The sequence below is a fragment of the Bifidobacterium aemilianum genome, from assembly GCF_003315635.1.
GTDB classification, from domain to species: domain Bacteria; phylum Actinomycetota; class Actinomycetes; order Actinomycetales; family Bifidobacteriaceae; genus Bifidobacterium; species Bifidobacterium aemilianum.
In genome coordinates, this window is record NZ_PDCG01000004.1 from 57672 (window position 1) to 147810 (window position 90139).

73 protein-coding genes, 1 tRNA gene, 1 other RNA gene and 1 pseudogene (1 of these 76 running past the window's edge) are annotated in these 90139 nt (G+C 62.3%); 26 read left to right on the forward strand and 50 right to left on the reverse strand.

The window, feature by feature from the left end:
* Nucleotides 1–901: the 3' portion of an FKBP-type peptidyl-prolyl cis-trans isomerase gene (locus CRD60_RS05340; RefSeq protein WP_113860269.1), read on the forward strand. It extends 122 nt beyond the left edge of the window; the window shows 901 of its 1023 coding nt (coding positions 123–1023); its start codon lies beyond the left edge, outside the window; its stop codon occupies nt 899–901.
* Between the two features lie 167 nt (nt 902–1068).
* Here the strand turns inward: CRD60_RS05340 and nucS are convergent, their stop codons facing one another.
* From nucS to CRD60_RS05395, 10 genes are all read right to left on the reverse strand, one after another.
* Entirely contained in the window at nt 1069–1773 is a 705-nt protein-coding gene (gene nucS / locus CRD60_RS05345) for an endonuclease NucS (protein WP_201737220.1), read from the reverse strand.
* Between the two features lie 400 nt (nt 1774–2173).
* Nucleotides 2174–2458 carry a F0F1 ATP synthase subunit epsilon gene (locus tag CRD60_RS05350; protein WP_113860271.1) on the reverse strand — a complete coding sequence of 95 codons (285 nt, stop codon included), beginning with the start codon at nt 2456–2458 and terminating at the stop codon, nt 2174–2176.
* Nucleotides 2458–3942, reverse strand: coding sequence for a F0F1 ATP synthase subunit beta (atpD, locus tag CRD60_RS05355; protein WP_113860272.1), 1485 nt, complete (start codon nt 3940–3942; stop codon nt 2458–2460). The genes CRD60_RS05350 and atpD overlap by 1 nt, the downstream gene beginning before the upstream one ends.
* Nucleotides 3943–3950: 8 nt before the next feature.
* Nucleotides 3951–4952, reverse strand: a complete 1002-nt coding sequence (locus tag CRD60_RS05360) for a F0F1 ATP synthase subunit gamma (RefSeq protein WP_113860273.1) — start codon at nt 4950–4952, stop codon at nt 3951–3953.
* 3 nt (nt 4953–4955) lie between these two features.
* Nucleotides 4956–6587, reverse strand: coding sequence for a F0F1 ATP synthase subunit alpha (gene atpA, locus CRD60_RS05365; protein WP_113860274.1), 1632 nt, complete (start codon nt 6585–6587; stop codon nt 4956–4958).
* Between the two features lie 54 nt (nt 6588–6641).
* Complete coding sequence (locus CRD60_RS05370; RefSeq protein ID WP_113860275.1) at nt 6642–7466, reverse strand: F0F1 ATP synthase subunit delta; 825 nt, start codon at nt 7464–7466, stop codon at nt 6642–6644.
* 47 nt (nt 7467–7513) lie between these two features.
* Nucleotides 7514–8047, reverse strand: a complete 534-nt coding sequence (locus CRD60_RS05375; protein WP_113860276.1) for a F0F1 ATP synthase subunit B — start codon at nt 8045–8047, stop codon at nt 7514–7516.
* A 90-nt stretch (nt 8048–8137) separates the two neighbouring features.
* Nucleotides 8138–8365, reverse strand: coding sequence for an ATP synthase F0 subunit C (gene atpE, locus CRD60_RS05380; RefSeq protein WP_113860277.1), 228 nt, complete (start codon nt 8363–8365; stop codon nt 8138–8140).
* 94 nt (nt 8366–8459) lie between these two features.
* Nucleotides 8460–9269, reverse strand: coding sequence for a F0F1 ATP synthase subunit A (gene atpB, locus CRD60_RS05385; protein WP_113860339.1), 810 nt, complete (start codon nt 9267–9269; stop codon nt 8460–8462).
* A 470-nt stretch (nt 9270–9739) separates the two neighbouring features.
* A complete protein-coding gene (locus CRD60_RS05395) occupies nt 9740–10840 on the reverse strand; it encodes a homoserine O-succinyltransferase (RefSeq protein ID WP_113860279.1) in 1101 nt (366 codons plus the stop codon).
* A 199-nt stretch (nt 10841–11039) separates the two neighbouring features.
* On the opposite strand from CRD60_RS05395, the gene CRD60_RS05400 reads away from it, so the two are divergent.
* The 4 genes from CRD60_RS05400 to CRD60_RS05415 all read left to right on the forward strand — a co-directional run bounded on the left by CRD60_RS05400 (nt 11040) and on the right by CRD60_RS05415 (nt 12837).
* Nucleotides 11040–11113, forward strand: a tRNA-Met gene (locus tag CRD60_RS05400).
* A gap of 361 nt (nt 11114–11474) precedes the next feature.
* Nucleotides 11475–11657 (forward strand): hypothetical protein, encoded by a 183-nt coding sequence (locus CRD60_RS05405; RefSeq protein ID WP_113860280.1) that lies wholly within the window; start codon nt 11475–11477, stop codon nt 11655–11657.
* 128 nt (nt 11658–11785) lie between these two features.
* Nucleotides 11786–12049: a hypothetical protein gene (locus tag CRD60_RS05410; RefSeq protein WP_113860281.1), complete on the forward strand. Its 264-nt coding sequence runs from the start codon at nt 11786–11788 to the stop codon at nt 12047–12049.
* A complete protein-coding gene (locus CRD60_RS05415) occupies nt 12046–12837 on the forward strand; it encodes a DUF1287 domain-containing protein (protein WP_236630856.1) in 792 nt (263 codons plus the stop codon). Before CRD60_RS05410 ends, CRD60_RS05415 begins: the two co-directional genes overlap by 4 nt.
* A 140-nt stretch (nt 12838–12977) precedes the next feature.
* Here the strand turns inward: CRD60_RS05415 and CRD60_RS05420 are convergent, their stop codons facing one another.
* Nucleotides 12978–13859: a LysR family transcriptional regulator gene (locus CRD60_RS05420; RefSeq protein ID WP_113860282.1), complete on the reverse strand. Its 882-nt coding sequence runs from the start codon at nt 13857–13859 to the stop codon at nt 12978–12980.
* Nucleotides 13860–14082: 223 nt separating this feature from the next.
* On the opposite strand from CRD60_RS05420, the gene CRD60_RS05425 reads away from it, so the two are divergent.
* Nucleotides 14083–15147: a zinc-dependent alcohol dehydrogenase family protein gene (locus CRD60_RS05425; protein WP_113860341.1), complete on the forward strand. Its 1065-nt coding sequence runs from the start codon at nt 14083–14085 to the stop codon at nt 15145–15147.
* A 114-nt stretch (nt 15148–15261) separates the two neighbouring features.
* On the opposite strand, the gene CRD60_RS05430 is transcribed toward CRD60_RS05425, so the two are convergent.
* Both CRD60_RS05430 and CRD60_RS05435 read right to left on the reverse strand, forming a co-directional pair.
* Entirely contained in the window at nt 15262–15576 is a 315-nt protein-coding gene (locus CRD60_RS05430) for a DMT family transporter (protein ID WP_113860283.1), read from the reverse strand.
* Nucleotides 15577–15777: 201 nt separating this feature from the next.
* Nucleotides 15778–17247 (reverse strand): amino acid permease, encoded by a 1470-nt coding sequence (locus CRD60_RS05435; protein WP_201737222.1) that lies wholly within the window; start codon nt 17245–17247, stop codon nt 15778–15780.
* A 114-nt stretch (nt 17248–17361) separates the two neighbouring features.
* On the opposite strand from CRD60_RS05435, the gene CRD60_RS05440 reads away from it, so the two are divergent.
* Nucleotides 17362–18381 carry a LacI family DNA-binding transcriptional regulator gene (locus tag CRD60_RS05440; RefSeq protein WP_113860284.1) on the forward strand — a complete coding sequence of 340 codons (1020 nt, stop codon included), beginning with the start codon at nt 17362–17364 and terminating at the stop codon, nt 18379–18381.
* A gap of 253 nt (nt 18382–18634) precedes the next feature.
* Here CRD60_RS05440 and CRD60_RS05445 read toward each other — a convergent pair whose 3' ends face one another.
* The gene (locus tag CRD60_RS05445; RefSeq protein ID WP_113860285.1) at nt 18635–19618 is read right to left on the reverse strand and encodes a diaminopimelate dehydrogenase; all 984 of its coding nucleotides are present in this window, start codon (nt 19616–19618) and stop codon (nt 18635–18637) included.
* A 558-nt stretch (nt 19619–20176) separates the two neighbouring features.
* Between CRD60_RS05445 and CRD60_RS05450 the strand changes: the two genes are divergently transcribed.
* From CRD60_RS05450 to CRD60_RS05460, 3 genes are all read left to right on the forward strand, one after another.
* Nucleotides 20177–22318, forward strand: coding sequence for a maltotransferase domain-containing protein (locus CRD60_RS05450; RefSeq protein ID WP_407923177.1), 2142 nt, complete (start codon nt 20177–20179; stop codon nt 22316–22318).
* Nucleotides 22319–22371: 53 nt separating this feature from the next.
* Nucleotides 22372–22866, forward strand: a complete 495-nt coding sequence (locus tag CRD60_RS05455) for an inorganic diphosphatase (protein ID WP_113860287.1) — start codon at nt 22372–22374, stop codon at nt 22864–22866.
* Nucleotides 22867–23164: 298 nt separating this feature from the next.
* Complete coding sequence (locus CRD60_RS05460) at nt 23165–23734, forward strand: manganese efflux pump MntP (RefSeq protein WP_113860288.1); 570 nt, start codon at nt 23165–23167, stop codon at nt 23732–23734.
* Here CRD60_RS05460 and CRD60_RS05465 read toward each other — a convergent pair whose 3' ends face one another.
* Nucleotides 23735–24598, reverse strand: coding sequence for a hypothetical protein (locus CRD60_RS05465; protein WP_113860289.1), 864 nt, complete (start codon nt 24596–24598; stop codon nt 23735–23737).
* 239 nt (nt 24599–24837) lie between these two features.
* Between CRD60_RS05465 and CRD60_RS05470 the strand changes: the two are divergent.
* The 4 genes and pseudogenes from CRD60_RS05470 to valS form a co-directional block, all read left to right on the forward strand.
* A pseudogene (locus CRD60_RS05470) lies at nt 24838–25539 on the forward strand (winged helix-turn-helix transcriptional regulator); the annotation flags it as partial.
* A gap of 306 nt (nt 25540–25845) precedes the next feature.
* A complete protein-coding gene (nth, locus tag CRD60_RS05475) occupies nt 25846–26514 on the forward strand; it encodes an endonuclease III (protein ID WP_113860291.1) in 669 nt (222 codons plus the stop codon).
* Between the two features lie 77 nt (nt 26515–26591).
* Nucleotides 26592–28130 carry an ABC transporter substrate-binding protein gene (locus CRD60_RS05480; RefSeq protein ID WP_113860292.1) on the forward strand — a complete coding sequence of 513 codons (1539 nt, stop codon included), beginning with the start codon at nt 26592–26594 and terminating at the stop codon, nt 28128–28130.
* An 80-nt stretch (nt 28131–28210) separates the two neighbouring features.
* Complete coding sequence (valS, locus tag CRD60_RS05485; protein ID WP_113860293.1) at nt 28211–30961, forward strand: valine--tRNA ligase; 2751 nt, start codon at nt 28211–28213, stop codon at nt 30959–30961.
* 112 nt (nt 30962–31073) lie between these two features.
* On the opposite strand, the gene CRD60_RS05490 is transcribed toward valS, so the two are convergent.
* From CRD60_RS05490 to rmuC, 14 genes are all read right to left on the reverse strand, one after another.
* Complete coding sequence (locus tag CRD60_RS05490) at nt 31074–32996, reverse strand: hypothetical protein (protein ID WP_113860294.1); 1923 nt, start codon at nt 32994–32996, stop codon at nt 31074–31076.
* A 234-nt stretch (nt 32997–33230) separates the two neighbouring features.
* Nucleotides 33231–33587: a chorismate mutase gene (locus CRD60_RS05495; protein ID WP_113860295.1), complete on the reverse strand. Its 357-nt coding sequence runs from the start codon at nt 33585–33587 to the stop codon at nt 33231–33233.
* A 268-nt stretch (nt 33588–33855) separates the two neighbouring features.
* A complete protein-coding gene (gene rho / locus CRD60_RS05500) occupies nt 33856–35916 on the reverse strand; it encodes a transcription termination factor Rho (protein WP_113860296.1) in 2061 nt (686 codons plus the stop codon).
* Between the two features lie 322 nt (nt 35917–36238).
* The gene (locus CRD60_RS05505; protein WP_113860297.1) at nt 36239–37864 is read right to left on the reverse strand and encodes an NAD(P)/FAD-dependent oxidoreductase; all 1626 of its coding nucleotides are present in this window, start codon (nt 37862–37864) and stop codon (nt 36239–36241) included.
* Between the two features lie 207 nt (nt 37865–38071).
* Nucleotides 38072–38386: a DUF2469 domain-containing protein gene (locus CRD60_RS05510; protein ID WP_113860298.1), complete on the reverse strand. Its 315-nt coding sequence runs from the start codon at nt 38384–38386 to the stop codon at nt 38072–38074.
* The gene (locus CRD60_RS05515; RefSeq protein WP_113860299.1) at nt 38386–39528 is read right to left on the reverse strand and encodes a GNAT family N-acetyltransferase; all 1143 of its coding nucleotides are present in this window, start codon (nt 39526–39528) and stop codon (nt 38386–38388) included. Before CRD60_RS05515 ends, CRD60_RS05510 begins: the two co-directional genes overlap by 1 nt.
* Before the next feature lie 236 nt (nt 39529–39764).
* A complete protein-coding gene (gatB, locus tag CRD60_RS05520; protein ID WP_113860300.1) occupies nt 39765–41264 on the reverse strand; it encodes an Asp-tRNA(Asn)/Glu-tRNA(Gln) amidotransferase subunit GatB in 1500 nt (499 codons plus the stop codon).
* A 21-nt stretch (nt 41265–41285) separates the two neighbouring features.
* A complete protein-coding gene (gene gatA / locus CRD60_RS05525) occupies nt 41286–42827 on the reverse strand; it encodes an Asp-tRNA(Asn)/Glu-tRNA(Gln) amidotransferase subunit GatA (protein WP_113860301.1) in 1542 nt (513 codons plus the stop codon).
* A 2-nt stretch (nt 42828–42829) separates the two neighbouring features.
* Nucleotides 42830–43126 (reverse strand): Asp-tRNA(Asn)/Glu-tRNA(Gln) amidotransferase subunit GatC, encoded by a 297-nt coding sequence (gatC, locus tag CRD60_RS05530; RefSeq protein WP_113860302.1) that lies wholly within the window; start codon nt 43124–43126, stop codon nt 42830–42832.
* 88 nt (nt 43127–43214) lie between these two features.
* A complete protein-coding gene (locus CRD60_RS05535) occupies nt 43215–44090 on the reverse strand; it encodes a hypothetical protein (RefSeq protein WP_127975650.1) in 876 nt (291 codons plus the stop codon).
* 362 nt (nt 44091–44452) lie between these two features.
* Nucleotides 44453–45571, reverse strand: a complete 1119-nt coding sequence (locus tag CRD60_RS05540; RefSeq protein ID WP_113860304.1) for an ATP-binding cassette domain-containing protein — start codon at nt 45569–45571, stop codon at nt 44453–44455.
* A gap of 71 nt (nt 45572–45642) precedes the next feature.
* Nucleotides 45643–46374, reverse strand: a complete 732-nt coding sequence (locus CRD60_RS05545) for a TrmH family RNA methyltransferase (RefSeq protein ID WP_113860305.1) — start codon at nt 46372–46374, stop codon at nt 45643–45645.
* Complete coding sequence (locus CRD60_RS05550; RefSeq protein ID WP_201737225.1) at nt 46367–46939, reverse strand: type I phosphoribosyltransferase; 573 nt, start codon at nt 46937–46939, stop codon at nt 46367–46369. Before CRD60_RS05550 ends, CRD60_RS05545 begins: the two co-directional genes overlap by 8 nt.
* Before the next feature lie 281 nt (nt 46940–47220).
* Nucleotides 47221–48579 carry a DNA recombination protein RmuC gene (gene rmuC / locus CRD60_RS05555; protein ID WP_113860306.1) on the reverse strand — a complete coding sequence of 453 codons (1359 nt, stop codon included), beginning with the start codon at nt 48577–48579 and terminating at the stop codon, nt 47221–47223.
* Between the two features lie 236 nt (nt 48580–48815).
* Here rmuC and CRD60_RS05560 point away from each other — a divergent pair, with 236 nt between their 5' ends.
* The 3 genes from CRD60_RS05560 (at nt 48816) to CRD60_RS05570 (ending at nt 52079) form a co-directional block, all read left to right on the forward strand.
* Nucleotides 48816–49862 carry an ABC transporter substrate-binding protein gene (locus tag CRD60_RS05560; RefSeq protein ID WP_330848982.1) on the forward strand — a complete coding sequence of 349 codons (1047 nt, stop codon included), beginning with the start codon at nt 48816–48818 and terminating at the stop codon, nt 49860–49862.
* Between the two features lie 49 nt (nt 49863–49911).
* On the forward strand, nt 49912–50775 hold the full coding sequence (locus tag CRD60_RS05565) for an ABC transporter permease (RefSeq protein WP_113860307.1): 864 nt from the start codon (nt 49912–49914) through the stop codon (nt 50773–50775).
* 95 nt (nt 50776–50870) lie between these two features.
* The gene (locus CRD60_RS05570; RefSeq protein WP_161522194.1) at nt 50871–52079 is read left to right on the forward strand and encodes a DUF805 domain-containing protein; all 1209 of its coding nucleotides are present in this window, start codon (nt 50871–50873) and stop codon (nt 52077–52079) included.
* A gap of 156 nt (nt 52080–52235) precedes the next feature.
* Here the strand turns inward: CRD60_RS05570 and CRD60_RS05575 are convergent, their stop codons facing one another.
* The 3 genes from CRD60_RS05575 to CRD60_RS05585 all read right to left on the reverse strand — a co-directional run bounded on the left by CRD60_RS05575 (nt 52236) and on the right by CRD60_RS05585 (nt 54672).
* Nucleotides 52236–53162 (reverse strand): hypothetical protein, encoded by a 927-nt coding sequence (locus CRD60_RS05575; protein ID WP_113860309.1) that lies wholly within the window; start codon nt 53160–53162, stop codon nt 52236–52238.
* A gap of 191 nt (nt 53163–53353) precedes the next feature.
* Nucleotides 53354–54127, reverse strand: coding sequence for a histidine phosphatase family protein (locus CRD60_RS05580; protein WP_113860310.1), 774 nt, complete (start codon nt 54125–54127; stop codon nt 53354–53356).
* 2 nt (nt 54128–54129) lie between these two features.
* Entirely contained in the window at nt 54130–54672 is a 543-nt protein-coding gene (locus CRD60_RS05585) for a GtrA family protein (protein WP_113860311.1), read from the reverse strand.
* A gap of 390 nt (nt 54673–55062) precedes the next feature.
* Here CRD60_RS05585 and CRD60_RS05590 point away from each other — a divergent pair, with 390 nt between their 5' ends.
* Nucleotides 55063–55410: a tautomerase family protein gene (locus tag CRD60_RS05590; protein WP_113860312.1), complete on the forward strand. Its 348-nt coding sequence runs from the start codon at nt 55063–55065 to the stop codon at nt 55408–55410.
* Between the two features lie 174 nt (nt 55411–55584).
* Here CRD60_RS05590 and CRD60_RS05595 read toward each other — a convergent pair whose 3' ends face one another.
* From CRD60_RS05595 to CRD60_RS05605, 3 genes are all read right to left on the reverse strand, one after another.
* Nucleotides 55585–57102, reverse strand: coding sequence for a formate--tetrahydrofolate ligase (locus CRD60_RS05595; protein WP_113860344.1), 1518 nt, complete (start codon nt 57100–57102; stop codon nt 55585–55587).
* A 309-nt stretch (nt 57103–57411) separates the two neighbouring features.
* A complete protein-coding gene (locus CRD60_RS05600) occupies nt 57412–59019 on the reverse strand; it encodes a C69 family dipeptidase (RefSeq protein WP_113860313.1) in 1608 nt (535 codons plus the stop codon).
* Nucleotides 59020–59187: 168 nt separating this feature from the next.
* Nucleotides 59188–59739 (reverse strand): YbhB/YbcL family Raf kinase inhibitor-like protein, encoded by a 552-nt coding sequence (locus tag CRD60_RS05605; protein WP_113860314.1) that lies wholly within the window; start codon nt 59737–59739, stop codon nt 59188–59190.
* Nucleotides 59740–60024: 285 nt separating this feature from the next.
* Here CRD60_RS05605 and CRD60_RS05610 point away from each other — a divergent pair, with 285 nt between their 5' ends.
* Nucleotides 60025–60435, forward strand: a complete 411-nt coding sequence (locus CRD60_RS05610; RefSeq protein ID WP_127975651.1) for a hypothetical protein — start codon at nt 60025–60027, stop codon at nt 60433–60435.
* On the opposite strand, the gene CRD60_RS05615 is transcribed toward CRD60_RS05610, so the two are convergent.
* The 10 genes from CRD60_RS05615 to ffs all read right to left on the reverse strand — a co-directional run bounded on the left by CRD60_RS05615 (nt 60352) and on the right by ffs (nt 70773).
* A complete protein-coding gene (locus tag CRD60_RS05615) occupies nt 60352–60834 on the reverse strand; it encodes an InlB B-repeat-containing protein (RefSeq protein ID WP_127975652.1) in 483 nt (160 codons plus the stop codon). The two genes, CRD60_RS05610 and CRD60_RS05615, sit on opposite strands and share 84 nt — an antisense overlap.
* A gap of 118 nt (nt 60835–60952) precedes the next feature.
* Complete coding sequence (locus CRD60_RS05620) at nt 60953–61810, reverse strand: leucine-rich repeat domain-containing protein (RefSeq protein WP_113860317.1); 858 nt, start codon at nt 61808–61810, stop codon at nt 60953–60955.
* 205 nt (nt 61811–62015) lie between these two features.
* Nucleotides 62016–62822, reverse strand: coding sequence for a leucine-rich repeat domain-containing protein (locus tag CRD60_RS05625; protein WP_113860318.1), 807 nt, complete (start codon nt 62820–62822; stop codon nt 62016–62018).
* A 90-nt stretch (nt 62823–62912) separates the two neighbouring features.
* Nucleotides 62913–63413, reverse strand: coding sequence for a leucine-rich repeat domain-containing protein (locus CRD60_RS05630; RefSeq protein ID WP_113860319.1), 501 nt, complete (start codon nt 63411–63413; stop codon nt 62913–62915).
* A gap of 132 nt (nt 63414–63545) precedes the next feature.
* A complete protein-coding gene (locus tag CRD60_RS08660) occupies nt 63546–63740 on the reverse strand; it encodes a hypothetical protein (RefSeq protein ID WP_127975653.1) in 195 nt (64 codons plus the stop codon).
* Between the two features lie 404 nt (nt 63741–64144).
* A complete protein-coding gene (locus CRD60_RS05640; protein ID WP_113860321.1) occupies nt 64145–65296 on the reverse strand; it encodes a DNA polymerase III subunit delta' in 1152 nt (383 codons plus the stop codon).
* Nucleotides 65297–65460: 164 nt separating this feature from the next.
* Nucleotides 65461–66159, reverse strand: coding sequence for a dTMP kinase (gene tmk, locus CRD60_RS05645; RefSeq protein ID WP_236630859.1), 699 nt, complete (start codon nt 66157–66159; stop codon nt 65461–65463).
* Nucleotides 66156–69113 (reverse strand): type I DNA topoisomerase, encoded by a 2958-nt coding sequence (gene topA / locus CRD60_RS05650; protein WP_113860322.1) that lies wholly within the window; start codon nt 69111–69113, stop codon nt 66156–66158. Before topA ends, tmk begins: the two co-directional genes overlap by 4 nt.
* A gap of 144 nt (nt 69114–69257) precedes the next feature.
* A complete protein-coding gene (locus tag CRD60_RS05655; protein ID WP_113860323.1) occupies nt 69258–70523 on the reverse strand; it encodes a phosphatase PAP2 family protein in 1266 nt (421 codons plus the stop codon).
* 153 nt (nt 70524–70676) lie between these two features.
* An RNA gene (gene ffs, locus CRD60_RS05660) (signal recognition particle sRNA small type) lies at nt 70677–70773 on the reverse strand.
* A gap of 391 nt (nt 70774–71164) precedes the next feature.
* Between ffs and CRD60_RS05665 the strand changes: the two genes are divergently transcribed.
* The 3 genes from CRD60_RS05665 to glf all read left to right on the forward strand — a co-directional run bounded on the left by CRD60_RS05665 (nt 71165) and on the right by glf (nt 74709).
* The gene (locus CRD60_RS05665; RefSeq protein ID WP_113860324.1) at nt 71165–71668 is read left to right on the forward strand and encodes a hypothetical protein; all 504 of its coding nucleotides are present in this window, start codon (nt 71165–71167) and stop codon (nt 71666–71668) included.
* The gene (locus tag CRD60_RS09300) at nt 71665–73317 is read left to right on the forward strand and encodes a leucine-rich repeat domain-containing protein (protein ID WP_113860325.1); all 1653 of its coding nucleotides are present in this window, start codon (nt 71665–71667) and stop codon (nt 73315–73317) included. Before CRD60_RS05665 ends, CRD60_RS09300 begins: the two co-directional genes overlap by 4 nt.
* Before the next feature lie 231 nt (nt 73318–73548).
* Nucleotides 73549–74709, forward strand: a complete 1161-nt coding sequence (gene glf, locus CRD60_RS05675; protein WP_113860326.1) for a UDP-galactopyranose mutase — start codon at nt 73549–73551, stop codon at nt 74707–74709.
* Nucleotides 74710–75266: 557 nt separating this feature from the next.
* On the opposite strand, the gene CRD60_RS05680 is transcribed toward glf, so the two are convergent.
* Nucleotides 75267–75971: a TetR/AcrR family transcriptional regulator gene (locus CRD60_RS05680; protein ID WP_161522195.1), complete on the reverse strand. Its 705-nt coding sequence runs from the start codon at nt 75969–75971 to the stop codon at nt 75267–75269.
* 170 nt (nt 75972–76141) lie between these two features.
* On the opposite strand from CRD60_RS05680, the gene CRD60_RS05685 reads away from it, so the two are divergent.
* Together CRD60_RS05685 and CRD60_RS05690 are read left to right on the forward strand one after the other, a co-directional pair.
* Nucleotides 76142–77395, forward strand: coding sequence for an MFS transporter (locus CRD60_RS05685; RefSeq protein WP_113860328.1), 1254 nt, complete (start codon nt 76142–76144; stop codon nt 77393–77395).
* 21 nt (nt 77396–77416) lie between these two features.
* Nucleotides 77417–78937 (forward strand): alpha-N-arabinofuranosidase, encoded by a 1521-nt coding sequence (locus CRD60_RS05690; RefSeq protein ID WP_113860329.1) that lies wholly within the window; start codon nt 77417–77419, stop codon nt 78935–78937.
* A gap of 160 nt (nt 78938–79097) precedes the next feature.
* Here the strand turns inward: CRD60_RS05690 and CRD60_RS05695 are convergent, their stop codons facing one another.
* The gene (locus tag CRD60_RS05695) at nt 79098–80084 is read right to left on the reverse strand and encodes a GMP reductase (protein WP_113860346.1); all 987 of its coding nucleotides are present in this window, start codon (nt 80082–80084) and stop codon (nt 79098–79100) included.
* A 182-nt stretch (nt 80085–80266) separates the two neighbouring features.
* Entirely contained in the window at nt 80267–81409 is a 1143-nt protein-coding gene (locus tag CRD60_RS05700; protein WP_113860330.1) for an inositol-3-phosphate synthase, read from the reverse strand.
* 278 nt (nt 81410–81687) lie between these two features.
* Between CRD60_RS05700 and CRD60_RS05705 the strand changes: the two genes are divergently transcribed.
* Complete coding sequence (locus CRD60_RS05705) at nt 81688–84057, forward strand: transglycosylase domain-containing protein (RefSeq protein ID WP_113860331.1); 2370 nt, start codon at nt 81688–81690, stop codon at nt 84055–84057.
* A 245-nt stretch (nt 84058–84302) separates the two neighbouring features.
* Here the strand turns inward: CRD60_RS05705 and leuA are convergent, their stop codons facing one another.
* Both leuA and CRD60_RS05715 read right to left on the reverse strand, forming a co-directional pair.
* Nucleotides 84303–86219, reverse strand: coding sequence for a 2-isopropylmalate synthase (gene leuA, locus CRD60_RS05710; RefSeq protein WP_113860332.1), 1917 nt, complete (start codon nt 86217–86219; stop codon nt 84303–84305).
* A gap of 412 nt (nt 86220–86631) precedes the next feature.
* Nucleotides 86632–87252, reverse strand: a complete 621-nt coding sequence (locus CRD60_RS05715; protein WP_113860333.1) for a DUF5701 family protein — start codon at nt 87250–87252, stop codon at nt 86632–86634.
* A gap of 1108 nt (nt 87253–88360) precedes the next feature.
* Between CRD60_RS05715 and CRD60_RS05725 the strand changes: the two genes are divergently transcribed.
* A partial coding sequence (locus tag CRD60_RS05725) for an InlB B-repeat-containing protein (RefSeq protein ID WP_161522196.1) occupies nt 88361–90139 on the forward strand: 1779 nt, incomplete at its 3' end.

Genomic DNA, 90139 nt, shown 5'->3' on the forward strand with positions numbered 1-90139 from the left:
GGCCACCGAGGCCATGGCCAAGAAGACTGGCATGAAGGAACTCACCGGAGTCACAGCCAGTGGCGACCTAGGCAAGCAGCCCAAGATCAGCTTCAAGGCCCCGCTCAAGATCGACAAGGAATCCTTTGCCATCCTCCAGGAAGGCAATGGCAAGGAGGTCAAGGGCGGTGAACGCATCTGCATGCAGGGCATCGAGCTGAACCCCCAGGACGGCAAGGAAGTGGCCAACACCTGGACCAAGAACACCCCTGATTGCAGCACCGTGCTCTCCAAGGGTGAGGACCAGAGCAACTACGACAAGTTCTTCAAGGGTCAGAGGCTCAACACCACCATTGCCGTGGCCGGCACCGACAACTCCTCGTCTTCCTCCTCCTCATCATCAGCCGCCAAGGGTGCCAGGACCTACCTGGTGGCCTACACCCTGGTCTCCAGCGAGAAGGCCATGACCCGCGCCGAGGGCGAGAAGGTCACCGACATCCCCGCCGACCTGCCCAAGATCACCCTGGACGACAGCGGCAAGCCCTCCATCGACCCTAACGGCTACAAGCCGAATGGCAAGCTGGTCGTGCAGCCTCTGATCAAGGGGTCAGGCAAGAAGGTCTCCGAGAACGACACCATCAACGCCCAATACACCGGCTGGTGCATTGATGGGAATGGCAAGGCCAGCCAATTCGATTCCTCCTGGGACCGTGGCCAGTCAACCAGCTTCTCCCTCCAGCAGGTCGTCACCGGTTGGAAGAAGGGCCTGGCCGGACAGACGGTCGGCTCCCAGGTGCTCCTGGTCATCCCACCCGACATGGGCTACGGGGCCAACGGCCAGAAGGACCAGGCCGGCAATGTGACCATTCCGCCGAACGCCACCCTCTACTTCGTGGTCGATATTCTCCACATTGATTCCTGAGCCCTAGAAGCTGCATGAAGGCCCTGGAACCCGTTGGGTTCCAGGGCCTTTGCTATGGCCTAACGGGGCTGCCGGAGGTCGCGTGCGGTGTGGGCTGGACCTATAGGACACGGCTCGGACAGACCCTGGCCAATGACCATGTGACCGGACACCGCCTTGATCGCGACTCAGAAGAGACGGAGGCTGTTGTCCTCGGTGCCCTTCATCTCCTCATAGTCCAGGAGCAGGCAGCGCAAGCCCCGGTCCTCGGCCAAAACCCGAGCTTGTGGGGCGATGGTCTGGGCGGCGAAGATGCCGTGGACGGGGGCCAGGAGCGGGTCCCGGTTGAGCAGCTCGCAGTAGCGGGTCAGCTGCTCGACCCCGTCAATGTTACCGTGGCGCTTGATCTCGATGGCCACGTGCTCACCCTTGGCGTCGGTGGCCATGATGTCGACCGGGCCGATGGGAGTCGGGTATTCCCGGCGAACCAGCTTGGCCCCCTCACCGATCCGTTCTATCTGCTCAGCCAGGTAATGCTGCAGGTGTTCCTCCACCCCGTCCTTGACCAGGCCGGGGTCCTGGCCCAGGTCGAAGGTCTGGTCGGAGTAGATCTTCTGCAGGGTGACCTCCAGCACGTCGCTGGACTTGTCGGCATAGACCGTGAAGACCTTCTCCGGGGTGGAGGTCTCCGGGTCATCATCAGGCTCGGGAGGCTCACCCTCCTTGATGGTGCAGGGGGCGGCCATCCAGTTCAGTGGTTTGTATGAGCCCAGCTCCGAGAAGATGAGCAGGCTGTTGTCGGCCTTGATGAGCAACACACGTTTGGCCAGGGGCAGGCTTGCATTGAGGCGGCCCGAGTAGAGGGCGCTACAGTCGGCAACTATGATTCGCACGGCCCCCACTCTAGCAAGTCCCCAGGCCCCATCCACCCATGAGGTGAGAAATCCCTGCCAGCTCACCCAACTCACCCACCACTGACTCACCCCAAACGCCATTACCCCGGCATGTCAACCCAATCCAGCCACCACCGGCCACCTATCTGCCGCTGGGGTGTGTCCACTGAGGAAGGTTCCTTGGCCGCACCCAGCAAGGGCGCGTGCGGCGGGGGTGGCACCAGGCTCACCCCAAGGCCAGATAGTTGGCCATATCAGCGTGAGCCTGCACGTTGAGCCACCTATTGGCGCTTGGGGTGAGTCGGTCGAGGAGAGGCGGCCCACCAGGAATGCCGCAGCATGAGAGAAGCCGGCCACCCGCGTGTGCGGGGGCCGGCTTCCTACCGGAAAGGGCTTGGTCCTACTGCTTGGCTGAATCCTTGACCTGCCCGTGTTCCACGGCAATGGTGAGCTTGTTGGAGTCGAAGGAGATGAATCCGTCGCTCACCTCGAAGCTGTGGCTCTGGGACTGGTCATCGGTCAGGGTAACGGTCCCCTGCTCCAGAAGGGACAGGACCGGCTCATGGTTGGGCAGGATTCCCATGGAACCCTCCAGGGCCGGCACCATGACCGCCTGGGCCTTGCCGGACCACACGGGGTGGTCGGCCGCCACGATGTTCACCTGCATGATCTCACCGCTGGCCATCAGGCACCGTATTCCTTCTGCATCTTGTGCCACTTCTCTTCCAGGTCGTCAATGCCGCCGATGCCGGAGAAGGCCTGCTCGGGCACCTCGTCGTAGACGCCGTCGCAGATGCGGGTGAAGGCCTCGATGGTCTCGTCCGCCTTCACATAGGAGCCCTCGCGGCCGGTGAACTTCTCGGCCACGTAGAAGTTCTGACCCAGGAACTGCTCGATCTTGCGGGCGCGGTTGACGGTGGTCTTGTCCTCCTCGCCCAGCTCGTCGATGCCGATCAGGGCGATGATGTCCTGAAGCTCCTTGTTGCGCTGGAGGATGGCCTTGACGCGGTTTGCGCAGTCGTAGTGGGCCTGGCCAACGTAGCGCGGATCCAGGATTCGCGATGTGGAGGACAGGGGGTCCACGGCCGGGTAGATGCCCTTGGAGGCGATGTCACGGGAGAGCTCCGTGGTGGCGTCCAGGTGGGCGAAGGTCGTGGCCGGAGCCGGGTCGGTGTAATCGTCGGCGGGCACGTAGATGGCCTGCAGGGAGGTGATCGAGTGGCCACGGGTCGAGGTGATGCGCTCCTGGAGGGCACCCATCTCGTCGGCCAGGTTGGGCTGGTAGCCCACGGCCGAAGGCATGCGGCCCAGCAGGGTCGAGACCTCGGAGCCGGCCTGGGTGAAGCGGAAGATGTTGTCGATGAAGAGCAACACGTCCTGGTTCTCCACGTCGCGGAAGTACTCGGCCATGGTCAGAGCGGTCAGAGGCACACGCAGACGGGTCCCCGGGGGCTCGTCCATCTGGCCGAAGATCAGGGCGGTCTTGTCAAGCACCCCGGCCTCGCCCATCTCACCAATCAGGTCGTTGCCCTCACGGGTACGCTCGCCGACACCGGCGAAGACGGAGACGCCGCCGTGGTTCTGGGCCACACGCTGGATCATCTCCTGGATAAGGACGGTCTTACCCACGCCCGCACCACCGAAGAGGCCGATCTTGCCACCCTCCACGTAGGGGGTCAGCAGGTCGATGACCTTGATGCCGGTCTCGAACATCTGGGTGCGGGACTCCAGCTGGTCGAAGGCGGGCGGGTTGCGGTGGATGGGCCAACGTTCCTTGATGGTGATGGTCTCGCCGGGCTTCTTGTTGAGGATCTTGCCCGTCACGTCGAAGACATGGCCCTTGGTCACGTCGCCGACCGGCACCTCGATAGGGCCGCCGGTGTCAGTGACCGCGGCGCCACGCACCAGGCCGTCCGTAGGCTTCAGGGCCACGGTACGAACGGTGGAGTCGCCCAGATGCTGCTCTACCTCAAGGGTGATCACATGGGAGCTCTCGCCCTCGGTGGTGCCGACAGCCTTGATTTCAACAGTCAGTGCGTTGTAGATGTCGGGAAGGTGGCCAGTCGGAAACTCCACATCAATGACCGATCCCTGGACACGTGTGACGCGGCCCTGGAGCAGTTCCTGTGGTATCTCGTCGGTAGCCGCTGTGGTCTGATTGTCAGCCATATGCGTTCCTACTCTTCCTCTTTGTTCAGCGCGTCGGCGCTGCCGATGATTTCGGTAAGTTCTTGGGTGATGGAGGCCTGACGGGAGGCATTGAGCTTGCGAGTCAGATCATCAATCAGGTTGTGGGCGTTGTCGGTGGCCGTGTGCATGGCGTTCTGCCGGCTTGCCGTCTCCGAGGCCGCTGCGGTGAGCAGGCACTCGTGGATGCGCGACTGGATGTACTTGGGCAGAATCATATCCAGGACCTTGCCGGGTGAGGGCTCAAAGGTGTACAGGGGGGTCACCTCACCGGCCCTGGCTGGCGCTGTGCCGGTCTTGGCGGTCTCCTGCCCATCCTTTGGCTGCCCATGGTCGCTGTCGTCCACAGCCTCCTGCACCGACTCGGTCGACCCATCAGCCTCCTGGCCGCCCTGAACCAACTCGACGGGCAGCATGCGCAGCACCCGCACCTTCTGCACCACCATGTTGATGAACTCGGTGTAGACGATGTAGAGCTCGCAGACTCCCCCGTCACGTGCCGGCGCCATATAAGCATCCAGCAGGGTCTTGGAGATGGACTCGGCCACGGCCACACCTGGGTGGTCGGTCTCGCCCTCCCAGGTATCAACCACATTGCGGTTGCGGTACTTGTAATAGGAGATCCCCCGGCGGCCGTACACGTAGAGCTGCGGCTGCTTGCCCTTGGCATCCAACCCGGCCAGCAGGGCCTCGGTCTCGCGGATGATCGACGAGGTGTAGGCACCTGCCATGCCACGGTCCGAAGTCAGGGCGAGGACAGCCACACGGGGGTTGTCCTCGTCGTGCTTCATGACAATAGGATGGTCGATATTGGTATGGGCCACCAGTGCCTGCACGGCATCGAAAATCGCATCGGTGTAGGGCTTCGCATCCAGGGCCACTGCCCTGGCCTTGGCGATGTGCGAAGACGCAATCATCTCCTGGGCGTTGAAGATCTTCCCCAACGACTGGGTGGAGGCGATTCGTGATTTCAATGCGAGTTGGGAAGCCATGGGTTACTTCTTCTCCCCCGCGACGAGCTTCTCCTGCTGGACCTCGGTGGGCTTGGAAGCAACCGGCTTCTTGTCCACCAGTGGCTTGCCGGCCTCGGTCACGAAGGTGGACCGGAAGTCCTCGATCGCCTTGTCCAGGGCCTGCTCTGTCTCTGAGCTGAAGTCACCAGTCTCACGGATGGTCTTGATGATGTCCGTGTTGTGCTCGATGTAGTCCAGCATGGCCTTCTCGAAGGGCAGCACGTCATTCAGATCCAGGTCGTCCAACTTGCCATGGGTGCCGGCCCAGACCGAGACCACCTCCTGCTCTGTGGAGTAGGGGGAGAACTGGGGCTGCTTGAGCAGCTCGGTCAGGTGGGCGCCACGGGTCAGCTGGGCCTTGGAAGCCGCGTCAAGATCCGAGGCGAACATGGCGAAGGACTGCAGGGAGCGGTACTGGGCCAGGGAGATCTTCAGGGTGCCGGAGACCTTCTTCAGGGCCTTGGTCTGGGCGGCGCCACCCACACGGGAGACGGAGATGCCCACGTCCACGGCCGGGCGCTGGTTGGCGTTGAAGAGGTCGGACTGCAGGAAGATCTGACCGTCGGTGATGGAGATCACGTTGGTCGGAATGTAGGCCGAGACGTCGTTGGCCTTGGTCTCGATGATCGGCAGGCCGGTCATGGAACCGCCACCCAGGTCGTCGGAGAGCTTGGCGCAGCGTTCCAGCAGGCGGGAGTGAAGGTAGAAGACGTCTCCGGGGTATGCTTCGCGCCCCGGCGGGCGACGCAGAAGCAGGGAGATCGAACGGTAGGCTTCGGCCTGCTTGGACAGGTCGTCAAAGACGATGAGCACGTGCTTGCCGTGGTACATCCAGTGCTGGCCGATGGCCGAGCCGGTGTAGGGGGCAATGTACTTGAAACCAGCGGAATCGGAGGCAGGAGAAGCCACGATGGTGGTGTACTCCATGGCTCCGGTCTCCTCCAGGGTCTGGCGGACCGAGGCGATGGTGGAGCCCTTCTGGCCGATGGCCACGTAGATGCAGCGGACCTGCTGCTTGGGGTCACCGGACTCCCAGTTGGCCTTCTGGTTGATGATGGTGTCCAGGGCGATGGCGGTCTTGCCGGTCTGGCGGTCGCCGATGATCAGCTGCCGCTGGCCGCGACCGATGGGGGTCATGGCGTCGATGGCCTTGAGACCGGTGGACAGGGGCTCGTCGACCGGGTGGCGGTGCATGACATCGGGGGCCTGGGCCTCCAGGATGCGCCTGCCTTCGCTCTTGATCTCACCCAATCCGTCAATGGGGTTGCCCAGCGGGTCGACGGTGCGGCCCAAGTAGCCGTCGCCAACCGGCACGGACAGCACGTCGCCGGTACGGCGGACCGCCTGTCCCTCTTCGATGCCCATGAAATCGCCGAGCACGACCACACCGATCTCGCGAGCATCGAGGTTGAAGGCCAGACCGAGTGTGCCGTCCTCGAAGGTCAGCAGCTCATTGGCCATGCAACCAGGCAGTCCCGTCACATGCGCGATGCCGTCGCCAGCCGTCGCCACGTACCCAACCTCCTGGGTGGGGGTGTCGGTCGGCGTGTAGGACTCGACGAACTTATCGAGCGCCTCGCGTATCGCACCGGGATCAATGGTAAGTTCTGCCATGATCACTCCTTATTGTTTGTTTGGTTCATTGGTAAGTCTCTATGCCCGCTTCGCTCAGCCGGAGGTGACCAGCCGGTGCAGCTCCCTCAGCTGTGCCTGGACGGTGTTGTCCGTAACCTCATCACCGGCCTGAATCCTCATGCCGCCGATCACGCTGGAGTCAACCACCGAGTTGATATGGACCGGGTGCCCCATCTTCTTCGAGTAGACCTGGGTAAGCCTGTCAGTCTGCTCGCCGGAGAGAGGAGTGGCCGTGGTGACCGTGACCATTGACTGGCCCATATGCCGGGAGAACTTGCCGATCAGCCACTGGATGGTCGACAGGTACCTGCGGTTGCGGAGGTTGCACGTGGCATGCTCGGCAAGCCGCATGGTGACCCGGTTGAGCGTATTGCCCTTGAGGACACTGTCGATCAGTGCGACACGGGGTGCCGGATCGGAGCTGTCATCGGAGAGCTGGGCCCGCAGCAGCGGCAGCTTGAGCAGGGCTGAATGCAACTCGGCCAGTTCCAGGGAGACCTGGAGGGTGGAGTCGGAGTCATCGGCGTAGTACATCATCGCGTCGACGGCGAAATCCTCCACCGCATTGGCTATGTCGCTGGGCCGGCTCCACTTGCGCTCAATGAGGTCGGAGAGGATCTCAATGGTGGTGGGATCCGCCTTGCCCTCGAACATGCCCCTGAGCAAACTCAGCTTGTCGTCCAGGGACCTGGACTGGTCTGTGAAGGCATGCTCCAGCTTGGCGTTGTGGTCCAGCAGGTTGGTGACAGTGAACAGCTCCTGGCCCACTCGCCAGGCGTGCTCACCAGCGCCTTTGAGCTTGGGTGCCAGCATGTCCCGCGCTGTGCGATCGGCAATGCGCGATGCTTCTCCTCGCATCTGTCAGCTCCCTTCCCTATTGCTCCTGCATGCCATGAGTTCCAACCTCAGCCCTCATGGGTCTTCTCGGCCATATCGTCGATCAACTGGTCAAGCACCTTGGACTGCGTATCCTCGTCCTCCAGCTTGGCTCCCAGGATCTTGCCAGCCAGAGCCGCAGCCAGCGAACCCACATCCCCCTTGAGGGAGACCATGGCCTGCTGCTGCTGGGATTCAATGGACCGTTGGGCGGTGGCGGTGATCTGAGCCGCCTCACCCTCGGCACGGGTCCTGGCATCCGAGATGATGCGGGAGGCCTCGGACCGGGCGTCATCCCGAATCTTGGAAGCGTCCACCCGGGCCTGGCTCAACTGGTCCTCATACTTCTTCTTGGCCTGGTCGGCCGACTCCTGGGCTTCCTTGGCCTTCTTGATGCCCCCCTCGATCTTGGCGGAACGCTCGTCAAAGATCGACTGGAACTTCGGCAGGAAGAACTTATAGAAGAAGCATCCGAGGATGACGAGAATGATCAGTGACCAGACGATATCGTAGGTCTCGGGGATGAAGAGCTTAATGCCCCCGTTCGCCGCTAGCGGCTCCATGGGTGTCTCCTTTCCTTCTCGCACACCATCAGCGCCCCCCAGGGTGCCGAAACGGTGTTCTTACCTCTAGAAATCAATCGAATCAGCTGCTCAGACGACGAAGAGCGAGACGAAGCCGAGCAGGCCGAGCACCTCGATCAGGGCCAGACCGATGAACATGACGGTCTGCAGCTTGCTGGCCATCTCAGGCTGGCGGGCCATGCTCTCAAGGGTCTTGCCGACCACGATGCCAAGGCCGATGCCAGGACCCACGGCGGCCAGGCCGTAGCCCAGAACGCTGATGCTGCCGGTGACCTCTGCCAGAGTGATGATATCCATTGTTGTTCCTTTCCTATACCGTTTCCGGTTGTGGATTACGCTGCGATTCCAGGTGTGTGTGCCGGCTTCGCAAAATCTTGGTTAAGCCCTGGGATTAGTCTTCCTCGGGGAAGCTTTGGTTGATGTAGACGGTGCTGAGGATGGCGAAGATGTATGCCTGCAGTGCCGCGACGAACATTTCGAACGCCGTCAGGGCAAAGCCCAGGCCGAACCAGCTCACACCGGCCAGGGCCAGCCACTTGTTGCTGACCACGATGATGTAGTACTGGGCGAAGGCTAGGCTGACCGCCACCAGCAGATGGCCTGCGACCATGTTGGCGAAGAGTCGGATGGTCAAGGAGACCGGCTTGATGACCAGGAGCTCCAGGAACTGGATGGGCGTCAGGATGATGTAGAGCGGCCAGGGGACACCTGCGGGAAAGAGCTCCTGCTTGAGGTAGGGCCACAGTCCCTGCTCCCGGATGCCCGTCACCAGATACTGGGCCAGGGTCCAGAGGGCAAAGACCAGGGGCATGGTGATGGTGGCCGTCGCCGCGATGTTCATTCCAGGAATCACACCGCAAAGGTTGAAGACCAGCACCGTCAGGAAGATGGTGGTGATCATGGGCACATAGCGCCTGCCCCGCAGCTCCCCCATGACCTGGTAGACCACGGAATCCCGGACGAAGTCAAGCACCCATTCCACGGCTCCCTGCCAACGGGAGGGAATGAGCTTGGCCCGTGAGGCGGTGATGCCCAGGACCAGAAGAATGATGACCATGGCCAGGAGCCGCACGAAGATGATGCGGTTGATGGCGAAGGGGGTGCCCTGGAAGAGAATGGGGTCAGGCAGGAAGTCGCGTATTGAAGGGAGTTCCGGGCCGTTCTCAGCCGCCACTAGTACCGCGCCGCTTGGTTGAACCATCCACGCCTCCTGATCATGCTTCAGATGCCAGTCTATCCCACCCATGACCTCCATGGGCACGATGCTTCACTATCCTATCAATGTTGCGGTATCAGCTGCAGCACTGTGACTTAGGGGTCTGCCAAGACGGCCACGCCAGAGCCGGTTGGCTTTCGACTCCGAACAGCCGAGAAAGATTTTACGACTACCGAGTGCTGTGATGTAAGTCACGCTCAAAAACCGTACAGGAGAAGGATTCCACGGCGATTCTTCAGGCCTCAAATAGACACTTTACACAATTTTGTGCAGCTTTCTATACAGTATGCCGGAACTGTCTACTGAAGTTGGATGAACAAAGACGGGAAAGCGGACAAGTGGGAACTCAAGAATCTTGGTGACCATGGTGTGCACTTGGAGCTGCGAGGATAAGTACATGCAGCCGTCATGGATATTGAACTGGGTGAAAAGCTTGCTGGGGCTGGAGATGAAGGTCAACCGACGTTCGTCGGGTCCAGAGGCTGCGAGGCCAGCGAGCTCGGCCAGCCTCCGCAGTTCTCAACGGGCGGAACCAGGCCGTAGCCGTCAGCCCGCAGGGGCCTGAAGCCATCCGACCTGGGGTTGTCTGGGTCATGACGGATGGAGCGGTCGGTGCCCAAGCGCCCCTCGGCCCGCAGCCCCGGCACCTCGGCCAGGTCGTAGGGCGTGGTCTGGTAGACCCAGTTGAGCCAGTTGCGCCAGAGCAGGTTGGCGTGGGCCCGCCAGGAAAACAGGGGCTCCAGGGTCGGGTCATCATGGGGGAAGTAGTTCTTGGGGAGGGGAACATTGGCCAGTCCCCTTGCCTGGTCACGCCGGTACTCCTCGGCTATGGTGGTCTTGCCGTATTCCCAGTGCCCCAAGGCGAAGACCTCGGAGAAGTCGCGGGTGGCGATCAGTCCCGGGCCGGCTTGCGGCCCCCAGGTGAGCACCTGCAGGCGGGGGTCGGCGGCCAGGTCCTTCTCACTGACCCCTGCCATGCGCGAGTGGGGCTGGAGGCTCACCTCGTCGAAGCCGTTGGTCAAAAAGCAATACTCGTCCTGGAGGAACTGGGGGAAAACGCCGAAGACCTTCTGTGGCAGGTCCACCTTGCGCACCCCGTAGCGGTAGTTGAGGGCGGCCATGGCGCCCCAGCACAGGTACATGGTGGAGAAGACGTGGGAGGAGGCCCAGTCCAGAATGGTTTTGAGCTCCTGCCAGTAGTCGACTTGCTCGAAGGGCAAGTGCTCCACCGGGGCGCCAGTGACCACCAGACCGTCGTAGTTGTTGTCCTGGAAGGCGTCAAGGGTCTCGTAGAACTTGACCAGGTGATCGGATGCCACGTGTGTTGACTTGTGACTGGAGACCTTCATGAAGTCGATCTCGACCTGCAGGGGCGACTTGGATATGAGCCGGAGCAGCTGGGTCTCGGTCTCGATCTTCTTGGGCATGAGATTCAAGATCACCAGTTTGAGCGGGCGGATGCTCTGCCGCTCCGCTTCAGGGCGCTCAAGGGCGAAGATCCGCTCCGAATCGAGGATCGCCCGCGCCGGCAGGCCACTGGGGATATTGATAGGCATACCTCATAGTATGGCTCAGTTTGAGGGCGGATGTCGCCCCGATTCGATCACTGGGTATTAAGATTACCTATAAGGCGTTCAATCCCCCTCCGGGCCGTTGAAGACCTCCTCCGCGAATCCTCTCTGAGAAAAACTCGCCGGAAACTTGACTTTCTGTCGCTGACCTTTAAGGTAGGTAGAGCTGCTGCAAGGCAGCCGACGCGGGGTGGAGCAGCTCGGTAGCTCGCTGGGCTCATAACCCAGAGGTCACAGGTTCAAATCCTGCCCCCGCTACTGAAAAGCCCGGAATCACAACGATTCCGGGCTTCTGTTTTCCTGTAATGCTGGGTTATAGGGTTATACGCCATATTGTGTGTCCGTCAGTCTGTGGTGATGGCGTACTTTACCGGACCCGAGGCCTCGATAAAAGGCACGGTCGCGCTTGACCCTGCCGCCCTTGCCCACACGGATGTGAGCTGCCCAGGTTCACATAGGCCTTCATGGTAAAGCCCCGCCACGGCCTCACCCGTACACTCAAACGGGTACATCAAACCGGGAAACCAGCGACTTGCGCTTATGGCCTGAACCGGGGCATAGTGGAAGGTGTCACCCTCATATACACTTGCGGCAACAGCTGGCGAGAGGAGCGAGAGATATGAGCTACACATCGGAGCACGGTCTGGCCATCAGTTCGGACGAGGCGTTCAACAACTTCATTGAGGGCATCGAGCAGGGCACAGCCTACACGTTCACACCCGGATTCAAGAGTTCTCTGGTCTTGAACGACCAGCAGCTTGAGGCTCGTTTGCAAGAGATGTCACAGGACTCCAACCAGTAAAGGCAAATGCAGCGACGGCTGGTTGTCTCAACGATCGCCAGGAACACCAAGGTCAATCATGCTTACCTATCACCACGCCCTACCAGCTCCTGCATACGGACACCAAATCAACCCAATATAAGCAGGAAGTGCTGGAATCCCTGCCGCAATCCCATACGAAATCGGATTCGGTCAACACATCCTGGCAGGAGCATATTGACCGGTCAGAGGAATACCAGGAAAGTAAGACCTACCTCATCACGGCGAACAACAATGGTACTAAGCCTTGGCATATGGTGGCCTACTTCGCCATCTGCCTGAACACCTTGAACACAAGCAACCTATCTGGCAAGCAGTGCAAGAAGCTCGACATCATCAACTGCCCCTCGCTCCAAACCGAAACATGCCCATGACCACCACCAAGCCAGAACATCACGCCATGAGGCCTTCACAAGGCCGGTACCTGCGCCGACGCATCGCGGTGGCATTCGCTGTGATGGTGGTCCTGCTCCTGTCAGCCCTGCTGGCCGCCCGCCTCATCGACCGAGTTCGGGTTGACCGCCCAAGCGAAGCGGCGACCTCCAAGCAAGCGGACTCACCAAAGATGGCCGACCGCGCCCCCAAGCTCATCAGTCCCGTGGACTACAACCACAACGGCGTGGATGACTATTCGGACATCGTCGCGGGGACCCGGCAGGATGCCGAACATCACCCCCATTATGACAGCGGCTACTATCAGGGCGGCTACCCTCCGGCCGACCGCGGAGCCTGCACCGACCTGGTCTGGCCGTCCTTGCGCACAGCCGGCTACGATCTGAAGGCGATGGTCGATGCCGACATCGCCAGCCACCCTGATGCCTATTCGGCCGCAATCAGCCGGCCCGACCCAAACATAGACTTTCGCAGGGCCAGCGTGCTGGGCATATTCCTTGGCCGCTACGGGCAGACCCTGACCAATGACACGGCCGACCATGACCAGTGGGGCCAGGCAGACCTGGTGGTATTCGACAATGGCTGGCATATCGGGGTGGTGTCGGACCGCCGAGACCAGTCAGGCGTCCCCCTCCTCCTGCACAACATGGGGCAGAAGGAACGGGAAAACGACTACTTGAACAGTCCCAAACGCCGGCCGATCACCGGTCACTACCGGTTCGACGCGTCCAAGGTGCCTGCGGACGTGCTCAAAGCCTGGACGAGCTGAGTGGTCACCCTCAGCTCTTCGCCGTTGCCAGCGGCAAGCGTACGGCGCCCGGAATGCTGTTGGCGCTTACCGGCAACCCCACTGGAGCCTTATCCGTGACGGAAGCGGGCAGAACCATGGGAGCGCCTGGCGACCGGAACTCATTGCGCCAGACTTTCACGCAGTATGCTCAGGTAGGCCCGGGCCAGCGGAGAGAAGTGACGGTCGGATTTCCAGACCAGGTTCATATGCGAGACCAGACGGGGTTCCAGGGGCCGGAAGATCAGATCGGAGTCACCGGATGCGTTGATGATCCCATCCAGGCAGAGCGCGTACCCGCAGCCTTCGGAGACGAACAGCGAAGCGTTGAAGAGCAGATTGTAGCTGCCGACGATGTGCAAGTCCTCACGGGCCAGCTCGCCCCACCTGCTGAACTCCCTGTCGAAGCGAGTTTGCGCGGACACCAGCAGGGGCAGCTGCCGCAAATCCTCGGCCGACACATTGGGCTGCTTGGCCAGCTCGCAGTCCTTGGGCATCAGCAGGCCCCAACGGTCACCGGTTGGCAGGGGAATATAGGAGTAGCGGGTGGTGTCGGTCGGCTCAAAGAGGAGGCCAAAGTCAAGGAGTCCCGCCTCCAGCTGATAGGTGACCGCCTCGCCGTTGCCACTGAAGAGCTGGACATTGGCCTTGGGATAACGCTCGATCATCGCCTTGGCCGCCCGGGCCAGAAGACGCACGCCATCCGACTCGCCGGCACCTATGTACACCGTGCCGCCGATGGTCTGTTCCATACCAGAGAGTTCCGCCTCGGTTCGATCAGCCAGGAGCACAATCTCACGGGCCCGGTCACGAAGGAGGACGCCGGCCGGTGTCAGGGTGATGGACCGACTCCCCCGCTCGAAGAGCTTGTGACCAAGGCTTGTCTCCAACTCTTTGATCTGCCGGGACAGGGAGGGCTGGGCGATGTTCAGATACTGGGCCGCACCGGAAATGCTGCCTTCTTCGACTATTGCCAGGAAATACCGCAGCACCCGCAGATTCATACCCCGCTCCTTGAGTAACCGATGCGCTGAGGATACGCGCACCATTCGGGTCAACATATGCCTTTGAGACATACCTTTTCATGTTATACAGGCATTTGAGATGGATGGTTGAAGTTCATAGACTTAACTTTCCAGGCTATACAGGCTTTGCGGCAGTTGGCACACCACCAGCACAGGCCGCTGGAGGCAGCATGGCTCCAGCGAGAAAGAACGGGTGAGCATCATGAAAGCAGCAATCTTCAAACAAGCGGGTCAGGTCATCTGCGAGGAAGTGCCCAAGCCGACCCCCAGCAACCCCGACGAACTGGTCATGCGTGTGGTCCGCGCCTGTGTTTGCGGATCCGACCTGTGGTGGTACCGTGGAATCAGCCCGCGCAAATCCAACACATCCACAGGCCACGAGGCCATCGGAGTCGTGGATCAGGTAGGCCAGAGCGTCACATCCGTCAAACCCGGAGATTTCATCATCGTCCCCTTTGCATACTCCTGCGGGGTCTGCCCGGTATGCAAGGCCGGCTTCGAGGCAACCTGCCCCAGGGGAGGCTTCTTCGACAGCGGCGAGCGGGGGCTGGGAGCCCAGGCCGAATTCATGCGTGTACCCAAGGCGGACGGGACTGTTGTAGTCATACCTGGCGGAATCGAACGGGCACGGAGCTTCTCCGACGACATGCTGGCAGACCTGCTGACCCTATCCGACGTGATGGCCACCGGATACCATGCGGCCGCCACCGCCGAGGTGAAAGCCGGTGACACCGTGGCCGTGGTGGGCGACGGAGCCGTGGGCCTGTGTGGGGTCATATCCGCCAAGCTGCGTGGGGCCAGCCGCATCATAGCCCTGTCCAGGCATGAGGACCGCCAGGCCCTGGCCCGCGAGTTCGGCGCCACCGACATCGTTGCGGAACGCGACCAGGCAGCCGTAGACAGGGTCAAGGAGCTGACTGATGGCTGGGGTGTGGATGCCGTGCTGGAGTGCGTGGGGTCCAAGCAGTCCACCAGCACCGCCCTGAACATCGCCCGCAACGGGGCAGTCATCGGTCGGGTAGGCGTCCCCCATGACGAGCAGGTGGACCCAGAAGCCATGTTCTACCGGAACCTAGGCTTGCGCGGCGGTCCGGCCTCAGTGCGGACCTGGGACCGGCAGATCCTTCTTCAGGCGGTTTTGGATGGCTCGATCAACCCAGGGCGCGTCTTCACTGACACGTACGACCTGGACCACATTGCCGAGGCCTACCAGGCCATGGACCAGCGCACCAGCGTCAAGTCCCTGCTGAAGGTCTCGGAAGTCTGATAGGCCAGTCAGCAGTTCAATCCATGGCCTATGACCGGGAGCCATTTCAAACTATGAGAACTGTAGTGGGCACAACCCTTGACGCCGATTGCACCGACAGGCAGCACGGCTATATCAGGCAGTGAGTTTGATACCGACCAGCCCGACAATCAGCAGAGCCACAAAGAAACCGGTCTTCAAAGACATGGGATCTTTGAAGAGCAGGACACCCGCCAGAATGCTGCCGACAGCGCCAATGCCGGTCCAGATGGGGTAGGCCAGACTCAGTTGAATATTCTTAGTCGCCATGCCAAGGAGCACAAAACTGAACAAGGAACAGACAATAGTCGCCAGCGTATAGCCAATATGGGCAAAGCCATCGCTCAGCTTCATGGTGGTGGACCATACCACTTCAAACAACCCTGCCAGGAACAGATAAACCCAAGGCATTATCCTTACCTTCCTTCCCTTTTGCGCGAACCACAAAAAAAGGACCCACCCCCATGTCTCTGCTCAGACCTAACGAGACATGGCAATGAATCCTGGGCACCCGGTAGCGCCCTAACACAAAGCAACCATAGCGCAAACCCGCAGCGACCACAACAGCCCCATCCAGAAAGCTTGGCAGGAATGCTGTCGAACCGGCGGCTCTTACCCGACCGGTCCCATCGCGTTGGGACGTAGCTCCGCAGCCGCAGCGGCCGGGTCGGACCGGCGTAGTCTACGCATGTAGCGCAGATACCACAGCATGGCTGAACCGATGAAGACGACCACTCCCCCGACGTTGTAGACCAGGGTCAGCCACAGGGGCTGGCCGACCGGGAGGGTACCGGCCACGAAAACCACGGAGAATACCAGCAGCAGGAAGACCGACACAGCCATGCCGCAGGCGCGCGAGCCCAAGCGGAAGGGTCTCTCAAGCCCATCGAAGCGCAGACGGAACACAAAATAAGCCAGGATGATGAGCAGCGGGGGAATGAGTGCCGTGGCCGAGGTCATGTTGATCACCACCCGCAGGAGACCATCAAGGGTGTCGGACCCCAGCGCCGGAATGATGAGGATGGGCAAGACGATGACTAACTGAAGCCAGGAGGCCCGCCAGGGCACCCCCCGCTCGTTCAACTCAACCAGGCGACTGCCGAATATCCCATGGGGGACCTCGGAGAACAGCACCTTGACCGGGGCCGAGGTCCATATCATCAAGGACCCCAGGGAAGCCGCCAGCAGGATGAAGGCGACCAGACGGGCCGTCAGGGAGGCGGGCACACCCACCCATACGCCGATGGCCTCCATGATCTGGAAGATGCCGGTGGACAGGTGCAGCCGCCCGGCCGGCACGAAGACGTTGACCAGCAAGGACGTGGTGGCATCAAAAAGGCCGATGGCCAGACCGGCGATGACGATGGTCGAAACGAAGGCCCTGACCCCACCCTTGAAATCCTTAATAAAGACGCCGACCGACTCGGAACCCCCAAGACCGTGGATTATCCAGGCGAGCGCCCCCACAAAAGTCCATATGGACGCCAGGCTGCAGAGGTCTGGCGCCAGCATCGAGGCAGACATCTCAGTCGCCGGCCGAACCCCACCAGCCAAAGCCGCCACCGACGCGACAATGATCACCAACATGAGCCCCAAAGCGGCGAAGGCACCGAAGGTGGTGACCGAACCTATCCATTTGGCTCCCCCAGTGGACACCCAGGTGGTGATGGCGAAGATGGACACCTCGATAAGTATGGTCCAGACCCTCCCCAGATCGCGGCTCTCGCCGAACACCAGAAACTCCGCATTGATGATGACGGTGGGCAGGATGGACGCAAAGAAGAAGAGGTTGACGAACCAGTAGCAAAAAGCCGCCAGATAGGCCCAGGCACCGCCCATGGAGTACTTGACCCATTGGTACACCCCCGATTCGGCATCCTTATGAAGGGAGGTGAATTCAGCGATGACCAGGACGAATGGGACAAAATAGAGGATGGTCACCAGCAGGAAAGCCGGGGCCGCCACCATACCGATGGCGACATTCCCATTGATGATGTTCGGCAGATCGAATACCGCAGCCACAGTCATACCCAGCAAAGCCACACGACCTATTACCGGGCGCGAATCAGAGCCCATGCCCATGGTCCTCTCCTTAGCTTCCATCTTGCCCGCGAGGCGGATTTTTGCTAATCTGCGCCAATCAAATCTTGTTTATGCTTACAATAGCGTTTTGTTGGGAGCTAACAAAGGGGTCTTATGGTCGTTAAACAGCAACACCCCAGAGTAACCCTGCACGACGTGGCAAAGGCGGCCGGAGTTTCCCGGTCCACAGCTTCACGGGCACTGAACGGGTCTCCGCGCATCAGCAAGAGGACCACAGAACACGTCCGGCAGATCGCACAGAAACTGGGGTTCGTAGCCAACGCACAGGGACGGGCACTGGCCATGGGGCACTCGGAGACCATAGCCATACTGGTTACCGAGCCCCTGGATGAGTTCCTGTCGGACCCTACGTACGGAACCTTCCTGCGTGGGATTTCCGAGGAACTCTCCCAATCCTCCTACCTGCCGATCCTCATGCAGGCCTCCACCCAATCGGAGCGGATTCGTGTCCAGCGGCATTTGGAACGCCATATTGTCGACGCGGTCATTGACATATCGCCCTATATTGGTACGGACCTGCTTGATGTGATGGCGAAGATACACATGCCCGCCGTACTCTGCGGCCAGCTGGGATACAACCCCTACGGGGGAATCTTCTCCAACGTGTACTCCGATGATGTTGAAGGCGCGGCCCTGGCTGCCCGGGCCATGTGGGAACGCGGCAGAAGGAATGTGCTGGCGATTATGGGGCCGGCCATAAACCCAGCCGTTCCCGACCGACTCAAGGGTTACAGAAGCGTATATGGCAGGGATCTGCCCGATGAGCGCATCATCTACACCGGCTGGGACGAGTCGTCTGGCTTCAACGCCATCAATCAACTGCTTGACGAAGGACTGACCATCGATGGCGTGCTCGCCGCCTCCGACCGCATCGCTGTCGGGGTCATGGCCGCCTTGTCCGCCCGCGACATAAGCGTTCCCGACGCCGTATCCGTCATCGGCTACGACGACCATCCGCTGGCCGCTCAATCCCACCCACCCCTGACCACTGTCCACCAGCCTCTCATGGAGGAGGGCCGCCAGGCCGCCGAACTAGCCCTGGCCAGCACCACCGGAGCACCCCCAACCACCAAGATCCTCCACATGTCCTTGGTCCGCCGCGCCTCCCTGTAGGCCCCACAGACTGTGCTCTGAGCTACGTAGACACCCATGATCACTTCAGTGTCTGCCCGCTGCCCAACCGAGTGCTTAGAACCGCCCAAGGATCAGTTGGAATCAGCGAATCCGTTTGCCCGGAAACGAAACGGTGAGCAACCACCATATGGGGGCTTGCTCACCGTTTTTCCTAATGTGCGTATCAGTGTGCTTTCTAACAAAGGGAGGGCACCTCAAAGGCACCCTCCCTACAATACCGACCGCTGAATGCTCAGAGGAAGTGGCTGCGCAGGTAGGCGCCATCGTGGGCCGAGAGATAGGCGGGGGCGATGTCAAAGACGGTCTTGCAACCGGACTGGCCTTCGGCGTTGAGCCGGGCCACGGCGCGGGCATAGGCCAGCAGGACCGAGGAGGTGAAGTCGGGGTTGGATTCCAGCTTCAGGGAGTACTCGATCAGGGCCTTGGTGCCGGAGGCCAGCTCGCCGGAGCGTAGGACGAAGCCGCCGTGGGGCAGGCCGGAGTGGTCGCGGTCCATCTCCTCCTGTGAGATGAACTCGACGGTGGAATCGTACTCGTCGAAGTAGTTGGGCATGGTCACGATGGCCTGGGTGATGGCATCCCGGTCAGCGCCCTCCTCAGCCACCACGAAGACCTGGCGGGTGTGCTTCTGGCGGGTGGACAGGTCCGGATTCTCACCGTTTCGCACGGATTCGAGGGCCGACTCGACCGGAATGGTGTACTGACGGGCGTCAATCACCCCGTCGATGCGGCGGACGGCGTCGGAATGCCCTTGGCTGACACCCTTGCCCCAGAAGGTGTAGTCCTTGCCCTGGGGGATGAAGCAGTTGCCCATGAGGCGGTTCAAGGAGAAGAGGCCTGGGTCCCAACCAGCGGAGATGATGGCGACCTTGCCGGCCTGGGTGGCGGCCTGGTCCACGTTCTGGAAGTGCTCGGGGATGCGGGCGTGGGTGTCGAAGGAGTCGATCACGTTGTAGCGGGCCGCATACTTGGGGGTCATCTCTGGCAGGTCGGTGGCCGAGCCGCCGCAGATGACCAGCACGTCGATGTCCAGCGGATCGCCGGAAAGGAGATCGTCGGCGGAACGGACAGGGACGCCGGGCGTGGCGATGGTCAGCTGGGAGGGGTCACGCCTGGTGAAGACGCCCACCAGTTCCATATCATCGTTCTGCTTGACGGCGGCCTCCGCGCCGCGCCCCAAATTACCGTAGCCGAGGATGCCTATCTTGGTAGCCATATCTCTTCCCTTCTATCCAGTCCAGCGGGATTGAACATTCACCGGTCCCCGCTTGTGCTACTGAGTCTAGGAAGGCAATTATTTCCGCAAAGTCACGAATGGGTGTAGTCAAACACACATGAATGTGACTTATTTGTTAGCTGGCTACCTGGGCTCACAAGCGGGAAATGCCGCATAGACCACTGAGCCGGACATGCGGCGGAGAAGGCCGGGGGCTTGCCTGCCGCGACCTTGGCAGTGGCATGTGCACCTACAGCGGCAACGGATGGCACTGGAACACGGGAGAAACGGTCATCGGGACTCAAGGTGTACGGTTCACCCACCATTCGAGGCTTCACCGAGCGCGCACTCATCCTGGGTGAGTTACACGAGGATCGGCAGCTCCCAAGCCCCCTTGCGGCCATACTCATAGGGCAGGCTCTATACAATTGAGATATGGAAGCCTCACACAGTCCACTAGCACCTAGCAACAATGACGCACAGCTGCCGGACCAACCACCGGCGCCTGCCGGAGGCACTGGCCAATCAGGGCTCGACCTTACACAGGCTTCTCGTTCGATTGTTGAAGCCACGAAGGACAGTGACCACACCAGCGCACCAGGACCCCGGCCACAGGAGTTTGGAAGGGTGGCCATCCTTGGCTTAAGACCCAATCATGAGGGCGGTATCTTTCCGGCCCGTGTGGAGCTGGGAGAGGTCTTCAGGGTCAGTGCGCAGGTCCTCATGGAAGGCAGGCCGCAGGTGGGCGCCACGGCGGTCCTCTATGACCCGGCCGGGGGCAGGAGCCAGACCATACCCATGACCTGCACCAGCCCCGGTCTGGACTTGTGGGAGGCCAGACTGCAGGCAGGCCAGCACTCAGAGATCAGGCCTTGGGAAGTGGGCTTCGCAAGCCGGGTCATGCCACAGCTTGGCCAGTGGACCGTACAAATCGAAGGCTGGGAGGACAACTACCTGACCTGGCTCCATGACGCGCGAATCAAGGTTGAGGTCGGCGATGACCTTGAGAACGCCCTGCGGTCAGGGGCCGAGCTCTGCGAGCGCTGGGTCGCGCAAGGCCAGGCAACGCAGGCCCAAAGCACCAGCACCAACCCGCTGACCCAAGCCGAGGTCACTCTGCTCAAGTCAGCCATCTGCACCCTGTCCGACGGCAGCTTGGCCCCCCAGGCCAGACTGGAAGGTGCCGACAACCCGCTCATCCGGCAGCTCCACCAGAGCAAACCCCTGCGCGAAGGACTGAGCCTGAGCCGCCCGCTGGCCTTCAAGGTCGAACGCCCCAAGTCGTCCTTCGTCTCCTGGTATCAGTTCTTCCCCCGGTCCGAAGGGGCCCAGCGGAATCCTACCAGCGGTAGGATTGTACCCGGCACGCTCAGGAGTTCCATCTCCGGGCTGGAACGGGCGGCGGCCGAGGGATTCGACATGGTCTACCTGCCACCCATCTTCCCCATCGGCATCAGTCATCGTAAGGGCAAGGACAACAGCCTGACCGCCGGGCCCGAAGACCCTGGCTCCCCCTTCGCCATCGGTTCCCAACTTGGCGGCCACGACACCGTGGACCCGGCCCTGGGAACCATGGAGGACTTCAAGGTCCTGTGCGCCAAAGCCCATGAGCTGGGTCTGGAGATTGCCCTGGACTTCGCCCTCCAGTGCTCCCCCGACCACCCCTGGGTCAGGGAGCATCCCAACTGGTTCCACCACAAGCCGGACGGGTCCATCGCCTTCGCGGAGAACCCGCCCAAGAAGTACCAGGACATCTACCCCATCGACTTCGAGGCGGACATGCCTGGCATCGAGCGGGAGGTCGAGAGGATTCTTGAGCTGTGGATCGAGGCCGGAGTCACGGCTTTTCGGGTCGACAACCCCCACACCAAGCCGGTGCGCTTCTGGCAGGAGGTGATTGCCCACACCCAGTCCCGGCACCCGGAAGTCCTCTTCCTGGCCGAGGCCTTCACCCGTCCGGCCTTGGTGCGTGCCCTGTCTCTGGCTGGCTTCACCCAGACCCACTGCTACTTTCCCTGGCGCAACAGCAAGGCCGAGCTGGAGGAATACCTGGTCACGACCAACAGTGATGAGGCCTACTACCAGCACAACAGCTTCTGGCCCACCACGCCCGACATCCTGACCGCCTACCTGCGCGACAACGGGGTGGCAGGCCATGCGGTCCGGGCAGTCCTGGCAGCCTTGGGTTCGCCATCCTGGGGCATCTACAACGGCTACGAGCTCATCGAGAACCAGCAAAAAGCAGGGTCCGAGGAGCAGGCCGACAATGAGAAGTACGAGATCAAGGTCCGGGACTGGGGCCAGACCGGCCGGTATGGCATTGCCGACCTGTTGACCTCCCTCAACACGATCCGCCGGGAACACCCGGCCTGTGGGAGCTACCACAACCTGTCCATCCTGGAGAGCGACGATCCGAACATCCTGGCCTTCGCCCGCCACACACCGGCTGAGCTGACCCCAAGCGGCAGGGCAGACACCCTGATTGTGCTGGTCAACCTGGATGGCAGGCAGGCCCACCAGGCCACCGTCAACCTTGAGGCGGCGGGCCTTCCCGGAGAGGGGCCCTTCGCGCTAAGGGACGAACTGACCGGTCAGGTCCAGGAATGGGAAGCCCGGCAGGCGGTCTCCCTGGATCCATGGTCCAGAGTCGCATGGGTTCTGAGCGTCGTCCACGAGTCTGATGGGCCGGCGGCTCGGTAGGCCGCAGAGTAGAGTGGATACGGTAGCAATCAACCTTTCACAAGGAGACTGATATGGCAGAAACATTCAATGTCGTCGTCGAGATTCCCCGCGGATCCAAGAACAAGTACGAGGTGGACCACGAGACCGGCCGCGTCTTCCTGGACCGGACCCTCTTCACCGCCATGGGCTACCCGGATGACTACGGCTACATCGATGGCACCCTGGGCGAGGACGGCGACCCGCTGGACGCCCTGGTCATGATCCCCAATTCGGTCTTCCCCGGCTGCGTGGTCGAGTGCCGCGCTGTTGGCCTCTATCACATGGTCGACGAGGCCGGTGGGGACGACAAGGTCCTGTGCGTGCCCGCCGACGTGCGCTTCGACGACATCAAGGATGTAGATGATGTCTCCGAGTACCACAAGGCCGAAATCAAGCACTTCTTCGAGCAGTACAAGGCCTTGGAGCCCGGCAAGGAGGTCATGCCCGGCGACTACTGGACCAACGCCGAGAAGGCCGAAGCCGAAATCGTGGCCGCCCGCCAGCGCCTGGCCGACAGCGAGCAGTGACTGGGGCCGGAACCCAGCAGGCTCTGGCCTGACGAGCCAGCAAGTTACCTGCCATGCTCGCATCCAGAGTCATAAAGTCCGCCCCCGGTTTCCATGCTCAACACGGCATGAATGCTGGGGGCGGGCTTTGCTATAGTCGGTTCAGTAATTGAACGACATGCGAACGGCATTCGCTAGGAATTCAAAGCTGGTGCAGTTGGTCAGCAGTTCTATGTCGGTATCCACCAGGCGTAGGCGGTAACCCCGTCGAGGCCCATCCCGTGGGGAACCGATGGGATGAACCCTTGTGTACCACCGTATGATCATAGAAATACTGCTTATCTCCCTGTCCGTATCCATGGATGCCTTCGCCGTAGCCATCGGCAAGGGGCTCACCGTCAAGCGGGTCAGGGCCCAGGATGCCCTCAAGACCGCCATCTGGTTCGGCGGACTCCAGGCCCTCTTTCCCCTCCTGGGCTTCTTTCTGGCCAGCCGTTTCAACCAATACCTGGACCAGGTCGACCACTGGATCATCTTCATTCTGCTGGCCCTGATCGGCGGCAATATGATTCGTGAGGCCTTCGGGGAGGACCAGGAGAATCTCAAGGAAACTGCCAAGTTCGACTGGCGGCACATGCTGCCCCTGGCCGTGGCCTGCAGCATCGACGCCTTCGCCATCGGGGTCAGCCTGGCCTTCATGGACGTCAACGTCATCTTCGCCATCGCCACCATCGGTCTGGTGACAGGCGTCCTTTCAGCGGCTGGACTCTACATGGGGCGGTTTGTAGGCGCCCGTTGGCAGACACCCGCACAGATCGCCGGCGGCCTGATGCTCATATTCATCGGCCTGAAGGTGCTGCTGGAGCACCTGGGCTTCATCGCCTGGTAATCAGACCAGCAGGGTGGGCAAGAGCCCCGCGGCCGGGGGCAGCACACCGGCCAGCATGACCGGCAGCAGGCCCATGCCCAACCAGGACCAGGGTGTCTGCACCACGGAGTCCTCAGCCTGACGCCACCAACGGCAGGAGGCCAGGAGCAGTAGCAGTTCAACAAGGATTCCCACCGCCAGGGAGATGATCATAATCCGCCCGACAGGACCGTTGGTAACCATCACCACAGGCCAGGGGACGACCAGGCTTCCCAGGAGCGACCAACCGGTGGCGCAGATGCAGGCCACGGCAGCCATGAGGGTGCGGGAGAGCGAGAGCACCAGTCCTGAGCGGTCCTTACGGAGCATCTGCTGCAGGAAGGCCGCGATGATGGCCACAACAAGCAAGACCACGAAGGCCTGGGCCCAGCCGATATACCAGCCTTCAGCACCTGAGGAGCGGTTGGCCTTGGCCAGGACTATTTCAAGGAACAAGCCGGCATAGCCTACCACCGGTCCAACCACCCGTTCCGATATCTTCCCGCCCATGGGCCAATAGACGACGAACAGCAGGATCATAACCACCGAAGCGGTCTGCCCCAAGAGCTGGGAGATGTTGGCGACCCGACCCAGCAACAGTGAGGTCGCCAGGACCAGGACCACCAGGAGCAAGTAGGCGATCAGTTGGGTGAGCGCCACTGGCAGGGCCGACCTGGAGACTTGGATGCTCGGGGGAATTGGGGCGTCGCCGGCAGCGGCGCTCTCAGCCGTCAGGTCAACGCTGGGAGTGGAATCAATGTCAGGCACGGCCCCTGGGCCTGTACCGACTGCTGCCTTAGCCTCGGTATCCGACCCGGCCTCCATATCGGATCCTGCAAGCCTCATATCGTACCTCCATACGGCCTAGCCGTATCACATCTTGGACACTTCCCGATTCCCAGGCAACAGCACACTTTCTGACCCTAAGAACAGTTACTGCAAGCCATTCTAACCGCATGTGTCCACAACCATCGTCTAGAATGAACCAAACACCAATGAGGGTCATAGGCAAGAAGCCTGTACTGCGGGCCGCGGGCGCACCGTGACGGCAAAGACCCTCGCCTGGGCCCACGAAGGGCGGGTTCATGACCGATATTAGCTTGATGACTTCCTGTGACGACCCTGCCTCGGTGCTGCCCTCGCTGACCCTGCTCTCCCACCGGATTCGCGTCCTACCCATGGATGCCGCCAGCCTGGTCAAGATGCCGGAGAACACCATCCTCCTGATGGATGCCCGCGAAGACCTGGCAGCAGCCAAGACCCTATGCAGCCTCATCAAGGCCTCCGGCCTGTCGACTCCCATCCTGCTGGTTCTGACCGAAGGTGGCTTTACGGTGGTCAACCACCAGTGGGGCATCAGCGACGTGGTGGTTCAGACCGCCTCCCCCGCCGAGGTTGAGGGACGCCTGCGCCTGGCCTTGGAGGGCGGCAACAGCCTGAGCGAGGTCGGCGGCGAGGCTGAGCGCATCCAGATACAGAAGAGCAACGGGCGCATCTGCTCTGGCGACCTGGTGGTGGACACCAACAGCTACACGGCCAACCTCCACGGCTACCCCATCGACCTGGCCTATAAGGAGTTTGAGCTGCTCAAATACCTGGTCCAGCACCCTGGGCGGGTCTTCACCAGAACACAACTCCTCCAGGAGGTTTGGGGCTACGACTACTACGGCGGCACCCGGACGGTTGATGTGCACATCCGTAGGCTGAGGGCCAAGTTGGGTAGCGAGTATGAGCACCTGATCGGCACCGTGCGCAATGTCGGCTACCGCTTCGACCCGGACGAGGGTCTGATGGATGGAACCGACGGCAGCGCCGGCAATAGCGGCCGGGCCGAACAAGGCGAACAGAACCGCCCGGCCCAGGCTGCGGCAGGGAAGAAAACCGCCAAGGGCGCCAAGAACAGTAAAGACACCAAAGATTTCGCAGACAGCGCGAGCGCGCCGATAGCATCAGCCCCAAAAGCGGCAGCGGACTCAGCTAGCGACCACGAGGCTTGAGCACGCACAAGACCTCCCTACACATGCCCCCACCCCTGCGGATTCGGTTATAGACTCGTGGGATATAAGAAGGATGAGCCCGGAGAAGAGAGAAGCATGGCAGCCGAATCCAAGAAGGCGCGTATAGCCCGTATGCACGAGGAGTACGCCATCCTCTGCCAGGAGATACCCGCTCCCAAGAGCGCCTTGAATTTCAATTCCCCCTTCCAGCTGCTGGTCGCCACCGTGTTGAGCGCCCAAACCACGGACAAGCAGGTCAACAAGGTCACTCCGGCCCTCTTCAAGGCTTTCCCCAGCCCTGCGGATCTGGCCGCAGCCACGGTCGGGCAGGTCGAGAACCTGACCCATTCCTTGGGTTTTTATCGGTCCAAAAGCAAGCATCTGGTCGAATTGGCCGCGCAGTTGGAACGCGATTTCGGAGGCCAGGTGCCCCACACCATGGGGGAACTCACCTCCCTGCCGGGAGTGGGGAGAAAGACCGCCAACGTGGTCCTTGGCAACGCCTTTGGCATTCCCGGTTTCCCTGTCGATACCCATGTGATCCGCCTGACCGGCCGCCTACGCTGGCGGACCGACTGGCGCTCGGCCAAGCCCGATCCGGTCCATATCGAGGAGGAGATCACAGCCTGCTTCCCCGCCGAGGAATGGACCGACCTGTCCCATAGGCTGATCCTGCATGGCCGGGCCATCTGCCATGCCCGCAAACCTGACTGCGCCAACTGCCCCCTGAACGACAGCTGCCCCAGCGCCGGTATGCTTGGTTGAGTGATCCTGCACGACTTGAGGCTCCTTACCATCAGGGTCAGGGTTCACCGGGAGAATCAGCAAAGGGAGGTCATGATATGAGCGGAAGTCACGCGGCCGGTCACAAACGGAGTGGATTGGGCACATGGTTGGTGTTCCTGCTGATTGCGGCCTTGCTCACACTCCTGCTCCTGCTGGGCTGGTCCGTAGGGACCGGTCATCTATCCACTCTGCTGGCCCCCGGCAAGGAAGGCAAGTCCCTGAGGGTGGGAGTCAGGTCCATACCCACGAGTCTTGATATTCGCAAGGAACAGGACAAATCGGTCGAGCAGATTCTCTTAGGCAACGTCTACGAGACCCTGGTAAGCCGTGACGAGCAGAACCAGCTGAAGCCCGGCCTGGCCAAGGAGTGGAAGGTCTCCGACGACGGTCTGACCTACCAGTTCACCATGCGCAATGGCCTGCATTTCTCAAATGGTCATAGTCTCACAGCCGAGGAGGCGGTCAGCTCGCTCAAGGCGACCGTGGAAGGCCAGTATCTGGGAGCCTCCGAATTGGAAGGTCTGGCCAAGGTCAGCAATAGTGATGACCAGCATCTGACCATCAGCTTGAGCAGGCCCAGGCCGGGTCTCCTCAGGGCACTCAGCGGTCGAACCGGTATAGTCTACGACAAGGCCAACAGTGACTATGGCAAGACGGCAGTGGGGTCCGGCCCCTTTACCGTCAGCGACTTCTCAGCCGGACAGACCATCGGCATGGCCAAAAACACCTCATATTGGGGCAAGCAGGCCAGTATCGACAAGCTGGCCTTCCTCCATTACACGGACAACGCCGCCATGTCCAAGGCCCTCAAGGAGGGCAAGATTCAGCTGGCCATTCCACAGGCCAGAGAGATGAACGACAAGCTCTTCACCGGCACCGGGCTGCAGGTCCGTAGCGGCCAGACCACGGAGAAGGTCCTGCTGGCCTACAACAGCGGCTCCAACTCGATATACGCCGATGAGCATATGCGCCAGGGCACCCGTCACCTTCTCGATACAGCTTCCATCGCCTCCTCCCAACCCGATGCCGCAGGGCCTCTGGGCGGCCCCATCAGCCCGCTGGAACCTGGTTACGAGGACCTGACCGGCCTCTTCCCCTTCGACAAGGACAAGGGACGCAGGCTCTTGAGCTACTTTTCCAGCCGTTACATCGGCACCCTGGATCTTCTGGTACCCCAGCCTTACCAGAGCCTGGGCGAGACCATCAGCCAGCAGCTTCAGGACAATGGTGGCCTATCGGTCAAGATGGAGGTCCTCAGTCAGGAGGCCGTCGAACAGCGCATGGCCGACGGCCTTTACACCCTTGCCCTGATGACCATGGACCAGCCCGAGGATACCGACATCTTCGCCGGTGACTCCATCCTCCACTACCAGAACCGCAGGGCCCAGGACCTCTATGAGCAGGTCATGGCCGCCAGCAACGACCAGGCCTACCAGGAGGCGCTCAAAGCCTACGCCAGGGAAGTCAGTCAGAACGCCGCCAGCGACTGGCTCTACACCCGCAAGAGCCTGGTCGTGGCCAGCGGCAAGCTCCATGACTACCCCGTCAACATGGTCGACGAGCGGCTCCCCCTGGCGGCAATCCGTATGGACTGACTGGCCCTGCCCACAGGCCGACCAACATGCCTGCCCGGACCCGGGCGCGCTTGTCACCAAGGCTTTCTAAACTTGGCTTCATGACTGATCAGGACAATATGAGCATCCACGCCGACCTGACCCCCTTGCCGGACAAGGTGGGCGTCGACGGGCTGGAAGACAAGTGGCGCAAGACCTGGGACGAGGAGGGCACCTACAGGTTCCGCCAGACCCGCGACCGCAAGGCCGTATACTCCATCGACACCCCGCCGCCGACCGTCTCCGGCAGCCTGCATGTGGGTCATGTCTTCTCTTACACCCACACGGATGTGATCGCCCGCTTCAAGCGCATGCGCGGCTACGACGTCTTCTACCCCATGGGCTGGGACGACAACGGCCTGCCCACCGAACGCCGGGTGCAGAACTACTACGGCGTGCGTGTGGACACCTCGCTCAAGTATGATCCCGACTTCAAGCCCCCCTTTGAGGGAACCGACGGCAAGAAGCTGGATGCCCGCGACCAGGTGCCGATCAGCCGTAAGAACTTCATTGAACTGTGCGAACGCCTCACCGCCCAGGACGAGGAGCGTTTCGAGGAGCTCTGGCGGTCCCTGGGCCTTTCCATTGATTGGGACCAGACCTACCACACGATCGGCGAACACCCCCAGCGGGTGGCCCAGAAGGCCTTCCTGCGGAACCTGGCCCGTGGCGAGGCCTACCAGCAGGAGGCTCCAGGTCTCTGGGACGTGACCTTCCAGACCGCCGTGGCCCAGGCCGAGCTGGAGAGCCGCGAATACCCCGGCTTCTACCACAAGATCGCCTTCCATTTCGAGGACGGTACGCCGATCTACATCGAGACCACCAGGCCTGAGCTTCTGGCCGCCTGCACGTCTTTGATCGCCAACCCCGAGGACGACCGCTACAAGCCCTACTTCGGGCAGACCGTCTCCTCACCCCTCTTCAAGGTCAAGGTGCCGATTCTGGCCCATCCGGCGGCGGAGATGGACAAGGGCGCGGGCATCGCCATGTGCTGCACCTTCGGCGACGTGACCGACGTGGAATGGTGGCGCGACCTGAAGCTGCCCACCCGCTGCATCATCGGCCGCAACGGCCGGATCCTCTCGGAGACCCCCGACTGGATCGAGGACGGCGAGGGCCGTGCCATCTACCATGAGACAGCAGGCAAGACCAGCTTCTCGGCCCGCAAGATCATTGTGGACCACCTGCGCGAGTCCGGGGACATGGAGGGTGAGCCCACCCCCACCAAGCGCATGACCAACTTCTACGAGAAGGGCGACAAGCCCCTGGAGATCGTGACCTCCCGCCAGTGGTACCTGCGCAATGGCGGCACCGACCAGCAGCTGAACGCCGAACTGATCGAGCGGGGCAAGGAACTCAACTTCCACCCTGACTTCATGCGGGTGCGCTACGAGAACTGGGTCCACGGCCTCAACGGCGACTGGCTGATCTCCCGCCAACGCTTCTTCGGCGTGCCCTTCCCCCTATGGTACCCGGTGAACGAGGAGGGCGAGGTGGATTACGCCCACCCCATCACCCCCTCCGAGGACATCCTGCCCATCGACCCGTCCACTGACGTGCCCCAGGGCTACGAGGAGTCCCAGCGTGACCAGCCTGGCGGATTCACGGCCGAGCAAGACATCATGGACACCTGGGCCACCTCCTCCCTGACCCCCCAGATCGTGACCCACTGGGCCGAGCCCGACCAGGCCAGCGAAGAGCTCTTCAAGGCCACCTTCCCCATGGACCTGCGCCCCCAGGGCCAGGACATCATCCGCACCTGGCTCTTCTCCTCCGTGGCCCGCGCCCACCTGGAGAACGGCTGCCTGCCCTGGTCCAACGCCACCCTGTCGGGCTGGATCCTGGACCCAGACCACAAGAAGATGTCCAAGTCCAAGGGCAACGTGGTGGTCCCCGACCAGCCCATCAAGGAGTACGGGGCCGATGCGGTGCGCTACTGGGCCGCGGCCGCCCGCCTGGGCCTGGATGCCACCTACGACATCGGGCAGATGAAGATTGGTCGGCGTCTGGCCATCAAGCTGCTCAACGCCAGCAAGTTCGCCCTGGCCATTGGCCGCGAGGATGAGCAGCACCATGTGGGCGCCGCCGCCAGCGCCGATTGGAATCCCACCGATGTGACCGAGCCCATCGACCGCTCCGTCATGGCGCGGCTGGCCCAGGTGATCGACCAGGCCACGGCTTCGCTGGAGGCCTACGAGCATTCCAAGGCCCTGGAGGTCATCGAGACCTTCTTCTGGCTCTTCTGCGACGACTACATCGAACTGGTCAAGAACCGGGCCTATGGCACCGCAGACATCAACGGCCAAGCCCCCTCCCCCGCCTCCGTCCTGTCCGCACGGACCACCCTTGGGCTGGTTCTGGATGCCTTCGTCAGGCTCCTGGCCCCCTACCTGCCCTTCGCCAGCGAAGAGGTCTGGTCCTGGATGCATGAGGGGCAGGAGTCCGTCCACCGGTCCGCCTGGCCGACCTCCGCCCCCTACACGGCCGCAGCCCAGGGCGCCGACCCGGAGACGCTGGTCTGGGCAGGCAAGGCCCTGGCCGAGCTGCGCGGCTTGAAGTCCCAGGCCAAGGTATCAATGAAGACCCCGATCCTCTCGGCCACCCTATCGGTGCCGGCTGAAGGACTTGATGCGGTGCGCTCCTCCCTGGCCGACATCCGCGAGGCTGGCCGGGTCAGCGGCGACCTCAAGCTTGAGACCCAGGCCGGGGCCGCCGATTCCTTGGCGGATGCCTCCATGGAAGCCGGTGGGGAATCCATCACGGTCGCCCAGAGTGAATTGGGGGAACCACCGGTCAAGAAGCCCAAGAAGTAGCCTTTCAGGGCCTAGGCAAGAGTTTGGGGCTACCGGCATACGTATGCCGGTAGCCCCAAACCATATCCGCGCGTCATCATGCGGTCGGCATGACGTTGATCCAGAATCCTTGCTAGCCCTGCGCTATCACCATCAGAAAGTTGCTGGAGGCAGTGTGGCGGTTCAAGGGTGTAAGGAAATCCGACCCCGTCATTCCACCGTTCCCAAGACTCCCGCCAGCTTCCGCACCAGCCTGGAGGGCGTCAACAAGCACCGGTGAGGGCTGACCGGGGGCAGGCATGAGGGCAAGGGCGGCGGCATCCAGCTGCGCGGACGCGTCGGCTATGCCGACCATCTGGTCAACCATGTCCGAGGAATCCACAAGGCCAGCGACAGCCTGCCCCTCACGCTTGTCGGCGTCAAGACCCAAGGGCCCAGCCAGGGACCGGGCAGGCATGGCAGCCTGTGACAGCAACCTGGTCACCCCAGGCGACACACTGGTCTGCCGGGACGACAGTTCATCCGCGGAGCCGTCCGAACCCTTGCCCTGCTGGGATTGCGCCGTCAAGAGTTGGGCGACCTTCTGCCAGGCTTGCGCCTGCCCTGTATGCTCCCTGGCAGCTGCCAAGGAGTCCAGGCCGGCCTCCACCTTACGCCAATTGTCCTTGAGGGCATCATTGCTGGCCTTGCCTGCTTCGGTCTGGGCCAGGGCCTGCGCCTTCAAACCAGCGGCCCCACCAGCGCTGCCGCCCGTCAGAGCGCTCAGGTAGCTGGTATAGGAGTCGGTATAGGCCATGGAGTATGGAATCATGGCGTTCTGCAATTGGTCCTGGCCGCTCTTGTAGTCCCGCTCCCCCTGAGTCAGTTGGTCGCCGGACCATCCTCTGGCCCTCTGGGCCATCCCAACGCTGCCCCGTCGCTCAATCTGCCTGACCGCATCGTCGTAGGCCTGGGCCGCACCGTCATGCTCGTGGGCATCACTCATGGCATTCACCGCATTGGCCAGGTCGTCGACGGCCCGGGAGAGCGGCGTGTCGCCCTTAAGCTCACCGGCGGCCCCCAGGAGGGCCGACATCTGAGTGCTGGAACCGATGGAACCACTCAAATGGTCGGTATAGGCCCCCACATAGGCGGACATGTAGCCTAGAAAAGCCTGCTGGTAGTCCTGGGTCTTCTCGCCGATGGCCTTGGGGCTTTGCGCATGTTCCTGATCCCGCAGGGCCTTCAGTTCCTCAATCAGGGCCCTGTCCTGCTTGGAGACACCCCCGGTGGCCTGGTCAGGCAGCTGGTGGGCCTTGCCGGCCAGGGACCGCAGGCCCTCCACCAACTGCCCTGGGTCCTTGGCATCGACCGAGGCCAGTAGGAAGGAGCCCATGGAACAGTTCCTGGCGTCAAAGAAGAAATCGAACCGGGTAGGCTCTTGACGCTTGCCGACCGCGATTGCCAGCAGCTGCCCCTGCCGCCTGCTGACGACCGCGCCCGGGCTGGCGGTGATGCCATCGGTAACGCTGGTCGGCACCGTGAACACGACCAGGGGCACAGGCCCAGGCTGCGCGGATTGGGCGACTACCGGGTTGGGTGAGACATCAATATGGACATTGACGAAACCATTGGCGCCCGTGATGCGGTCTCTGGGCACCTGCGGCCCATCCAGATTGTAGGTGACCTTCAGCCTCCAAGGAGCTTGCTTGAGTCCGGGCCTCACCGAACTGGCCGTCGACAGCTTGCCGCCCTCCGGGACCTGCATGGTACGCGGCGTGGCCTTGCCCTGATCATCCAAGCCAAATTCGGTGATGGTCCCGGGGGCTTTCGCCTCAATGTCATCGGTAACGAACAACCGCCCCATGCGACCATGGCCATCAGCCAGGGTCATGACAGTCTGGTCCTTGCGGTAGTCGACCGGGGAACCGTCCACTGCCAGGGCAAGCGAACCCTGGAGTGGCTCCTGGGGACCCGGAGCGGCGGAAGCCGACAGGGCCAGGGGCGCAGCCGCCAGCAAGGCGAGGCCTACGATAGCGGCGCAGGCACGCTTGGCAAGCCCACTGGGTGACAGCATGACACTTTCTCCCTGCTCTAGCTATGGTTGACTACCGCCGAAACTGATGTGAGAATGCGAACCCAGGCCGGACGGCGGGTTGCCCCTCATTTCCCCAGTGCATTGTACTCTCTGGTGGTTCACGAAGCCGCTTGCCCTCACCCTGCGTGCTCGGTATTCGCAATATGCGTAATGTGGGCAAGTCCTGGGTCCTATGGCTTCAGGGCCGTACCCTAGCGGTGGGATGATGGGGTATTAGCGTATGGACTCGGCGATGTCCTGGTGACGCCGCTTGGCCGCTTCGGCGGCAAAACGCCGGTAGTCCTCCGCCAGTTGGGGGTCAAGACCTGCCGCAAGGGCAATGGCTCGGAAGCGTACAGCTTGGACCTGCTCACGCTGGGGGTCCTCCGGGGCGAATCCTGCCTGGGCCTTGAGCACACCTATCTGCCGGGTGCATTTGAATCGTTCGGCCAGCAGGGCCAATATGGCTCCGTCGATGTTGTCAACCGATGCCCTCAGCTGCCCGACTTCCTCCACCAGGCCCGCGATCTCAGGGTGGGCCGCTGCCTGCCGCTCGTCAATGGTCGTATCCTGCCAGTCATCCTTCGTCATGCCTCAAGCCTAGCGCCAAGGGCGGTCCAGGCCTCACCCGTACCCCCCTCCCATAACCACCCTCCGGCCCCGGCCCAACTCCTCACCCCAACCCGGCTCACCCCACCGGCAAGTTCCGGTGCCTCCTGACGGCAACATAGGGTTCTTGTCATCGCACTTGAAGTTGGGGTGAGCCGGGCAAGGGGGTGAGGAGCGAAGATATGACGAAGCCGGATACGTGAGTATCCGGCTTGTGGAAGGCAGGTATGAACCTGCAGGGGCCTATGGCTTAGTTGCCACTCTGCTGAATGATGGCGGCGAGGAAGTCCCGGTTGGTGGAGGTCTTCTTGAGCCTGGGGACCAGGGTCTGGTAGGCCTGCTCAGGCTCCAGGCCACCCAGAAGACGACGGAGCCGGTAGATGATCGGCAGCTCGTCCTTGGGGGTGATGAGCTCCTCGCGGCGGGTGCCGGAGGCATTGACATCAATGGCCGGGAAGAGACGCTTGTCAGCCAGCTCGCGGGAGAGGCGCAGCTCCATGTTGCCGGTACCCTTGAACTCCTCGAAGATGACCTCATCCATCTTGGACCCGGTCTCCACCAGGGCCGAGGAGATGATGGTCAGAGAGCCGCCGTTCTCGATGTTGCGGGCGGCGCCGAAGAACTTCTTGGGCGGATAGAGGGCCTGAGCGTCCACACCACCGGAAAGGATGCGGCCGGAGGTCGGAGCGGCGATGTTGTAGGCACGGGCCAGGCGGGTCATGGAATCCAAGAGGACCACCACGTCCTGCCCCAGCTCCACCAGTCGCTTGGCGCGCTCGATGGCCAGCTCGGCCACGGTCGTGTGGTCGGAGGCGGGGCGGTCGAAGGTGGAGGAGATGACCTCACCTTGGACGGTCCGCTCCATATCGGTGACCTCCTCGGGCCGCTCATCCACCAGGACCACCATCAGGTGGACCTCGGGATTGTTGGTCGAGATGGCGTTGGCGATGTTCTGCAGGGTGATGGTCTTGCCGGCCTTGGGCGGGGAGACGATCAGGCCACGCTGGCCCTTGCCGATGGGGGACACGATGTCGATGAGGCGACCGGTGATGTTGTTGGGTGCGCTCTCCTGGCTGAGGCGCTCCTGCGGGTAGAGGGGGGTCAGCTTGGAGAAATGCTGGCGGCCGGCGGCCTCCTCCACACTCATGCCATTGATCGTCTCGATCGAGTGCAGGGGCACGAACTTCTGCCGCTGGTTGCGGCGGTCACCCTCACGCGGGGGGCGGGTGTAGCCCTGGACGGCATCGCCCTTGCGCAGGCTGTACCTCTTGATCTGACCCATGGATACGTAGACATCGTTGGGCCCGGGCAGATAGCCGGAGGTCCGCACGAAGGCGTAGGAGTCGAGCACGTCGATGATGCCGGCCACAGGAACCAGATCAGCCTCCTCGCGGTGGGAGTCGTGCCGACCTTCCCGCTCGGAACGGTCCTCATAATCGTAATCACGGTCTCGGTCGCGTCCGCGCATACGGCGGTTGCCGTAGCGGTCGGCACCGTTGGCGTGCTCATGGCCACGGCCACGACGGGCCATGCCGTGATCGGCCGAAGACCCTTCACCATGGCTTGACTGCTGCTGGGCCTCATCATCAGGTAAGGCGGAAAGGATGTCATCGAGATCCCGGACCTCCTCCTCGGCGTGGCGGGACTGACCCTCATTGCGCCGCCGGCGGCGGGGCAGGTCATCGTCAGCAATCCGACGGGTGCGACGGCCCTGGCCCTCATTCTTGGAAGCGCAGCGGTCATTGCCGTCGCGGTCAGACCGGATGGCCTGACGGGAGCGGCCATGTCCCTGGCTTTCGGGCAGGTCCAGGTCCAGCTGATCCAGAAGGGTATCGGGTTGAACCTTCGTCTGGCGCGAATCCTGGGATTCCTCCCCATCATGACCTGCGGAGGCTGAATCCGACCTGTTCTCGGAACGGCCTGAGCGACTGGTCGCAGCGGAGCTGTCAGCGGTTGGTCGGGTACGCTGCCGACGACGGACCTCAAAGGGCTGGTTACCGTTTCCCTCACCGTCCGAAGGCAGGTCCTTGTCATCGGCTCCATGGGCCGGCGCAGCAGACGCCCCGGCCTCTGTGCTCTTCGCCGCCCGCCCGGCATGCTCAGCCGCCTGCGTGTCCGCACCCGAAGATGCCGGGCTTGCTGCCGCCTTGACAGTGACACCCTCCGGCGCCTGTCCCCCGTTGCGGGCTGCCTGAAGCGTAGCTATAAGGTCAGGCTTACGCATCGTTGACGTGCCCCTCAGCCCCATCTGCTTGGCGAGCTGCTTGAGCTCAGGCAGTTTCATGTCTTCAATATTCTGGCTTGTTGCCACTGGTATTAGCCTTTCCTTGGCCCTCTCTTCGGCAGAGCCTGAGAGCTATATGAAAAAGATGCGGAGTATACCCGCAGATGAATGTTTGGCATCATGAACACATGACCGCCAAACCTGTACTTACTGTACAACTCCGGTCAGACCAGCGCAAAACCGGCGTGCCAGAACGCTCCCGATGGGCCTAGGGGAATTGGTCGTAAACAAGCGAGCCCAGACCAAAACTTGGTCTGGGCTCGCCATGGCAAACGCCGCTGTTCCGATTGCCCGCACAGTGTCAGGGCCTGTTGCGGCACTGATTCCTAGGCGCCGTCAGTTCACCGGCTCAGCCTTTCTTGCTCTCATGGTAGGACTTGTCGGTGTTGACCGACCAGACATTGCGCTTGGAGGTCTTGCCGGTCTTGATGTTGTCGACGGCCTCGATGGCGGTGGCCATGGAGTGGTCCTGGTTGTTGTAACGGTGCTGGCCGTTGCGGCCCACGCAGTAGAGATTGCCGAAGGAGTCCAGGTATTCCACCAGCTCGGGCATCTGGGCGTAAGTGTCGAAGTAGGCCGGGTAGGCCTTCTTGACGCGCTCACGGTGGGAGTCGAGCACATCCTGCGGGCCATTGATGATCCGCATGCGGGTCAGTTCCTTGATGGCCAGCTGGGTGGCCTCCTCATCGGAGAGATTCCAGAAGTCGTCGCCCTCCTCGCAGAAGTATTCGAGGCCGACCCATACGGTGTTGTCAACATCTTTGACCAGGTAGGGGCTCCAGTTGTTGAAGACCTGGATGCGGCCGACCTTGTAGCCAGGGTCCTGCACATAGATCCAGCAGTCCGGCACGATGGGTGGGTTGCCCAGGGTGGGGATGTCGGTGGTGTTCTTGATACGCAGGTGCTTGACCAGCAGGCCCACGGTGACGAAGTCACGGTAGGGCAGGCCGTTGGCAACGGTCTTCATGTCGGCAGGAACCAGGCTCTTGCCCTCGCCGGTCTCGGCCACGGCTCCCTTGGCCGCATCAAGGGCGTTGACCAGGTCCTTGATGGGCATGGAGGAGATGAACTGGTCGGCCTTGAGTTCCGTGGCCTTGCCATCGGAATCGCGGTAGATCACGGAGGTGACCTGGCCATGCTCCTGGCGTATCTCAGTCACCTGGGCATCGGTCAGCACCTTGACACCGGCCTGCTCGCAGTTCTCCTCAACGGTCTCCCAGAGCTGCCCGGGGCCCAGCTTGGGGTACCAGAACTCCTCGATCAACGAGGTCTCGACCTCCTGGTTGGAACGCTTCTTGGGCAGCATCTTATCAATGGCGTTCTTGAGCACGGCCACCACGCTCAGACCCTTGACCCGCTGGGCACCCCAGTCGGCGGAGATCTCTCTGGGGTGACGGCCCCACAGCTTTTCGGTGTAGCCCTCGAAGAACATGGAGTAGAGCTGACGACCGAAACGGTTGATGTAGAAGTTCTCCAAGTTGTCTTCGGGCAGCTTGTGGAACATGGACTTGAGGTAGGAGAAGCCGGCCTTCATGGTCAGCTTGAAGCCCAGGGCCTTGAAGAGGCCTGGAGACAGGGAGATCGGGTAGTCCAGGAAGTGACGGTTCCAGAAGATGCGGGAGATGCGGTGGCGCTTGAGCATGACCTTGTCGGTCTTCTCCGGGTCCGGGCCACCGGGTTCCAGATCGTGCTCACGGCCGAGCTTCTTGTCGTCGTAGGAGGGGGCACCCTGGAGGGGCAGCACGTTCTTCCACCAGTCCATGATCCGCTCATCCTTGGAGAAGAAGCGGTGGCCGCCAATGTCCATACGGTTGCCGTTGTGCTTGACAGTCCGGGAGATACCGCCGAATGCGCGGGTGCCTTCCAGCACCGTCACATCAAACCGGTCGGCTCCGCCGTCCTTAATCAGTTCCCAAGCAGCGGTCAGACCGGCGGGTCCACCACCGATAATCACCACAGATTGCTTTTCGGACACTATAACCTCCTGAAAATCCAACAAATCACAGTACAGCATACGCGGTCAGGCGCACGAACAACAGCATTGGAATGACATGTACACCAATACAACCCAAACAGCGGTAAGACGATGGGGCACTCCGCCGCCAATCCGACCATTCCTGGTGCGGAACCGTTGATACAACGCTAGTGTGCAGCCCGCCTGTACACATCTACGGACAGCTTGTTAACCAATCGACTCGGGAATGTCTATATCGGACTTCTGCACTTCCTCCACGTTGACATCCTTGAAGGTAACAATACGCACGTTTTTGACAAACCGGCTGGAACGGTAGACATCCCAGACCCAGGCATCGGTCAGTCTGACGTCGAAATAGACATCCTGGCCGGCTGAACGGACATTGAAATCGACCTTGTTGGCCAGGTAGAACCGGCGTTCGGTCTCCACCACGTAGGTGAAGAGTTTGATGACGTCACGATATTCCTTGTACAGGGCCAGTTCGGCCTGGGTCTCGTAGTTGTCAAGATCCTCGGCGCTCATCACTTCCCCTTCTGTTCGGCAGAGTTCTCATCCTCGTGGGCATCCTTATGCTTCCGCCCCAGATTACGCCACCAGGCGGCCTTGGAGGGCTTACGACTCTCAGGGGTGAGCCAGCGGGCATCTGAGCCATCATCCTGCTGCGCGGGCTGGGAGGCGAGGGCGGCCGGCTGTTGCTGGTCTGGCGAGGGTGCGGATTGTGGGTCCGCCACCTGCTCCGGCGCTATGGCCGGTCCCGCTGATGAAGCAGTCCCGCCAGCCACCTGGCCAGCCGTGCTTCCAGGAGCCCCCACCGCTTGATTTTCCTTGCTGTTCTGACGATTGGCCTGGAGCTCCTGCGAATCGGCCAGCTTCTGCCGGAGGGCCAGGGAGTGCTCCCGAGCTGCCAGGGCCTCGCGCACACCGGGGTTCTCCTCGATCACATGCATGCCGAAGGCATCGAGGGATTGGATGGGGTCGTATTCATCGACCAGGGAGTCCATAACAATCAGGTCCTGGTATTTGTCGTTCTCCGCGTCCCACAAGGCGTCACGGGAGGTGCCGGAGGGCACGAACCCCAGGGACTGGTAGACCGAGAGTGACCGGGCGTTCTTTTCGGGAACCGCCACCCAGATCCGGTGGAGGCCCAGGCCGACCGGCTCACTGGCGAATCCATAGGTCATGACCCTGGGCATGGCGTCGCGCGAATAGCCACGCCCCCGGTAGTCCTTGCCCAGGATCACCTGGATGCGGGCCGAACGCCCCCAGCCATCGATGTCGATGAGAAAGACCATGCCGATGACATTGCCGGTGCTCGTAGCATCAGACTGGCCGTCGCCATCATGGTCACTATCCGTCTGTATGGCCCAGGCCACGGTACGGCGGGATTCCGGGTCGCCCCCACCGGTATCGGAGGAAGCCTTCCCGTTGACCCAGGCCACGGACCGACGGACCCAGGCTCGAACAGCCAGGCGCTCGGAAGCCGGATCCTTGCCGGTTATGGTCGAGGCATTATGGAAGGCCTCAAGCTCGTCCAGGAGGGGCAGGTCGGCCAGTGTGGCGGGGCGCAGGTGCACCATTTCCCCACGGATGGTGGGAATGCTTATACGTCCAGGCAAGGTTCGTGCCGTTGCCGTAGATGACGGTGATTCAGGCTTGACAGGCATTCGCTTCATTCCTCATAGACGTGTATACGATGGCGCTGGCTTCCATGCTACTCGGTAACCCCACCCAGGGGAATGCTTTCCTCTGAGCGGGTCTGGGCGGGGCACTTGCCGTGGCGGCCAGGAACGCGCAAGCATACCGGCGGCCGTAGCTGGGAACAGTCCCAACTCCGGCCGCCGAACGAGACCTGACAGTCAGGCCGACAGGGGCAATCCCGCCAGCCAACCATGCATGCGGGTCAGCCCTTGATCTTCTCCATGACCAGCTTGGTCACGGCCTTGGCATCGGCCTGGCCACGGGTGGCCTTCATGACGGCGCCGATGATGGCGCCCATGGGCTTCATATTGCCGGACTTGAGCTTTTCGGCGATATCAGGGTTGTCGGCCAGGGCCTGGTCGACGGCGGCAGCCAGGGCTCCGTCGTCGGAGACGACCTCGTAGCCGTGCTTGGCCACGACCTCCTGGGGCTTGCCCTCACCTGCCAGCACGCCGGAGACGGTCTGCTTGGCCAGCTTGTCGTTGAGCTTGCCATCGGCGATCAGCTGCTCGACCTGGGCGACATCCTCGGGGCTGATGGGCAGCTCCTCCAAGGACACCGACTGGGCGTTGGCCTCGCGGGAGAGCTCCCCCAACCACCACTTCCTGGCTCCGGCGGCCGAGGCGCCGGCAGCGACAGTGGCCTCGACCAGGTCCAGAGCGTCGGCGTTGAGCACGTCGCGCAGCTCGATGTCAGAGAAGCCCCATTCCTTCTGGAGCCGCTTCTGGCGCTCGTGGGGCATCTCGGGCATCTGGGCCTTGAGCTCCTCGATGTGCTCCTTGGTCACGTGGACCATGACCAGGTCGGGGTCGGGGAAGTAGCGGTAGTCGTCGGCGTCGGATTTGACACGGCCGCCGGCGGTGGACTGGCTGGCCTCGTCCCAGTGGCGGGTCTCCTGCAGAATCTCCCCACCCTCATCCAGGATGGCTGCCTGCCGGCGAATCTCGTACTGCAGGGTCTTCTCGATGCCACGGAAGGAGTTGACGTTCTTGGTCTCCGACCGGGTGCCCAGGGGCGCGTCAGAACCCTTGCGCAGGGAGATGTTGACATCGGCGCGCATGTTGCCCTGCTCCATCCGGGCATGGGAGATGCCCAGGGCCCGCACGATGTCGCGGATGGCCCGCATGTAGGCACCAGCGATCTCGGGGGCGCGGTCGCCGGCCCCCTCGATGGGCTTGGTGACGATTTCAATCAGCGGCACTCCGGCCCGGTTGTAATCGACCAGGGAGTGGTCGGCGCCCTCGATGCGGCCGTCGGCCCCACCAACGTGGGTGTTCTTGCCGGCGTCGTCCTCAACATGGGCACGCTCGATGGGCACCCGGAAGACGGTACCGTCCTCCAGTTCCACGTCCAGGTAGCCCTCACCGTTCAGCGGCTTGTCGAACTGGGAGATCTGGTAGTCGCGGGGCATGTCCGGGTAGAAGTAGTTCTTCCGGGCGAACTGGCTCCACTCGGCGATGTCGCAGTGGAGGGCCAGACCCAGCTTGATGGCGTAGTCGATGGCCGTCTGGTTGACGACTGGCAGGGAGCCGGGCAGCCCCAGGGAGACCGGGGTCAGCTGGGTGTTGGGCTCGCCGCCGAACTCGATATGGGCCGGGCAGAAGAGCTTGGTGTTGGTCGAGAGCTCAACGTGGGTCTCCAGACCGAAGACCGGATCGTACTTGGCGACGGCATCGGCGTATTTCAACAATTTTTCAGCCATGATAGGTGTTCCTTCCGATGCTTACTTGTTCAGGGATTCGAGCCAGGGGGTCTTGAGCGACTGGTGGATGGGGCCACCCCACTGCTCCTCAAGGGCCGCCTCCAAGGCAGCGGCCGGCTTGTACATGAGCTCGTCGCGCTTCTGGGGGGCGATGAACTGGAAGCCGACCGGCAGGCCGTCATCCGACAGGCCGGCGGGGATGGACATGGCCGGGGTTCCCGCCAGATTGGCGGGGATGGTGGCGATATCGTTGACATACATGGCCAGGGGGTCGTCCATCTTCTCGCCGAACTTGAAGGCGGTGGATGGCGAGGTCGGGGAGATCAGCACGTCGACCTGCTCGAAGGCCTTGGCGAAGTCCTCGATGATCAGGGTACGGACCTGCTGGGCCTTGCCGTACCAGGCGTCGTAGTAGCCGGCGGACAGGGCGTAGGTGCCCAGGATGATGCGACGCTTGACCTCGTCGCCGAAACCGGCCTCACGGGTGTAGGACATCATGTTGGCGGCCGTCTGGGGCACACCGGCGGGGGGCATGACCCGCAGGCCGTAGCGCATGCCGTCATAGCGGGCCAGGTTCGAGGAGACCTCGGAGGGCATGATGATGTAGTAGGCGGCCAGGGCGTACGGGAAGCGGGGGCAGGAGACCTCCACGACCTCGGCACCCATGCCTTCCAGCAGCTTGACGGCCTCATTGAAGCGGGCCTCGACACCGGGCTGAAAGCCCTCGCCAGCCAACTCCTTGACCAGGCCGACCTTCACGCCCTTGAGGTCGCGCTTGGCACCTTGGCGAGCTGCGGCGGCCAGGGCGGGCACGTCCATGGGAATGGAGGTGGAGTCACGCTTGTCGTGGCCGCCGATGACCTCCTGCAGGAGGGCCGCGTCCAGCACCGTGCGGGAGACCGGGCCGATCTGGTCCAGGGAGGAGGCCATGGCGATGGCGCCGAAGCGGGAGACGCCGCCATAGGTCGGCTTGACACCCACGGTGCCGGTCAGGGCGCCGGGCTGGCGGATGGAGCCGCCGGTGTCCGTTCCCAGGGCGAGAGGAGATTCGAAGGCCGCGACCGCTGAGGCGGAACCACCGCCGGAACCACCGGGCACACGCTCGGTGTCCCAAGGATTATGGGTCAGCTGATAGGCCGAATGCTCGGTGGAGGACCCCTGGGCGAACTCGTCCAGGTTGGTCTTGCCCAGCAGGGGCATGCCGGCTGCCTTGAGCTTCTCGATGACCGTGGCATCGTAAGGAGGCACCCAGCCCTCGAGAATCTTGGAGGCGGCCGTGGTGGGAATGCCCTTGGTGACGATCATGTCTTTGATGGCGATGGGAACACCCGCCAGCTCGGGCAGGCCCTCGGCCTCACCCTTGGCCAGCTTGGCGTCGAAGGCGTCAGCCTGGGCCCGGGCCTCGTCGGCGGAGACGTGCAGGAAGGCCTCGATGGAGGGCTCCGCGGACTCGATGACATCGAGCTCGGCGTCGACCAACTCCCGGCTGGAGACCTCCTTTGCCTTGATCTTGGCGGCCATCTGGGCTGCGGTCAGCTTGACCAGTTCGGTTGCTTGGCTCATGGTCACTCCTCCCCTAGGATCTGCGGTGCCACGAACATACCGGCCTGTGCCCGGGGGGCGCCGGAGAGGGCCTCCTCCTGGGTCAGGGGGGTCTGGGCCACGTCAGGGCGCAGGTAGGCCTCCAAGGGTATGGGGTTGGCGGTGGGTGGCACGTCGTCGGAGGCGACTTCCTGCACCTTGTTGATGGAGTCGGCGATGACGTTGAGCTCGCCCTGCAGACGGGTAATCTCCTCGTCCGTGAGCGCTATCCGGGCCAGGTCGTCCAGATGCTCGATTTCTTCTCGTGTAAAAGTAGGCATGCCCTCAACTATATGAGCAAGAGATGACAGCGGGGTTACCTTGCAAAGGCCGCAATCCGCGACCCGCAAGACCGCCCATGGCCTGGCCTCAGCTGATGTCCCTGCGCTTGAAGACCAGCAGTCCCAGCAGGTAGAAGAATGCCGCCCAGGCTAGGAGTATCAGGCCGCTTTGCCACCAGGCCGGATTGAAGAGGCCTTCGGACCCGGACCCCCCCCCCCCGGACTCCTGGATACCGGCACCGGCGAAGCTGACCAGGGCGCTGTCCGGCAGGCAGACGGTTACCGAGTTGACCCATTTCGCCTGCTTGCTGATCGTGGAGATGATGCCAACCACAGTAGACAGGAACATGAAGATGCCCAGATAGGCGCAGATACCCCCGCTGGTGGACCGGCAGATGGCACCCAGGCCAAGGGCCAGGAGGGATAGGACCGCCAGAATCAGGGGCACACCAAGCACAATCACCCAGGGGCCGTAAGCCTTGGAGTCCGGCAGGGCGGTGACCTTCTGGCCACTGACCATGACCAGGGCCACCAGCCAGGAGCAGAGCAAGCCCAGCAGGGCGGCCAGGTAGCTGAAGATGAAGAGTGACAGGCCCTTGGCGTGCATGAAGAGGGAACACTTGGGGTTGACCACCAGGGACGACACGATGGCCCCTGTGGAGAATTCGCTGGTGATGGCCATGATGCCGAAGATGCCGACCACCAGGTCCACGGTGGTGGCCGTGCCACCAATCAGGGTCCATATGTTGGCCCAATCCAGGGATGTGGGCTGGCCTTTGACCATGTCGCTGGGAGAATCAAGGGAGATGGTCATCTTCATAACGAAGACCGAGAGGGCCGTCAGCACAGGTGGCAGCAACACGGTCAAGCCCATCAGCCACCAGGTGGAAGCCAGGGATACGAGCTTGATGATCTCACTGCGAATACAGCCCAGCAGACCGATGCGGACATGGTTTGACGACATGCGACGGCCGGTGGTGTAACCGCCAGTGGAGGTGGGCGGCACCATAGGAGCGGACGGTTGCGCGCCCGCCTGCCCCGCCGCTGCGGAAGGCCTAACGGTATGGGGCAAAGCCATGGAAGGCTGAGGACCGTATAGCTGAGGGGTAGAAGACTGAGGGTTGGGGGGCTGAACAGTGGAGGACCGAACAATGGAGGGCTGTGGGCTAGAAGGCTGGCGTCCACCTTGAAGGTCGCCAATGCCTCGAACAGTAGAAGGCTGGGAGGCAGAAGGCGGAGCCGTGGACGGTTGAGGACTGGGAGGTTGTGGACTGGAGGGCATAGGGTGGGAAGGCTCCTGGCCGCCCTGCTGATTGTCGAACTGGCTCATTGCCTGCCCTCCTTCATTTCCCTGCCGCTCATGTGACGCAATGAATTGACCTGCCCAGCAGCATTGGCCCCACCGTTGGCGACCGGCGGGAATGCTTGGGTCCCATTGCTCTGATAACCAGCAATTGCCTGCCCTGCAGGAGGCAGGGGGGCCTGCCCGTAGCTAATCGGCGCCTCACCGGGCAGCTCCCGGCTCGTGTATTGGACCTGGGGGTGGGTCAGGGTCATGTAGGCCTCCTCCAGCGAAGCATGTTCCTCAACCAGTTCGTAGACCAGCAGCTGTGCCTGGGCGAAGACCTGGGCGGCCTGGAGTAGTTCGGCTCCAATGATGCGGAAGACCTCACCCTCCTGGGGGTCGGTGGACTGGCGCTCCACCGGTAGGACCTGGACCTGGGGAGAGCGGGCGAAGATGGCCCGCAACTTGGCTGCCTCCGAAGTGACCACCCGAATGGATTTTGCCGAGTGCTCATTGAGGAAGTCGGTGACGGTGGTGGTCTCCAGAATCCTCCCTTGCCCGATGATGACCAGATTGTCCGCGGTCAGGGCGACCTCGCTCATCAGGTGGGAGCTCAGGAGCACAGCCCGCCCCTGGGCGGCATAGAAGCGGCACAGCTCGCGGACCCACTTGACTCCCTCCGGGTCCAGGCCGTTGATGGGCTCGTCCAGGATGAGGTTATGGGGATCTCCCAGGAGGGCCGCCGCGATGGAGAGCCGCTGGCTCATACCCAGGGAGAAGCTGCCGGACCGACGCTTCTTGACGCTGTCGATGCCGGTGAGGGCGATGACATCGTCGACCCGGCTCCGGGGAATCCTGTTGCTGGCGGCCAGGGCCATAAGATGCGCATAGGCGGACCTGCCCTTATGGGCCGACTTGGCATCAAGCACGGCCCCGACGGTGGTCATTGGCGAGGATAGGGTTTGATAGGGTTTCCCATCCACCAGGCACTGGCCTCCATCGGGACTGATGAGCCCTAGAGCGGCCCGCATGGTGGTGGATTTGCCCGCCCCATTGGGCCCCAAAAAACCGGTCACCTTACCGTCTTCGGCCGTGAATGTGACCTGGTCGAGCACGGTTCGCTGCCCGAAGGGCTGAATCAGTCCTTCGATGCTTATCATGTTCCGACTCCAACAAAGGCCCCTGGTTCCACCAAGTAGCACCCAGCTGGCCACCTGCCGGCCCATCGCCATCAGGCCTGGGAATGGGCGGCGTCCCTCATATGCTGGGCGACCCAGGCGTGCATGGTCACGGCAGCGGCGGCCCCGGCATTGATGGAACGGACCGAGCCGAACTGGGAGATATAGACCACGTCGTCGGCCAGATCCAGAGCCTTGCTTGACAAGCCTGGGCCTTCAGCACCGAAGAGGAGCAGGCAGCGGTCGGGAAAATGGTAGGACTCCATGGGCTGGGCCCCGGGAATGATGTCCAGGGCGATGACCTTGGCCTGGCAGGTCTCCCGGGCAACCTGGGCCCGCCAGCTGGTCACCAGGTCCTCAATGCTGGGGTGGTGTTCGATGTGCTGGTAGAGCTCGGTCATGAGGGAACCCTTGCGGTTCCACTTGTGCGGCCCGACTATATGGACGCTCCGGGCCCCGAAGGCGTTGGCCGAACGGACCATGGAGCCGATGTTGAAGTCATGGGTCCAGTTCTCGACCGCTATCTCAAAGCCATGCCGGCCGCGGGCATCCAGGTCCTGGCGAATGGCCTCGACGGTCCAGTAGCGGTAGCGATCAAGAACATTGCGCCGGTCGCCCTGGTCAAGGAGCTCGGAATCGTACCGGGCATCGTAGGCCGGCGACTGCGGGTCGTCTGGCCGGTCCTGGCCCGGGTGGACCTCGGCCCAGGGGCCCAGACCAATCTCCCTGAACTCAGGCTCACCGGAAGCCAAAGCGGCAGCGGTAATCGGGTTCGGCTCACGCATGGCTCTGGCCACTCCTGAGTTCGGCTTCAGTGAAGACACCAACCAACGGCAGTGAGCTACGCTCGTCGGTGGCCGGGTTGACGATGTCGACAGTCGCCGGGAAGCCGGAGGTCTCGCCGCCCGCAAGAGCACCGGACACCAGGGAGACCAGGGCAAGTATCCGCGCACCCTCATGCTCCACGACGCTGAAGTCGAGGCCCAGTTCGTTGCCCTTGCGCAGCGTGACCAGTGAGGAGGTCTGCACGTAGGACTTCTGGGAAAGCCAGGAGTCGACCAGGATCACCCGCTTGCCGGTGATCGACGGGCCCTTGATGGAGGGGTAGACGAAGTCCATGACGAAGCCGTCCAGATCCTGGCCGCGTGAGGCGGCCGCGTGGATCATGGCGTCGACCAGCGGCACGGCGGCTGCGGTCAGGGCGCCGACGGCATCGAAGTCATCGACGCAATAGCCTTGGTCCTCCAAGGCATCAAGCATGATATGGCCGACGATGGCGGCAGCCCGGTGGTCAAAGGTCAACGAAGACAGCTCACTGAAGGGTTTGCCGGCGATCGAGTTCTCCAACATCTGCCGCAGTTGCTCCCGGGGCTCCAGGAGGGCGAAGGGTAGGGCACTGTGACCTGTGGAGGCCGCGGATTCGCCGGCGGGCCCGTCAGTGGGCCCAGGCTGGTCCTTACCGGCCTGGGCCGTCTTGCGGAAGCCGCCTTCTGTCTTGGGACCGACCGCCTGGGTTTGGGACTGGGCCGCGGCTCCAGCAAGGGGCCGTGCCCCCGGCGACACCTGGCCGGGTTGGGCCTGCTTGCTCAAGCCGCCTTCAGAATCTTCTGGTGCTGTCATGGTCCACCAGCCTAACGTCCCGACTCGTCATCTTCCGTGTCCAGGTGCAGTTCGGGGGCGCTGAGCTCCTTGAGGTTGGTCTTGTCTGAGTCGATGATGTCGACCGGCTCGATGATGGTGTTGCCATCGATCTTCTGCAATTTGCGGGCCGTCACCAGCAGCCTGCTCTCCAGGGTGGAGGCGAACTGGTTGTAGGCGGTGACCGTGCGGCTGATGGAGCTGCCCAACTTGCTGGCCCGCTCCCCCAGGGTTGCGAAGCGCTCGTATAGCTCCCGGGAGAGGTCGAAGAGGAGCTTGGCATCGTCGGTCAGGCTCTGCTGCTGCCAGGCGAAGGCCACGGACTTGAGCACGGCCCAGAGGGTCACCGGCGAGGTCAGGGCCACCTTTCTGGCAAAGGCGTCATCCATGAGGGTCGGGTCGGCCTCCAGCGCCGCCTGAAGCAGGGCCTCGTTGGGAATGAAGGCGATGACGAAGTCGGGTGCGGTATCGAAGGCGTTCCAATAGGCCTTGTCACCAAGGGTCTTGACGTGGTCGCGCAAGGCCTTGGCATGGGCCTGGAGCAGGCTCTTGCGCCGGTCCAGTTCCTCGGGTGCGGCGGTGTCGGGAATCTCGCAGGCCCGCTGGTAATCGGAGTAGGGAACCTTGGCGTCGATGGGAATGGTCTTGCCGCCAGGCAGATGAACCACCATGTCGGGCCGCTGCACATGGCCCTCGCCATCCGTGACGACGACCTGGGTGTCGAAGTCCACATGCTCCAACAGACCGGCCGACTCCACGATGTTCTTGAGCTGGGCCTCGCCCCAGGCCCCACGGACCTTGTTGTTGCGTAGGGCGGCCGACAGGGAGCTGGTCTCCTTGTCAAGCCTGGTCTGCTGGTCGTTGAGCCCTTTGAGCTGCTGGCCCAGGGCGCCCATCTCCTGCTTGCGGCCCTCCTCGATCTGGGCCACCTTCTCCTGCAAGGCGTCCAGGTTCTTCTGCACGGGCGCCAGGGCGGAGAGCACCTTGCTCTGCTCGGCCATGGCCTTGGCCTCCTCCTGCCGGCGCTGCTCGGCCTGGGCCTCGGCCCGTTCCCGCTCGCGCTGCAGACGAATCTGCTCGGCCTGCTGGGCTTGGGAGAGCTGGGACTTGACGAAGGCCAGCTGCTGGTTGAGGCCATCGACCTGAGTCCGGCTCTGGGCCAACTCACCGGTGAGATGGGCAATATCGGCCTGGGCAGCCTGGTTGGCGGCAGTGGCGGCACGCAGCTCATCCCCACCTGCCCCCCTGGCCATCTCCTGGCCCTTGGACCGCCCCAGCACAAAACCCGCAAGGAGTCCCAAGGCAGCCGCCAGCACGACCACTAACAAGGTAACCACAGCATTATCGAACATATGTTCTATATAACAGGCAGCCATGGACCCAGGGGCCGACCTGCCCTATACTGGTGCCGTTCGTGCGGTTGGTGGCAGCAGCCGTACCGAATCAACCATGAGATGTTCCGGCAACCAGACCCTTGGTTGCCGCTTATCGGTTTGATGGATCGCGCGGACTCCTCACCTTACCTCGCGTCCACTGACCATGATTCAGGAGGTCCAAGGTGAACACCCAATCATCCAAGCATGCCCGACTGGCTGTAGCGAGCGCAGCCACCAGCATCGTCGCCGTTCTTTCCCTCGTTCTGGCCGGCTGCGGGGCGGCCGACTCCAAGGCCACCGGCACGGGCAAGTCCTCTGACGCCGACATCTCCTTCATGCTGGACTGGACACCCAACACCAACCACATCGGCATCTACGCAGCCCAGGAACTGGGCTACTTCAAGGACCAGGGCATCTCCGTCAAGGTCCTGCCCACCGCCCAGGCCGGCGCCGAGACCTCCATCGAGAACGGTGTGGCCAATGTCGGATTCACAACCCTGAGCAATGTGGCCGCCTTCAACGCGCAGGGGGCTGACCTCACATTCGTCTTCGACCTGACCCAGAAACAGGTGGCCCGTTGGTGCGCCCTGGCATCCAGGACCGACATCAAGACCCCCAAGGACCTTGACGGCAAGACCTTCGTCAGCTTCGGTTCCGCGGAGCAGAGCGCCGTGGTGGCACAGATGATCAAGGGGGCCGGTGGCTCAGGTGAGTTCAAGACCGCCACGGCAGGCACCAACACCTTCCAGACCTTGACATCCGGCAAGGGGGACTTCGCCGGATTCTATGCCACGTGGGAGGGGGTCGAAAGCAAGCTCAAGGGCCCGGAACTCAACTGCTTCATGGCCTCCGACTGGGGGGTACCCGGCAACCCCGACCAGCTGGGCTTCGCCGTCAAGTCCTCCTGGCTCAAGGACGGCGATCACCAGGAGAAGCTGCGCAAGTTCCTCAAGGCCTCCAGGCAAGGCTACGACTACGCCCTGGCCAACCCCAACAAGGCCGCCGACCTGCTGGTCAAGGCCACCAAGCAGTCCCAGCTCGACCCCACACTGACCAAGACCTCTATGGAGACCATCTCCCGCGAGCAGTACTGGACCAACGGCGACCCCAAGCACCTGCCCGCCAACACGGACTTTCAACAGGCGCAGGATTACCTGGACTTCCAATACCAGGCGGGCACCTACACCGGCAAGGACGGCAAGAAGGCCCCCAAGGCACCCCAGGCCAGGGAGCTTGCCAGCAACGACTACCTACAGTGAACTCAGGGGACACAGTGAGAGCGGTGGACACGATGGGAGCAAGGGACTGATGGCAACGCGTAGGCAAGCCAGGGGGGCCGGACTGAAGGCTGGGACAGGTGCAGCGGGCGCCAACGCAGGCTCAGACACAGGCACAGGCGAGCCCTTGTGGCGGCGTCTCTTGCCTCCGGCCATCACCATCGGCTGCCTCCTGGCAGTCTGGCAGCTTGCGGTCACGGCCGGCCATGTCTCCGAACGCACCTTGGCCTCACCCAGCCAGATCGTGCGTTCCATGGTCAACACCTGGCCCGAACTCATGGAGGCGACATCCATCACCTGCCTGGAGACCATCAGCGGCTTCATCATCGCCGTGGCCGTGGGTCTGCTGATCGGCGTGGGCCTATATGTGTCCAAGACCCTGAACCGGGCCTTCTACCCACTGCTGGTGGCGGCCCAGACCATACCCCTGATCACCATCGCCCCCCTGTTCATGCTCTGGTTCGGCTTCGAGCCGACCGGCAAGATCATACTGGTGGCCGTTCTGGGCCTCTTCCCCATCGCCGTCGAGACCAGTCGCGGCCTGCAGGCGGTCCCCCGCTATTACGAGGATGTGGCCCTGACCTGTGGGGCGACCAGCGCCTGGACCCTCTGGCATGTCAAGCTGCGGGTGGCGGCCCGGCAGATATTCGGCGGCGTCCGCATCAGCGCCGCCTACGTGTTCGGCACCGCCGTGACTGCCGAGTACCTGGGAGCCACCAATGGCCTGGGCATCTGGCTGCAGGCGGCCTTCAACTCCTTCCAGACACCCCCCATATTTTCCGCGACCATCGTGATTGTGGCCCTCACGGCTCTGTTGCTGGGATTGGTGTCCCTGTGCGAATATCTTTTGCTGGGCGGGAATGATAGGATTGAAGACATTGAAAGCGGCCTGTAACCATGAGCTGAGCCGCCTTCCACTACGAGCATTGCGTGGGTCAGCATAGGCAGCGCCTGCGGATGAGGTATGTGCAAACCACGAAAGGTTTATCAATGTCAGACAGCAATCCTGATTTCACCGGACATGACGTGCCCAACACCACGCCTTCCACTCCAGCAGCAGACGCAGGCAGCGGACAGTCCTTCACCCCCTTGTCGAATGACCAGAATCCGAGCCAGGCCACGGACATGCCCGTGGAGCTTCCGCTGGCCGCCGGGCAGCCACAGCCTGTGCCGGGCCCCGATGCCCCCATGTACGGACAGCCCCAGCCCAGCATGGGCCAGGAATCTGCCGGCTACCATCAAGGAGATGCAGGTCAGGCCAACGGCAGCGGTCAGTATGGGCAGCCCAGCCAGGATTACGGCCAGCAGATTCCCGCCGCGGCCTTCTACGGCCAACAGCAGACCAGCCAGCCCCAATACGGTCAGATGCCCACTGCAGCACCCCTGCCCCAAGGCAACTACGCCGCGGCATCGATGCCCTGGGGCGCACCCGTTCCCCTTACCAAGCCCTATTATGGCTGCTCCTTCATTGAGGCCATCAAGCGCTTCTTCATGAATTACGCCAACTTCAGCGGCCGTGCCTCCAGGAGCGAGTACTGGTGGTCCTTCCTCTTCATCGCCCTGGTGGAGCTGGTACTGTCCCTGCTGAACAAGCTGAGCAACTACCATCTGGGATTCCTTAATGGGATCTGGGTCCTGGCGATTCTGATACCGAGCATTGCCATCTTCATACGCCGCCTGCATGATTCCAACAAGTCGGGACTGTGGGTTCTCCTACCCATTGGCATGGCCTTCATCGGCACGATTGTCGTGGTCATCTCCCTGATTGGCGGAGCCATGGGAAGCGGAGACATCCTAGCCATCGACGGTGATCTGAATTATGCCGCTCTTGCAGGCGCTGGAATCGGATCCCTCATCGGGATCCTCATCTTCCTGGCAGCCTACCTAGCCGATATCGTCCTGATGATACTGAACACCGACCCAGCTGGTGCACGCTTTGACAAGGATGCCCAGTTCGGTGGCCCTTCTGGTCAGATGATGGGCCAGATGCCCGGGGCCAACGGCTACACCCCGCAGGACTTCAACCAGTACGGGCAGCCGACCGGCCAACCCTTCTATGGTCAGCCGACCACTCCGACCGCCTATGCTCCCTCGAACCCCAACGGCCAGCAGACGGCAGGTCAGCAGGACCACGACCCCAACGCCGGGAACCAGCAGGGTGGCTACCCCCAGAATCCCAACCCCTACGTCGGTCAGTAGGCCCCGATTCGGGAGTCCGACCACAAGGTGTACCACCCATAGGGCTGATTCCCACCCGGGCATGACCGGGAACCGATAGCGAATAGGCAAAGGGCGGCAAGCAGGAAGATTCTGCTTGCCGCCCTTTGTACGGGCCACAGCCACCGGCGGCTGGGACTAGAGCTCGACCTTGGGCTTGTTGGTGTCATCAGGGATATGGGCGAACTTGGCGGCCAGGGCCTCCTTGTTCTTACGCTCGTCCTCCTCCTTGGCCTTTCGCTGGGCCTCTTCGGGATCCCATAGCAGATCCTCACGATGCTTCTTCCATTCAGCCGCAACCAGGGGGGCCAGCAGGGCGACCTGGGCATCCGCAAGCTCCTGGTCCGCCAGCCCGCCAGCGAAGGCCGCGGGCAGGAGCTGGGCAAATTCCTCAGCGGACAGGAAGAGCCGGGGAATGGCGAGCCGCTCGCAGAGCTCATTGATGTAGATCATGACCGGCGAGGCCAAGCCGGCAGCCGACTGTACACCCTGGCCAGCGGCCTCCGGCGATTGCCCAATGATGCCAAGCAACCCATGGCAGGCCATGACGACCATGGCCAGTCGCTCAGCCACCGCCTCCTCATCGGCACTCACCGCCACAGCCCCACCATCCGGGGCTTTGGCCCCGACGAGGGCCTCGACGCCCAGCAGAAACTCCGATACGGCTTCCACCGTGGACTGGTCCCATTTCAGCCCCAGCAGGCCGGCCGCAGCCATGACCTCCCGGATGTCACCGTTCTGGGAATACGCGGCCATCTGCTCATAGGCATCATTGGCGGCCAGGAGGGCATCGACCAGCTCCTGGGGGCGGCCGGGAATCTCCCACGCGCCCTCATAGACAAACTCGGCATCCGGAATGGTCACCTCCTGTCCGGACAGGAGCATGGCCACCGACCGGGAGATGCGCACCTGCAGGTTCTCCGCGTACTTGGCATCATTGGCGAGCTCCTTGGCATCGGTCAAAGGCCACATGCCAACGAGCTGGGCGCCCTCCCCTGCGGCCTGTCGCAGCTCAGGCATGGTGGAGACCCGGGTGATTTGGGCACTGTCCATATGAAAGGTCATGTCAGCTCCTTCGCGGTTTGCCGTGGCCGGTCCGCCAAGTGGACCTTGGGACCGGAACAGCCCGCGTCGACCCATATCAATCCAGGTCGGTCCAGTCGGCGGATACGGCATCATGCCCACCAGCCACTATCGGTCCAGCGGGCGACCAACAGCATCAGTCTACTTCGACTCTAGTCCAGTCGCGGACGGCTTCAGGCCACGTGGGCCGCAGGATCGGCGTATGTGATGGACATCACCTTGCCGGTCCGGGAGTTGAAGGTGATGGAGGTGAGCGAGGCCAGGGCCGTCTTGCGCATGAGCATGTTGTGTTCGGGGTGGCCGGTCTCCAACAGGTGCCGGTAGGACCAGATGGGTGACTCGTGGCTGACCACGATGATCTGCCGCCCCGGATATTGGGCGACCTTCTCCCTGGCGAAATCCTCGATGCGGCTGGCGATCTGCCGATAGGTCTCCCCCCAGCTGGGCCGCCATAGGTTGGCGACCAATCTCAGGTTCTCAGGCCGCCATAGGGCCCCGGCCCCATGGCCGATCCGCTTGCCCCTGAATTCGTTGACCGCCTCCAGCAGACGGGTGTCGGTCTGCAGCTCCAGGGGGCGCTGGCCGTGTTCGGCCCGGTGTTCGTTGAGGAGGGCCAGAATCGGCTCGGCGGTCTCCCGGGTGCGCTCAAGGGGCGAGGAGTAGACGGCGACGGCCGTGTTGAGCTGGGGGTTGGCGGCAATGTAGGTCGCTGTGGCCCGGGCCATCCGCTGCCCCCGGGCGGAGAGATGGAAACCAGGCAGACGTTCATAGAGAAGGTGATCCGGGTTCTCCACCTGGCCATGGCGCACGAAATTAATAGTGGTGGCCAGGGGGGCGAGTCCGCTTGATGAGCCCTTGGCATCCCTGGCGGCGGAGTCCGACGAGCCTTCTGGAGACGGTCTGGCCGCTGCCACCGGAGACCCGACCAGTGAATCCAAAGCAGCCATGGCTACCTCCATCCCTTGGGTGTGTGGGCCAGGGACCACAGCCCCAGCCTATGGGAGAAGCTATGCTCCCACTTGGTATCCAGCTCATCCCGGCTCAGCCGCTTGTCAGCTGGCTTGAGCCTGTTGCTGGCGTGGGTATGGGTGTCGTCCAGGAGCCACTTGCGAATCACGAAGTTCCATATGGCCACAACAAGGGCCGAGACCAGCTTGCCGATATTGGTGAAGAGCACATAGCGGCCGGTACCCAGGATCAGGCCAAAGGTGAAGCCTGCAAGGATGATCACATTGATGAGCAGGCCGATGGCGGCCGAGATGAAGAAGATCAGGACCTCCATCCATTGGGCCATGTCTTCTCGGTGCTTGAAGACATACTTCATACTGGCCAGATAGTTGAAGGCCAGGGACACCAGGAAGGAGATGATGCCGGCCGCAACGCTGTTCATATGCGCGAAGATGACCAGTAGGTTCAACACCCCCCAGTCAATCAGGAAGGCGATCAGTCCCACCACCCCGAACTTGACCAATTGCTCAATCAGTTTTCTCATAGGCACCCATTTAACACTCCCTGGCTGACGCGGGGGCGCAGAAGGGCTGATTCGTCACCGATTCCGCCCCCCTTGGTCTGCCGGGATGCGAAGCTGACCGAACCCGCCCACTCCTATGCTCCAGCGAGCGCGTTCATGCTGCGGTCTTGGCGGCAACCAGTCAGCCAGACGGCAGCCATACGGCAGCCGGACTGCTGTCCAGCAGGGAAAGCCAAGGCGGCCTTCCAAAGCTTTTCCGATTAGTATTGATGCCATGACCGGTCACCTGCCGATTCTCCCGCCTTGGGCCCAAGCCGCCGGGAGGCTGGGCTCGGCGATCGGCACGCAGGTCGGCAGTGGCCCATTGCCGGCGGATTCATCGCAGATGTTCATTGCAATCAAGGAGGAACCATGCCCGTCATCCACACCCACGTATCCGTACCCACCACTCCCGAGCAGCGCAACGCGCTCAAGGCCGCATACGGTAAAGCCATTACCGCCGTGCCAGGCAAGACCGAGAGCTGGCTCATGTGCCCCTTCGAGGACAACATGCCCATCTACTTCGCCGGAGATGACAGCAAGCCCGCAGCCTATGTGGAGGTCAACATCATGGGCGGCAACACCCCGCGTTCCGTCTGGGAGCAGATGAGCCGCGAGATCATGGGAGCCTTGGAATCGGAATTGGGCATTGCGCAGGACCGCACCTACATCCGCTACACGGCCACCGCTGACTGGGGCTGGAACGGCGGCAACTTCTAAGCCACAGACGGGCTTGTTGCCCGTCAGCCAAAGCCCGTGGTCCAAGGCCTCAAACCAAGGCCAAGACCCAGTAAAAACCAGGTCCCCTCCCCCGCCGCGTTTGAGCGATTGGGAGAGGGGGACCTTTGCTTGCCTTGCCCTGTGCCTTGCTGGTCGCCTCGACCCTGTGTTGGCTCAGACGATTTTGGGCATGGGTGTGGTCAGGGAGGTGGTCAGGTTGACCTGGACCACTCCGGCGCCCGCATGGACCTCAACCTTCTTCAGGGTCACGGTCCTCTGGTCGGCGGGGGCCGAGTCATTGTCGGTCATGGTGGCTGGTGACTTGACCGCAACCAAGGCCAGGTCGTCCAAACTGAAGCCGGCGTCGGCACACAGCTGCGTGGCACGGGTCAGGGATTCGACGAAGCCGTCCTGGTAGATGACCCGGTCTGCGGGCACACCGTAGGCCTGCTCGGCCACCCAACGAAGGTTCTCCACCAGGGCCATGCCCTTGTGGGAGTGGCTCTGGGCAGGGGTGGGGGAAGTGGTCAGGGTCTCGATCAAGTCATCAAGCTGTGATTCCAGGGCCTGGCCGCCGTCGCGGAAGAGGTTGCCGATGATGGGCTGGCGGAATTCGAGTTGCTGGGCCGTGGCCTTGAGGGAGTCGACCTGATCGTCCTCGCCGTCCCAGAGGTTGATCAGGGGGAAGGTGGGTATGTCCAGGCCCTCCAAGCGGTTGACGTGGAAGGGGTAGCGCCAGGCCAGGGCCGGGTCGTCGCGCCAGGTGGAGGCCCGGGTGACCACGACGGCAGCGCTGGGCCACAGACCGCCATACTCGCGGCAGGCTATGTCCAGCCACTTCTGGGCGCCGGCATCGGCACCATAACCGGCCTCGACCACCACCACATCATGCAGGGAACAGGCCATCTCCACGGATACCAGGCTGGGTATGCCCAGGGAGACGTTGGCGAAGGGGCCGCAGTGAACGTAGACGGGCGAGCCTTCACAGGTCTCGGTCAGGACTGGTTTCACGGCGTCGGCCAGCATGTCGGTGACCCGCCAGAGGTCAATGAATTCACCGAACCTGACCGGCTTACCCTCCTTGCTGCCGGCGATCATGGCGGCGACCCGCTGGCCAATCTCCTCCATGGACCGGGAGAGGACCACGATCTGCATGAGCTCGCAGGTGGGCGTCAGGACCACACGCTCGGGCAGGTCGCCCTTACCACGGTCCACGGCAATCTGGCGCAGGGACCGGGAGGGAAGCTCACTGACCCGGGGCACCAGAATGCTGTCGATGAGGCCCTCGTCCACGGCTTTTTCAGCGAAGGAGACCAGGAGGTTCTGGGCGCAGGCTATGGCCGCCATCTCGCCGCACAGACCCCAGTCAATCAGCTCAGGGTGGCTCAGGGAGGCCTTGCCGCCACCCGAGGCGCCACCCTTGGATCCGGCCGCAGTAATGCCCATGCTGGGCTGGCGCAGGACCGCCGCCGCATCTATGCCCCGGGCACGCAGGGCGTCGATCAGGGCGATGGTGGTGGTGGTCTTGCCTTCGCCACGGGAAGCCTTGAGCGGCGTATCGGCCGTGACGAGCAACACCTTGCCGTGCTTGCGCTCGGCTTGGGGGTTGCCCTCCAGGGACTTGAGATACCCAAAGGCATCAATCTTCCTGACAAGCCCATACTGACTACTGAACTGATCGATTGCAGACATGATCCTGACTTTCATATGCGCGGGGCAGGCACGCTGGGTGCCATGCTGCAGACATACTATCAGCAGAGCCATCCGCCTGGCTGGCCGTGCCCACGATTCCTTGAGCCGGCTTCCATTCCCTCGCCGCATCATCCAGCATCCGCTCATTCCTCCGAGAATGTCCCATCCCTCGCGGCACCTAACGCAAATCGCGAGAAATGGGACAACAATCGCCGAACAATGTCCCATTGCTCGCGATTACGTCGGATGTGCGACCGAGTCGGGGCCGGGACGAGGGGCAGTTGGGACTGGCGAGGCGGCGGAGCGGAATCAGTGGTCGGAGCGGTTGAAGCCGTTGCCCATGGACATGCTGGTGGTGTAGAGGACCGTGTCCAGGAGCTGGTCGGTCTCGGTCTTGAGCTGGTCGGCCATGGACTGGTTGGCGGCGGCCAGAATCTGCCTGGCCTCCGGGTCGCGGGTGGCGGCGATGATCTGATCGGGGGCCATGGGCTCCACGTCGCCATCGGCGTTGTCGGCGTCGAACTCCGTCTGGGAGACCTGCTCACCCTTGGCGCCGACCAGCCGGGCCAGCTGCTCGTCGCTGGCGATGACCATCCGGTGGCCCATGGCTCCGGTCTTCTCCTGGTAGCGCTCAATGGCGTTGGCGTTGGCGGCGAAGTCGGAGTCGCTCAGAGCCGCGATGATGCGGTTGGCCCAGTAGAAGTTCTCCGAGGTCACGCGGGTGGTGGTGCCCTCCAGGTAGGCGGGCGTGGAGTCCACGTTGGGGTAGAAGGGCACCAGAGTGTTGAAGGGGTTGGAGCCGTAGGCCATCCACTGGATGGACCTGTTGGCCTGGGGCCGGTAGGGGCGAATCTGCATGACTGCCAACTGGCTCTGCCGGTTGATGCCGATGGGCCGGAACATGTGGCGGCTATGCTCGTCACCGAGGGTTCCGTAAGGATCATAGGGGGTTCCCTGGTAGTGGGAGCTGAGCACGTACTTGACATCCTCGATGGTGAGCTTGCGCTCGGGCTGACGGGCCCAGGGAATGTCGTCGCTCTGCGGCTTGTGGTCGGCGTCGGGGCCGTCCCAGACCTCGTCGTAGGGGTTCAGGACCCGCTGGACGTACCAGGCACGCGGGGTATTGTAGACATGGTCGGAATCCGAGTGGGAACCGAAGGCATCACGGGGGTTGAAGGGGGTGGTGGCCTCCACGGCCAGGTCCAGGTGGTGGAGCCCGATGAAATCGGCCAGGTCGGCCGAGCACATGTGCTCCTCCTGGTCACCCAGGGCGTCATCCAGGTCGAACTCGTCAATGCCCAACTGGTTGGGCATGGTCACGTAGGCCTCGTCCGGCACCCTCTTGGCTATCCAATGGTGGCCACCCACAGTCTCCAGCCACCAGATCTCGTTGATGTCGGAGAAAGCCACACCATTCATCTCGTAGGTCCCATAGCGTTCCAGGAGGGAACCCAGCCTGGTCACGCCTTCACGGGCGGTCTTGATATAGGGCAGGACCAGGGTCAGAAAGTCCTCCTCACCAATGCCACCGGCACGCTCAGGCTCGTAGCCCTCCTGCCCCTCGACACCCTTGGCGGGCACGTATTCGACCAGGGGGTCGGCCCCCAGGACCCGCTCATTGGAGGTCAGTGTCTCGGTGGCGGACATGGCCACGTTGGCCTCGTTGACACCGGCCTCACCCCATATGCCCTCCTTGAGGTCCGCATTGGGCACGGCCGTGTACTGGAGGGGCTCCTCGGGCAGGTCGACCTCCAGGTGGCTGATGACCGCCCGGTAGTGACGGGGCTGGTCGGCGGGTTTCACGACCACGAACCGCTTGGGGCAGAACTCCCCATTGGCCGAGTCCTCGTTGCGGGCGATGATGGTGGAGCCGTCGTAGGAGGCGTCCTTACCGATGAGAATGGTGGTGCAGGCCATGTTCTTCCTTTTGTTTCGCTGACTTGTTCGCTGATATGAGATTGCGCTGATGAACCGAGCGTGCTACGGCTATGGCTACTGACGGCACAAGCCCTTCGCTGACAGACCCATCCTGGGACCGGCCCTCAAGCATGGGCTGGCGACTACCGGGCGGAGCTCAGCCTGGACTCAGGCCTTGCCGGTCAGGTAGATCTGCCCGTAGTCCAGGTCCCGGTCGCTCGTGCGCACGGCTTTGAGCAGTTCGTTGTACCAGAAGCCCTGGTTGAGGCCTGGCAGGGGCTGCGCACTCCCCCAGACCTGCAGGCGGTAGTCATGGTCTCGGTCGGGCGGGGTGGGGCCGTTGTAACGCATGGTGACCGCCGGGTCGCTCCCACCCACGAATTTGCCGGCCGCTGAGGTACGGCCCTGGGCGGCCTCGGGAATCATGGAGGGCAGTTGGCGGGAGAAATCAGGCGGGATCTGCAGGGCATGGGAGTCGTTGAAATCGAACATGAGGGCATCTACCGGCAAGTTGGCCACCGTCCAATGAATCCATTCGAATCCGCAGACCGGTATGGAATCAGGGTCGGTCAGGGCCCAGTGGAGGTAGTGGACCGAGGGGTCCAACTGGTCGATATAGAAGGGCAGGGAGACCACAGGGGTGTCCGCGACCTTGCCCTCCGGCGCCGCAGCCTTGGCATAGGCGTCTGGAATAACGATGAAATCAGCGGAAATCTTCATAGAACCAGTATCGCTCACCGGTCTGACCATTGCCCATAATCAGCTCACGGAAGGAAGCCCTGACCAGCTCAGGCCAAGGACCGGCACGGTTCACAGCTGCCATTGTCGGCGAGCGCTGTCGGCGAGCGCTCCCAGCAGCCTGGTGAGATTCAGTGGGAAGACTGCAAGGGAGGGTAGCAGCAGCATGGGTGGGGTGGGGGATGAAAAGCCCGGGGTGTGAGGCAATGAACCTGCCTCACATCCCGGAAGGCGACACCCTCACAGCGGACTCAGTGGTCATCTAGCATGACGCGGACCACGAACCACTGCTGTATGACGGACCCGGCCGCGACGGGCAAGGGCAAGGGCTTCGGCCATGAACAGGGCGATGAGAGCCGCAACGGCCACCGGCAACACAGCCGCACCTGTGGAGGGCAGGGGTTCACGATCAGACGCATTCTGGGACCAGCCGGCCTCCTGGGCCACAGGCGCTCGGCTGGAACCATGGCCACCAATATCACCCGGCACCAGGGGACCCTGGGACTTGGAGGGATCGGCAATCACCACGGGAGCGGGGGCATGGCTGCCAACAGCCTGATGGCTGCCTGCCTGCTGACCCTTGGCTCCTTGACCTTAGCCTGGGTGGCCTGCCGTATGGTCGCCATGGATGCCATGGTCGTCTTGATCCCCATGCGCGCCATAATCGCCATGAACTGAGTCATCGCCGCCTGAGCCATTGCCTGTAGCGCGCTTGGTCCCTTGGCCAGAGGCGCTGGGACCCTTGCCTCCATTCGAACCGGCCCCGGAACCATTCGTGCCCTTGACGGGTTTTGCCCAGCGGTTATGCAGGGTCATATCACCGGTCACCCGGTCCTTGGCGAAGTCCCATATCGCCCTGTCGTCGGTCAGCCAGCCATCGAAACCATAACCCGGCCTACTGGGGCCCTTGGGTCTGGTCAGCAGCTGGCCATGGACACCGTCTGCACGGCGACCGGGAACCCCGGCGGCATCGTAGCTGACCTGATGACGCCGGATCCGCCACTGGTCATACAAGGTAATATCGGCCTTGACCTGATCCTTCTGAAAATCCTGGATCCTCTTACCAGCAGAATCCATGGACCACACAGGAAGCCATACCCCGTGCGGGCAGGATCGGCCGGACGGACCATAAGCCCACCGTCAGCGACCGGCAGCAAACCTGGCTCCTGCAAGGTGCCGCCATTGGGGTTCAAGGTCACCTGGTGGAATGTAAGTAAATCTGGTAAACCACACCCGTGCAGTAACCCCTGCAATACGAATCGTCATCAGGGAGGAAGGTGAATCCATGGGGTCCAGGCTGGCTGGATGGCCAGGTTGCCTTGGCCCCATCAGGGCTGACCACTCCCCCGGTTGGATAGATACCGCCAAGATCAATATGCACATATGGGGAATCCAGGTCATTACTCTCAGCACGTATGGTCGTGGGGACATCCAGACTGAATTGCTCATGAGGATTAGCGACCTTCACATCAGGTTTGACAATACCATGTGAAGCATTGGCAGAAGCAATAATGTTCAAGCCCGGTTTGCGCTCCTGCAGAATCTGTAGACCACCGAGGTCCGGGACTCTATTCATAGCCGGAGAAAAGCCGTCTAAGACAGTCAACTCCTCAAGAGGTTTCACACTGGCAATCAGATTGTATTCAAGATTCAAGAATTCCAACGCATGCAGGCCCGACAGGGGAGAAAGATCGACAATACGGTTGCCTGACAGGGTCAGCGTGCCTAAGTTGGTCAGGTTTCCCGAAGGAGACAAATCCGAGACATAATTACCCCGTACATCCAAGTCAGCCAAATCCGTCAAACCGGCCAGAGGACTCACATCGGTGACAGCACCATCAACAACGGACAATGATCGCAGATGCGGCAGGCGCTGCAGGCCTTCAAGACTGGTCGTATGAGCCTCATGGTACCTACCGACAACCAGAGTGGTGATACCGGCAACCGTATCGTCGAATAGGTCATCAACCCGCCCATCAATCTGCCCAGCAACAACTTTTGCGACCTCAACATCATTGAAGCATTGGCGATGGCACTCGATTCCTTGACTCACGGCCCCGGGGCAGGACGCTCACGTTTCCACTGGGCGTACAGCGTCAAATCCTCCCGTTGACCATAGGTCTCAAAGAAAATGGATAGTTGCCTTCCTTATCGGTGGTCCAGCCGGTGAATACGCACCACTTCCTTACCTGGGGCACCGAAGATGTTGGCTGGTTCCACCTGGCTGCCCCCTTGGGAATCGAACCTGATCCTGGAAATCACACCCTCCCGAAACGTGCCAACGAAGGAGGACCTGCCACCAAGTGCTCCGGACAGATCATAGGCAGATCGGTAGGCATGAATGCCTGGTTGCGCATGTTTCCAGACGACGGTACCGGTCTTGGCATCACCCTTGCCCGAACCATCACCGACATTCCCAACACCAAGTTGTCCCATTGCCAAGTGGTGGCTGTAGCAGCGACGAGGGCATATCTTTCCCCCGGCATACCCACCAAAGGCATGGGCAGGGTAAGGGTCTGACCTGATTCCACCGCTGTCATCAACACCTGACGAATACACTGATCAGACAAATCCGGAGCTTTAAGGTGATGCTCGATCAGACCAGTCAGGGGAGTGATGTCCCTGATACGGTTGGTGGGCAGAATCAGCTTGGTCAGATGCTCCAGGTTGGATAGAGGCGTCAGGCCGGAGACCCGGTTGGCTGTCAGGTCCAAGGATTGCAGACTCGTCAGGGAGGCCACAGGCTCTATCTCAGTGTTTTGGTTACCTGCCAGACGAAGCGTGGTTAAATGCTCCAGGCCAGCTAAGGGGCTCAGATCATACAGGGACCCGTGCCGCACATACGAACCGTCGTTCCAGTTAGGACGGAAGGTGCTAGGACTGATATCCAAGACAGGCAAGTTGGGGAGGCCCGAAGCATCCTCCAGGTCGGTGAGCTTGAAGCAGTCACGTAAGGTCAGCTTCCACAGATTGGTCATAGCGGCCAGTCCCGAAGCATCCTCCAGACAATTCACATGGTCAAGATCAAAACCGGTGAAGCCCGGCGGATCCAACCACGAGGACATAGTGGTCAGCCTTCCGCAGCCCTCAATTGTCAGGGCGGTCAGAGCCGGCACATCAATCGGGGAGTCAAGATGCGCGAGTTTATCGCATCGTTATATGGTCAAGGTCTCCAGATTCGACAAATGCTCCAGATGCGACAATTCGATGAGATTCTCGCAGCCCTCCACCGTCAAGGTCCTCACAGGAGGTAACTGCTCCAGATGCGGCAAACCAGTGGTATAGTCGCAGCGCTGTACTGTCACTGTGGTCAAGGCAGGTAGGTCCTTCATGGCATCCACTGCCATCCGGGCTTGGTTCATATTCATCTGCTCAATCGTCACTGTCTTCAGCTTGGGCAGCTTGACTATCTTGGCATGGACCACACCACCATGGATGTTCAGCGTCTCCACAGCTGGCATACCTGACATCCACGAGGTCAGGTCCACTAGGGACGGATTTGAAACATTAGGATATATATCAATATCTATCTTTGTGACCGCAGACAAGGAAGACAGCGGCGGAATGTACTCGATATCCTCATACAGATTAAAACCCAGACTAGTCAGACCGGTGAGCAAATCCAACCCGGACAGGTTCTTGGGAGGGTCAAACAAAATATCTCCAAAATACAAGGTCCCGGCGAAGCTATCACGAACAACCTCGGTGAAGGTGGAATCCGTGGTGATTGCACTGGCACCCGACGCTGATGCCTGGTTGTTGTACTGAGAGACAATCTTTCTGGCGAATTACGAATCTGGAAAGCAACCGGCCACGGTGCTCGCTCCCGCTGTGCAGATCGTACGCTTGGAGGGGGCCGGAGATTCGCGGGTCGTCAGACAAGGGGCGGACCTGGTGGAAGGGGCGGGCACAGCGGCCAAGAACTTGGGTGCGTCCTTTCTGACCTTGCCATCCTTGCCGTCCTTGCCGACGGGAGAATTCATATCCCCCTGCCGACCCTGCCATCCGAGGTGACTGTTGAACCCTGAAGAGAGCCCCTCCTGCGCCCCGGCGGCCGGAACGAATATCACACTTCCTACTGGCAGCATTGCAATTGTCAGCACCACGGCGGGCAACACAAGCATGGCATGTTTCCACATGCTCATTGCCCCCATCAATACGAAAGCCATGCCCACATGCTCTATGGGCAAGGCCATTACACGAATTCGCAGGAACCCGCATCCTTGCGAGTCCACATTGTGTTCTCGGTAGCTTACAAGCACAAACCAGGCAAGGCCAAACAGAGGTACACGCCGCTGGGAAGCGGGGCTAGACCGTGTTGGCGTTCAGCGAACGGAGCCGCCAAGCTGCCGCATAGACACCCGCTGACGCATAAGCACAGGAATGGTCAGGGCAGAAGTGCGCAGAAGAGGGCCTCGAAGACCAGCAGGGGGTTGCCATTGCCCAGAAGCCGGCGACGGGCCTGGCTGATGGCCTCCAAACGGCGGACGGCCCCCTGGCGGTCCAGCTGGGCGGACAGGTCCGCTATGGCACGGCGGTTTTCCAGATTGACCAGACCGACCGAATCCTCGGCAGCATTTTGCAGGACGGCCACATCCCGGTAGATGCTGGCTATGGAGTTCAGCGCCCGGTCCAACACATCTCTGGTCCGGCGGGTGGCCAGCCGTTTGATCTGGTCCTTCTTCCCGATGGCGTTGTATGCGGAACGCAGCTTGGGTGGAATCCGGTCGCCCTCGGCCAGGCCGTTGACCCGGCGAAAGGACAGCTCCTCGGCATGGATCTGCTGTTCGGCGTCACGGGTGGCCTGCGATGAGGAGCTGTCAATCAGACTGGCGGCCAGGAGCACAGCGTCCGAGGCCCTGTGCAGGTTCAGCACGCCGACGATCAACTCGTCACGGTCGTGCATGACCAGCTCGTTGCTGGCATAGAGCTTGGCCACGCCGATGTGCCCCTCGGCCAGGCGGGCGGCCCGCTGGGCCACCTTGGCCTCGGCGCCGACCTCCTTGGTCAGGTAGTCGGCCACGGCTTGGGGCTGGGGCACGGCCAGGTTGACGATGCGGGTACGGGAGCGGATCGTGGGCAGCACGTCCTGGGCGCTGGGGGCGCATAGGAGCCAGATGGTGTGGGCGCTGGGTTCCTCGATCTCCTTGAGGAGGACGTTGGTGGTGCGTTCCAGCATCCGGTCCACATCCTCGATGATGATGATCCGCCAGGGTGCCGTGGATGGCATCTGCTCGGAGATGCCGATGAGCTCGCGCACCTCCTTGATGCCGATGGTGACCTTGTCGGTGGCCAGAACCTCAACATCCGGGTGGGAGCCGGCCAGAATCTGCTGGGTGGCGCGGGTGGGCTCGTCGGCCATGCCATGGTCTGGGTCCTCCAGGGCTGCGGCGAAGGCCCGGGCCAGGTTGGACCGCCCGGACCCGGGAGGCCCGCAAATCAGCCAGGATTGGGCGATGGCCTTGGGGTCGCCAGATGCGACGGCCTGCAGCTGCCTGACCACCCGGTCCTGCCCGATGATCGAATCCCAGACGCTCATGCTCTCAACTCCCATGGTAGACGAATGCCACTGCCTACAGAAGACCTCTCAACTGCTCGTAGTCCGGGCTCAGGTCCGCCATACATTGTAGGCACCAGTCTACAGACCCGAGCCGTGGCCGTCATTCCAACAGCAGTGGGTTGGGCTTCTCGCTCGCAAGTGCCTTAGGCCAGCAGGCCTTCGCAGTCGGGTTGAATCTGCCGCCAGACCTGGTCTATGGGTTGGCTGGCATCAATGACTCTGAAGCGTTGCCGTTCTTGGGCTGCCAGCTTCAGGAACTCCTGGCGGGTGCGGGTCTGGAAGTCACTGCCCGCGGATTCCATCCTGTCGGCAGCCCCACTGAAGCGCTGGTGGGAGAGGGCCGGATCCATATCCAGCAGGTAGGTGCGGGCGGGCAGGAGCCCGTCGGTGGCCCAGAGGCTCAAGGATCGGATGGCCGCTGCGGTCAGTTCACGGCCGCCTGCCTGGTAGGCCAGGGATGAGTCCAGGTAGCGGTCGGAGATGACCACTGCGCCAGCGTCCATGGCCGGGCGGATGACCTGGGCCACATGCTGGGCCCGGTCGGCGGCGAAGAGCAGGGCCTCGGCACGGGGGCTGATGTCAACCTCCTGGCCCTCCTCGTCGGTCCCGGCCTCAAGAAGCAACCCGCGTAGAGCTACTCCCAGCTGGGTTCCACCAGGTTCACGGGTCACTACCACCTGCCTGCCACGGGACTCCAGAAAGACTCTCAGCCGTTCAACCTGGGTGGTCTTGCCCACGCCGTCTACGCCCTCGAAGGAGATGAAGAGCCCCTGGGACCGACCTATATCCTGCCGAGTCGCACTCTGGCCCGTGTTCAGCACCGCCTCCTGACCCATGCTCATGCTTTCTTGCTTGAGGCTGCTGTCTTGCTGGCAGCGCTCTTGCGAGTCGTCGTGGCCTTCTTGGCTCCCGTGGCCTTCTTCGCGGTCGAAGTCTTCTTGGTGGTTGAGGTCTTCCGCGCTGTGGTCTTCTTGGCGGTCGTCTTCTTGGCCGTGGTCCGCCTGGACCGGCGTTTGGTCGGCCCCGCAGCCCGCTTCTCGGCCAGGAGTCTGAAGGCCTCGGCCGGGTCGATGGATTCGGGGGTGTACTGCTTGGGCAGGGTCCGGTTGGTTTCGCCATCAGTGATGTAGGCCCCATAGAAGCCGTCCTTGATGGTGACGTTCTTGCCGTTCTCGGGGTCCGCCCCCAGTTCGCGCAGCGGCGGCTTGGCCTGGCCACGCCCACGGCCACGGCCGTACTTGGGCTGGGCGAAGAGTTCCTTGGCCTTGGCCAGGTCGACGGTGAAGATCTCGTCCTCACTGGTCAGGGACCTGGTCTCGCTCTTGCCATCGGTCGAGGTCTTGGTCAGGTAGGGGCCGTAGCGCCCGTTGTTGGCCACCACGGTCGCCTTGCTGACCTCACCGGTCTTGCTATCGGTCTCCTCGACCTCACCGACCTCCCGGGGCAGGCTGAGGAGCTTCAGGGCATCCTGCAGGCTGATGGTGTCCGGGCTCATGGTCTTGAAGAGGGAGGCCATGCGGGGCTTGGGGGCCTCGGCCTTCTTCTTGCTGCTTCTGCTGGCTGACTTGGAGGATGGCTTGCCACCATCATCCTTGCCATCGGCGGTCCCGGAGGGCTCAGCCTCTGGCAGGGTCAGCGACACATAGGGCCCGAACCGCCCCACCCGCACTTCGACCTTGCCGCCGGTCTTCGGGTCGGTGCCCAGCTCACGGGGTCCGCCGGCATTGTTCTCAATCAGCTCGTGACCGGCCGCCACCGTCAGCTCGTCGGGAGCCATGGTGTCGGGGATGGAGGCACGCTTGGGGTTGCCGTTGGCATCCAGGTGCTCCATGTCCTCCAGGTAGGGCCCGTAGCGGCCGACCCGTACATGCAGGCCGTCGCCGATCTCGATGGTGTTGATGGCCCGGGCGTCAATCTCACCCAACTGGCCCACCTGCTCCTGCAGGCCCTGGTGGGCCTGGTCGGCGTTCTTGGCCGCCCCATCGCCGGACCCGAAGTAGAAGGCCGTCAGCCATTCCTTGCCGGTCTCGGCCCCGTGGGCAATCTGGTCCAGCCCGTTCTCCATGTCGGCGGTGAACTCGTAGTCCACATACTTGGGGAACTTGGTCTCGAGCAGCTTGGTGACCGCGAAGGCCAGCCAGGAGGGAATCAGGGCCCGGCCACGCTCATAGACATAGCCGCGGTCGATGATGGTGGAGATGATGCTGGCGTAGGTCGAGGGCCGGCCTATCTCCTTGGCTTCCAAGGTCTTGACCAGGGAGGCTTCGGTGTAGCGGGCGGGGGGCTGGGTCTGGTGCCCCTCGGCCTCGACTGCGGAAGCCTGGAGAACATCGCCCTGCTTCATGGGTGGCAGGGCCGCGTTGTCGTCCGGGGACTCGCCCTTGGCCTTGGCCTTGCCCGCGTCACCGTGATTGGCGGGTCTGCCCCAACCGGTGGCCTTCATGAATCCGGGGAATTCGATGACGGTACCCGATGCCTGGAAAGTGGCGGGCCCCTCCTTGCCGGCATCGGCAGAGAGCTTGATGGTGGCGGTCGAACCGGTGGCGTCCGCCATCTGTGATGCCAGGGTCCGCTGCCAGATCAGGGTGTAGAGCTTGAGCTGGTCGGGCGGCAGGCTGGTGGCCAGCTGGGCCGGGTCGCGGAAGCTGGACCCCGCCGGGCGGATGCACTCGTGGGCCTCCTGGGCGCCGGCGGTCTTGGTGGCGTACTGCTTGGGTTTGTCGGCCAGGTAGGAGGAGCCGTAATGGTATTCGACGGCGGAGCGGGCGGCTGCGATGGCCTCCTGGGAGAGGGTCACCGAATCGGTACGCATGTAGGTGATGTAGCCGTTCTCGTAGAGTCCCTGGGCGGCACGCATGGTCTGCCGGGAGCTCATGGAAAGGCGGTTTCCTGCCGCCTGCTGGAGGGTGGAGGTGGTGAAGGGTGGCAGGGGCCGGCGGCGGTAGGGCTTCGACTCGGTGGAGACCACCTCGAAATCCGCTGCTTTCAGGGTCTTGGCCAGGGCTTGGGCCTGGTGTTCGTCCATCTGCAGGACATTGCCGGCGAATCCGGCGGGGGTCAGTTTGCCGTCGTCGCCAAAGTCCTTGGAGGCGGCCAGACGCTTGCCGTCGAGGCTGACCATGCGGGCCTGGAAATCGACGGACTGGCCGTCGGCTCCGGGAGCGGACAGGTCGGCGGTCAGGTCCCAGTAGGAGGCGGCCACGAAGGCCATCCGTTCCCGTTCGCGTTCAACAATCAGCCTGGTGGCCACCGACTGGACCCGCCCTGCGGACAGACCCGGCCCCACCTTGCGCCACAGCACCGGTGACAGCTCATAGCCGTAGAGGCGGTCGAGCACACGCCGGGTCTCCTGGGCGTCGACCATGTGGCTGTCTACGTCACGGGTCTTGTTCAGTGAGGCCTTGATGGCCTCGGGGGTGATCTCATGGAAGACCATGCGCTTGACCGGAACCTTGGGCTTGAGGGTCTGGACCAGGTGCCAGGCGATGGCCTCCCCCTCACGGTCCTCATCAGTGGCCAGGTAGAGTTCGTCGGCATTCTTCAGGGCGCTTTTAAGCTCCGCCACGGTCTTCTTCTTGTCGTTGCCTACCACATAGTAGGGCTCGAAGCCGTCGTCGACATCCACGCCGAACTTGCCGAACTTGGCCTTCTGGGAGGCGGGAATCTGACTGGGCTGGGCCAGGTCGCGGATATGGCCGACTGAGGCCTTGACCGTATAGCCCTTGCCGAGGTAGCCACCGATCTTCTTGGCCTTGGTAGGAGACTCGACGATAACGAGTTTGGTGCCAGTTGACATTGCCGCTCCTCGCTTCCTAGCGTTTGACCGCCATCATACTCATACCATATGGCTATGGTCGGATAGCCTTTCCCCTGTGTCCCGCACGGCGGGAAGACCAGCCGGCCGGGCTGGGCGGGCCACGGGCCTAGGGCCAGCCCCGCCTCAGCCCACCGTTACGGGAGGAGCCGGCGGGGCACCCACCAGTCCAAGCTTGGACAAGGGTGAGGCGGTCAGCTGGCGCATGGCCAGGACCAGCCCCGGCCCTAAGGTCGCCAGGGCCGCGATGATAATCAGGGCGGAGTCAACGGCCCCCTCCCTGGCCCACTGGGTGCTCATGCCCAAGCCCGGCTGGACCTGCCAGATGACATAGCTGCCATAAAGGGAGAGCATGATGCCGCCTGTTATGAGGATGCTGGACACAATCTGGATGCTGGCCGAGGAGACCCGCTCCCCCGGCCGGTCCATGCCTGACCCTCGAGTGAAGACCAGCACCAGCAGGGCCAGGCCGGTGACCAAGAGCATGGACATGACCACATCCGAGGGCCTATGCCACTGCCCGGCCACCAGGGAGAAGGCCACCAGGGAGCTGTAGAGGCCGGCGACCAGGGCCATGGCAGCCCGCCAGACCCTGGGGACAGCACACAGGAGCATGATTGAGGCCGCCGTGGCCAGGATGGTATGCCCGGAGGGGGCTGAATTCTTGGCGGTCGAAGCCACATAGATGATCTGCGAACGGGGCAGGACCAGCTTGAGACAGGCCGCCGCGAAGCACAGAACGCCGAAGGCCGCCATCTGCCCCAGCAGCCACCAGCGCTTGCGCACCACTATCACCAGGGTGGAGATCAGCCCCAGGGCGATGCTGATGGCCACGATGGGCCAACCGCTCAGCTGGGTGGTAGATACGGACAGGAATCCCACCAAGGCCGTGACCCAGGAGGGCAGGGTCTCCTTCAAGCCGGACCAGACCATGTCGTCATAGCTCTGCCCGTCCATGGTGCGCACGCCCAACCAGTAGACTCCCGCCGCCAGGGCAAAGCAGACCAGGGCGAAGACCAGGCAGAGAATACGACTGGACATGCGCGGATGAATGCTCAAGGGGTCCATGCGGGCGAGTCCGTCCTGGCCCTGGCCCTTCTCATCGGCCTGGCCATCCTGCCCGGACGCACCCGAGTCAGCGGCAGCCAATGGCCCAAGGCCCACGGGCTCGCCATCCCTTTCGGCCGCCTGCGAAGTCACCCACGGCGAACCGGAAGTCGGTTCCATGGGCTGGAAGAGTACGGGGCCCGCGCCACTTCCGGCGGACTGCTGGGGCAGTGGCAAGGACTGTGGCTGAGGCTGCGGCGGCTGACCTGCCAGCCCGGCAGAAGTGGGGGCGGATCCATCACGTTCAGGGTCTTCAGACCTCTGTGGCGCAAATTCATCAGTCATATCTATGACCTTAAGGCCAGAAGCCTACCTCCGGCAGGCTCAACGACCCCCTTCAGCCAAATGCGCACAAACCGACCCGCCGAAGCTGGCCCTACAGCATTCCCGGTTCTCCATGGCTCGCCCTTGAGCCAACCCGGCCAGCCGGGCTTGGAAAAGAGTAAACCTTCACGCACCCGCCAGAGGCCACTTACCCTTGCTGCATTCCTGCCCTGGGGGGATTGGGTGACATAACGCCACGTGAAGGCATAGACCAGTCTACAGCATGGGCGGACAGCTTTCTTTTCATCTACTACGCGTGTTATAGTTGCGAACCAGCGCATCATGTTGCTTGTAGGCCGTCCCGGAATCCGTGGGGAGATTCATAGAAGGGGACCAAGCCCCGTGCACAAGCCACCAAAACCCAAGCCGGAGGCACATCCGGCCCATTCACCGACCTGCCAGCCTGGTCGCTTGGCCGGTCGGTGGGTTCGGCACGGTGAGCCTGCAAGACCTGACCGCATGGTGCATGGACACGACACAGAAGAGAACCATTCCAAAAGGAACCACGAGTATGTTGAACACCTTCGTCCGCGCAGCGATAGCGGGACTGCTCTGCCTGGGTATGACCACCACAGGGCTGGCAAATACGACCCCCCCCCCCCGTGAGGGATAGGGACGCCTCAACCAGCAGTACCAGCGATAAGCTAAGGGACCAGACCAGTCCCAGCAGGTCATCAGAAGACCGGACGAACAAGAGTGAAGGCAGGGTCCGCACCGTAGCGGAGCCGGCCACAACAGGCCAGAAGGCAGCACGGCCACAGCAGACTGAACAGACCGTACAGGACCAGCCACAGTCCAAGACCCTGGCAGACGCAGGAACCCCAGGCGATGGGCGGACCCCTCTGGGCGGGCAGGACACATCCAAGACCGGCGAGAGCCCCAACGCCCAGGCCCAGCAACCCGATACCCCAAACACCCCGAACATTCCAAGCAGCCAGGACAGGGCAACCGGCCCGCAGGCCAGCGAGGGCAAAGCCAAGGCCAAGGACCAGTCCAAGGCCTCACCCCAGGACGCCGGCCCCACCAGCCCATCTGACCAACCCCGCAAGGGACTGACGCCCCGTGGCGGCATTGGTGTGCGCGGGGCGTATGCACGGTCAATGTGAGCACCTTCCGTGACTGCTTCGGCACAGTTGGTGACACCAGCCTGGCCGACGCCATAGCCGGCGCCCTGGCCAAACTGCCCACCGCCACCTTCACCAGCGCCGACCAGGCCACCACCAGCCTGAGCCTGCAGGACAAGAAGATCAAGAGCCTCGAAGGCATCGGCAACCTGCCCAACCTGGCCAGCCTGGACCTGGGAAGCAACCTGATCAGTGACGTGTCGCCCCTGGCCGCCCTGCGCGGCACGCTGCAGAAGGTCTGGCTGGACCACAACCGGATCACCGACCTGACCCCCATCGACCCATACAACAACTCCTACCCCAAGCTCAAGTGGTTGGATGCCACCGGCCAGCTCATCAGCGTGCCCGCCCCCGCACCAAACGCCACCACCGTGACCCTGGGACCCGTCACCCTCGACTACGCCAACAACCACTTCACCGGAGCCGACACGGGCTGGCTAATCTCGTACATGCCCAGTCCCGGTGCCCGCGACCCCAGCACCCACCCCGCACCAACCGGGGGCACCTGGCAGACCGGCAACCGAAACGGCAACAGGTCGGGGGCCTACACCTGGCCCACCGGAGGCACCCACACCTACGGATGGACCTACATCAACAGCACCAGCGCAGGCGGCAACTACACCTTCGCCTTCACCGGCACGATCGTGAACAAGCCGGTGTGCCGGCCCGGGGTCAACACCATCGCCGAATGCTTCCCCGACACCAACATGGCCAACGCCATGGCACAAGCCCTGGGCAAGACCACCAACGACCTGGTCACCCCCACCATGCAACAGAACACCACCAGCCTAGACCTGGGCAACAAAAACATCGAAAACGTGGAAGGCATCCAAACCTTCTATAACCTGCAGAAGGTCTGGCTGGACCACAACCGGATCACCGACCTGACCCCCATCGACCCATACAACAACTCCTACCCCAAGCTCAAGTGGCTGGACGCCACCGGCCAGCTCATCCCCGCCCTACCCGCACCAAACGCCACCACCGTGACCCTGGGACCCGTCACCCTCGACTGCAACAACAGCCACTACACCGGAGCCGACACGTACGGCTCAGCCTCGGACATGAGTCCCGGTCCCCGCGACCCCAGCATCCACCCCACACCAACCGGGGGCACCTGGCAGACCGGCAACCGAAACGGCAACAGGTCGGGGGCCTACACCTGGCCCACCGGAGGCACCCACACCTACGGATGGAACTTCATTCACCATACCAGAGCAGGCGGCTACTGGACCTTCGCCTTCACCGGTGAGATCACCTATTCGGGCTATCGGGTCACGTTCGACCCACAGAACGGGCAGGCACCAACCCACGTATGGCTCGAAAACTTCAACCTACCCGTGGCCAAACCAGGAACCGACCCACTCAAACCCGGATACTCCTTCACCGGCTGGTACACCCAACCAACCGGCGGCAACAAGTGGAACTTCTCCACCATCATCCAGGACAACATCACCCTATACGCCCACTACCAAGGCAACCCACTACCCATGACAGGAGGAACACCCAACCAAGTGCCAACCATCATCGCACTAGCCGCATTAGGGCTGGCCGGAGTCACCATCTGCACCAGAAGGATGATGGATCGGAACCGGCCATATGGGTCAACCAGACCAAGCCGGAGCTGGTGATTTGCTGAGGGGCTCGTCCCACCCCTAGCCTTGCCCCTGTCGCATACCCCCATCTGCGGCAGGGGTATTCTCATACCGCCATGCCTGTGCATGGCCCAGGCAGCCGGGGAACCGACCGCCGCCGGAAGAGACTGGCTACGCCGAGGGGGATGACCGGCTGCTGCTCCCTCCCTTGCTCCTGATAGCATGTGCCTTGTAAGGCGGGCGGAAACAGGGCGAAAGGATAAAGTTATGGATGTGGATCTGGTGGTTGTTGGGGCTGGGCTCTTTGGGTTGACGGTGGCCCAGCAGGCGGCCGAGTTGGCCGGGGCTCGGGTGCGGATCATCGACGTGCGTGACCATATCGGGGGCAACGCGTATTCCTACATGGACGAGGAGACCGGGGCCGAGATCCACAAGTACGGGGCCCATCTCTTCCATACCTCCAACCAGCGGGTCTGGGACTATGTCAACCGCTTCACCGAGTTCACGGACTACACCCACCGGGTCTACACCACCCATGGGGGCGAGGTCTACCCCCTGCCCATCAACCTGGGGACCATCAACCAGTTCTTCCACGCCCACTACAGCCCGGCCCAGGCCCAGGCGCTGATCGCCGGGCAGGCGGGCGAGCTGGCAGGCACCGATCCAGAGAACCTGAACGACAAGGGCATCAGCCTTATCGGCCGACCCTTGTATGAGGCCTTCATCAAGAACTACACGGCCAAGCAGTGGCAGACCGACCCCTCCGAGCTGCCGGCCTCCATCATCAGCCGACTGCCGGTCCGTTTCAACTACGACAACCGCTACTTCAAGGACACCTGGGAGGGCCTGCCCAAGGACGGGTACACGGCCTGGTTCGAGCGGATGATCGCCGACCCGCGCATCAGCGTGAGCCTGTCGACGGATTTCTTCGATGCGGGCCAGCCCTGGAACCGCGACGCCCTGGCCGGCAGGGTGCCGGTGGTCTACACGGGCCCCGTGGACCGTTACTTCGACTACCGGCTGGGCGAGCTCAAGTGGCGGACCGTGGACTTCAAGGAACGCCGCTACGACGAGGACGACCACTTCGGCTGCCCGGTGATGAACTTCTCCGACCCGGACGTGGCCTACACCAGGGCCATCGAGTTCAAGAACTTCAACCCCGAACGCCGTGAGGCGCAGAACCACGAACGGACCGTGGTCTGGGAGGAGTACAGCCGTTTCGCCGGCCGTGGCGACGAACCCTACTACCCCATCAACACGGCCCAGGACAGGACCCTGTACAACCAGTACAGGCAGCTGGCCGCCGCCGAACCCCAAGTCATCTTCGGCGGGCGCCTGGGCACCTACGCCTACTACGACATGCACCAGGTCATCAACTCCGCCCTCATCGCCTACGACAAGCAAATCTCCCCACTCCTGGCCAAGTAGGGCAAGACCGCCCGCCCCGTCGTCTCACAGCCGCCCAGCCCCTGACTGATGCTGGGCGGCCCGCCAGTCTTATCCCCAAATCCGGTCCCAGCTGGCCCCAGTCCCAAATCCAGCCAGCCATAGTCAGACCAAAGCAGTTCCAGTTTCAGGTCAGGTAAATCATAGTCAGTTCCTATCAGTTCCAGTTCCCAACCCAAACAGATTCGACTCCAGTTCCAAATCCAGTCGGTAAGCCTTAATGGCACATTTTTGGCGTTTAGCGTCCAGCTACACCAAGAATGTGCCATTTTTCTGGATTCAGTGGCACATTTTTGACGTTATCTCGATTCTGACACCAAGAATGTGCCGCTGAGGGATAAAGATGGGGGATTGAATGATGTAATCGCTATACGGACAACTAGGGGGAGGGGAGGTATGAGCCGAGGTTGCAGTTGGCGATACTGGGCGGATTCCTGACGGCGGCATATGGCCATCAGGAAACACTTGAGAACGCTTAGGCACGCTTGGCAACACTTAGCAACACCTGCGTGCACCTGGGTTGGGTTCTGGCCACTTACCTAACGGCAGCTGTCCCATTCCGGCGAGGGGAACAGTACCGGTTCGGCCTTGGCCCACAAGTCGATGATGCTGTCGTGAGGGTTGGTGAGGGCCTGCACCTGCACCCCATCCATGGTGCAGTAGACCGTCCTGATAAGTCCCTCGAAGGCAGCGGAGTCCTGATAGCGTTCGGGCAGTTTCCACGGGATGCCGCTCATGAAGTCAAGCATGGTGTCATGCCGGCCCTGATAGTACTCGTGAGCAGGATGCGCGGGGTCATGGGCTTCAACGGCCAGTCGCATGAAGAGCATGACCAGTTCCATGCGTTGTGAGTTTTGCTTGACTATGCCCTCCAGGTATCGGGGCAGGCTATATTGTTGGTGACCCTTGCTGTCGCGGCCAACTTCCAAGGTACGCAATTCCTCTGCCGGCAGACTCTGCTCGAAGGAGAAGGCACCGTCATCATAGTAGGTCTCGATGATGAGGGCCAGCAGCTCCTCCCGGTTACTTACATAGTGGTAAAGGCCAGGCAAGGTGAGACCGACGGCATCAGCGATGGTTTGCATAGACACCCCATAGCTGCCGTAGTAGGCGATAAACCTGGCTGCCTCGCGGGCGATCTGCCCTCGCCTCTCCTCAGGCGACAACCTACGGTGGCTGTTGATGGGGCGAGCAACGCCCTGGGGACGTCGGGGCTTTGTGGGGTGCTGGCTTGGCGCGTTCATGATATACCCCATGCTATCGCAAGATTCCCACTGTCGCCGCGCGCCTCCCTCAAGAAGGCAACGCCGCAGACTTGCTTATTTAATATTTATAAGATATACAATAGTGCTGGAAGTATAGAGCTTCCTGCCGCGCGCAGCCGCTCGGCAACAACCACAAAGGAGTTCTGACAATGGCGCAGACTGATACGTTCACCAGACCAACCAAGCCCACACCCTTAGAAAAATACCGCTACTGTGCGGCATTCTTCATCTTCAACCTCTTCTGGATGATGGCACTGTCCATCGTGGCTTCGGTGCTACTCCCCCAGCGTCTAACCGATATCGCACCGGATTCAAAGGTCGCAATCTCAGGTGCCTTCAACGCCACCACGGCTCTCACCTCCCTGTTCGCCAACCTGATCGTCGGCAACCTCTCCGACCGCACCCGCTCCATCTTTGGGCGCAGGACCCCTTGGATCATCTCAGGTGGCGTGCTTGCCGGCATATCCCTTTTCCTGATGGGTGTGTTCACGCAGATCTGGGCCATTGGCGTGGTCTACTGCCTGGCCATGGTGGGCCTGAACATGATGATTTCGCCAGTCGTGGCATCACTCTCCGATCGAGTCCCCGACAACCAGCGCGCCACCATGTCGGCCTTCATCTCCGCCGGCAACATGGTGGGCAATTCCCTGGGCACACTCGTCGGCGCCCACTTCATCACCATGCAGGTTCCCGGCTGGATCCTATCCGGCGTGGTCATGGGCATCTCCGGTCTGGTGACCATCGTGGTCTGGCCCAATGAGCCCTCCGCCAAAGACCTGCCCAAGGTCGAAGCATCCTTCAAATCCCTGCTGGAATCCTTCCGTCCACCCCGCAACGCCCCTGACTTCTGGCTGGCCTTCGCCGGACGCTCACTCCTGCTCTTCTCCTACTACATGGTGCTCAACTACCAGCTCTTCATCCTGCAAGACTTTGTAGGCCAGTCCGTGGCCGAATCAGCCGCGACCATGTCGACAATGTCCATGGTGCTGATCGTGGTCTCCATGGTCGCCTCTTTGGGTGCCGGCCCCATCTCCGACAAGATCGGCCGCCGAAAAATACCGGTAGTCATCGCTTCCCTGCTCCTGGCCATCGGCTATACCATGCCTTGGATTCTTCACAGCGCCCTAGGCATGATTCTCTTCACCGCCATTGGCGGCTTCGGTTATGGTATGTACGGCTCAGTCGACCAGGCCTTGAATGTGGACGTGTTGCCAAACGCCAAGGAAGCAGGCAAGGATCTTGGCATCCTCAACATCGCCACGACACTGGGACAGATGGTCGGGCCCCTGGCCACATCCCTCATCGTCTCTGTGACCAACTCCTACCAGCTGGTCTTCCCCACGGCCATTGCGCTGGTCATCCTGGCCTGCATCTTCATCAGCCGTATCAAGTCAGTAAAGTAACATTCAGATACGAGGTAATCCATGACAATCCATATTGACCCCAAGGCCGGCAAGGGCACCATAAGCCCCCTCCTGCACGGCCAGTTCATCGAGTTCCTTGGCGAATGCATTGATGAAGGCCTATGGGTGGGTACCGACTCAGCCATCCCCAACACGGACGGCATCCGCACAGCGGCCCTGGAAGCCCTCAAGCGGCTGGCCCCACCCCTTCTGCGCTGGCCGGGCGGCTGCTACGCCGACACCTACCACTGGGAGGATGGTATAGGCCCCAGAGATCAGCGGCCCACCACATACAACGAGAACTTCGGCACGTTCGAGCTGGACAATCACGGCTTCGGCACCGATGAGTACCTGCACCTGTGCGAAACTCTCGGAGCCCAGCCCTGGATGAATGTGAATATGCTCTCCGGCTCAGTGCGCGAGATGCACGACTGGATGGAATACTGCAATCGAGCCGAGCCCACCGACCTGGCACGGCGGCGGGCGGCAAACGGCCACTCCGAACCCTATGGAGTGCGCTACTGGGGCCTAGGCAACGAGCCCTGGTGCGGCGGCGGCAACATGACCCCGTCCTCATACATGGACCTTTACCGGCTCTATGCCTCGGCCATGCCATCCTTCACCCACTCCAACGACGAGCCCAGCATGATGTACCCCATCGCCTGCGGACCCGACGGCAACAAGAGGGTAGAACGCGTGGAGTGGACCCGGCAGCTCTTCCAGGAGCTGGCCTCCTTCCGTCAGCCGCCCATCTCCGCCTACGACCTCCACTTCTACAACTGGAATATCGAGCATCCGGAGGATTCCTCCACGCAGTTCGACCAAGCCGGTTGGACACGTGTGGTCGAGGGGTGCCTGGAGCTGGAGGATATCATCGGCGAGCAGTGGGGTCTGATGCAGGCCGGTCTGGCAGCCATGCCCTACCCCGAAGCTGCCAAGGACCCGCGGCTGGAGTCCGTGGACCTGGTCATCGGAGAATGGGGCAACTGGCATCTGGATGCCTTCGAGGTGCGTCCGGCCTTGCGCCAGCAGGTCACGATGCGTGACGCCGTCACCACCGCCCTAACGCTCGACATCCTCCAGCGTTCCTGCGACAAGGTCAGCATGGCCTGCAACGCGCAGACCATCAACGTGCTCAACTCGCTGATCCTGACCGACGGCGACGCCACCATCCTGACGCCTAATTACGACGTCTTCATGATGTACCAGGGCCACCAGGGTGCCCAAGCGCTCGGACTGGACCGTCAGGATTCGCAAACCGGCGTGTACAGCTTCGCCTCGCTCAAGGACGGCCGGATTCTGGTCGATCTGACCAATGCAGACATGACCCAGGCGGTGGACCAATCCCTGACCTTGCCTGTCGACGCTCGAGTAGAGGACTTCCACTGCCTGACCAGCAACGACCCCCATCAGTTCAACGACAAGGCTGATCCCAATGCGGTCCGTGCCCGGCAGGTGGGTCTCGATGCCTCAACAGGCCGCAAGTTCACCGTCCACCTGGAGCCCGCTTCGGTCAACACCTTGACCCTGTCTTTGGTCTGACCCCTGCGCAAGGGCATTAGTGGCACATTTATGGCGTTATCTCGATTTTGATACCAAGAATGTGCCACTGACGGGTTTTGGGCCCAGATGGGGGGTAAGGAAGAGCCCGCCGGGCAGAAACAAGATCTGGCGGCGGGCTTCGATGTGGCTGTGGGCGACTTTAGTAGTTGTCGCCGTTGAGGACGGAGTTGTTGACGATCACGTAGTCGACGTGACGGATGTCCATGAGCTTGCGACCGCCAGCATAGGAGATGGAGGACTGGAGGTCCTGATGGATCTCCTGCAGGGTGTCGGCGATAAAGCCACGGTAGGGCAGCAGCATCTGCTTGCCTTCCACATTGCGGTAGGCACCCTTCTGTTTCTCGGAGGCCGAACCCCAGTACTGCTTGTAGGTCTTGCCGTCGATGGTGAGCTTGCCGCCGGGAGATTCCTCGTGGCCAGCCAGTAGAGAGCCGATCATGACCATGCTGGCCCCGAAGCGGATGGACTTGGCGATGTCTCCGTTGTAGCGAATGCCGCCGTCAGCGATGATGGGCTTCTTGGCGGCCTTGGCGCACAGACGCACCGCAGCCAGCTGCCAACCGCCTGTACCGAAGCCGGTCTTGAGCTTGGTGATGCACGCCTTGCCGGGACCAATGCCCACCTTGGTGGCATCCGCGCCGGCGTTCTCCAGCTCACGGACAGCCTCGGGAGTACCGACGTTGCCAGCGATTACGAAGCTGCCGGGCAGGGCCTCCTTGAGATGGCGAATCATCCGAATCACTGAATCGGAGTGGCCATGGGCAATATCGATGGTCACATATTCAGGCACGTCGCCTGCGGCTGCCAGTGCGTCCACAAAGTCGTGCTCACCCTGCTTGACACCCACACTAATCGAAGCGAAGAGATCCTTGTCATGCATGGCCTTGACGAAGTCCTGGCGGGTCTCCGGCTGGAAGCGGTGCATCACGTAGAAGTAGCCGTTCTCCGCCAGCCAGACAGCCAGGGACTCATCAATGACCGTCTCCATATTGGCGGGGACAACAGGAATCTTGAAGCTGCGCGGTCCAAAGGTGACCGTCGTGTCGGCCTCGGACCGGCTGGCGATGATGCACTTATTGGGTATGAGTTGAACATCTTCATAGTCAAACACTTCTGAAGGGATCATGATGACCATCTCCTCTGCTGTCGGCGGCCCAGCTTAGCAAGCACCCTCAGAAAACCCGGCGATCTCGCACATAAACAAGCAGGGGATGCAAGCCACTGAACCGAACTTGATGGCTTGCATCCCCTGTGGGGTGTTGCTGCGGCCTGGCGCTGGGCTAGAGGCAGGCCGCAGGCGGCGCAGGGTCAGGCGTGCCAGACGTCCTTGCCGTGTTCCTTGGCGGCCTTGATGTCGGCGTCCAGGGAGGCCTCATCGGCTTCGACCTTGCCTGCGATGTAGTCCTCGACCAGCTGGCGGGCCTCGTTGTCCTCGTGCTGCACGGCAGGGGACTTCATGAAGTAGGAGGAGGGGGCCAGGATGGGGCCGGCCAGGTGGCGGTCCAGGGCGATCTTGGCGGCGCGCACGGCGTCGATGACGATACCGGCCGAATTGGGGGAATCCCAGACCTCCAGCTTGTACTCCAGGTTCAGCGGCACGTCGCCGAAGGTGGTGCCCTCCAGGCGCACGAAGGCGAACTTGCGGTCGTCGAGCCAGGCCACATAGTCCGAGGGGCCGATGTGGACGTCACGGTCCTCCATCTCGTGGGGAACGATCGAGGTGACGGCGCGGGTCTTGGAGATCTTCTTGGACTCCAAACGCGAGCGCTGCAGCATGTTCATGAAGTCCATGTTCCCGCCCACGTTCAGCTGGTAGGTGCGGTCCAGGCGCACGCCACGGTCCTCGAAGAGGCGGGCCATGGTGCGGTGGGTGATGGTGGCACCCACCTGGCTCTTGATGTCATCGCCTACGATCGGCACGCCTGCATCGCGGAACTTCTGGGCCCAGACCGGGTCGGAGGCAATGAAGACCGGCAGGCAGTTGACGAAGGCGCAACCAGCATCCATGGCAGCCTGGGCGTAGGCCTTGTCGGCCTCCTCGGAACCCACTGGCAGGTAGGAGACCAGGACATCGACCTTCTGGTCGCGCAAAACCTGGGCCACGTCGACCGGCTGGGCCGGGGACTCCTCAATCATCTCGGCGTAGTACTGGCCAATGCCGTCGTAAGTGGGTCCACGCTGCACCTCGACACCCAGGCTGGGCACCTGGGCGAAGGTGATGGTGTTGTTCTGCGAGGCGCCGATGGCCTCGGACAGGTCCTTGCCGACCTTGAGGGAGTCCACGTCGAAGGCGGCGACGAACTCAATGTCGCGCACCCGGTAGCCGCCAAAGTTGGCGTGCATGAGACCGGGGATCTTCTGATCGTCGGCCGCATCCTTGTAGTACACGACCCCTTGCACCAGCGACGAGGCACAGTTTCCCACACCTGCGATTGCCACACGAATGCTCATTCGAATCCTCCACGTCCGCCAGCCCCGGGCCAGTCTGTACGACCCGGTCGCCGACACCTTTGCTGTGCGTTTACCAGCAACAAGCATAGCCTTCAACGGTGAGAAAAGCGTGGAGGGGCTGGCAAACAGGAGCGATCGCGCGGGTGGGTTCGCCCAGGACACCCTGGGGGTCCGGCGCGGATTCTGCCGGGCTCCACGCTGAGGGCAGAACTGTGCATTTGGTAAACGTTCTCGCTTTGGCCTTCCGCCGGCCAGCCCCTGCGGTTACCGTGGTTGGCATGCTTGTGAATCATGATGGACCAAGGCAGCACGGCACAAGGTCCGGCTCCACCAACAGCAGCGGGGAAAGAAGGGCGGTAGGAAGCGCGGGGAAGGGCAGGGCGGTCTCCGGCTCCGCCGGCTCATCCGCCAGGGGGAACGGCAGGACGGCCAAGGCCGGCGGCCGGGTGTCAGGGCCCCTGGCCTCCAAGACCAAGCCCGGCCCCCGTTCCGGCGGTCCGGGGGGCAGAAGCCATGGTAAGAACACCCCCAAGCGCCGGCATAGGGTCCTCAAGTGGGTGTTGGGCATCCTGGGCCTGCTGCTGGTCGCAGGCATCGCGGCCTTCGCATACCTCTATGTGACTACGGAGGTGCCGCCCCCGGAGAAGTTCGCCATGGCCGAGAAGACCACGGTCTATTACGCCGATGGCAGCACCGAACTGGGCTCCTTCGCCGAGCAGAACCGCGAGATCATCAGCTGCGAGGCCCTGCCCAAGCAGCTGGGCCAGGCGATCGTCTCCTCGGAGAACCGTTCCTTCTATAAGGACAAGGGCATCGACCTCAAGGGCATAGGCCGTGCCCTGCTCAACAACCTCACCACCGGTTCGCGCCAGGGAGGTTCCACCATCACCCAGCAGTATGCCGAGCGCTATTACCTGGGTGAGACCACCTCCTACATGGGCAAGCTCCATGAGGCCTTCCTGGCCTTGAAGATCACCCAGTCCCAGGGCAAGGACCAGGTGCTGTGCAACTACATGAACACCATCTACCTGGGGCGTGGGGCCTACGGCATCCAGGCGGCCGCCAAGGCCTACTTCAACAAGGACGCCAAGGACCTGACGATATCCGAATCGGCCATGCTGGCCGGCATCATCCCCGCCCCCAGCAACTGGGATCCGGCCTTGAGCCCCAAGCAGGCCGAGTCACGCTTCAAGCGGGTCATCAACATCATGAAGGAGGACGGCTACATCTCCGCCAAGGAGGCTCGGGAAGCCAAGATGCCGCAGACCGTGCCCTATTCCGCCCAGAACGTCTACGCGGGCCAGCAGGGCTACCTCCTGCAGATGGTCCGCAACGAGCTGATCGACAGCAAGGCCTTCACCAAGGACGACCTGGACACCGGCGGCTACAAGATCACCACCACCATAGACAAGGGCCGGCAGGACCTCATGTTCAAGGTCGCCTCCCCCTCCCAAGACGGCAATGGCGTGGTGCCCGAAGGCCTGCAGGTGGGGTCAATGTCCGTCAACACCAAGGACGGCTCCATCATATCCCTGTATGCCGGCGACGACTACCCGACCACGCAGCTCAACAACGCCACCCAAGCCCTCTACGAGCCGGGCTCCACCATGAAGCCCTTCGCCCTGCTGGCCGCCGTGCAAGCCGGGGTGAACCTGAACACGACCTTCAACGGCAACTCACCAAGGGTCTTCGAGAACATCAGCTCGCCAGTGCAGAACTACGGCAACCGCAGCTACGGAGCCACCAACCTCTACAACGCTACGGCCAACTCGATCAACACGGTATACATGGACCTCCAGCAGAAGCTGGGCGCCAAAACCGTGGCGCAGACGGCCAACATGGCGGGCATCAGCCCCAAACGGGTCTCGGGCGACAATCCCTTCACCGTGCTGGGCAACGATTCCGTCCACATCACGGACATGGCCCAGGCCTACGCCACCATCGCCAACCGGGGCAACAAGCCCATCCTGCATATCGTTGCAGCCGTCAAGGACCCGGCCGGCAAGGACATGTACAAGGCACCGACCACCGGCAAGCCGGTCTTCACCGCCAACGACACGGACCTGGTGGCCAAGGCCATGACCGGCACCGTCCAATACGGCACCGCGACCGAGGTTCGCAGGGTCGGGCACCCTGTGGCAGGCAAGTCCGGCACGGCCAACGACAACACGGCAGGCAGCTTCGTGGGATTCACGCCCAGCGTGCTCAGCGTCTTCGCCGTCTGGAACCCGGGAGCCGACGGCAACCCCCAGCCCGTGCCGGCCTTCGGTCGCTTCACGGACAGTGCCGACTACCCAGTGCACATGTTCACCGAATATATGACCCAGGCCCTGGCCGACGCTCCTGTCGAGAACTTCCCGGTAGCCAAGGACACCGGCAAGATCGGCGGACCCGATGGTAGTTGGGGCTACGGGGGTGCCAGCAACTGGAGCCACCAGAACCAACAGCGCAACACCGAGAAGCCCCAGCAGCAGGGCTTGCCGCAGGAGGAGCAGCACCAACCGCAGCCGCAGCAACAACAACAGCAACAGCCCCAGCAGGAACAGCAGCAGGGCTCACAAGGGGCCGCACCCGAGGTGAAACCCAACGAGCATGGTGGGGCGACCGGTGGCAATGGCGGCCCCCAACAGAACAGCGGCGGCCAGTAGCGGGGACGGCGCCTCTGGGGGCGAAGCCGGCCGAAGCCGCCCCGCCCCAACCGACGCCGGTGCCCGCGATGGCACACACGCCGCCAGGCCGGGTCATACCAGCAGCGGCCAGCGGTCGGGGTTCGCGGTGCCCGAGCCGCCAGCACACGGTTCAGCCATCATTCATACAGGGAGGGCCTGTCACGAAGCATTGCCCGTGACAGGCCCTCCCTGTATGCGACCAGGCGGCGGCAACCGCCGGGCCCTTAGCGCTGGGCGCGGTTGATGGCGGAGATGATGGCCTTGAGGGAGCTGGTGGTGATGGACGAATCAATGCCCACACCCCAGATGATCTTGGACTGGCCCTCCTCGCCGATCTGGCATTCCACATAGGAGGCGGCCATGGCGTCGGTGCCCTCGGTCATGGCGTGCTCCACATAGTCCATGACGGAGACCCTGATGCCCAGGTTCTGGAGGGCATTGAGGAAGGCGGCCAAGGGGCCGTTGCCCATGCCGGAGATCTCATGCACCACCGTCTCATCGTCCGGCCCGATGCCGCAATCGCGCAGGCTGGCCTTGAGCACAGTGTCGGAGCCGTCCTCGCCCGAGGAGACGGAGACCTTGAGGAGCTTGAGCCGCCCCCACTGCTCCAGGCTCTCGTCCCGGCTGTCCTGCACGACGGCGCCGGCAGCCACCGCGCCACCCTCCTCGACGGGCAGGTACTCGTCCTTGAAGAGCCGCCAGATGTCCTCGTCCTTGACCTCCATCTTGATCCGGTCCGCGTAGTCCTGCACAACCCGGTCGAACTCGACCTGGAGGCGCTTGGGCAGGTCCAGGTTGTGGTTGGTCTTGAGCAGGTAGGCCATGCCACCCTTGCCAGACTGGGAATTGACCCGGATTATGGCCTTGTAGGAACGACCGATGTCCTTGGGGTCGATGGGCAGGTAGGGCACCAGCCACAGGAAGCCGTCCAGGTCGGCGTGGGCCCGGTCGGCCGCCTGCTGCCTGGCCTCCAGCCCCTTCTTGATGGCGTCCTGGTGGGAGCCGGAGAAGGCCGTGAAGACGAAGTTGCCCGCATAGGGATGGCGTTCGGAGATGGCCAGCTGGTTGCAGTACTCGACGGTCTTGCGGATCTCGGGCACGTTGGAGAAGTCCAGTTGGGGGTCGATGCCCTGGGTGAGCAGGTTCAAGCCCAGGGTCACCAGGTCCACATTGCCGGTGCGCTCACCGTTGCCCAACAGGCAGCCTTCGATCCGGTCCGCCCCGGCCAGAATGCCCAGCTCGGCGGCTGCCACGGCCATGCCCTCATCGTTGTGGGGGTGCAGGGAGAGGACCACCGAGTCGCGGTCCTTGAGGTTCTTGGACACGTACTCGACCTGGTCGGCGAAGACGTTGGGCGTGGTCATCTCCACCGTGGCCGGCAGGTTGATGACCATCTTGTGGTCGGTCGTGGGCTTGATGACGTCGATGACGGCGTTGCAGACCTCGACCGCATAGTCGGGTTCGGTGCCGGTGAAGGACTCGGGCGAGTACTCGTAGCAGAGGTCCGTATCGCCGGCTGCCCCCTCCAGCTCCTTGCAGAGGCTGGCGGCGTCGGTGGCCAGCTGCTTGATGCCAGCCTTGTCCTTGCGGAAGACGACCTCGCGCTGGAGCACTGAGACGGAATTGTAGAAGTGGACGATGGCCCGCTTGGCCCCGCGCAGGGCCTCGTAGGTCTTGCGGATCAGATGCTCACGGGCCTGGGTGAGGACCACGATGGTCACGTCGTCAGGGATCAGCTCACGTTCGATCAGCAGGCGGATGAAGTCGTAGTCGGTCTCGGACGCGGAGGGGAAGCCCACCTCCACCTCCTTGAAGCCCATGGCCATGAGCAGGTTCCAGAAGCGCAATTTGCGCTCGGAGTCCATGGGGTTGACCAGGGCCTGGTTGCCGTCCCGCAGGTCAACTGAAACCCAACGGGGGGCGCGTTCCAGCCGCTTGGAGGGCCAGGTGCGCTCCGGGTAGTCGAAGGGGATCTGCTTATCGTAGGCCGCGTACTTGGTATAGGGCATCTTGCTGGGCTTCTGCGGTGAGCCCACGAACCGTGTGGGAGGCAGCAGCAGGTCGTTGTTCCCTCCATTGGACTGCGCGGCCACAGCCGCGAGATCGAATACCGATGACTGCGGTGTCTGATCCTGACCCATCAACTCCTCCTTCTATGTTCTCCAGGCTCCCGGAAGCACTCGGCCCAGGCACCATGTTCCATGGGCGGCGCTGGCCTCACCAGCGCAGCGGCCGCACAGCCCCGCATGGGTCTGTGTCTGACAATCCTAGCTGCTGTGGGAAGAAAATCCCGGTCATATCCGTTATATGACCCTTGCGCAGCGCCGGTGCGGCCTTGCGGGCCTGGGGAGCCGGAGGTCACGCAATCCGCCCGGCTTACCGGCGGGCGGGGTGGGTTCGCCGAACGGGTGGCAAAGCCTTGACTCATGAGCGGTCTGCCCTGATTCCGGCCCGGGTGAAGGTCCTACCAATGCACCAGCAAATCGCCTGGCCAACGCCAGGTCCGCACCCCCCCCCTCGCACAGGGGAGCTGTGCTGCCGGTCCTCCTGCTCCTATTGGAACAGGGAGACACCGCGCCGGGCCAGGCAGTATGCGTTGCCCAACCAGGTGTGGCGGGAATTGGGCCAGACCGCCCCCAGCCGGGGCGCGTTCTGGCTCATCCAGATGCTGGGCACCCGACCATCGTTGGACCGTGAACCGAGCAGGTTGAAGCCGTTCTTCCTGACCAGCCAATCGGGGTGCTGGGTGGCGATGGCCAGGCCCTCCTCCAGGGTGAGGGGGGTGCGTTCGTCGGAGTCGATGAGTTTGCGGGCCACGTCCGGCTCCCGGTTGACATAGGCCGTGCCCGTATGGGGGTCGATGGCCAGGTAGAAGGGCCCCTCGGGCGGCTCGAAGCCCGGTTGGGGCAGAAAGGAAGCAATGTCGCGCGGGGGCATGGTAGTGAAGCCGGCCTGGCGGTTGATGCTGGTTCTGGCGATCAGCGACTCGGGCGAGACCAGCTCGTGGGTGGGCACCAGCAGGATGTTGGAACCCAGGTCGGAGCCCTCCAGGGCCGTGATCAGCGGCTTGGCGAGAGCCCGGAAGGCTGCGTCGCTCATGTCGGCCACGTCCGGGTAGCCCAGAGCCACGATACGGTCCAGTTGCTTTTGCGCTTCTCTTGATGCCTTCGACATACCTCCAGTATGGCACGGTTTGGGGCCAAGCAGGCAGATACACTCCCTTTCCCACTCCACGCCGTTCCAGCCCAATCACTTGACCTGTTTTTGCCCTTATGCCGACAGTGGCCCCTCGGAGCTGGCGTGTTCAACAGACAGACCCACCCGAAAGACGCACGATTGGCTGCATGCCACGGCAACGAATCCGCCCCCCCCCACCGACTCGGCCATGTACCAAGCCCAGCTGCCGTTCAGCTTTCGGTGGTATATTGTGCCTCAATAAGACCCATAGGCTCGTCTATGTCTGAAATCACGGGGGAAGACTCAGACAACAACACCCATACAGGACCACCGACAATGCCCGCCCATATCAGGGCTCACAGGCTCGTCGCAGTCCTCGGTTGCCCGCCCATGTGGATCTGCAGTACGAGAGACTATTGAAGGAACCTGAACACCGATGATGAACACTGTGCTACGTACCTTGACCGCGGGCCTGCTCTGCCTGGGCATCGCCGCGCCCAATGGAGCAAATATCGCCCCCCCCCCCCTAGAGGAGACTAACCCCACCAACAACACTTCAACACCAGGCAAACCCTCCAAAACACCCCACCGGCACAATACCTCAACGACGAGCAGGACCAACAGCCCAGCCCACAAGAGCGTGGTTACACTAAGCAAAACAACTTCAGGAAAGACCACAAACGGCATAACCAAGACCAGCACCTCCAGCATTCAGGGCCACATCAATCGGATCCATCTCATATCAGACACCCAACCCACACCAAGACAGGCACCGGAACGGACAAGCCAGACAAACCTCTCCGGCACACCGGCAGACAGCGGCACCGGCAGTTCGACTAACATCAGGCCCACACCCTCAGACGGAGGGAACAGCGGCGACAAGGACATGAACACAGCCGGGAAACCTGTAGCATCCCATAGCGGCACCTCTGGAAGTAAGCCCTCCGATGGCTCACCGGCCACGCCACCGAATGGCCAGCTAGGCCTGGCACCCGAAAACGGGCTCGGCCTGGCGCACGACACCCTTGGCCTGTCCCCACGTGGCAATCACGGTCTGGTACGGGGTCTCGGTTGCATCGCAGACTACAACACATTCAGCGACTGCATGCCAGACCCCAACCTCGCCAAGGCGGTGGCCGAAGCCCTTCATGGAGTCGGCACCGACCCGGACACCACGACCATCACCAGTGCCGACCTGGCCACCACCAGTCTGAACCTCAACGGCAAACACATAGCTAATCTCTATGGCATCCAGGCTTTCACCAAGCTTACTAAACTCGACCTCGGCAGCAACGATATCACTGATGTAAGCCCCCTAGGCACCGGCTCCCTGTCCAAACTACGGAAGCTCTGGCTCGACCAAAACCACATCACAGACCTGATGCCCTTAGGCAATCTGTACCCTCAAGGCAACAGCGGCCCAGCCGCCAGACTGCCTGCTTTAGCCTCACTGGATGCCACTGGACAGTCCATTGTCAAGCCCGACCTGCTAGCCGATCCGACCCAATCACTAACTCTTGGACCCGCCAAAGCAACTTACCTTTACGACACCTACTTCGCCGTACCCAGTACTGACTCAAATTACGGCGGGCGTGTCCCCATACCACCAGCAACCTCACCCCTTACAAATGTCACTTGGATATCCAGCATAGGCAGTATCTTCAATCCCAGAAATTGGCCCACTGGTCATCCATCCATCACTAATACAAGCCCCGCAGCTGGAGCGGGCACCATGGTCTGGGCTCAACGCAAACCTGGCACCTATACCTTCGGCTTCAGTTTACTGGGCGACCCGGGCCTACCCGCTAATAGCAATGGTGTTGCGATGAATTTCTCTGGTTCTTTTACGCAAAAAGTCTATAAATACACAATCACCTTCGACCCGCAGAACGGGCAGCCGGTCTGGACCGAACATGTCGGAAACAAAGGCACCCGGCCTTCACCCGACCCGACCAGGCCTGGCTATCAGTTCATGGGCTGGTGGACCGCGCCCACCGGCGGCAGCCTCTGGGACTTCAATGACGATTTGGGAGAAAGCCGCACCCTGTACGGGCAGTGGGCCAAGATCCCCACAGTAACCTTCCATCCGGGCAACGGTGACCCGGACACCAGCGTCACCCTACCTACCGTGGGCTCCACCACGGCCAGCGTCATGCCGGCCACACCCTCCAAACCCCATCAGGCCTTCGCCGGCTGGTTCACCGCACCCAGCGGCGGCACTCTGTGGAGCACCGGCACACCCGTGAATACGGACCTGGACCTGTACGCACGATGGGTGCCCATCAGACACACCGTGACCATCGACCAGAACGGCGGCCACGGCGCACCCACCAGCCTGACCGTGAACGAGGGACAACCCATCGGCACGCTGACCACCAGCAAGGAGGGCCACCACCTGACCGGATGGACCGACACGGCCACCGGCAACCCCTGGAACACCATGAGCGACCCGGTCCTGGCCCCCATGACCATCAAGGCGAAATGGGAAGCCGACCAGTACACCGTGCGCTTCGCCAACCCCGACAGCAACACCACGCCACCGGCCGACCAGAGCGTGCCCTTCGGATCGGGACCCACCTACCAGAGCGCCCCCACCGCGCCCAACTACCCCAACGAGGAGCCACCCGCCTTCGACGGCTGGTACACCAGCGGCAACCACCGATGGAGGTTCGGCGTGGACACCATCGGCCACGACCAGGTGGCCGACCCCCACATCATGGTCCTGACCGCCCACTGGACCCACCGCGTCAAGATCAGCTACGACCTGGGCCAGGCGGCAGGCGACCTGAGCATCACGGCCCAGACCATCGACAAGGACACCACCCTGAACGCCCCCACACCGGGCGCCTGGAGCCACGGCACCTTCAACGGCTGGTACACCGAC

Bases quoted from the DNA above. Each gene is read 5' to 3' on its own strand.
- CRD60_RS05350 (WP_113860271.1), bottom strand. From the start codon at position 2,458: ATGGCCAGCGGTGAGATCATGCAGGTGAACATCGTGGCGGCCGACCAC.
- atpD (WP_113860272.1), bottom strand. From the start codon at position 3,942: ATGGCTGACAATCAGACCACAGCGGCTACCGACGAGATACCACAGGAA.
- CRD60_RS05360 (WP_113860273.1), bottom strand. From the start codon at position 4,952: ATGGCTTCCCAACTCGCATTGAAATCACGAATCGCCTCCACCCAGTCG.
- atpA (WP_113860274.1), bottom strand. From the start codon at position 6,587: ATGGCAGAACTTACCATTGATCCCGGTGCGATACGCGAGGCGCTCGAT.
- CRD60_RS05370 (WP_113860275.1), bottom strand. From the start codon at position 7,466: ATGCGAGGAGAAGCATCGCGCATTGCCGATCGCACAGCGCGGGACATG.
- CRD60_RS05375 (WP_113860276.1), bottom strand. From the start codon at position 8,047: ATGGAGCCGCTAGCGGCGAACGGGGGCATTAAGCTCTTCATCCCCGAG.
- atpE (WP_113860277.1), bottom strand. From the start codon at position 8,365: ATGGATATCATCACTCTGGCAGAGGTCACCGGCAGCATCAGCGTTCTG.
- atpB (WP_113860339.1), bottom strand. From the start codon at position 9,269: ATGGTTCAACCAAGCGGCGCGGTACTAGTGGCGGCTGAGAACGGCCCG.
- CRD60_RS05395 (WP_113860279.1), bottom strand. From the start codon at position 10,840: ATGCCTATCAATATCCCCAGTGGCCTGCCGGCGCGGGCGATCCTCGAT.
- CRD60_RS05405 (WP_113860280.1), top strand. From the start codon at position 11,475: ATGAGCTACACATCGGAGCACGGTCTGGCCATCAGTTCGGACGAGGCG.
- CRD60_RS05415 (WP_236630856.1), top strand. From the start codon at position 12,046: ATGACCACCACCAAGCCAGAACATCACGCCATGAGGCCTTCACAAGGC.
- CRD60_RS05420 (WP_113860282.1), bottom strand. From the start codon at position 13,859: ATGAATCTGCGGGTGCTGCGGTATTTCCTGGCAATAGTCGAAGAAGGC.
- CRD60_RS05425 (WP_113860341.1), top strand. From the start codon at position 14,083: ATGAAAGCAGCAATCTTCAAACAAGCGGGTCAGGTCATCTGCGAGGAA.
- CRD60_RS05430 (WP_113860283.1), bottom strand. From the start codon at position 15,576: ATGCCTTGGGTTTATCTGTTCCTGGCAGGGTTGTTTGAAGTGGTATGG.
- CRD60_RS05435 (WP_201737222.1), bottom strand. From the start codon at position 17,247: ATGGGCATGGGCTCTGATTCGCGCCCGGTAATAGGTCGTGTGGCTTTG.
- CRD60_RS05440 (WP_113860284.1), top strand. From the start codon at position 17,362: ATGGTCGTTAAACAGCAACACCCCAGAGTAACCCTGCACGACGTGGCA.
- CRD60_RS05445 (WP_113860285.1), bottom strand. From the start codon at position 19,618: ATGGCTACCAAGATAGGCATCCTCGGCTACGGTAATTTGGGGCGCGGC.
- CRD60_RS05455 (WP_113860287.1), top strand. From the start codon at position 22,372: ATGGCAGAAACATTCAATGTCGTCGTCGAGATTCCCCGCGGATCCAAG.
- CRD60_RS05460 (WP_113860288.1), top strand. From the start codon at position 23,165: ATGATCATAGAAATACTGCTTATCTCCCTGTCCGTATCCATGGATGCC.
- CRD60_RS05465 (WP_113860289.1), bottom strand. From the start codon at position 24,598: ATGAGGCTTGCAGGATCCGATATGGAGGCCGGGTCGGATACCGAGGCT.
- nth (WP_113860291.1), top strand. From the start codon at position 25,846: ATGGCAGCCGAATCCAAGAAGGCGCGTATAGCCCGTATGCACGAGGAG.
- CRD60_RS05480 (WP_113860292.1), top strand. From the start codon at position 26,592: ATGAGCGGAAGTCACGCGGCCGGTCACAAACGGAGTGGATTGGGCACA.
- valS (WP_113860293.1), top strand. From the start codon at position 28,211: ATGACTGATCAGGACAATATGAGCATCCACGCCGACCTGACCCCCTTG.
- CRD60_RS05490 (WP_113860294.1), bottom strand. From the start codon at position 32,996: ATGCTGTCACCCAGTGGGCTTGCCAAGCGTGCCTGCGCCGCTATCGTA.
- CRD60_RS05495 (WP_113860295.1), bottom strand. From the start codon at position 33,587: ATGACGAAGGATGACTGGCAGGATACGACCATTGACGAGCGGCAGGCA.
- CRD60_RS05510 (WP_113860298.1), bottom strand. From the start codon at position 38,386: ATGAGCGCCGAGGATCTTGACAACTACGAGACCCAGGCCGAACTGGCC.
- CRD60_RS05515 (WP_113860299.1), bottom strand. From the start codon at position 39,528: ATGCCTGTCAAGCCTGAATCACCGTCATCTACGGCAACGGCACGAACC.
- gatB (WP_113860300.1), bottom strand. From the start codon at position 41,264: ATGGCTGAAAAATTGTTGAAATACGCCGATGCCGTCGCCAAGTACGAT.
- gatA (WP_113860301.1), bottom strand. From the start codon at position 42,827: ATGAGCCAAGCAACCGAACTGGTCAAGCTGACCGCAGCCCAGATGGCC.
- gatC (WP_113860302.1), bottom strand. From the start codon at position 43,126: ATGCCTACTTTTACACGAGAAGAAATCGAGCATCTGGACGACCTGGCC.
- CRD60_RS05535 (WP_127975650.1), bottom strand. From the start codon at position 44,090: ATGTCGTCAAACCATGTCCGCATCGGTCTGCTGGGCTGTATTCGCAGT.
- CRD60_RS05540 (WP_113860304.1), bottom strand. From the start codon at position 45,571: ATGATAAGCATCGAAGGACTGATTCAGCCCTTCGGGCAGCGAACCGTG.
- CRD60_RS05545 (WP_113860305.1), bottom strand. From the start codon at position 46,374: ATGCGTGAGCCGAACCCGATTACCGCTGCCGCTTTGGCTTCCGGTGAG.
- CRD60_RS05550 (WP_201737225.1), bottom strand. From the start codon at position 46,939: ATGTTGGAGAACTCGATCGCCGGCAAACCCTTCAGTGAGCTGTCTTCG.
- rmuC (WP_113860306.1), bottom strand. From the start codon at position 48,579: ATGTTCGATAATGCTGTGGTTACCTTGTTAGTGGTCGTGCTGGCGGCT.
- CRD60_RS05565 (WP_113860307.1), top strand. From the start codon at position 49,912: ATGGCAACGCGTAGGCAAGCCAGGGGGGCCGGACTGAAGGCTGGGACA.
- CRD60_RS05570 (WP_161522194.1), top strand. From the start codon at position 50,871: ATGTCAGACAGCAATCCTGATTTCACCGGACATGACGTGCCCAACACC.
- CRD60_RS05575 (WP_113860309.1), bottom strand. From the start codon at position 53,162: ATGACCTTTCATATGGACAGTGCCCAAATCACCCGGGTCTCCACCATG.
- CRD60_RS05580 (WP_113860310.1), bottom strand. From the start codon at position 54,127: ATGGCTGCTTTGGATTCACTGGTCGGGTCTCCGGTGGCAGCGGCCAGA.
- CRD60_RS05585 (WP_113860311.1), bottom strand. From the start codon at position 54,672: ATGAGAAAACTGATTGAGCAATTGGTCAAGTTCGGGGTGGTGGGACTG.
- CRD60_RS05590 (WP_113860312.1), top strand. From the start codon at position 55,063: ATGCCCGTCATCCACACCCACGTATCCGTACCCACCACTCCCGAGCAG.
- CRD60_RS05595 (WP_113860344.1), bottom strand. From the start codon at position 57,102: ATGTCTGCAATCGATCAGTTCAGTAGTCAGTATGGGCTTGTCAGGAAG.
- CRD60_RS05600 (WP_113860313.1), bottom strand. From the start codon at position 59,019: ATGGCCTGCACCACCATTCTCATCGGTAAGGACGCCTCCTACGACGGC.
- CRD60_RS05605 (WP_113860314.1), bottom strand. From the start codon at position 59,739: ATGAAGATTTCCGCTGATTTCATCGTTATTCCAGACGCCTATGCCAAG.
- CRD60_RS05610 (WP_127975651.1), top strand. From the start codon at position 60,025: ATGACGCGGACCACGAACCACTGCTGTATGACGGACCCGGCCGCGACG.
- CRD60_RS05615 (WP_127975652.1), bottom strand. From the start codon at position 60,834: ATGGATTCTGCTGGTAAGAGGATCCAGGATTTTCAGAAGGATCAGGTC.
- CRD60_RS05625 (WP_113860318.1), bottom strand. From the start codon at position 62,822: ATGTCCTCGTGGTTGGATCCGCCGGGCTTCACCGGTTTTGATCTTGAC.
- CRD60_RS08660 (WP_127975653.1), bottom strand. From the start codon at position 63,740: ATGAATTCTCCCGTCGGCAAGGACGGCAAGGATGGCAAGGTCAGAAAG.
- CRD60_RS05640 (WP_113860321.1), bottom strand. From the start codon at position 65,296: ATGAGCGTCTGGGATTCGATCATCGGGCAGGACCGGGTGGTCAGGCAG.
- tmk (WP_236630859.1), bottom strand. From the start codon at position 66,159: ATGAGCATGGGTCAGGAGGCGGTGCTGAACACGGGCCAGAGTGCGACT.
- topA (WP_113860322.1), bottom strand. From the start codon at position 69,113: ATGTCAACTGGCACCAAACTCGTTATCGTCGAGTCTCCTACCAAGGCC.
- CRD60_RS05655 (WP_113860323.1), bottom strand. From the start codon at position 70,523: ATGACTGATGAATTTGCGCCACAGAGGTCTGAAGACCCTGAACGTGAT.
- glf (WP_113860326.1), top strand. From the start codon at position 73,549: ATGGATGTGGATCTGGTGGTTGTTGGGGCTGGGCTCTTTGGGTTGACG.
- CRD60_RS05680 (WP_161522195.1), bottom strand. From the start codon at position 75,971: ATGAACGCGCCAAGCCAGCACCCCACAAAGCCCCGACGTCCCCAGGGC.
- CRD60_RS05685 (WP_113860328.1), top strand. From the start codon at position 76,142: ATGGCGCAGACTGATACGTTCACCAGACCAACCAAGCCCACACCCTTA.
- CRD60_RS05690 (WP_113860329.1), top strand. From the start codon at position 77,417: ATGACAATCCATATTGACCCCAAGGCCGGCAAGGGCACCATAAGCCCC.
- CRD60_RS05695 (WP_113860346.1), bottom strand. From the start codon at position 80,084: ATGATCCCTTCAGAAGTGTTTGACTATGAAGATGTTCAACTCATACCC.
- CRD60_RS05700 (WP_113860330.1), bottom strand. From the start codon at position 81,409: ATGAGCATTCGTGTGGCAATCGCAGGTGTGGGAAACTGTGCCTCGTCG.
- CRD60_RS05705 (WP_113860331.1), top strand. From the start codon at position 81,688: ATGCTTGTGAATCATGATGGACCAAGGCAGCACGGCACAAGGTCCGGC.
- leuA (WP_113860332.1), bottom strand. From the start codon at position 86,219: ATGGGTCAGGATCAGACACCGCAGTCATCGGTATTCGATCTCGCGGCT.
- CRD60_RS05715 (WP_113860333.1), bottom strand. From the start codon at position 87,252: ATGTCGAAGGCATCAAGAGAAGCGCAAAAGCAACTGGACCGTATCGTG.